Consider the following 115,343-nt stretch of genomic DNA (forward strand, 5'->3'; position numbering starts at 1 on the left):
ACCTCCGAGTGTGTGAAGACGTCAGACATCTCCACTAAGCCCGGAGGTCCTCCCTTCTCACAGCCGAATCGTCAACAACGTCCCTGCCGAGTACACCTAGCTCTTGGGCACCGAAAGGTCGTAGACGGTGACGTCGCCGACCTTGGTCGCCCGGAAGTTGGCCTGCACCCACTCGACGATGTCGTTGTGGTCATGCCTACCGAACTGCGGACCCCGGCCGTGCAGGCCCGGCTTGAGGAAGTATCCGATCCGGTGCGCGGCGACGTAGTCCTGGAACTCCTTGAGGGTCGGTGCCGGGTCACCGCCGCCAAAACCGCCGATCGCCATCACCGAGGTGCCGGTGTGTAGTTCCAAAGTAGCTGCGTACGAAGACCGTTCGATCGCTGCCGACCATTCATTAGGGGTCGCTCTCAGCATGTCATCCAGGTCGGCGTTGTCGACCCCGGTGGCCCAACTGTTGTAGTTACTGCTGGGGCCAACGGTGGGACCACCGCCAACATGCGAGACATTGATGGTCGCCACCGAGTAGGCGGCCGACCCCAATACCGCAGCGCCGAGTGCAACCCCGAACGCCGCGGTGGCCGCGCGCACCCGCGCTGCCTCACCACCCAGCCGCACCAGTACCACAGCGCCGACACCAGCACCGACCAGAATGATCCAGCGGAGCGCCGGCAGCCAATCCGGGTGGCTGTTCAGCAGGTAAAAGCTCCACACTGCAGTGCCGAAGAGCATGACCGCCAGCACAATTCGGGCCCACAGCTTGCCTCGCAGCACCCACATCTGCTGCACTCCGATTGCGAACATCGCGGCCACCGCCGGGGCAATCGACATGCTGTAGTACGCATGGATGAAGCCCTTCATGTAACTGAGCACCAGACCGTCACTGAGCAGCCAGACGCCGAACATCAGTACCGCAGCGCGCACCAGATCGGTACGTGGTTTCCCATGTCGCGCAATCAGAACCACGATGATCGACACCAGTGCAGCAGGCAGTAACCAACCGACCTCATAACCGAACTCGCCGCTGACCAAGCGCATGGGGCCGTCGGCGTGAGAACCCAACGGGCCATGCGGGCCGATACGGAGTTGGGTGCCGGCCAAGGTGCCGATCTCGCCCGTGGGCTGGGCAAAGTTCTTCTTGTTGTCACCCGTCAACCGGCCAAAACCGTTGTAGCCCAAAACAAGATTCATGAAATTGTTGTCGGTGGACCCGGCTAGATAGGGCCTCGACGAGGCCGGCCACAGCAGCGTCACGACCACGAACCACCCCGACGCCGCCAAAGTACCCAGCATCGCCCAGCCCAGGTGGACCAGGCGTTGCCGCCAACTCACCTGTGCGGCAACCAGATACGCCAGTGCAATCGACGGCGCCACCATGATGCCCTCGAGCATCTTGGCCAGGAACGCAAAGCCCATCGCGACGCCGGCCAGCGCCATCCAGCGGGCTCCACTGCGGCGAGCCGCATCAGCGGTAGTACCTTGCAGCGCCCGCACCCCGCAGTACGCACCGGCCGTCATCAGCAGCACCATCGCCGCGTCCGGGTTGTTGAACCGGAACATCAGCACGCACACCGGAGTCAGCGCCAGGGCCGCCCCGGCCAGCAGTCCGGTCCACGGCCCAGCGACCCGCTTGACGGTCGCATACAGCAGCGCGACCGAGCCGACGGCCATGAGTGCTTCCGGCACCAACATGCTGGCGCTGCTGAACCCGAAAATCTGGCCGGACAAACCCATCACCCACTGCGACAGTGGCGGCTTGTCAACGGTGATGAAGTTGGCGGGGTCCAGCGAGCCGAACAGCAGCGCCTCCCAGTTCCGCGACCCGGCCCAGGCAGCGGCAGCGTAGAAGTCGTTGCCCATGGCATTGACCGTGATGTTCCATAGGTAGAGCACCGCCGTGCCGATCAGCAGGACCGCCAGCGCCAGGCGCTGGCCTCGGGCGACAGGCTCCGGAACGGATTCGTCAGCGAGCTCGTCGGATGCTTCGAGTTGGATACTCACCGCCCCAGTTATCCACCACTACCCTGTTACTACCTGTGAACTGTCTGCAAACAGCGGGGGTGGTATCGCAGAACATCAGCATCCTGGCAGGTCACATCGACGTCGTCGGACTCGTGGCAGGCGACCGCAGAACAAATTGGGAGCAACGCCACAGCTGGCATGCCTAGTCGGACAGCAGCCTGTCGATCGAACCGAGTGGCAACTCCAACCATGTGGGTCGGTATCGGGCTTCGTAACCCGCCTCGTACACCGCCTTGTCCAGCTCGTACGCGGCCAACAGATCCGCGGAATCCCGCGGATCGCTGCCACACGCTTCGGTGTAGCCGTCACAGAAAGCCGACCGGTTGCGATCGGCCCACTCGCGGGCACGCGTGGCCAGTTGCTTGTTCAGCCTGGCGCTACCGGCGCCCTCGATCAGCCGTTGATGCGCCGCGTAGTCATATGAGCGCAGCATGCCGGCGACGTCCCGCAGCGGAGAGTCGGACGCGCGTCGCAGCTCCAACGGCTGACCAGGCTCGCCTTCGAAGTCGATCAGCAACCAGGTCTCGGGAGTGCGCAGGACCTGGCCCAGGTGCAGGTCGCCGTGTATCCGCTGGACCGTGATCGACTGGTCGGCCAAGTCGCGGTAGCGCTGTTCGATCTGCCCGGCGAAGGGTCCGACCTCCGGCACCGCCTCGGCGACCGCCGCCAGCCGATCGAGCATGACCTCGGTCTGGAACCGCGCTGTGCCCGTACCAAGTTCGGCGGCCAGTGTCGTGTGCACCTGCGCCACGGCGCTGCCCAGCCGGAACGACTCGGCGGCAAAGTCCCCACCCACTTCGTCAGCGTGCAGGTCTCCTTCGGCGAACAAGTCCCGAGTACTGGCGTTAGCCATGTGCCATCCCTCGGCAGCATTGGCGGCAAAGGTGGTTACCATGCCTAAAGACGTTGCAGCCGAGTCCGATTCACGCAGATGAAACTCGCCGAGCAACGCGGCCACATGCGGACTGCCGGCGCGGGCCAAGACCCCGGTCAGCTCGATGTCGGGGTTGATTCCGGGTATCAGGCGGCGGAACATCTTGAGTATCGCGGTGTCGCCGAAGACCACGCTGGTGTTGCTCTGTTCGGAACTGATCACCCTGGCCGGCTCCCCCACCGGCAGCAGGCTGTCAGGTTCGGCGGCGAAGGTCACATCGCCGACAACAGCCGACGAACGGACCAGGGACAGCAGGTATTCCGTTGCATCCGGGTCGTACATGGCGTCCACGACGGTCTCGGGACCATCGGCTCCGATCACCGCGAAATCCGCGTATTCAGGCTGGGCGCCAGCCGCCCGACGCACCAACACCTGGTACCGCTCCGCGGGACCATCGGCGTAGGCGACGTCGAGCAGCGCCAAGTCAAGATCATCCCGTAGCGCGATGACGGTACCGGCGTCGACACCGGTCAGTTCCCGGTTGCGGCCGGCGTACCAACGCTGCCGTGTCAGCCACTCTGCGAACTTCACCTCTGTCATCGCTGTCCCCCATCGGGTGCGCGCAGGGCAAACCAGTAGAAGCCGTAACCGGGCAACGTCAACTGGTAGGGCAGCACACCGATTCGGGGAAATTCCACGTGCCCAGTCAACTCGACCGGCGTGTAGTCATTCCAGCTCTGCAGGTTCAATTCGATGGGTTGCGGGAACCGGGACAGGTTGTTCACACAGAGCACCGCAGCGGAGTCGATCTCCCGAACATAGGCCAGCACCGACGGATTCGATCCGCTCAGTTCGCGGAACCCACCGACCGCGAACGCGTCGTGCCGACGCCGCACCCCCAGCATGGTGCGGGTCCAGTTCAACAACGAGTTCGTACTGTCGCGCTGCGCTTCGACATTCACCGCTTGATAGCCATACACCGGATCCTGGTTCGGCGGCAGATACAACCGTCCGGGGTTGGCAGTGGAGAAACCGGCATTGCGGTCCGGCGTCCACTGCATCGGCGTACGCACGCCGTCCCTGTCACCCAGCCAGATGATGTCGCCCATACCGATTTCGTCACCGTAGTACAGGACGGGTGAGCCGGGTAGGGACAACAACAACGCGGTGAACAGTTCGATCTGGTTGCGGTCGTTCTCCAGCAGCGGAGCCAGGCGACGCCGGATCCCGACGTTCGCTTTCATTCGTGGGTCTTTGGCGTACTCGGCGTACATGTAGTCGCGCTCTTCGTCGGTGACCATCTCCAGTGTCAGCTCGTCGTGGTTACGCAGGAAGATGCCCCACTGGGTGAGCTCGGGAATCGGCGGGGTCTGAGCCAGGATCTCCGAGATCGGAAACCGAGACTCCCGACGTACAGCCATGAAAATTCGGGGCATCAGCGGAAAGTGGAACGCCATGTGACACTCGTCGCCGCCGGTGTCCGGATCCCCGAAATAGGCGACCACGTCGGCCGGCCACTGGTTGGCTTCGGCCAGCAGCACCCGGCCGGGGAACTCGTCGTCGACGACCTTGCGGCAGCGTTTCAGGAAGGCGTGCGTCTCGGGCAAGTTCTCGCAGTTGGTGCCATCGCGCTCGAACAGGTACGGCACGGCATCCAGCCGGAAACCGTCTATACCCAAGCCCAGCCAGAACCGCAGTACGTCGAGCATCTCTTCCTGCACCGCGGGATTGTCGTAGTTGAGGTCGGGCTGGTGGGAGAAGAACCGGTGCCAGTAGAACTGCCGGCGCACGGGGTCGAACGTCCAGTTCGACTCCTCGGTATCGACGAAGATGACTCGCGCATCCGGGTACCGCTCGCTGCGGTCACTCCAGACATAGAAATCGCCGTACGGGCCGTCAGGGTTGCGGCGGGACTCCTGAAACCAGACGTGGGCGTCGGAGGTGTGGTTCATGACCAGGTCGGTGATCACCCGGATACCACGCCGGTGCGCAGCGTCCAGCAACTCCACGAAGTCCTCGACCGTGCCGAATTCCGGTAGTACCCGGTAGAAGTCGCGGATGTCGTAGCCGCCGTCCCGAAGTGGGGAGTCGTAGAACGGTGGCAGCCAGATGCAGTCGATGCCAAGCCATTTCAGGTAGTCCAGCCGTTCTGTGAGACCGCGGAGATCACCCGAGCCGTCGGCGTCCGAGTCGTAGAAGGCACGCACCAGCACCTCGTAGAACACCGCGTGTTTGAACCAGTCACGGTCGGTCGGCAGCGTTCTGGCATGGCCGAAATCCTCGGCGGACGGATGCTCGACCACTCCCGACTGCGGCTCCGACACCGCCGCGGCGTGGCTGTCCTCTGCGCGACCGTCTTGAACGTTGTCCATCAGCTTCCCAAGGTACCTACGTCGGCGGTTCTCAACATCTGCTGCAGACCTCGCCCCAACGGGTCGGGCCGAAATCGATGCCGCAGCAGAGCGGTCTGCCGAGGAGGACAGGTTTGCTGGAAAATCAGCGGTTGAATTAGCAGCCAACTACGGTTATTTTTGCCCCGACTTTCAACTCGTCGTCGGCCCCGAGCCGGCGGCGGTCCACCTTTCGACATAGGGATGGCCTGTGGCTGACTCCGCACCGAACGACGGTGAAGCACCAGTAATCGTTGGTCTTTTCGATGCGGCGATGCACATGTACATCGCCGCAATCGACACGCTGCCGGCGTCCAGCGACCCAGAGTTCCCCGAGCGCGCCGCGGTGGTCCTCACCGGTATGCGCAAACTGCAGGCCACCATGTCTCAGGCCGCGAAGCGCAGTCGGGTCAGCCCATCGGTCATCGTCGCGCTGAGCGACGTGCGCCGCCGCTACGACGATCTGATGACGATCGCCGCCGAGGGCCCTGGCGGCACGCTCGGCCAGCGGCTGTACGTCGCCCGCAACCGTGCCAAGCTGTCTCCGCAGGAGGCCGCCAACGGCATGGGCCTGCGCAAGGACCTGATCGAGTCCATCGAGGCCGAAGGGCCCGCGGACGAGTCCGAGACCGCGCAGATCAAGGAACTGATCGCCGCTCTCGGCGGTTAGTCATCGCTGCGGATCTAGGGTTTGCCCATGCCCGTACGCGATCATGGTGACCCAGGTGATGCGCCGACGATCCCGCCCCCGCTGAGCGAGGTCGTCAATCCGGTCCGGCCGTCAGCGGCCGAGGAGGCCCGCACCATCGCGGCGTCTACCAACACCGGCACCTTGGCCACGCTGACCAGCGACGGCGATCCGTGGGCGTCGCTGGTCACCTACGGCCTGCTGGACGGTGCTCCGGTGCTGTGCGTGTCGAACCTGGCCGAGCACGGCCGCAACCTGGCCGGTGATCAGCGGGCCAGTATTTCGATCGTCGCGGCCACTACCGACAAGGATCCCCTGGCCGGTGGCCGGGTCACCTTGGCCGGGCGGGTACACCGCCCATCGGGCGCGGACCGCGACGCCGCCCGGACTGCGCACATGGCCGCGGTGCCGGCTGCGAAGTACTACATCGACTACAGCGACTTCACCCTGTGGGTACTGCACGTCGACCGGGTTCGCTGGGTCGGCGGATACGGCCGGATGGATTCCACCACAGGCGCGGATTACGCTGCGGCACAGCCGGATCCGGTGACGCCGTCAGCAGCCCGGGCGATCGAGCACCTGAACGCCGACCACGCCGAGGCGCTGGCCGCCATGGCTCGGGTGCTCGGCGGCTACCCGGACACCTCGTCGGCGACGTGTACCGGGGCTGATCGCTACGGCCTGGATCTGAGGGTCGACACTGCCCGCGGCATGGCTTACACCCGGGTGGGCTACCCACAGCCACTGCAGTCCATCGATGAATTGCGTTCGGCTGCTGTGGAATTGACACGACTATCCCGGCAGGACGGCTAGCCGTCGATTCGGTTTGCGCGGGTGCAATAGCATCACGGTATGTCTGAACGCCCGAAATCCTGGGACGCTGCATTCGACCTGATCCGCACCCGGGGCTATGAGCGCCGCGAGGAACCGTTCCGGCTGGCCAGTGGACAGCTCAGCCACGACTACATCGACGGCAAGTTCGCCATCGACAACGGCAAGAGCTTGACGGTGGTCAGCCAGGCGGTGGCCGAACTCGCGGCACTGCACGGCATCGAGTTCGACGCCGTCGGCGGTCTGACCATGGGCGCTGACCCGTTGGCACACGGCGTGGCGATGGTTACCGGCAAAGCCTGGTTCTCGGTACGTAAGGAACAGAAGTCCCGTGGCCGCGAGCAGTGGATCGAGGGCACCCGCCTGGAGTCGGGCACGCGGGTGCTGCTGGTCGACGACGTGATCAGCACCGGCGGGTCCACCGAGATCGCCTACGAGCGGGTCACCTCGGTTGGCGCTGTCGTCACCGGGGTCATTCCGATGGTCGACCGCGGCGACATCGCTACCGAGCGATTCGCCAGGCGCGGCGTGCCGTTCGCGGCCCTGGTCAGCTACCGCGATCTGGGCATCGAACCCGTCCAGGACGTGTAAACCGCGGACACGCACCGAGATAGCGCAGTATTCATCCAGACCGCACCCTACGATCTGGAGGGTGGCTGAGAGTGTCGAGACGACCGACAGCGGCAATGGGCCAGATACCGACCCGTTTGCCGTAGTCGATCCGGGCCCACAATCCGGGCCGTTTGCCGGCCCAACCACCGGTTCGTTCCACATTCCCGAGCCCGAGCCCCCCGGCGACACGTTCGATGCATTCGACACCAACACCTGGCGATTCCGCCAAGTCCCGGTCCCCTGGTACCGCCGCCCCGAATCGCGCCTGCTGCTGATCGTGGTCGCGCTGGCCACCATCGCGCTGGTGGTGTCGCTGGTGGTCCTCGCAACCAGACGGGATTCCGGCTCCGACAACAACGCGCCGAGCGCCCCACCGTCTACCACCACAACCGGCACCACCTCCCCGACGCCCACCGCCACCACGCCCACCACGACAGCGCCAACCGAGTCTCCTACCGCACCGCCCGCCGCCCCGCCGCCGGCTCAGCCCCCACCACCAGTGGCCGAGCACCCTGCCGAGCACCAGGCAGGCCACCCGACCGCCGCCCCGCCACCGCCGAAGGGGCCCGAACTAAATGTCACCCGCCTGCCCATGAGCGCCAGCCCGCACCATTGAGGCCTGCTATGTCTACTGACCCGACTGCTCTGTTCGCCGCGGCACCGGTCGCGATGCTGTCGACGGTGTCGGCCGAGGGGCAACCGCACGTCGTTCCGGTGGTATTCGCTCTCAGCGGCGACGTGCTCTACACCGCGGTCGACGCCAAACGAAAGACAACCAGGCAACTGCGGCGCCTGGCCAACATCGCAGCCAACCCGCGGGTGAGCCTGCTGGTGGATCACTACAGCGACAACTGGGATGAGCTGTGGTGGGTGCGAGCGGATGGCACGGCAACCGTGCATCCCAGCGGGGATGAGATGGCGACAGGCTATTCGCTGTTGCGCGCCAAGTACTCCCAGTACGACCGGGTGGCTCTGGACGGCCCGGTGGTTCGGGTGGCAATCGGCAGATGGAACTCCTGGCGCGCCTGAACCCTTGTGCACAGCCCTATCGCGGGCGCATGGTGGACTTCGAGTCTTCGACAGGGGGCATCCATGGCGGATAAGGCAAACAACGCGCACGGAGACGCTCCCACTGCGGACAGTCCCTCCGCGATCCGGAACGTGGTGCTGGTCGGGCCGTCCGGTTCAGGTAAGACGACGCTGGTCGACGCTCTGCTGATGCACGCCGGTGTGCTGACCCGCGTCGGATCGGTGCTCGACGGTACCACCGTGTGCGACAGCGATCCGGCCGAGATCGAACAGCAACGCTCGGTCGGGTTGGCGCTGGCGTCGTTGCGGCATGCGGAAGTGAAGATCAATCTGATCGATACCCCCGGGTACGCCGACTTCGTCGGTGAACTACGGGCAGGGCTGCGCGCAGCGGACTGCGCACTGTTCGTCATCGCCGCCAACGAACACGTCGACGCCGCTACCGAAGCATTGTGGCGTGAGTGCGCCCAGGTGGGCATGCCGCGCGTGGTCGTGGTGACCAAGCTGGACCATGCCCGTGCCAACTGGAACGCCGTCGTCGACTCGGCACGAACAGCCTTCGGGGACAACGTGCTTCCGGTGTTGATCCCAACCGACGACGGACTGGTCTCATTGCTATCCGACGATGTGCCGACGGACCGTGAGGACGAGCGGGCGGCGTTGCTGGAGGGCATCATCGAAGAGTCTGAGGACGAATCGCTGATGGAGCGCTATCTCGGCGGTGAACAGATCGACCGCAGCGTGTTGATCGCCGACCTGGAGCGTGCGGTGGCGCGGGCGTCGTTCTTTCCGGTGATCCCCGTATGCAGCACTTCCGGCGACGGGGCGGGTGCCTTGCTGGACGTCATCGCGAGCGGATTCCCTTCTCCCCCAGAACATCACCCCCCGGAGGTGTTCACTCCTACTGGGGCGTCGCGACCCGCGCCCGAGTGCAAGGCGGACGCGCCACTGCTGGCCGAGGTGGTGAAGACGACGTCGGACCCGTACGTCGGCAAGGTCAGTCTGGTCCGGGTTTTCTCCGGCACCATCAGGCCCGACATGACAGTGCACGTGTCGGGCCATTTCAGTTCTTTCGTCGATTCCGGTTCTGGCTGTGCCGAACACGACGACCACGACGAGGACGAACGTATCGGCGCGCTGTCGTTCCCACTCGGACGCAAACAGCGTCCAGCACCCGAGGTGATCGCCGGAGACATTTGTGCCATCGGCAGGTTGTCCCACGCTGAGACCGGAGACACCTTGTCGGACAAGGCTTCTCCACTGGTCTGCAAGCCCTGGTCCATGCCGTCGCCGCTGCTGCCCATCGCAATCGAGCCGCGGGCCAAGACCGACGAGGACAAACTGTCGGTCGGGCTCAGCAGGTTGTCCGCTGAGGACCCGACGCTGCGGATCGAGCAGAACCCACATACGCATCAGGTCGTGCTGTGGTGCATGGGCGAGGCGCACGCCGCTGTCGTACTCGATGCGCTGTCTCGACGATTCGGGGTCGCTGTCAACACCGTGGACGTGCGGGTTCCGCTGCGAGAGACGTTCGGCAGCAACGCAAAAGGACACGGACGACACGTCAAGCAGTCCGGCGGGCACGGGCAGTTCGCAGTCTGCGACATCACCGTGGAGCCACTTCCGGAGGGCTCCGGGTTCGAGTTCGTCGACAAAGTGGTCGGTGGCGCGGTGCCCCGCCAGTTCATCCCGAGCGTTGAGAAAGGCGTCCGGGCCCAGATGGAACGCGGTATCTCCGGCCACCCGATGGTCGACATCCGAGTCACGCTGCTGGACGGCAAGGCGCACAGCGTGGACTCGTCGGACCATGCGTTCCAAATGGCGGGCAGCCTGGCGCTGCGGGAAGCCGCCGCCGCCTCGTCGGTCAGTCTGCTCGAGCCCATCGACGATGTGCATATCGTGGTGCCCGATGAATTGGTGGGCGCGGTCATGAGCGACCTGTCCGGGCGGCGTGGCCGGGTGCTCGGCACCGGCGCCGCGGGCGACTCGTGCACCTGCATCGACGCCGAGGTCCCGGAGATCGAACTGACCCGGTACCCGATCGAATTACGTTCGCTTTCGCATGGCGCGGGCTCGTTCACAAGGGCTTTTGCCCGGTACGAACCCATGCCGGAAGCCGCTGTAGCCCGTATGCGCTGAGCGCGCCCTGATACCCGACCTCGGCTGTCGGCTACGTCCCCCCTTATTGAGACCAGCGTCACATGTTGCCATATGTTTATGGGCATTCTGCGTGCGCAGGGGCTGGGGCTCTCGTCAGCGGAGGGCGCACGCATCGACATGTCAAAGGGGACATTGATGACGGTGCACGCTCGGCGCAGCACGAAGCGGGAGAAGCGCGCCCACCACTACCGCCTGGCGGCGATGGCGGTCGGCGTAGGGATTGCCGCGGCCAGCGGCCAGCATGTGGCCTGGGCCGATACCGGACACAACGACTCATCGAATGCCTCGTCGAGCCTGTCCTCGACGGGCAATGGCCCGACCGGCAAGACCGGACTCCACAAAGGCCTCACTTCACGCCCGAGCAGCGGCGCGGCAAGCACGTCGGGTAACGGTGCGTCGGCCAGCACCGGGACCCCGGCGCCCAAGCCAAAGCCCATTCGCCAGCCGGCGACCACAGGCGCGGCCGACTCGACCTCGGATCCCAACACTTTGAAGTCGAATTCACTTGCCCAACAGTTAAATTCACTCTTCGGCAAGACGCGCGACGATAGCAGCGGTTCGGCTTCGAAGAAGTCCGCGCTGGGCGCTGCAGCAGCGTCAGCGCCGTCACCGGTGCCTTCTGTGGCACCGTCATCGACGAGCATCGGCAAACGCGCGACGCTGAAAGCGGCGCTACTGGCCGCTGTCACCGCGAGCTCGACGCAGGCCACAACGGCGAGTTCTACGGAAACCACGACCACCGACCCGGCGAAGCCCAAGACTCCGAGCCCGCAACCGCTGTCGCCGATAGCCAAGCTGGCCGAGCTGCCGGGCCGAATCATCAACACAGTGCTGGAGACCTTGGACCTCACGGTCGCGGCCACCGGGCCGACGAGTCCGTTCAACTGGGCCCCCGTCAGTGAGGCCCTGTTCGCGGCCTTCCGCCGTTGGGAGACCTCCATGGGCTTGGACAAGACCCCGACGGCACAGCCGACCCCGGCGACCATCACCTACGCCGGTGACACCTCGCAGAAGACCCCGACGGTGGCGCAGTTCCTGGACGCGGCGACCGCGGAGTACGTGCTGGGCGGGCAGCCCAGCGATCTGAAACCATTCGTCGTCAATGGTTTCCAGATGCAGTCCACCAACATCCTGTCCGGGGAGTCGGCCAAGGCATGGGTAACGCCCGAGGGGCAGATCATCATCGCCTACCAGGGCACCACGGGCGGGACGAACCTGCTGGTCGACCCGCTGATCGCGATCACTCAATCCATCGCCGACGCCCAGGTGATCTTCACCAACACCACGCCGCAAGCGTTCGTGGATTCGCTGACCTTCGCCCAGCAGGTGCAGGCCGAGGCCGCCAAGCAGGGTTACAACACTGATGACATCTTCGTCACCGGCCAGTCGCTGGGCGGCTGGGAGGCGCAGTACGTAGCGCAGCAAACCGGCCTGGACGGTATCGGCTTCGAGGGGCCGGGCCTGAACACCACGGTGCCGGGCAACGGGGTGAACTCCGGGTTCGTCAACGTCGAGACCTATGGCGATGTCGCCGCGTACCTCTCGACCGACCTGCCCGGCCTGCAGCCATTCATGCCGGCCTACGTCGCCGGTGGCGGCACCAAGCCGCACTACGGCTCGATCGTGATGATCGGTGATCCCAATGCGGTCGATCCACTGATCAACGGGTCAGCGCTGTGGGGTCCGAACGTGTTCGACGACCTGACCTTCGCGGGCGACCTGCTGGGCAACTTCCTTGAGCACCACATGCCGGGCATGCAGGCCTACAGCCTGGGCGTGACCCCCGACCCCGGCGTGCTGCCGTGGCTGGGTTCACCAATGGGCCCGGTTAATGACTGGGGCGATCTCACCATTCCGGAGTTGCAGCAGGCGGCGTCAGACGCGGGCGTACTGATTGCCCCGTAGTTTCAACGAGTTCGGCGCGCTCCGTATCGATAATCGATACGGAGCGCGCCGAAATCACAACGTCAGAGCAGGCCGAGCAGCTGCAGATCGGTGATGTACTTGACGATCACCGGCGGAGTGACATGCGGAATGTCCTTGTCCGGACCGATCTTTGCGTCCTGCACCGCCTCGCGGAACACCACCACAGGCGCGATCGACCCGTTGTGCGGGTGCTCCGGCTTCTGGTAGTTGTGCAGCAGCGGCAGCAGTGACGCCTGACGCTGCCGATCCGGCAGGGCCCGCAGCGTGGTCTCGAAGCGAGCCAGCCATTGCGCGTAATCATCAACTCGTGCAATGGAATACCCGGCTTCGATGAGCCAGTCGACGTACTCGTCCATGCCGATGCCATCGGCGTGCGGGTTCATCACGTGGTAGGTGGAGAACTCGCCGGCTTCGCGGACACCGAATGTGGAGACCGCCTCGGCGATGAACTCCACCGGCAGACCGTCATAGTGCGCGGCCTGGCGCTGGCCCTGTGCGTCGAGTTCGTAGAACGACTTCGGCGCGATGCCGGTAGCCACCAACGAGAACATCATGCGAGTGAACATGTCGGGCACGTTGAGCTGGCCGGCGTAGGTGGTGTCGGCCAGGATCATGTCGCAGCGGAACACCGAAACCGGAAGACCGCAAAGGTCATTGGCTTCGCGCAGCAGGACCTCGCCGGCCCACTTGCTGTTGCCATAACCGTTGGCGTAGCTGTCATTGACCGAACGCTCCGCGCTCATCACACGCACGTCGGCGTCCTCGACAAACTTGCCCGGCTCAATCTGATCCCCGACACCGATGGTGGAGATGTATATGAACGGCTTCTGCTTGGTGGTCAACGCGATGCGGATCAGCTCGGCAGTGCCCAGCGCATTCGGGCCGAACAGCTCGCTGTACGGCAACACGTGGTTCACCAACGCCGCCGGGTCGACAATCACATCAACGGTGTCGGCCAGCCGCTGCCAAACTTCTTGCGACAGACCGAGGTTCTCATCGCCCTTGTCGCCGGCGATGACCTCCAGGTGGTCGGCTGCCAGCTTCTGGTAGTGCGCCAGCAACACCGGATCTCCGCTGTCGAAGGTGGCATCCAGCCGGGCCCGGGCCTCCTCGTCAGACTTGGCGCGCACCAGTGCGATCACCTTGCCGTCCACCAGGTCCATGCGCTCTAGCCATTCCAGGGCCAGGTAACGGCCGAGGAATCCGGTTGCGCCAGTGAGCAACACAGTGCGGACCTGGGCGGCCGGACCGGGCAGCGAGGGTGCCGCGGCCAAGGTGGCCGCGTCGATGAACTTGTCCAGCGTCAGGTCCGAAGCGCTGACCTCAGCGGCATGACGCCCGTGCACCGACGCGAACGTCGGACGCTTGGAGCCACCGCTGCGTTCGGTCTCGATGTAAGCAGCGATCGCGGCGAGGTCGTTGGCCGGACTGACGATGATGCCAACCTGGACCTCGACACCGAAGATTTCTTCCAGAAGATTGCCGAAGGTCAACGCGGACAACGAGTCTCCACCGAGATCGGTAAAGTGGGCGTCGGCTGCAACCTCTCCGGAAGCTCCCAGCAGCGCATCGGCAGCGCGAATGACGGTCGGCAGCGCGGGGCCGTCGGCACCGTTCTGCCGCAGGGCCCGCAGCTCATCGGCTTGGCCGGCAGCAAGACTCGCGTACAAGTCTTCCAGCACCGGACCGTACTGGGCCTTCAACTTCGGCCAGGCCAACTTGCGGATACCGGTCAGCAGACCGTTTTCCAGGCTGAAAGGCTCGGTCTCCACGATGAAGTCGCGCGGGATTTCGTACGACTGCAGCTCGGCAGCCTTGGCGACCTCTTGGAGCGAATCGGCGATCTGCACCTTGAGCTCGGCGGAATCCCAACGGGCCAAAGCATCTTCGGTGGGCACCACGACGGCCAGCAGGTACGGCTGGGTGCTGTTGCCGTAGACATAGATCTGCCGGACCAGCGGGCTGTTGTTGCTGTATGCCGCCTCCAGCTTGGCCAGCGTGACGAATTCACCCTGTGCCAGCTTGAGCACGTTGTTGCGGCGGTCCAGGTACTGAATCTGGTCGGGACCCAACTCGGCGACCACGTCACCCGTGCGGTAGAAGCCGTCCTCGTCGAACACGCCCGCAGTGACCTCAGGCCGCTTGTAGTAGCCCGGGAACAGGTACTCGGTCTTGACCAGCAGCTCACCGCGCGGGTATGGCTGGTCGGTCAGGTAGTAGCCAAGGTCCGGGACGTCGACCAGCTTGTAGTCCAGGGTCGGCGGCCGCTGGATGACACCGTCGAAGAACACCATGCCGGCTTCGGTCGAGCCGTAGCCCTCCAGCAGGTGGATGCCCAGGAACTTCTCGACCCAGGCCTTCAGTTCGTCGGTGATCGGGGCCGAACCGGTCATGGCCTTGATGTAGCGACCACCGATCAGGTTCTGTCGCATGTCGGCCATCACGTCGGCCTCCAGCGCGTCCCGCTCGGCCTCACCGGCACCGGCCGGTAGTTGCTTGTCGACGCGGCTCTGGAATTCCAGGTACAGCATCTCCCAGACGCGGGGCACCAGGTTCAGCTCGGTAGGCCGGACCAGGGCGAAGTCCTCCAGCAGGGTGGACAGGTCGCTCTTGGCGGCGAAGTAGACCGAGCCGCCGTTGGCCAGGCTGGAGTACAGGATGCCGCGGCCCATGACGTGGCTCATCGGCATGAAGGCCAGGTTGATCGATGCCTCGCTCGGGCCGAACCAAGCCGAGCTGGCCCGCCGCCAGAAACTGGTCATGTTGCTCTCCGGGTACATCGCCCCCTTGGGGGCACCCGTAGAACCGGAGGTGTAGATCAGCAGCGCCAGCGGATCGGCGTCCTCGAAAACCGGCGCCGGGGCTGCCGGCAGTTCCTTGCCGCGGCCCAGCACGTCCTGGAAGGTCTCCACAGCCACCGTCAACCCCGCCTCGGCCAGTGCGGCGCGGGCCGAGTCGATGGCCTCCCGCTCGTCGTCGACCTGCGGGTGGTGGTCGAACACCACGATCCGGGCCGGCGCGGGGCCACCGACGGCGAGTTCCACGGTGTCGGCGACGTAGGTCGCGCTCGTGGCGATCAGCACCGGTTCGGTCTCAGCGATGATCGGCAGCAGCGACGACGCGGACGAGCTGGTCTGCAGCGGCACCGACACGGCGCCGATCTGGCCAAGCGCGGTGTCGATGACGGTGTAGTCGATGCTGGTGAAGCCGAGGATGGCTACACAGTCACCGGCTTTCACACCGTCGGCGTGCAGCGTGCTCGCGGTCGCGCGGACCCGGTCCGACAGCTCGCGGTGGGTGATGGTGTCGAACTGCGGCAGCAGTCGGGCCACGGTGCGGCCCTTCTCAGTGACGAACTCGACACTGCGCTGTCCGAGCGCGGTCCGATCGGCGTAGCCGTCCAGCACGGTCTGCACGATCTGCGGCAGACGTAGTCCCGGCTTCTCGACCGCCTGCGCCACCGAATGGATCGGCAGGGCGGCGGCGAACTGCGGGTCATTGGCAATCAATTCGGCGATACGGCCCTGCAACCGGTCGTCAGCGGTGTCAGTCGACATAAATAAACCTCACAAAGCAATTCAGGATTGTGTGGGGGGCGCACCGTTGTGCCTCCCACCTCTATAAACGACGCCGGCGGGGCCGGCTTTGTTCCAGTTGTGCCTGCCAATTCCCTGTGATTTGGGTTGCTCAGAGCAGGCCGAGCAATTGCAGATCGGTGATGTACTTGACGATCGCCGGCGCACCGATATGCGGAATATCCTTGTCCGCACCGATTTTCGCGTCCTGTACCGCCGCCCGGAAACGTTCCACAGGTGCAATCGAACCGGTGACGGGGTAGCTGGGCTTCTGGTAGTTATGCAGCAGCGGCAGCAGCGACGCCTGGCGCTGACGGTCCGGAAGCGACCGCAGCGAGGTTTCGAAGCGCGCCAACCAGTCGGCGTATTCGGGCACCCGGGCGATCGGGTAACCGGCCTCGATCAACCAGTCGACGTATTCGTCCATGCCGATGCCGTCGTCGTACGGGTTCATCACGTGGTAGGTCTCGAACGACGACCGCAAATCACCGGCGGCAACCTGCACCGCCAGCGTCGAGATGGCCTCGGAGATGAACTCCACCGGCAGACCGTCGTAGTGGGCACGCTGCCGGTTGCCCGCCGCATCCAACTCGTAGAAGGACTTCGGCGCGATGCCGGTGGCCACCAGCGAGAACATCATGCGGGTGAACATGTCCGGCAGGTTCAGCTGACCGGCATAAGTGGTGTCGGCCAGGATCATGTCGCAGCGGAACACCGAAACCGGAAGACCGCAAAGGTCATTGGCTTCGCGCAGCAGGACTTCACCAGCCCACTTGCTGTTGCCGTAACCGTTTGCGTAACTGTCGTCGACGGTACGCTCGGCGCTCATCGCGCGCACGTCCGCATCCTCGGTGAATTCACCGGGAGCCACACCACTGCCGACCGCGATGGTCGACACGTAGGCGAACGGCTTGATCCGGGTGGTCAACGCGATGCGGATCAGCTCGGCGGTGCCCAGGGCATTCGGGCCGAACAGCTCGCTGTACGGCAGCACGTGGTTCACCAACGCCGCCGGGTCAACGATCAGGTCGACGGTGTCGGCCAGCCGCTGCCAAACTTCTTGGGACAGACCCAGGTTGGCCTCGCCCTTGTCGCCGGCGATGACCTCCAGGTGGTCAGCTGCCAGCTCCTGGTAGTGCGCCAGCAACACAGGATCGCCGCTGTCGAAGGTGGCATCCAGCCGGGCCCGGGCGTCGTCATCAGACTTTCCGCGGACCAGGCAGATCACCTTGCCGTCGACCAAGTCCATGCGCTCGAGCCATTCCAGGGCCAGGTAACGGCCGAGGAATCCGGTTGCGCCAGTGAGCAACACGGTGCGGATCTCCGAGGCGGGGCCAGGCAGTGATGGGGCCGCGGCCAGGGTGGCGGAGTCGATGAACTTGTCCAGGGTCAGGTCGGCTGCGCGAGCGACGGTCGCGCCCTTGCCGTGCACTGTGGAGAACGTTGGCCGCTTGCCGCCGGCCGCGCGCTCACCTTCGATGTACGACGCCACTCCGGCCAGGTCGGTGGCGGGGCTGACGATCACGCCCACCGGCACCTCGATCTCGAAGATCTCTTCCAACAGGTTGCCGAAGGTCAACGCGGACAACGAGTCTCCACCCAGATCAGTGAAGTGGGCATCGCCCGCCAGATCGGATGCCGCGGCGCCGAGCAGGGCACCAGCGGCTCGCAACACGGTATCCAGCACTGGCGCGTCGCCGGCCCGAAGGGCCCGCAGGGCTCGCAATTCGGTGGCCTGGCCTTCGGCCAGATCGCTGTACAGCTGCTCCAGTTCTGCGCCGTAGCGGGCCTTCAGCTTGGGCCAGGCCAGCTTGCGGACGCCGGTCAGCAGACCGTTCTCCAGCGTGAAAGGTGTTGTCTCGACGATGAAGTCGCGGGGGATCTCGTAGGACTGCAACCCGGCTTCGCGGGCGACCGACTGAAGTGCGTCGGCCAGCTCCGGCCGCAGGTCTTCGGCGTCGGAAACGCAGGCCAGAGCTTCGGCCGACGGCACGATCACGGCCAGCAGGTAGGCGCGAGAACTGTTGCCGTACACGTAGATTTGACGGATCAGTGGGCTGGTACCGAACGCCGCCTCCAGCTTGGAGACGGTGACGAACTCACCCTGCGCCAGCTTCAGCACGTTGTTGCGCCGGTCCAGGTACTGCAGGTGGTCGGGACCGAGCTCGGCCACGATGTCGCCGGAGCGGTAGAACCCGTCCTCGTCGAACACTGCCGCGGTGACCTCGGGCCGCTTGTAGTACCCGGGGATCAAATCGGTTGATTTCAAAAGCAATTCGCCGCGCGGATGCGGGCGGTCGGTCAACAGGTAACCCAGTTCCGGAACGTCGACCAGCTTGTAGTCGATCACCGGCGGACGCTGTATGTGGCCGCTGACCATGATGCCGCCGGCCTCGGTGGAGCCGTATCCTTCCAGCAGTTCCAGCCCGACGAAGTTCTGCACCCAGGCCTTGAGCTCGGGGGAGATCGGTGCCGAGCCGGTCATCGCGACCACCTGGCGTCCGCCGAGCAGGCTTTCCCGCCGTTCGTCGAGCACCTGCTGTTCGGTCACGCCGTCAGCGGCACGCCGGTCAACTTCGCTCTGAACTTCCTGGTGAATCATTTCCCAGACCCGGGGAACGAAGTTCATCTGGGTCGGGCGCACCAGGGAGATGTCCTCCAGCAGGGTGGACAGGTCGCTCTTGGCGGCGAAGTACACGGTGCCGCCGCTGGCCAGAGCGCGGTAGACGATGCCCCGGCCCATCATGTGGCTCATCGGCAGGAAACTCAGGACGATCGCAGGCACCGCGGACTGGTGCCCCCAGCCGGCACGCACCGAGGTACGCCAGCCGTTGGTGAGCAGTCGCTCCGGATACATTGCGCCCTTGGGAGTTCCCGTGCTGCCGGAGGTGTAGATCAGGACCAACAGTGGGTCCGGCTCGTCGAACACATGCGGCGCCACAGCCGGCAGCCCGGCTCCGCGCTCCAGCAGTTCGGCCAAAGTCTGCACGGTCACGCCGGCATCGGCCAACCGGGTGGTCGCGCGTTCCAGCGCCTCGCGCTGGTCGTCAACCTGCGGCCGGTACTCGAAGACGATGACCCGCTTGGGGGTGTAGCCGGTCAGAGCGAGTTCAACCGCGTCATCCAGGAAGTCGACGTCGGCGAACAGGGCCACCGGTTCGGTCTCGACCATGATGGGGCGCAGCTGCTCGGCAGGGGCGCTGGTCTGCATGGGAACGGCGATGGCTCCGGCGCGGGCCAGAGCGGTGTCGATGATGGTGTATTCGACGCTGGTGAAGCCCAGCATGGCAATCCGGTCGCCGGGGGCGATGGCTTCTGCACCAGAGAGCAGCGCGTTGTCGAGGGATTGAATCTTCTGCCAGGCCTCGCCGAAGGTGATGGTTTCGAAGTGAGGCAGCAGCTTGGCCACGGTCCGGCCGGCGTCGTCGGTGACGTAGTCGACGGCGCGCTGTCCGAGCGCAGGCCGATCGGAGTACGCCTCCATGACGATGCGCATCATCTCCGGCAACCGCATTCCGGGCTCATCGACGGCCGCACTGACCTCAGCGTCAGGCCGGGCGGTGGCGAACTGCGGGTCAGTGGCGTACAAGTTTTCGACGCGCGCGATGAACCGCTGCTCGTCTTCGGTGGGTGTGGTAACCAATTCGTTCTCGTTCGACATCGACAACCCCTGAAAAATTTTGCGTATATGGCCGTAGATCTATCCGCCAGCTTCGCTTGTATACAACGTTAGCAAAACTAAAGATATGCCGTAATGCCTGAGCGGCCGGTGTGATAAACCGCACTCAGCGCCCGGCGGCGTGGTCCTCCACTTGCGACACTTGCGTCTCGTACGCACCTTCGTCGCGACCGAGAGCGATGGTGGCTGCGACCATCCCGCCGATTGCCACCACCAATGCGGCGGCTTGAGGCCCGTTGGTGTCCAGACCCTCACCCAGAACCAGCGCACCGAGCAGCACCGCGACCACCGGCTCCAGCACCAGCATCGTGGGCACCGAGGTCTGCAGCGCACCCGCGTGAAAGGCCGACTGCTGCAGCAACGTCGCAATCACACCCAGAGTTATCAGCACATAGGGGGCCGGCGTCGACAGTGAACCGATCAGACCGCGTTGTTCCACCACCCGCATGAAGATCTTGGTCACGACCGCCACCACACCGAACAGCACACCCACGCCGACGGCCAGCAGAACCGCACGCTGCCACGCGCGCATCCGGACAGCCAGCAGAACACAGCCCACGATCACTACGGCGCACACCGAGGACGCCGCTATCAGCTCCTTGAGCGGTGCAGCCTGTTCGAACCGACCGGGTCGGGCCAGCATCACGAACGCGGACAGCCCGGCCGTCAGCACCACTGCCCACAACCACTCACCGCGGGTCACCCGCCGGTGTGCCTGCCGGGCACTGAGCGGCAGCGCGAACAGCAGCGCCGACACCAGCAGCGGCTGCACCACTATCAGTGAACCGTGGGCCAGTGCCAGCGCCTGGAAGACATAGCCCGCAACAGCGGCAGCGGTACCTGCCCACCACAGCCTGCGGCGCAGCAGCGTCGAGATCATGACGGCGCTGACCCCGTATTCGGCTGGCACGTCGATGGTCGCGCGCTGCCGAACAACGATGCCGACCGCTGCGCACACTGCCGCGCACAGCGCGAACACCACCACCAAGCCCTGGGTGATCAATGGTCGGGTCCATTCACCACTGGTGAGCGTCCCCCGGCCCGATCTCGCACGCCCAAAGGGTAGTCGAGGACTCGGCTTGCCTGGACTGCACGCCGGACCCGGCCGGCTGATCAGGCAGTTATCTGAGCGATGGCCTGCGCAGTCTGCAGGTCCTCGTACGCCGCGGCGTAGCGCTGGGCTAGGGCCAGGGCGATGTCCGGGCGCTGCCACAGCTCACCCGCGCTGGCCGTGCACAGCCACAAGGTCAGACCGTGCGCCACCGAGGCCCGGTAGCGCAGCCACACCTCGTCGGCCGACGGGAGTTCAGCGGCAGGCAATCCGAGCGCGTCGCGGTACTCCTCCAGCAACGCACGCTCGTGGTTACGCCGGTCTTCGGTCACCAGTGCGCCCTGCAGGTAGTAACCGAGATCCAGAGAGAAGTTGCCGCGGCGGGCCACCTGCCAGTCCAGGAAGCCGACGTCACCGGACGGCAGCAGGTAAGTGTTGCCGATGTGGGCGTCACCGTGCAGCAGGGTCTGCGGACCCACGGTAAGCGTCCGGATATAGGGCTTCCAGATGTCGTCGATGAGACCGTCGATGGTCAACGCATGGACCGACGCCGGGACGTCGTCACCCAGGCGTTCCAACGCCGCCGGCAGCGGCGCAGCCTGCATGCCGTCCCACGGCACGAACGGTTCCAACCAATACAGCCGCTGGTGCGCAGCCAGCCGATCGCCCCAGAACTTGCCGTGCATCCGGCCCAATCCGCGGACCCCGGCTGCGGCCTGCTCGACGGTCATCGGCCGAGTCGCATCGCGCGGATCGGCGCCCCGGGCCGTGAGGTCCTCCATGATCAGTATGAAGTCTTCGTCGGCCTCGTCGATGGGTGCCGCGTACACCACCGGATGTTCCAGTGGCAATTCGATATTCGAGTTGAACAGCCGAGGCTCATGCAGCAGACCGCTGGTCAGCTGGATCAGGATCTTGTGGTCCGGGTCGACGGCTTTGGCGAACACGGTGGCAGGTCCAGCACCTGAGGAGTACGTCAACGCCAGCCGAGCGCGCCGGTTTGTGCCGTCGTCACGCATGTCGACGGTTACGCGCTCAACTTCCACGTCCGGATGGTGACCGCGCAACGCTGCGGTCATCCATTCGCCATCGATCTCGTCCCAGTTCTTCGGGACGGTCAACGCTCTGGTCACCTGGCGACCGCGGGCATGGTGTCCCAGCCACGCACCGTGGAAGTCGGTGACAGCGAAGCATTTTCGAGATCGACGTCCCACTCCGGGAATCGCTTGAGCAGCTCTTCGAGCGCGATCCGGCCTTCCAGCCGGGCCAGTGCCGAGCCCAGGCAGTAATGGGTGCCGACGCTGAAGGCCAGGTGCTGACGCTGCTCGCGGTGGATGTCGAAGACGTCGCCGTCGGGCGGGAACTGCCGGTGGTCACGCACCGCCGCGCCGATGAGCATCATCATGACGCTGCCCTCGGGCACCTTCTGCCCGTAGAACTCGACGTCGCGGGTGACGTAGCGGGCCACGTGTGGGGCCGGCGGCTCGAAGCGCAGCAGCTCCTCGATGGCCTGCGGGATCAGCGCGGGGTTCTCGACCAGCTGCCGACGCTGATCTGGGTGCTCGGCGAGAACCTTTGCCGCCCAACCGATCAGACGCGTGGTGGTCTCGTTGCCCGCACCGGCGACCACGTTGATGTAGATCAGCAGCTCTTCGCGGGTCAGGTTGCGGGTGACGCCGTGCTCGTCTTCGAATTGGACGGTGAGCAGGTCGGTCATGATGTCGTCGGACGGGTTGTCCTTGCGCCAGTCGATGTATGTCTCGAAGATCGAACCGTCGACCAGGCCGTGCTCGGCCGCCTTCATCGGCTTACCGGCCTCGGTGCGCAGCTGGTCGTTGCCGTGGTCGCGGATCATCACCTGGTCGTCCTCGGGGATGCCGAGGAGCTCGCTGATCACCTGCATCGGCATGATGGCGCCGAAATCGGTGATGAAGTCGAACTTGCCGCCGTCCACCAGCGGGTCCAGCGCACGGGCGCAGAATTCGCGGATCTTGGGTTCCAACGCATTGATCTTGCGTGGGGTGAACATCCGGGACAACAGCTTGCGGTGCGTGGTGTGGATCGGCGGATCCTCGAAAATCAGGGCACCGGAAGGAATTTCGATGTTGGCCTTGATGAGTTCGATGATCGCGCCGCGAGCCGAGCTGAAGGTCTCATGATCGACGAGGGCCTTGTTGACGTCGTCATAGCGGCTCAGCGCGTAGAAATCGAACTGCTCGTTGTAGTACAGCGGCGACTCTTCGCGAAGCCTGCGAAACACCGGGTACGGGTCGTGGTTGATCCCCACGTCGTAGGGATCGAAGTACACGTCAGCGGTGGTTTCAACAGTCACCGACAGTCCGCCTCTCTGAGGGCTGCAAGGTTGCTTACACGCGTAAGTTACTCGCTGAGCAGGCGCCAGACAAGGGTGCGGCGCGCATTCAGGTCGAGTCGCGAACGACCAACTGGGCGGCGCCGACGCTGGGTGGTTCGCCTTCGACGGGATAGCCCAATTCGGCCATCATCACGGGTACCGCCGCCTCCACGATCAGGCTCGGGTCAAAGCGCACGGAGGTCAGCGGCGGCCCACTGACAGCGCCCAGCGGGATCGCATCCACACCCATAACCGCCAGGTCATCCGGGCAGCTCAGGCCCGCCAGCCGCATGCCGTGCAGTACCACGAACGCGGTCTCGTCACTCTGGGCGCAGATCGCGGTGACCCCGGCATCCATCCAGCGGCGGACTGCGTCGGCGGCATCCGAGCCGTCCGCCGCGACCGTGTCGACGATGAGCTGCTCAAGTCCGTGCCGCGCCACCGCCTCCTCCAGACCCGCCAGCCAGTAGTCGCCGAGCGGCTGCAGTTCCGGGGTGTCGACGCGGGCGAAGCCGATCCTGCTGTGCCCCTTGTCCACCAGATGAGCGATACGCATCTCGCCAACCGTCAGATGCAAGACTCCGAGCGCCTGGAGCTTCTCACTGCCCAGATAGATCTGCGGGATGCCGGCCGCGTCCACCGCAGCGGCGGCAGCACCGGTCAGCGGAAACACACCACTGACGGCGATCGGGTTGAGGTCGGCCACCGCATCGACGACGTTCTGCCCGTCGTCGGTCTCCAGCTGCAGCGACAACACGATACCCTGCCGGGCCAACGCCGTGGTGAGCCTGCTGCCCACCTCTAACGGCAACTCCCCCAACGCAATTCGCGGCACGATGTAGAGCACCACGCCACTGCCGCCGGACGCCAGGTTGCGCGCGGCGAGATTGGGCCGGTAACCCAGCCGCGCCGCGGCCTCGTGCACGGCGGCCCGGGTCTGCGCGGATATCCGCTGTCCCGCAACGTTGTTGAGAACGTAGCTGACCGTCGCCGATGACACATTGGCCAACCGTGCCACGTCGGCTTTTGTCGGCCTGGACGTTCCTCGCATCCCCACGCGGGTAGCTTGGCACACCTTGGCCAACCAGCCAGAACTTTATTGTTATCTTAAGTTTCTCTTATTTTTCTTATTTTTGGTGTACGGTGAGCTTCCATGCAGCCCAGAATCGCCCTCGTCACCGGGGCTTCCCGCGGCATTGGCGCAGCCGTCGCCGCGCGGCTTGCCCGCCCTGACACCCACGTCCTGATCAACTACCGCGAGAAGGAAAAGCGCGCGCAAACCGTCGCCGAAACGATCCGCGACGCCGGCGGCTACGCGTCCGTCATCGGCGCCGATCTGTCGGACGAATCTTCGGTGCGAGCACTGGTCGACCGGATCGATAGTCGGTTCGGCCGGCTGGACACGCTGATACTCAACGCATCCGGCGGGCTGGAGCGCGGCGCTTCTCCGGACTACGCAATGCAACTGAATCGGGATGCCCAGCTGCGACTGGTCGACCTGATGCTGCCGCTGATCCCGGCCGGTGGCCAGATCGTCTTCGTCACCAGCCACCAGGCGCACTTCTACCCCCGGCATCCAGTACCGGACGGATATGCACCGATCGCCCACAGCAAGCGAGCCGGCGAGGATGCCCTACGGACGCTCAAACCCGAATTCGACCGCTGCCGAATCGGTTTCACCGTGGTATCCGGAGACATGATCGATGGGACCGTCATCATCCGCTTATTGCAGCGGCGCGATCCGGCGGCCGTTGACGCACGGCGCAGCCGCGCACCACTGCCGACTGTCGAGGAGTTCGCCGCCGCGATCGTGGACGCCGCCAATGGGCACGCGAGCCACGCCACGATCTACGTCGGCGGTGCCGATTACCTTGATCGCCCGGCGTAGTGCGATCAAACCTGTTCAGCGACAGTGCCGTCCATCCGGTCCTGCCGTAGGCCCGGCCCGGACGACGCCCGGAACACCCCGCCACCCAATAACGTGCCGACCAGTGCAACCGCGAACAACACCGCTGATGTCGCCACCACCGGCAGTATCTGGTGTCCGCCGTAGACCAGACCGCCGAGCAACGAACCGCTGACAATGCCGATCTGAAAAGCCGTGACATACAACGCCGATGCGTATTCGGCATGCTGCGGGCAGGCTCGGATCGCCGATGCCTGGAGCATCGGCGGAAGCACCGCCGCACAGCCACCCCACACCAGAATCGCGGTCACCCCGGACCCGACCGGGCCTCCCGCCACCAACACCCAGAACGCCAGGCACAGCACCGCCAACGTAGTTGTCGCCGCCAACCGCGGCCGACTGTCGGTGGCCGGAGCCAGCAGCGCCATCGACACCAAACCGACGACCCCGTAGGCCGCGAGCACCACTGCCTGACCTCGATCACCGAGTCCCGCCGCGTCCCGAATGATCGGGACCACGAAGGTGTACGAAACGAAGTGCGCGGTGACGCCGACCAAGGTGATGCCACACAGCATCACCAGTCGGGCGTTACGGAACCACCGACCCGGTGAATCAGTCTCCGGCCTGGCGGCATCGGTAGCCAGCACCGGCAGGCAGCACTGCGCCAGCACCGTGATCGCGGCGCCGGCAGCAGCGATCACCAGTGTGGTCGCTCGCCAGCCCCAGGCTTGACTCATCGACGTGGTCAACGGATTTCCGACGATCAACGCAGCCGATGTGCCGATGTAGAGCGCGGTGGTCGCGCGGCCGGTGTGCGACGCCGGCACCAGCCTGGCACCGATCGTGGCAATGATGGACCACATCAACCCATGGGTCAGTGCGCACAGCACCCGACTGGCCGCCAACAACCCGAGCCCGGGTGCCAACGCCGAAAACACCTGCGAAACGGTCAGACACACCAGCGTCATTACGAACGCTCGGCGCCTGGGCCAGTGCGCGGTCCACCGCACAAGCGGTACCGTCGCCAACACGCTGATGAAAGCGTATGCGGCAGGCAGCATTCCGACATGTGCCTCGCTGACGTGCAGGTCGGCGGCGATCGCCGGCATGGCCCCGATAGGCACAAGCTCGGCGACGGCATACACATAGGCCGCGGCTGCCAGTACCGCCAACTGAACCACAACGCGTGTGGTCCAGCGATATTCGCCGACTAGCGGACGGTCAAGCACGACGGCAGCGATGAAGCTGTCCTTTCATCCGGCGACTCCAAGCACCGCATAGATCGCGTCGGACAGCGCCACGCTGCGCGGGTCGGCATTGGCCTTGGTCGGGTCCAGATAGTTCATCACGTAGGCGTAGCCGATCTTGTGTTCGAGGTCGACGAACGCGAACGAGCCGCCGGTGCCGCCGTGCCCGAATATGCGTGCGTTCGGGCCCGCCACCCTGCGTTGGTTGAGCATGTAGCCCAGGCCCCAGCCGTGGTCCGCCACCCGTGGCCCCAGCACCAGATCGGTGTCAAAGCCGCCCTGCGAAGTGCGGCATAGGTCCATCAACTCCCGGCTCAGCAGCTTCTCCTGTGCCATCGCGTTGTAGAAAGTGGCCATGCCCAGTGCCGATACGTGGGCGTTGGTCGCCGGAAATTCCATTGAGCGCCACCGATCTATGGCCTCCGATCCGACCTCGTCGTCGGGAATGAATCCCATCGCCACGGACAAACCTGCCTTGCGGTGGTCGGCCAACGACGTCGGCCGCTCAGGCGCTCCGGCATCGCCGAGCAGTTCGCGGATGTGTGGCTTGTTGATCATGTCGGCACATCGCGCATGCTGTTGCTCGGGCAATCCGATGTGCACGTCGGCGCCGATCGGTTCGGCGATCTCGTCGCGCAGAAACTCACCGACGGTGCGGCCGGTAACGCGCTTGACCACCTCGCCGAGGATGAACCCGAACGTCACCATGTGATAGCCCTGCGCCGAACCGGGCGGCCACCATGGGCTGGATGCGGCGAGCTCTGCACAGACGTGGTCCCAGTCCAGCACTTCCTCGTATGTCATCCGGCGCCGTGGGCCGATCACGCCGGAGCGGTGCGACAGCACCATGGCGATGGTGATGTCGCCCTTGCCGTTCTGCGCAAATTCGGGCCAGTACGTGGCAATGGGCGCACGCAGATCGATCGTGCCGCGCTCGGCCAACATGTGCAGACAGGTGCTGGTCAGCCCCTTGGAGCCGGAGAAAATACTCGCCAATGTGCGCTGGTGCCAGGGAATCTCGTTACCGGCGTCCTGCCAGCCACCCCACAGGTTGACCACCAACTCACCGTCGACGAAACCGGCGACCGCTGCGCCCACGTCTCCACGCGCAGCAAAATTGCGCTCGAATTCGATACGGACAGCATCGAATTCGGGGGCGCAGAAGCCCCCGATGGGGAAATCGCCGACCAGCACGTCAACCTCGCGGAAGCAGTTGGGCCGCGCCGAACGATCCCGGCTCGGTGGATACGAAGTCCGTCACTCTACGAATGTTGTCCGCCTTGCAACACCGTGGCTACGGCAAGTCGCAAAACTATTCACGGGTGGAATCGGAACGTGACCCAACCGACATACACAGAATGCGTTTAGTCCCTCCAGGCAACCAAAGGGACCCAAAGCATTATGTGTGTTCGTGTTGCTAGCCTCCCGCCGGGGTGGCCGTAGCGCCTGAATCGGCACCGCCGGACCGGACATTCGCCGACGGCGTGGTGTACGTGTTAGCTGCGGTGGCGTTCGACGCGTTTTTTGCCTCCACCGTGACGGCGCCTGCCGGGGTTGCTCCACCGCCGTGACTGACCGCCAGCACCGCCGACGCAGCGACGGCGACTCCCCCCACGATCAGACCAAAGCTTTTGGGGTTGATACGCATGTTCTCCTCCGTTCGGCGAATAGCGTGCTCCGCCTGCGATTGGAATGCCCAAATACCCGACTGGAAAACCATACGAACGGAAACTGTGGATTCGTTTGGAGTTTCAGATCCCCACGCTGTGACCGCCTACAGCGCGAGAAACACTGAGGTCAGCCACAGTCTCCCGGCACGTCTGCGGCATAGCAGCACGTCATCGAGTGCTACCACCCCGTGGCGCCGCCGCGCGGCGTACCGTCGGGCCAGTGAGCACACTCGACGAAACCCGGGTCGCCTCGGCACTCGACCGGATGTACGCAGAATCTGACCAGCAGATGGCGACGCTGCACAGCCGCGCCGGCCAGTTCAACCACGCCACCGCAACCGCGCAGGAGAGGGCCGACGCGCTCAGTGACATCTACATGCCCGTGACGCGCGACGCCGGCCGGCTGATCTATTCGCTGGTACGTGCGTCGCGTCCGCATACCGTTGTTGAATTCGGCATGTCGCTCGGACTGTCCGGCATTCATCTGGCCGCAGCCGTTCGTGACAACGGCGTCGGCCGCGTCGTCACCACCGAGCTGAGCGCGGCGAAGATCGAGGCGGCCAAACAGAATTTCGCCGAGACGGGTCTGGACGACCTGATCACGGTGCTGGCCGGCGACGCACTGGAAACCCTGCGCAGCGTCGACGCCCCTATCGGGTTCGTCCTGCTGGACGGGTGGAAAGAACTGTATGTACCCGTCCTCAAACTGATCGAGTCGAAGCTGTCGCCCGGCGCGCTGATCGTGGCGGACAACACCTCCATGGATGCCACCCAGCCGTACCTGGATTACGTCCGCGACAAAGCCAACGGCTATGTGAGCGTGAGCTTTCCGGCCCGCGATTCAGACAGCATGGAGATCAGCTGCCGGGCCTGAGCCCGACTCAGCCGGCCGGTGCCGGTGCCGCGGCGGGCACCGCTGCCGGCGCGCCGGCCGGAGCAGGAGCCGGAGCTGCGGCCGGTGCCGGCTGACCAACACCGAGCACCCGCAACAGGTCCGGCTTCATCGCCTGCAGCTGCTGGCCCCAGTAACCCCAGCTGTGGGTACCGTCGGCGGGGAAGTTGAACACTGCGTTGTGCCCGCCGGCCTGCTGGTACAGCCGCTGGAAGTCGCGGTTGGTGCTGATGGTGATGTTCTCGAGGAACTGTGCGCTGTAGAGCACCCCGATATCACCGGGGGTGTCCAGATCGGACGGACGGCCGTTGCCGCAGTACACCCAGACAGCGGTGTTATTGGCCACCAGCTGGCCGATGTTGACGGTCGGGTCGTTGCGCCGCCAAGCCGGATCGCTTGAAACACCCCACATCTGGGTTGGATTGAAGCCGCCGGCGTCCTTCATGGCAAAGCCGATCATGGTGGGCCACAAGCCTTGTGACGGGTTAAGGAAGCCCGACAGCGATCCTGCGAAGATGAACTGGGACGGGTGCCAGATGGCCAGTGTCAGCGCCGCCCCGCCCGACATCGACAGCCCCACAACCGCATTGCCTGCCGGCTGGACACCTCGGTTGGCGGCCAGCCAGGCTGGCAGTTCCTGGGTGAGGAACGTCTCCCATTTGTAGGTGACGGTGCCGCTGCTGCTGGTGGCCGGCTGGTACCAGTCCGAATAGAAGCTGGACTGACCGCCGACGGGCATCACCACGGAAACCCCGGACTGGTAGTACCAGGAGAAGGCATCGGTATTGATGTCCCAGCCGCTCTGGTCGTCCTGGGCGCGAAGGCCGTCGAGCAAGAAGACCGCGTGCGGTCCGCCGCCCTGGAATTCGACCTTGATGTCACGTCCCATCGCCGGCGACGGAACACTCAACTGTTCGACCGCCTTCGCCGCAGCGCGCGCGTGCGGCAGCGTCCCCGGCACCACCATGCCCGGCACTGCCAGCGCGGCCACTGCAGCCACCATCAGACGACGCACCTTCGCGCCCCAATTCCCGCCAACGAACGTCGCCAACACGACCGGGCTCCATTCACTCGTCCAACCTGGCTCAATCTGTCAATGGCACGCTAGCTGCGCGCGGCAACTACCCGCTTGACCCACACGCGGCGTAATCGCCTTGTTATGAACGCGATTGGTAATCGAGTCCCAAGAACGAAACCAAGCGACCGGCACGGAACCTGCTGGCCAGCCTCGGCGTCAACCAGATCGACTACGAGGATGTCAGTTCTCGACCAGAGTGTCATCTTGTGATGTCTGGACCTGCATTCGTGCAATTGAACACGGTTCAGCAGACGGCTCCTGCCATCGAGACAACCGCTACGCTGCCTCGCGGCCGGTAAGCACCTGGCTCGGCGCCGGCACGATGACCGTCCGTAATGGGGACGCAGCGGCTTTCACAGGAGCGCTGATCAGAAGACGCGGATCCAGTCGATCAGCATGTCGGCCGGGTAATTGCCCCCACCGGGCTCGCGCCCGCCGGAGCCACCGATAGCGAGGTTGAACACCGGGACCAAGGTGTAACCCGGGTCGTTGTACGGCCAGTCGTCCAGAGAATTGGCCGGCACTGTGAAAAACGGCTCCATTCCCGGCGCGAAGTCCTTCCAGAAGTACATACCGTTCGGCTGCCAGGTCACCCGCCAGGTGTGCCAGCCGCTGTCGATCGGGTGCGGGTCGGTAGCGAACGACGTACCGTCCAACCGGGCATGCACGGTGGTCCCCGATGGCCAGTCCCGGTTGCCGTACCACTCCACCAAGTCGACCTCGCCGCCGCGGACCGGATCGTCATTGAGCAACCAGAAAGCCGGCCAGGCACCGTCGGTCAGACAGTTCAGCTTGACACGAGCCTCCCAGGTGGTGCCGATCCCGCCGCGCCAGTTACCGATGACCTTCGCGCTGGCGTAACGCTCGTGAATGTTCTTGCCAGGGCCGCGGGTGGCCCGAATGACGAGGTTGCCGTTACCGTCCTGGAACACGTGCTCCTGGTCGGTCGCGTAACGGCCCATGTTGTACGGCTGGTCCCATTCGACGGGATTCCGGATGACCTCGCGCTCGGGCACGATGGACCACCACGCCGGGTCCGGCGGTGCACCCGCGGGGCCGTTGAATTCGTCCTGGAACAGCATCGCCGAACCTACCGACGAGCTGGCGGGCGCTGCGGGCATAGCAGGGCCGGTTCCCGGACCCGGGGAAACCGGAAACGGGTCGGCGTAGGCCTTCTGAGAAGGCAGCGCGGCCACAGCCGCGCCCAGACCAACCATCATCATGACACTACGACGATTCATGTCGGGCACACCAAAATCTTAGGCGATGCAACTAGCGACACCTCCAGACGACACGGCACTACGATCTTTGGACTATCTGTCCAGCGATGTCCGGCTAACTCTGGCGGGTATCACCGGAACGCGAGTGACACTATGTACGAGGCCGGGACGTCAACCACGTCCTGCGCATCGCCGACTCCAATCCCCACATTCTCAAATTCGTGTCATTTTGGACGTCGGCGTGACATCCATTTTGAGAATGTGACACGCAGTTTGAGAATTGACAAAGGACACCGCCAAGCTGCGGGTGTTCGTCTCTGAGCGCGGCAAAATCCGGTCGCGGCGGGTGACCGGCCTGACCGTCCAGCAGCAGCGTCAGGTCACCAACGCGATCAAGAATGCCCGCGAGATTGCGCTGCTGCCCTATTCATCCCGCGACTGACCACCCGAACATCGCCTGCAACTCGTGGGTACGCCAGAGCGTCAGCCCGACGAACACCGCCAGCAACACCACGGTGACGGATATCAGCGCCAACTTTCGTTGTGGCGCAGGGGCATACGCGAATACGGCGGCCACCAGCGTGCCGGTGACCAGCCCGCCGACATGGCCCTGCCAACTGATCGCCGGCACACCGACCACTGACGGCATAAAGGTGATCGCCAGGTTGATGGCGATGATCACCCCGATGCCGCGAACATCCAGCTGCAGTCGCCGGAACAGCACGAAAGTTGCTCCGAACAAACCAAATATCGCGCCAGACGCACCCGCGGTCGCTGAATTGACCGACGCCAGCAGGTACACCAGCACCGAACCGCCCAACCCACTGAGGGCATACAGCACGCCGAACCGGAGTCGCCCCAGCCAGTGCTCCAATTGCGGGCCCACCACATACAGCGCCCACATGTTGAACACGATGTGGGCCAGTCCGTAGTGCAGGAAGGCCGAAGTGACCAACCGATACCACTGCCCCTCGGCCACCCCGGGCACCCACAACACAAGATCGGACTGAATTTGCGGAGAGGTCTTCTGCAGCACGAACATCACCGCGTTGACCGCGATCAGCAGATAGGTGAGTACCGGGCGCTGGGCAATCCGCCCACCGAAATGCGTGTGGGCGCTCTGCACCGAGCGCGCACCTTCCTGCACGCAGTCCGGGCACTGCTGTCCGACGGCGGCCGAATGCATGCACTCCGGGCAGATCGGCCGGCCGCACCGGGTGCAACTCACGTACGTGGGGCGGTCGGGGTGCCGGTAACAACTCGGCGACGGGACGGTCATCGACACATTTCTCCGGACTACAGCCGCCACAGGGCTTCCTGGCTGGTGCTGGCGATCAGCACCCCACCAGTGTCATACAGACTGCCGCGCACCAGCCCGCGGGAGTCCGCATTGCCCAGCGCGATCACCTCGTAGCGGTGCCAGTCCTGCGGCACGAACGGCCGGTGGAACCACACCGCGTGGTCCAGGCTGGCGGCAAACCCGTCGCGCAGACCCGTGCCGGCCGGACGCGCCACAGGGACCGGCCCGAAATCGGACATGAAGGTCAGCATGCAGGCCCGAATCAGCGGATCGTCCTCGATGTCCGCCTTGGTTCGCATCCAGAACGGCGGCACCGCGAACACCGTGTCGTCATCGGGAGTCACCCGGAGCTCGAACCGGTCGGCAAACCCGATGTCCGGAGCCTTCGGGATGGCATCGTCCAGTTCGATCCCGATCGGCTCCGGGCGCTGCCAGCACACACCCGGCTCGGGCACATGAAACGACGCGATCATCTCCAGAATGGTCTTGCCGCGCTGCACCGCGGTGACCCGACGGGTATCGAAGGCTCGGCCGTCACGGGTTCGTTCCACGTGAAACTCGACATTGACGCCATACTGACCACCGCGGACGAAGTACAGGTGCAGCGACTGCGGCAGCTTCTCCGGTTCGACCGTGTTGCCGGCCGCGGCCAACGCCTGCGCCGCGATCAGGCCGCCGAACAGCCGTGATCCCGGCCCACCGCTGGGTTGCGGTGCGATAAATATGTCGCCGGTGCGCTCGAAGTCGAGTAATCGGGCGATCCAGCTTGGCGTTGCGTCACTCACAACCGGGCAGCGTATCGGCAGCCTGATTACCCAGCCGCTTAGTCTTGCGTCATGGTTCAACGCCGCGGATTCAACGACTTGATCACGGGTTTCTGGAGCTTGGCTGCTCCGGCCTATGACACCCAGGTGCTACAGCGGATCGTCTACCAACCCGCGCAGGACGCGGTGCTGAACCAACTGCGGGCGCACGGCGCCCAGAAGATCGCCGATATCGGTTGTGGCACTGGTATTTTCGCCGACCGGGTCGAGCGTGAGCTGCACGTCGACGTTACCGGCGTCGACATGGCCGATGGCATGCTGGCGCAGGCCAAGGCCCGGTCGTCGAAGGTCACCTGGCTGACCGGACCGGCCGAGCAGTTGCCGTTCGAGGACGGTTCCCTGGACGCCGTGGTGACCACCTCGGCGTTCCACTTCTTCGACCATCCCGCCGCGCTGCGCGAGTTCCATCGGGTGCTGCGCCCGGGCGGGATCGCCGTGGTCACCACCATCAGCCCGCGGCAGATCGGGCCGCTGCACTCCCTCACCGCCAGCTTGCTGGCACCCGCGCACACGCCGAGTCAGCCGGCTATGAAGCAGCTGTTCGAGGACGCGGGGTTCACGGTGTCCGAGCAGCATCGGATCGACCGGCCGTGGTGGACGCAGGTCGTCTCGGACCTGCTGACCGTCGGCACCAAGTAGCTCGCTGCTGCCTGCTGCTCCTATCCGCCAGCCCGTAGGCTGGCGATCGTGGCCGATCTGCATCCCGACATCGCCGTCCTCGCCCCGCTGCTGGGCACCTGGGCAGGCGCCGGCTCTGGCGAGTACCCGACCATCGAACCCTTCGAGTACCTCGAAGAGGTGACCTTCGGGCACGTCGGCAAACCGTTCCTGGCCTACAGCCAGCGGACCCGAGCGGCCGATGACAACCGACCGCTGCATGCCGAGACCGGGTACCTGCGCGTGCCCTCCCCCGGCCGGATCGAATGGGTGTTGGCACACCCCACCGGGATCACCGAGGTGCTTCAGGGCACCCTGACGATGGTCGATGGCGGCCTCGAGCTGGACCTGGAGTCATCCGATATCGGCCGTACCGACTCTGCGAAACAGGTTGACGCGCTGCGTCGTCGGTTCCAACTCGACGGAGACACCTTGCGTTACGACGTGCAGATGGCCGCGATGGCCCAACCGCTGCAGCACCACCTTGGTGCCACTCTGCACCGGAAGGACGCATGAGCACCCTGGAGACAGGACGTATCCGGGTGCCGGCCGATCTGGATTCGGTCACCACGGTCGGCGCCGAGGATCACTCTGAGATTGATCCACAAGCGGCGGAACGGATTTGGCAGGCTGCCCGGCACTGGTACTCGGCCGGTATGCATCCCGCCATCCAGGTCTGCGTGCGACGTAACGGGCGGATAGTGGTCGATCGCGCAATCGGCCATGCCTGGGGCAACGGACCGGCCGATCCCGTTGACGCAGAACAGGTTCCGGTACGCACCGACACTCCGTTCTGCGTCTACTCAGCGGCCAAGGCCATCAGTACCACCGTGGTGCACATGCTGGTCGAACGTGGCGAACTCGACCTGGACGGCCGGGTGTGCGACTATCTGCCGACCTACACCAGCCACGGCAAGGATCGCACCACCGTCCGGCACGTCATCACGCACAGCGCAGGCGTGCCACTGGCTACCGGCCCGCGGCCAGACCTCAAGCGGATGGATGACAGCGACTACGCACGGGAGATGCTGGGCCAGCTCAAACCGATCTATCGCCCGGGCCTGATGCACATGTACCACGGGCTGACCTGGGGACCGCTGGTGCGCGAAATCGTCTCAGCCGCAACCGGACGCAATATTCGGGACATCCTGGCCACGGAAATCCTCGATCCGCTGGGCTTCCGCTGGAGCAATTACGGTGTTGCACCGCAAGATGTTCCGCTCGTTGCACCAAGTCATGTCACCGGCAAGCCGCTGCCGCCGCCCATGGCAGCCATCTTCCGCAAGGCGGTCGGCGGTAACCCCACCCAGATGATCCCGTTCAGCAATACCCCGGCGTTCCTCACCAGCGTGGTGCCGTCGACCAGCACGGTGTCCAATGCGTTCGAGTTGTCACGGTTCGCTGAAATCCTCTGCCGTGGTGGTGAACTCGACGGCGTTCGGGTCATGCAACCGTCGACACTGCAGGCTGCGACCCGGCAGTGCCGGCGGCTACGGCCCGATGTCGCGACCGGATTGATGCCGATGCGCTGGGGTACCGGGTACATGCTGGGTTCGCGGCGGTTCGGACCGTTCGGCCGGAATTCTCCAGATGCGTTCGGCCACACCGGGTTGACGGATATCGCGGTATGGGCTGACCCGTCGCGGGCATTGTCGGTGGCGGTGGTCAGCAGCGGCAAGCCGGGCAACCATCCTGAGTCCAAGCGGTATCCGGCTCTGCTGGACCGCATCACAGTGGAGTTCGCCCGATCATGACGCTGCGCGATGACCACGCCGAGCTACTTCGCCGCCGTGCGCTGACCGAAGACGCCGCTCGTCCCGAAGCTGTCCAGCGCCGCCATAACGCGGGGGGACGCACTGCGCGCGAGAACATCACCGACTTGATCGACGCCGGCAGCTTTGTCGAGTACGGCAGGTTCGTGATAGCCGCTCAACGCCAACGTCGTTCCGTCGATGACCTGATCTCCCGCACCCCGGCCGACGGCCTGGTCGCCGGCACCGCCCAGGTGGACGGACAACCGTGCGCGGTGCTGTCCTACGACTACACGGTGCTGGCCGGGACCCAGGGCGCGCTGGGACACCTCAAGAAGGACCGGTTGTTTGATCTCATCGAGCGGATGAAACTGCCGACTGTCTTCTTCGCTGAGGGCGGCGGCGGGCGGCCCGGGGACACCGACCATCCCACTGTGTCGTCGCTGAATGTCCGGGCATTCAAATTGTGGGCCTCGTTATCCGGTGTGGTGCCGCGGATTTCGGTGGTCAAAGGCCGCTGCTTCGCCGGAAATGCGGTGATCGCCGGGTGCTCGGATCTGATCGTCGCCACTGCGGACACCTCTATCGGGATGGGCGGCCCTGCCATGATCGCCGGTGGCGGTCTTGGTGACGTCGCTCCCGATGCGGTCGGCCCGATCTCCGTGCAGGCGCCCAACGGTGTGGTCGACGTGGTGGTGCCCGACGAAGCCGAGGCAGTGACCGTCACCAAGCGACTGTTGGGCTACTTCCGGGGGCCCGGCGAACCTGGCACCGCTGCAGATCAAACCACCTTGCGCACAATGGTTCCCGAACGCGCTCGACGCGCTTATCAGGCGGGCCCCATCATCGAAACCCTGGCCGACGAGGGTTCGGTCACGTTCCTTCGGGAGAAATTCGCGCCCGAGATGGTGACCGCGCTGGCCCGCATCGAAGGCCGGCCGGTCGGCGTGGTGGCCAACAACACCATGGTGATGGCCGGTGCAATCACCGCCGACGCCTCCGACAAAGCCGCGCGGTTTCTGCAGTTGTGCGACGTGTTCGGCATTCCGGTCGTCTCTCTGGTCGACTGCCCGGGCTACATGGTCGGCCCGGCGGCCGAAGCAGAAGCGCTGGTCCGCCGCGGTTCACGGCTACTGGTCGCCGGGGCTGCGCTGCGGGTGCCGCTGATCGCGGTGATCCTGCGCCGTGGTTACGGCCTTGGTGCACAAGCGATGTGCGGCGGAAGTCTGCACGAGCCGCTGCTGACCGTGGCATGGCCGGGGGCACACCTCGGCCCGATGGGGCTGGAAGGCGCCGTCCGACTGGGTCTGCGCAAAGAACTGGAAGCCATCGCCGACGATGCTGCGCGTGAGGAGGCGGTACAGCAGGCCACCGCCGCGGCCCAGGCCAACGCCGCCGCACTCAATGCGGCGTCGATGTTCGAGATCGACGACGTCATAGATCCTGCCGAGACCAGGTCCCTCATCGCAGCGACCCTGGCCGCGGCTGAGCCAGCAGGCTTGGCACCACCACGGCGGTTCGTCGACACCTGGTGAAAGTGTGAAAGTGGGCGCGGCTAGCGCTCGGCGCTGTCCCCGTACAACTTCCGTCCAGAGTCGTCAACTTTCTCTGACCGTCAAGGAAAGTTGACACCTTCAAATCGAAAGTGCCACAACAGGACCGCGGGCCGAGCACTTGGAGCCTCCGTTGACCCTGCTTCCACGGCGATATTTGTCGAGTACGCGGCGCCGCCACCGCAGAGTCAATGGGGTTCAATCGCGCACGCCGCGGTACAGCGCGCGGCGCACCACCATTCGTTGCAGTACCGGGTCGACCGTCCAAGCCGGGAATCGGAGGGCCTGGCCCCACGGCGTGAACACCTCCAGCCCATCAGGCTGTGGGCCGAGCACCGATCCCCAGCGGACGGCCGGCGGCCGGTAACGCCGAAGTCTTCGAGACTCGAATTCGGCCAGGATGTTTCGGGCTACGAGCGCGCCGCCACCATTGCGGGCCGAGGTCCGCAGCGGATCGGTGGCCGCGACATCACCGACCGAGTAGACCCCGGGGTAACCAGGCACCTGCAACTGCGGGGTAACCCGGACGAACCCGTCGTCGTCAAGGACATCGAGTGGTAGCCAACCGGTGTTGGGCAGCACCCTGCCAACTGCCCAGAGCACCGCATCGGCTTCGGACGGCGGTTGTCCGGTGCTGAATCCAATTGGTCCACTTGTTATTTCATCGTGGTCGGCGGGCAACACCGCACGATGACCCGGGTGCAAACGGACGCCGGCTTCGGTCAACCGGTGCTCGATCCGCTCCCTGGTCCCGGGATGGTAACCGGGCAGTACCTCGGCGCCAGGGAAGTACAGGTCAATCCGCTTGTCCGACAACGTGCGGGCCAGGTTCGCCGCAGAGCTCACCGCGGCAACCCCACCTCCCACTATGGCGATCCGATCGGCCCGAGCCAGCCGCTGGTGGGTGGCAGTCAGATCCGCAGCCACCGCATCTGCCGACTGCACGTTCGGCTGACGCCAGAAGCCGTTGCTGGTACCGGTCGAGATGACCAGGGCATCGAACGGCTCGTTGGTCTCGGTGCCGTCGGCTGTGGCGACCGAGACGGTACGGGCGGTCAGATCAGCACCGGTCAACGCGCCGTGGACAATCCGCACCGAGTCCAAGCCACGGAAGCGGCGGAATCCGATCAGGTAGTCCCGAGCCCAGTCATCCGGACGGGACACCCGTAGACCGAGTTCCTGTCCGCTGACCAGCCCTTGCTTGGTCGAGATTCCGACGACGTCGGCGCGCCCGGCCAGCCGGATTGCGGCCAGTATCCCGGTGTCGCCTAGGCCGGCGACAACGATTCGTTTGCGGGTCACTACGGGGTACCACGGTTCAGGGCAGGATCGACGTCCGGGAGTTGTTGCGTGAGATGGTCGACGCCCTCGGCCGTGGTGACATCTGCGGCGACGCCGGCCACGTCGGTCAGGCCTCGGCCGGTCACCTCCGCCACGGCTGCCTTGACCCGCTCCTCATTGCGGCCGTTGACCACCACCCGCGCGGCGCTGCGGCCCAACCCCTCGGCGATGGCCACTCCGATGCCCTGGGTGGACCCGGTCACCAACGCGGTTTTTCCGGTCAGATCGATGTGCACAGTCGTACCTCCGTGGTTTCACTGGTCAAGCAGAACGCTAGCGGCCCGCTAGGCATTTCAGTAGCGTCTGGCGGCCAGATCAGGCGGCGTAGGCCCGCAAAAAGGCTGCCGCACCCGCGACCGCGCGCTCTCTGATCCGCGTCTGATCGATCTCCGGGATGAACATGCCGCGGTCGAGGTCGGCGCCCATCACCAAGAAGGCGAAATGCTCCGCAGCCAGCGATGGATCGTTCGGCCGAAGCAGGCCACGGTCGGCGAGGCTGCCGAACAGATCGGCCAGCGCTCGCATGACCGCTTCCGGAGCCCGATTTCGGTATTGCGCCACCAGGTCCGGGAACCGAGACGACTCCATCACCAACAGCCGCCGCAGCGGTAGCACTCTGGTGAGCAAAACGGCTTCTGCCAACCGGACGGCGATCGCGGGTAGTTCCGCCAAAGGTTCGGCCACTGCGCGCACATCGGTGGCCAGATCGGCGCTAAACCGCTCGGCAATCGAGATTGACTGCAGGACGGTCGCCCGGAACAGGGCTTCCTTGTCGTTGTAAAGGTTGTAGATGGTGCGCTTGACGACTCCGGCGCGCGCCGCGACCTGCTCGACAGTGGCACCCTGGTAACCCAGTTCGATGAACACCTGCCCGGCCGCATCCAGTATCAGTGCCCGCGATCGCGTCACCCTGGGATCCTCGCCGTCCGTTGGCATTCCACCTTCCCCGAGCCACGCACTTGCATCGCCAACCCTTGCACAATTAGTGTACTGATAAGTGCACTAATACACTCACGAGTGCAGGAGTTGCGATGCCAAATCCGCAGCCAGTCTTAAACCGCGGTGCCGCTGCCACGCGCAGCCTGCTTGGCTGGGGAGTCGTCGCCGGTCCCTTCTACCTCGTCGTCGGCGTGGTACTAGGAACGACGCGCCCCGGTTTCGACTTCACGCGCCACGCCCTGTCCCTGCTGATGCTGGGTCACTTGGGGTGGATTCAAAGGACCAACTTTGTGCTGTGCGGACTCATGGTGATCGCGGCGGGGATGGGCGTCCTGCGGGCGATACGCAGCGGTCGCGGCCTGGCGGTGGGCGGCCTTGTCATAGCTGCCGGAGTCACACTAATCCTCGCCGCCCTATTCGTGCCTGACCCAGTCAGCGGCTTCCCGCCTGGCGCAGTTGCCGGCTCGCCATCTGCCGGCGGGATGATGCATCTGCTTTGCGGGGCAACACAACTCGTCACCATTACCGCTTCGGCGCTGGCGCATGGATTGTGGAGCAGGACGGTCGGCCAACCGGCCCGTGGTGCGCTGAGCATCGTCCTGGCGATCGGCATACTCGGCGGCTTCATCGGCGGCGTAATACTGGCGAACCACACCGCCGGTATCGCACTGCTCTGGCTCGCCGTGGTCTGCGAATGGGTCTGGCTTGCGCTCGCGTGCGCGCAGATGTATCAGTGGTCGCCGCATCCACTCGGCGCGTCGGTGGCACCGACACCCTAGGGCATCAACGCTGCTGCAGGTAGTTGACGATGCCCTGGGCCACCGCGTTCGCGTAGGTCTGCTGCCCCTGCGGTGTAGCCAACAACGCGCCCTCCTGCGGGTTCTTCATGTTGCCGCATTCGACCAGGATTGACGGGTACTCAGCAAGATTCAGCCCGGCCAGGTCAGCTCGTCCGTACAGCCCGTTGTTGCCCATATAGGTCGACGGAGTCAGCCCGGCGGCGACCATCGAGTCCCGCATGATCTGGGCGAACCGCACGGAAGGGCCGGCCTGCGCCTGGTTCAGCGGCGGGTTCGAGTAGTTGACGTGGAATCCGTGCCCGCCCGCTGGGCCACCGTCCGCGTGAATCGAGACAATGGCGTCCGGGCGCAGTGAATTCGCCATCGCCGCACGCTGATCCACGCACGGGCCCAGTGCGTTGTCGTTGCCGCGGGACATGGCGGTCCGCACACCCAGATTGCTCAGTTCCTGCCGAATCATGAGCACCACATTCCAGTTGAAAGTGTGCTCGGTGTAGCCCGCGTCGGTGGTGGTTCCGCTGGTCTGGCAATCCTTGGTACCGCCCCGACCAGTAGGCACCTGCTTGGTGATCGAGGCATCGTTGGCCCCGTTGTGGCCCGGGTCGAGGAACACAATCGCGCCGGCGACACCTGCTGACGCTGCCCTGGGCGCATTCAATATCGTCGGCATCCCGACCAAAACTGGCGCCGCCGCAGCCATGGTCAGCATGCGGCGCCGGGAGATGCACCCGATGCCGCTGTCTTTTTCACACGGACTGCTGGTCACTGTTCAAATGCTACGTACCGACGCAATAGGCAAGCGCGAGCGACGTGACACGATTCCGCTACGAAGCAATAACTTTCGCTCCATGGACCACCAATATGTCTCGGGCTAGGACAAAAACCGCTGCACGTAGGGTGCGAACCGTTGCTGGAGATCGTCCGGATCGAGCCCGAACATCTCGCACGAGGTGATCACGCGGCCGAGCCTGCCGCGCCGGTGTTCGGCCAAGTATTCCGCCATGGCGTCGCGATCAGGTCCCGAAAGCTGTTCTCCGGCAAGGTCAAATACCCTTTGCGTCACACCGAGGTCGTCAGCCATGAAGTCGTCGAAACGGACGTCGATGGACCGGTCCGGCCCGATGACCTCCCGATCCCGGATCAGCGCGCCAAGCATGACTTCCAGCCGGTCGACCCAATACGCGGCAATATGTTCGACTGGCACAGGGCTGCGATGCATGCGGGCCGAATAGGTGATCATGGCGATCATCGACAGTGCCACCGGAACCGGGTCCCGGTGCGTGAAAATGCCGACCACGCCGGGCAGTGCGGCATCGAGCACCGGAATCTGCTCTAGGTGCTGAGGCGATTTCAGTAGCCAGCGGCGGCCGCCACGCAGGTACTGCAGCGCCTTCAGCTGGGTGACCATGTGCCGGTAATGCGGAGTCTGATCGTGGGTCTGGTAGTAGTCGCGCCAGGCCGGTACATCGGAGAGTGTCTCGAAGAACATGGTGGAAAAGTCGTTGGCCAGCAACTGAATTTCCTCGTGTACATGCTCGGTGGTCATCTCGTGCATGAGCGGGAAGTACGGCATGACGATGTTCATCACGTTGACCGCGACATCCATTCGAGCCATTCGGGGATCCGGTTGGACGCCCGCTTCGGCCTGCAGTGGAAAGGGCTCCACCGACTCCCAGTACGGCAGAGTGCGGAACGTGCCGGCGGCAGCCAGCAGGTTGTGCAGATGGGTGGTCCCGGTACGCGGTAGACCGACGATGGCCACTGGAGGCAACAGCTCGATGTCGTGAATCTCGGGGTGGCGCTTCAGCAGATCGGTCAACAGCAGTCTGTTCTTGAGGAGTTGGAGCAGCTGGCCGTAGAAGTTGACCAGGCCGGGCCCGTTCATGCCATCGATGTCACGTAGCGCCGCGAGGTAGACATCCAGCCGTTCCCGATAGTCGACCGGACCGAAGTCGTCGAGGCCGGTATCGGCAGTCGCCTTGGCGTGCAGAGAATCCGAATCGAGCGGACAGTCCGCCGCCACTGTCGCCATCAAATCGCGGAACTGCTGCGCCTCGGTGCTAAAGGTGGGGTTGGCCAGATCATCGAGCTCGACAGCTGCTGTGGTATCAGTCACACGAGTTATGTTACTATGAGTTCCGTAATGATGAAAGAGCTTGGGCGCCCCCGTGACCAGCGGATAGCCGATGCAGTTCTGCAGGCCACTGCCGAAATGCTGAGCGAATCCGGGTATTCCGCACTGTCCGTGGACGCCATCGCGCGGCGAGCCGGTACCAGCAAACCGGCGATCTACCGGCGCTGGCCCAGCAAGGCGCACATGGTTCACGAGGCGGTGTTTCCCGTCGGCTCAGCCACCGAACTGCCGGACACCGGTTCACTCGATGGCGACGTCCGCGAGATGATGCGCCGGGCCGTCACTTTCCTGAGCACCCCTGCGGCCAGGGAGGCGCTACCTGGACTGCTCGGCGAGATGACCACCGACCCGACCCTGCACGCCGCACTGCTGGAGCGGTTCAGCGATGTCCTCACCCGCGGGCTGAATGAGCGACTTGCCGCCGCAGCGGCCCGCGGTGAGGTCCGCGCAGACGTGACAGCCGCCGACCTGACCGACGTGGTGGCTGGGCTTGCGCTGCTGGCTGCGCTCACTCGTGGTGGGGAACTCGATGACGACTGGATCGATCGCAATGCAACCCTGATTCTGAAAGGTATTGGTAAATGACCGAATCCGGCACCAAATCCGGTGGCGCCTGGCGCGAACTTCTCGACACACTGCGAGACCTGGACCGTTCGTTCCTGGAGGGTGACCGCGCGGTCACCGACGACCGGCAGATCGCCGACGGCTACCGCATGCTGGCCACCGGACTGGGTGTGGCGCTGGACTGCTACCTGTACCCCGAGCCTGGCCGCCCGCAGTTCGTTGCGGTCAATACCCCGTTCCGGCATGACCGGCGCTGGGGCGGCGACAACACTGACGCGTACTACTTCATGTGCCCGGTCGACCCGCAGCGTCGTTACCGGATCAGCGGTAACAAGGGCGACAGTGTGTACCTGTCGTTGACCGCTTACAACGAGCCCTCCCCCGGTGCTTGGTCAGACCGAGTTGTGACGATAATCCGCGACACTGACCTGGATTTCGATGCCGAGGGCAACTTCTCCTTCGAACTGGGCCCGCTGCCCGACGCCGCGGTCTTCATGACCCGCGACTACCAGGCCGACCCGCTGACCGGTCGCCCCGTCAGCTGGAACATCGAGGCGCTGGATGCGCCAGAGCCCCTGCAGCACAACGATATCGACACAGCAGCCGCATTCCGGGCCGCCGCCAACTGGATACGGACACTGTTCGCGATCATGCCCATGCCCGTCGGCACCCGCCCCGACGACGGAGGCTCCCTGGGACATTCGACAGCGCACCTGGCCAATGAATTCGCTGCGCCCTATCAGGTTCCGGATGCCAACTTCGGCTGGTCCGCGCGGGATGCCTGCTACTCATACGGCAGTTTTGTACTGGGCGACGACGAGGCACTTGTCATCACCCATCGCCCGCCGCCCTGCCGATTCTGGAACCTGGTGGTGTGGAACCAGTTCATGGCCAACCCCGGCGTCAACGATGCCCGCAGCTCGGTCAACGGGTCTAGTGCGGTGCAGAACTCTGATGGCTCGATAACCATCGTGTTGTCGAAAGAACCTACTGCACACCCGAATTCACTGACCACCCTCGACTACCCGCAGGGCATCCTGGCGTTCCGGTGGTTCCTCACCGACGAGGTGCCGGCCAAACCCGAGGTTCAGTTGGTCAAGGTCGCCGACGCCCCGACCCAGGTGTCCTGAGCACGCCGAGATTTTCTTGGGGACAGGGACTTTTGGTCACATCTGTCAATTCAGCCCACGGTTGGAAGCTGGGTCGAGTTGCCCGCCTCTGTGCGACAATCCGTTGTCTCACAAAAGTTGTCGCATAGAGGCGGGCAACACGCACCTCACTTTGCGGCGGGAATGATGTGGCAGTTGCGAATTGGCGCGCGCAGAAATCACGGTTGAATGGCGTCGATGGCCCGGTGGATCCGCTGCTCGCTGACCGGCCGTGGCGTGCCCAGCTGCTGTGCCCACAGACTGACCCGCAGTTCTTCGATCTGTCGGGCAATGTCGCGCACATCTTGACCCTGGCAGCGAAGCGGCGAAAGCGCCTGGCGCAACTCGTCATAGGCTTCCTGTACGGCGTGCACCCGATCCATCCGCTCACGGTCGGCCACCAAGCCCTGCGGCAGTCGTTCCAATCGTCGGCCGATGGCCGTCAGGTACCGGGTCAGGTCGGCCAGGTGGTTGACGCCCGTTGCCATGACAAACCCTTTGGGCAACAGGGTCGCCAATTGGGCGCGGATATCGGCGACCGCATCGGCTTGGGCAGCCGTCGGCTTGTCCGGCAGCGTGACCTGGGCCGCATGCGCGGCGGTCAACACCCGCTCGATCCGGCCGACGACATCCCTGGTGGTCGGAACCAACTTGGCCGAAACCTGTTGATGCAGTGCGTCGAAGTCCGCTGCGGTCCATACCGGGTTGGGGGCCAGCAGCATCGTCGCCGCATCGGCGCAGTCGTCCAGCAGGGCCCCCAGCGTGCCGTCGGGGTTGCTGGACAACGCGAGCCGAGTTCGGGGATTCAACGCACGCTCGACTGCCTTGACAGGTGACGCCACCACCAGCCGCAACAGCCGGCGCACACCCGGAGCCATCGCCGCAGCCTGCTCGGCCTGGGTTGGGAAAACCCGGATATCCACCGCCGCTCCGGTGTCCACCAACGCGGGGAAGCCTCGAACGGTGTGCCCACCCGCGGTGCTCTCAACGGCGCGGGGTAGCTCAGCGAGATCCTCCGGCCAGGCCCGCAACCCGGTGCGCTCCAGGTCTCCGGCGACGGCTCCGGCCACCGCCTGGCGTACCGACCCGGCAAGCTTGTCGTGCAGCGCGTTCAGGTCCTTACCACGCGCCACCACCTTCCCGCCCGATTCGACGGCAAAGGTGACCCGCAGGTGGTCCGGCACCTTGGTCAGATCAAAGGAGTCGATCGGCACCAGAATGCCTGTGCTCCTGTGCAATTCCCGCTGCACTGCCTCGAGCAGCGACCCCTCGCCAGGGTCGATGTGTGGGACCAGGGCCCGTGCGGTGTCCGGTGCCGGCACGAAGTTTCGGCGCAAGTCTTTCGGCAGCGATTTGATCAGCGTGGTGACCAACTCTTCGCGCAACGCCGGTACCTGCCAGGCGAATCCGTCTCCGCCCAGCCGAGCCAGCACCTCCACCGGAACATGCACCGTCACACCATCGTCGGTGGCACCCGGCTCATACCGGTAGCTCAGCGGCAACTCCAGATCACCGGTCTGCCAGGTATCCGGCTGGTCGTCTGAGGTCTCGGTCCGCAACAGGTCGTTGCGGGTAAAGGTCAGCAGATCCGGAGTCTGGTGCCGTTCCTTCTTCCACCAGGCATCGAAATGCCCTGCTGATACTGCACTTTCAGGTATCCGCTGGTTGTAGAAGGCGAACACCTCTTCGTCGCCGACCAGCAGATCCCGACGACGCGCGCGCTCCTCCATCTCCTCCAGCTCGGCCCGCAATCGGGCGTTGTCCCGGAAGAAGTGGTGCCGGGTCTGCCAGTCGCCTTCAACCAGCGCGTGCCGGATGAACAACTCGCGCGCGGTCACGGGATCCACCTGGCCGTAACCGACCCGACGTCGTGGCACCAGGGGCAGTCCGTACAGCGTCACGCGCTCGAACGCCATCACCGCGCCGCGCTTGGCATCCCAATGCGGCTCACTGTAGGTGCGCTGCAACAAATCTCCGGCAACTCGCTCCACCGCCTCGGGTTCGATCCGCGCGGCGATCCGGCCAAACAAGCGGCTGGTCTCGACCAGATCGGCGACCACGATCCAGCGCGGCGGCCTCTTTGTCAGGACCGAGCCCGGCGCCAGGACGAAGCGAGAATTGCGGGCACCTTGGTAATCCCGCGTTTCTCCCTCGCGAAGTCCGACATGCGACAGCAGTCCAGCGATCAACGCACTGTGTACCCGTGCGGCATCAGCCGGCTCGCTGGATTCGCGGATACCGAGATCGCCGGCGATGCTGCGCAATTGACCCACCAGATCCTGCCACTCCCGGATCCGCAGGTAGTGCAGGAACTCTTCTCGACACATCCGACGGAAAGCACTGCCGGACAATTGGTTTCGCTGTTCACGGAGGTAGTTCCACAAGTTCAGGTACGAGATGAAGTCCGAGTGCTCGTCGGCGAACCGGGCATGCTTCTGCCGGGCGGCCTCTTCACGGTCGGCGGGCCGTTCCCGTGGGTCCGGGATCGACAAAGCGGCAGCCAGTACCAGCACCTCGCGCACACATCCTTCGGTGTCAGCCTGCAGGATCATCCTGCCGACCCGCGGGTCCAGAGGTAGCCGGGCCAACCGCCGGCCGACGTCGGTGATGGCGCCCGTGGCATCGAACGCACCCAGTTCCTGAAGCAGCTGGATGCCGTCGCGGATGCTGCGAGCGTCCGGTGGATCGAGGAACGGGAACGCCTCAATGTTCCCCAGACCCAACGCGGACATCTGCAGGATGACCGCACTCAGGTTTGTGCGCAGAATCTCCGGGTCTGTGTATCGCGGCCGCGACTCGAAATCGGCCTCTGAGTAGAGCCTGATGCACACACCCGGGGCGGTGCGACCCGACCGACCGGACCGTTGCGCAGCAGACGCCTGCGAAATCGGTTCGATCGGCAGCCTCTGCACTTTGGTGCGCCGGCTGTATCGGGAAATCCGGGCGGTTCCCGGGTCCACCACGTATCTGATGCCCGGGACGGTCAGCGAGGTTTCAGCGACGTTGGTAGCCAACACAATTCGGCGCGGTCCACCGGCCTTCGGATGGAACACCCGTTGTTGCTCGGCGGTTGGCAGCCTGGCATACAGTGGCAGAATCTCGGTCGGGAACACATCGCCACGCAATGCGTCGCGCAAAGCCTCTGCGGTATCCCGGATTTCGCGTTCACCGGACAGGAATACCAATACATCGCCGGCGGGCTCGGCCTCCAGTTCGCGGACTGCGTCGACGATGGCCTCGGTCGGGTCGCGCGTTTCGGTGCGGACGATTTCGTGGTCAGGATCGTCGGGGTCGTCACCGTCTTCGACGACAACCGGGACTTCCAATGGCCGGTAGCGGATTTCGACCGGATAGGTGCGGCCCGATACCTCCACGATGGGCGCGGCCAGGCCATCGACACCGGCGCCCAGCCCATGTCCGGCAACGCCGCCCAGCCCATGTTCGGCAACGCCGCCCAGCCCATGTTCGGCAACGCCGAAGTGCTTGGCGAAGCGCTCCGGCTCGATGGTCGCCGAGGTGACGATGACTTTCAGATCAGGCCGACGTGGCAGCAGTTCGCGCAGATAGCCCAGCAGGAAGTCGATGTTGAGACTGCGTTCGTGCGCCTCATCCAGAATCAGGGTGTCGTAGCGCAGCAGCTGGCGGTCGCGCTGAATCTCCGCGAGCAGAATGCCGTCGGTCATCAGCTTGACCAGAGTGCGGTCGCTGGCTTGATCGGTAAACCGCACCGTGTAGCCGATGGCGCCGCCCAGTTCGGTGCCGGTTTCCTCGGCTATGCGCTGGGCGACGGTGCGGGCTGCCAGCCGTCGGGGCTGCGTGTGGCCGATGGTGCCACGGATACCCCGCCCGAGTTCCAGGCAGATCTTGGGCAACTGGGTGGTCTTGCCCGAGCCGGTCTCACCGGCCACGACCACCACTTGGTGCTCACGAATGGCGCGGGCGATCTCGTCACGACGCTCGGAGACCGGCAGGTCCGGATAGCTAATCGTGGGCACCGCAGCCCGGCGCGCGGCCACCAGGGCTTCGCCTTCGGCAATCTGCTGGGCGATCTTCTCGGGACTGTCGCCGCGCAGGTTCTTCAGCCGCCGGCCCAGCCGAGCCGCGTCACGAATGGTCAGACCATCGAGACGTTCGCGCAGCTGGAGGTCGGACACCGGTCCCAGGATAGGCGGTCCGGTTCCGCGGTGGCTTACGTCACACCAGGTAGATGACCATGATGGCACCGAACAACGCGGCCAGCCAAGCGTCGGTGGCCATCTTTAGCGAGCGCGGCGCGGTGCGGACCTCCATGAAGTATCTGATGATCAGGCGGGACTTGATGAGCGCCAATGCCAGGACGAGGACGGTGATCGGCAGACTGGCCTGCGCGAGGTGGTTGGCGTGTGCGGCGGGCGCCAGCCAGCCCGTTCCGATGCTGAGGACGACGAGTACGCCCCACACCCAGGTCAGCACGCGCGATTCAGATTTCACTGGTCACCTCATCACATAGAACAGGGCGAAGATGATTACCCACAGCAGATCGACCATGTGCCAGTAGGTTGCGCCGGCCTCCACCATCCATGGGCGGCGCGCGGCTGGGTTACGCAGCTCGCGAACCAGCACTCCCAGCACGATCAGACCGATGAGCACGTGAATCATGTGCACGCCGGTGATGACGTAGTAGAAGGAGTAGAACATCTCCGAATTGGTATGCCCGGCAATGATCTTGCGGACCCACTCGTAGCTCTTCAGTCCGATGAACAACACGCCGCCGACACCGCCGGCCAGGATCAACCGCACTGACTTGTCGGGCTGGCCAGCCCGGACCGCCTGCACCGCACGGGCGACGAACCAGGAGCTGGTCACCAGGACGACCGTGTTGGTCACGCCGACGGTGATGTCAAGGTGCTGCTGTGCCAGCAGGAACTCCTGGCGGTTCATGGCCCGGTAAATCACGAAGACAATGAAGTAACCGGCGAAGATCACCATGTCGCCGAGGACCATCACCCACATGTGGCTGTCGCCGGGGAGCTTTCCGGCGCCAGGTTTTGACAGCCGCTCAGTCGCCTGTTCAGTCTGCGTCATAACAGTTCTCACCTCAGTCCAGTGCCGGAGCGTCCGCGGGTTCCGCCGCTGCGGCACGGCGTAGCAGCATGATCAGCGCCACCAGCCACACGCAGAACACAACGACGGCCCACCAGAATGCGATCGATCCGTTCCAGGCAAACGGCCCGGACGGGAACACGAACATCTGCGTTGCGATGACTTCGGTGATGATCTGCCAGATGGACACGTAGGCAAACCATTTCGGGAAGATCTCGTTGCGGTCATAGAGAATAGCGATCGCCAGCACCAGGTATGCCACCGAGAAACAGCCCAATGAGCCGTTGTACGAAAGCATTCCGAGGTCGTAGAGCAGGCTGGTCAGCTCGGGGTTGCGGTCGGGCCGATATGCCGCGGTCAGGAAGCACACCGTCACCAACAGGAATCCGGGTATGGCGCCGACGCTCATCCCACCGATGTAGCCGTATGCAAACACCGACCCCACCGACATGCGCTTCATCTGGTAACACACCAGTCCGTTGGTCATCGCCGCGCCGCCCAGCAGCACCAGGAGCAGGGTGAAGCCGATCTGGATGGTCATGTGGTGCTGGGCAAAGAAGGCGACCTTGGCGGCCGCGCTGACATCTGGCCGAGGCGGCGGGGTGACCCGCGTCAATACACAGATGATGATGCCGAACACCGTGTACCACGCCGGGAAGAACCATGTCATCCACCAGACGTCCCGCTTGCCACCGTCGGTGGCCGACGGTGAAACCTGTTCGGGCGTAATCACACTCATGCGGCGACCACACCCTCATCGACTGCCTGCCGGCGTAACACGTTGCGCAGCACGAAGAACATCACGATCACGAAAACCACATAGGCACCATTGCGGACCCAGAAGGACCAGACGCCGTTCCACGCCAGCGGCCCGGTCTGAAAGACCGCCGCTCCCGCAGCCGGCACCATCAGTGCGGCGATGACCATTGAAAAGTGGCCAACCCACCGCGGGAACACCGGGTCTGTGCGGTCATCGAAGTAGATCGAGAGCGCGAGCAGCACGAACTGGCTCACCACCATGCCGACCGGAGCGATGAACACTATCCACGCCAGGTCGTTGAGCAGCTGAACGAGTTCGGGATTGCGATCGGGCCGGAAGGCAGCCACCAGGAAGAAGACGTTGGACAGCGCAAAGATGGTGGCACCGCTGACCACGGCCGTCAGATAGCAGTACGCGAAGACGTGGCTCTGGCCCTTCATGCGTTTCATCTGCACGACAATCACTGTCAAGAACGGCAGGATCATGATGCCGCAGAGGTTGAACGTCACCTGGCCCACCCGGATCCATGCGGTGTGGTCGGCGTAGAACCCGGCCACCTGGTTGGCTGACCAAGTCGGCGACATCGGTGGCCAGAAGCCGGGGAAGGCCAGTGCGGCGGCAAGAAGCACTATCCCGACGACCGGGGCGGTCCACAGGCTCACCCATTGCGCCTTGAGGTCTCCGGCTTTCGGTAGATCCTGCGCCTGCTCAAGTATCTGCATTACATGCCCTCCAAACTGACTGAAATCAGAATTGTCTGCACGTCGCTCAACGTCTGGCCCCAGGCAGAAGATGCAACGTCCAAGGCTCTTTGGCGCTACCACGCCGCGTTCCCCGAACTGGAGCACCACTTCATTTTTCTGAGTACAGTCAGTTTTGCATACGTGCGCGACCCTATCAATCAGTGCCTGCGCCCACAGGCAGAATGGTTCATCATGTTGAAGGCGAAACCGCCGGAGCGTGGCCGCAAAGGCCTGCAGACCCGGGAACGGCTCTTCGGAGCGGCCGTCGCCGAGTTCAAACGCCAGGGCATGGCAGGAGCCGACACAACCGCGATCGCCTCGGCAGCGGGTGTGGCACACGGCACCTTCTTCTTCCACTTCCCCACCAAGGAGCACGTCCTCTTGGAGGTTGAACGGCGCGAGGAAGAACGCATGACAGCCGAGCTGACGCGCTTTTTCGGCAAGCCCCATGATGTGCGTGGCACGCTGACCGAGACCGTCCGCATTATGGAGAAACTCGAACGCCGCCAAGGTCCAAGATTATTCAAAGAGGTTCTGGTGCTCCATTTTTCGACCACGCGCCCCACATCGGACGAGTGGTCGACCCACCCTGTCATCGTCGCCGTGATCGACGAACTCGGACGGGCGCAGGCCCGCGGCGAGATTCCGGCCGACGTCGACGTCATACACAACGGCGTGTCATTTCTGGTGGGGCTCTACGCCATGCTCATCTCGCTCCCGACCGACAAGGAATTCCGCACCCGGGCCCTGGACGAATACCTCACGACGTACATGTACGGATTGCGGGCGCTACCGAAGTAGCCCGCCGGCAGCCCGCATCACCCGCCGGCCCGCCACCTCCACCTGCCGCGGCGTCATCGTCTGCAGTGGGTGCACGGACAGGATCAGCGCCACGTGTCCATTCCGGTCGAACACCGGGGCAGCGATGGTGGCCACCGGCTGTGCGCCCGTCGGCTGCAGCCCTATGGTGGTGAACTCGGCCAGAAGCTGATCGGTGATCCCCCTGACGTGGTCCGGCAGTCCGTCGCTGGGGAGACTGCCCACGATCTGCGCGGCACGGGTCAGCTCCGGTGTCGTCCAGTCCACGTCATACCCGCGCTCACGAGTCTGGGCCAGAACGCCTTTGAGACGGTCGGCGAGACCGCTGGGTGCCCGGTCAATCCAATCCTGCTGGCCGTCGTCACCGTCCCAGGCCGCGAAAGCGACGCCGAACGGTGGCGCATAGCGGATGCGGTCACCCGGCACCCCGGATGATTGACCCTCGAATGCAGTGATCACGAGCTCGTCGTCTATGCGTTCCACCACTGAGGCGGCATAGCCCAACGCCGCTGAGAGTTCCTGTGCAGCCTGGCGCGCTGCATGGACCAGCGGGCGGGCACCCTCAACTCGAGCGGCCACCACCGCGAATGCCGGCCCGAACGCGAAGGTCTTGTCCTTCGGGTCGCGAACCAACCAGCCCCGGTCGCACAGGGTCATCAGGATGGCGTGCGCGGTGGCCTGGGTAAGCCCAAGGGCGGCAACGATATCCGAGAAGCGCAGTGCTTCGTTGGCGGGCTGGGACAGTAGCTCAAGAATGTCGAGCACCCGTCCGGTCGGGGCCGAAGTCGTACCGCGCACCCTTGACTCCCCTTCCGCCAGTTCATACAGTCAAACTGTTATTTCGAGAGTCTATCTCGGTTATTCGAGAAATGCAGGTAGCTGATGCGAGCCGTCGTACTCCGGGGTGGCGCACTACAGGTGCGTGAGGTGGCCGACCCTGAACCAGGTCCGGGCGAACTACTGCTGCGTATTCGCAGCACCGCAATTTGTGCCTCCGATGTGCACTTCATGGACTACCCCGAGCTCAGCCTGCACGATCCGACCGGCCGGTCGCTGTACGACGCCGACCGCGATGTGGTGTTGGGCCACGAGTTCGTCGGCGAGGTCATCGGGCACGGCCCCGGCTGTAGCGACCAGTTCCCGCTGGGAACCCGCGTGACCTCAATCCCCATTCGGCTGGTCAACGGCGGCGCCGACGGCGCGCACATAATCGGCCAGCACCCCGAGACGCCGGGCAGCTTCGCCGAACTGCTGGTGGTGTCCGAATCCATCGCGCGGGCAACACAATCCGCAGTTTCCGATGACGCGGTGGCATTGACCGATGCCTTTGCCGTGGGCGAGTTCTACGTTCGCAGTGCCAACGTGCAGCCCGACGAGGTACCGATCGTGATCGGGGCCGGCGCCATCGGCCTGTCTACGGTAGCCGCCCTGGCTCGCCGCGGCATCGCCCCGATACTGGTATCGGACTACCAGGCTGACCGACGCGAGCTGGCGCGCAGCGGATTTGGTGCACACTTCGCTGTCGACCCGGCGCATCAGGCACCACTGGACGCGGTTCGCGAGGTCCGGGCCGAACGCAACATGTGGGGTCCCGCGGTGGTTTTCGAGTGTGTGGGCGCTTCCGGACTGATCCAGGAGTTGGTGAACAGCGCCGACATGGGTACCCGGATCTACTGCGCCGGAGGTTGGTACACCGGGGACACCCTCGACATCACCGCCGCCACCCGGCAGGGCGTGACTCTGCAGTTCGGCGGCGGACCCTGGCCGCAGGACTGGTACGGCACGTTGGACGCGATAGCCGCCGGCGAGCTGGACCCGACGCCGAGCATCGGGCGGGTGGTCACGCTCGATGAGGTACCCGAAGCAATCGACCTGGCCCGCCGGTCCGCAGGCCCGCCACGAATCATGGTGCACCCGAATGGAGAGTCCCGATGAGCGGGCAGCGAGTAGCGAAGGCGGATCACGCATGACCGGGCAGCGAGTAGCGAAGGCGGATCACGCATGACCGGGCAGCGAGTAGCGAAGGCGGATCGCGCATGACTGGGCAGCGAGTAGCGAAGGCGGATCGCGCATGACTGACCGTGAAGACATCGCAGAAGTACTGATCCGGTACGCCACCGGCATCGACCGGCGGGACTGGCCGCTGTTCCGGACGGTGTTCACCGCCGACTGCGTGCTGGACTATGGCGAAATCGGAACCTGGAACGGGGTCGATGCGGTCACCGAATTCATGGATCAAACCCACGCGATGGCCGGGCACACCATGCACCGGCTGACCAATCATGCCGTTGCCATCGACGGCGACATCGCAACCGCCCGCACCTATGTCGATGCGTTGATCATGATGGCCGACAACAATTCTGGCGTCAATGCGGTCGGGTTCTACGACGATGAGCTGGTGCGGACGGCGGATGGTTGGCGTATCGCCCGCCGCCGGTTCACCCCGGTTCGCGTATCCACGGTTTAGGAGGACGAATGGATTTCGCTGATAAGTACGGACCGTGGGCGCTGGTCGCCGGTGCTTCCGACGGAGTCGGCTCAGCCATGGCCGCGCACCTGGCGAGCCAGGGCGTCAACGTGGTGCTGCTGGCCCGGCGCCAGGCCGTCCTCGATGACGTTGCGGCAACGATCCAGAACGAACATCACGTTCAAACCCGGACGCTGGCAGTTGATCTCGCTGCACCGGGTGCCAGCGCCAAGGTCATCGAAGCCACCGCCGACCTGGACATCGGGTTCCTGGTGTACTGCGCCGGCGCCGATCCCAACTTCGAACCGTTCCTGTCCAGTCCTGTGGCGAACGCGGAATCGTTGGTGCAACGCAATTGTGTTGTCCCGCTGCAGTTGTGCCATCACTACGCGCAGCCGATGGTCCAACGCGGCCGGGGTGGCATCGTCATCTTCGGTTCCGGCGCCGGCTTCGCCGGCGGGCCCAACATGGTGGCCTACGGCGCCAGTAAGGCCTTCGACATGGTACTGGCCGAGGCACTCTGGGCTGAACTGCACGACCAGGGCATCGATGTCCTGGGGCTGATTCTCGGCAAGACCAACACTCCGGCGCTGCGCAGTCTCGAATATCGCAGGGGCTTACTGGAATCCGAAGATACGGCACCGGCGGACGCCGCGTCGGTCGACTCGGTCGTGGCGACGGCATTCGCAAACCTGACCAACGGTCCGACCTGTCTGGTCGGACCGGAGATCGAGGCGGCTGCGCAACTGATGGCCTCGGTCGGGCGTAATAGCGCGGTGCGGTTCATCGCCCAGGCGATCAAGGCATCGATGGGAGCCTGACACTTCATCCCCTCGCCATCAGGCGACGAGCAGGACTCCCACCAGAGCGATCGCCCCGACCCACACCGTCGAGGCCGCGGCCAGCGCCAACGGCCGCATGCCCACCTTGCGAAGCGTCGCGATGTGGACACCAGCGCCGAGTGCAAACATCGACGCGGTCAGCAGCGCCGTCTGCGCTACGTGGGCGACATCCAGGACGCCGGCTGGTACGACGCCAGTGGAGCGGATGGCCATGCAGACCAGGAACGCCACCACGAACAGCGGCACCAATGGCGGCCGACGCACTTCGGTTCCCGGGGCCAGGCGCCGTTGGCGCAAGCTGAGTACGGCCATCACCGGCGCCAGCATGAGCACTCGCGCGAGTTTGATGACGACGGCGACCGATAACGCTCCGGCGCCGATGGCACCGCCCGCTGCAACCACTTGGGCTACCTCATGGATCGAACCGCCCGCCCACATACCAGCCTGGCGGTGCGACAAGCCAATGATGTCGGCGAGCAGAGGGATGACCGGAATCATCAGGGTGCCGAACACCACGACAAGTGCAATGGCAGTGAGGACTTCCTCGTCCTCGCCTTCGATCACGCCATCAGCCGCAGCCACGGCGGCAGCCCCGCAGATCGAGAAGCCGCATGCGATGAGCATCCGTTGCGTCCAGCTCAGGCCCATCAGTTTGCCCATGAAGACAGTGCCGGCGATGCCTAACACCACGATGGCCACCACCATGCCGAAAACGCCCGGGCCCAGCACAAGAATGTCACCGAGCGCCAGCTGCAATCCGAGCAACGCAACTCCCATGCGCAGCAACCGCTTTGCCGAGAACTGAAGGCCCGGCACGAGTCGCTCCGGGACAGCCACGAGGTTGGCCATCAACGCTCCGAGGACGATGGCGATCAACAGCGGACTGACCGTCGGGAAGACCCTGTTGATTTCGACGGACACGCCTGTCGCGATTGCACACGCCGCGATTCCGGGTATCAGCGCGCCAGCGCTGGACAGTCCACGCCTGAGTGCAGGGCTGACGTCGGTGGTCCGGGGTTCAGCAACGCCAATAGTCATGGCTTCCATTGTTCGTGCGAAGGCAGGCGCCGACTAGCTGGCAATTCGGCATCACCACATATCATCTCTATATGGCTCGCCGGTGAGGGCTATATCATTGGGGTATGGGTATCGGGCAGCTCAACCTGGCGACATTGGAGTTGCTGGTGGGCGTCGAGGTGCACGGCAGCGTCGGCGCGGCAAGCCGCGCGGCGGGAGTTGCCCAGTCCAATGCCAGTCGCTCACTCAAACAACTGGAGCGTCAGCTGGGGGTACGCTTGATCGACCGGCGCCCGACTGGTTCGGTGCTCACCGCGCACGGCACCGTGATCGCGCACTGGGCTCAGCGCATCTTGGCCGATGCAGACAAACTCCTCGAAGTCGCCGGCGGACTACGCGCCGACAGATCAGCGCACTTAACTGTCAGCGCCAGCATGACGGTGGCGGAACACCTGATGCCCCGATGGCTGGTGGAGTTTCGCGGTGCGAACCCTGGTGTGTCGATTCACCTGCAGGTGCACAACTCCGCACAAGTCTTCGACCTGGTCTCGGAAGGTAAGTGCGACATCGGTTTTGTCGAATCTCCGTCAATCCCACGCGGCCTGCACAGCGTGGTGGTGGGCCACGATGAGTTGGTCTTGGTGGTTCATCGCTCCCATCCCTGGGCTCGTCGGCGGCATCCGCTGACGATGGCAGAACTGGCCGCGACACCACTCGTGGTGCGCGAGCCGGGTTCTGGCACCCGCATCACCCTCGAGCTCGCACTGCGTGAATTCCCGCGTGCCGAACCTCTCCTGGAACTCGGCAGCGCGGCAGCTATCCGGACCAGTGTGCTCGATGGAGTAGGCCCGGCAGTGATGAGCACCCTGGCCGTCGCTGAGCAGCTGAATTCCGGCGAATTGGTCCGTATCGATGTCGACGGACTGACGTTGCCGCGAAAGCTACGTGCCGTATGGCGGCCGCCCCGCGTCCTCGAAGGCCCTGCGGCCGGCCTGATTCGAATGATTCAGCGTTCGGCGCACAGTTGACTCTGCCGACCGGCGATACCCGCCGAAACGAGCCCGGCGGGACGTCAGCGCGACGGGCGATTGATGAAGGTGAAGCAGAACTTTCCGAGTTGAATCTGGTCGCCATCATTGAGCGGCTGAGACGTGACTTGAACGCCGTTGACATAGGTGCCGTTGAGGCTGCCCACGTCGACGATCCAGTACTCGTCGTCGAGCCAACGGAACTCGGCATGCTGACGGCTGACCGTGACGTCGTCGAGGAAGATTGCGCTGTCCGGGTGACGCCCGGCGGAAATGACCTTCTGGCCCAACAGGAATCGCGATCGCGGATGAGCACCCCGGGTCAGCACCAGCGTCCCCGATCCGAGCACGGCCGTGGCCGCCGCAGGGTCTGCCGCACCAGGCCGACCGGTCGATGCGCCGTCAATGCCGGGTACGGCGCGGAACACCGCAGTGGTGGATGCGGTGGCCTCTCCATGGCCGTTGTTGGTCATCGCGAATCTCCTTGTTTATCAGGTTAGTTCGGCGTGCGCCCGGATACGGCGTGGCTGCGCGCGTGGGCGATGGCGTCGTCGAGATTGTCAATGAGGTGCTTCTCGTGGCGCAGGGATTCCAAGATGCCGACATTGGTCAGCAGGTCCTTGTGTTCGGTCTGGACGCCCTTGATGATCACCGTGATACCGCAGGCCTCCAGCTCCTCGGCGATCTGGGCCAAGGTGTGCGCCCCTGTGGCATCGAGCATGCCCAACTGCGACAACCTGATGATCACCACCGTAGTATCGGGATGCTTCGCGTCCAGAATGGTGGACCAAATCCTTTCTGCAGCACCAAAAAACATAGCGCCGTCGAGCCGGAGCACAGCAATGCGCTCATCACCTGACTGCGCCGGCCCCGGAAGTTCCTCCCGCGTGACACTGGCCCGCCGCGCCACCGCGCGTAGGGCGAACACCCCCGTGAGCACAATCCCGATCTCGACCGCCTCGATCAGATCGAATCCAATGGTGACCACTGCCGTGAGGATGAAGGTGGCGGCATCGGCTCGGGTGGACCGCATGATCCGAGCGATCGTGCGAGCGGAAATCATCCGACACGACGTCACCATAAGCACAGCGGCCAACGCCGCCAACGGAATTGCTCCCACCGGCCCACTGACCAGGTAAACCACGGCCAGCAGCAATATCGAATGCGAAACGGCGGCAACCCGGGTCCGCGCACCGGATCGGACATTAACCGCTGTACGCGCAATGGCCCCGGTCGCCGGCATCCCGCCGAACATGCCTGCTGCCACCGACGCGAGCCCCTGGCCCACCAACTCGCGGTTCGGGTCGTACGGGCCCGTGGGCGACATCGTCGCGGCCACGCGCGCGGACAACAACGACTCGATGGCCGCCAACGCCGCTACCGCCAACGCCGCGCCGCCCAACGCGTGCACCGACCCAAAATCGATGTGCGGCAACAAGGGAGCCGGCAATTCGGCTGGCAACACGCCAATGCGGGGCGTTGCGATATGCGACACCACCACCAACGCCGTCGCGGCGATCACCGCGAGCAGCGAGCCCGGGATCGCCGGATGCACCCGCGCCAGCACCAACATCAAAACCACCGCTACCGCAACAACTATCAGCGCTGGGCCCGCGCTTGCCGGTTCGGCCACTCGGAGGACGTGAATGGCGGCTGCCAGCGGACCCTGTCCCTGCGGGGTGGCCTGACCGACCGCAGCAGGCACCTGCTGCAGAAAGATGATGACCGCAATGCCCAGCGTGAAGCCTTCGATGACCGGCCACGGAATGAAGGTCACCGCCCGGCCCAGCCCGGTGGCACCCGCGATTATCACAATGATTCCGGCCACCACGGTGACGAGCGCGACGCTACCAAGCCCGTAGTGCGCGACGATGGGCGCCAGCACCACGGCCATGGCTCCGGTGGGACCGGAGACCTGAACATGCGAGCCGCCGAACACCGCTGCCACCACACCGGCGATGACCGCGGTGACCAGGCCGGCCGCAGCCCCTACCCCGGAACTGATTCCGAATGCCAGTGCCAAGGGCAGGGCCACCACACCCACGGTCAGCCCGGCGAGAATGTCGCGCCGCCAGGAACTAGTCAACCCGGCGTAATCGGAACGTTTCGGCAACAACCGCGCCATGTTGCCGAGCGGCAAACTACTCATCGTCCGGTACCGATGGGCGGCAGCAACTCAACCACATCCAACTGATCACGTTGTGACGCAAGAACATCCGTCAGGAACATCCGAGCGATCAGCAATAGCTCGGCGATCTTCGGATGCGCCAATGTATAGAAGACAGCGTTTCCGACTCGGCGGCCCTCGACAACCCGATGTCGCTTCAGAACTGCCAGATGTTGCGACAGCACCGTCGGTTCGATGGCGCTGTCCGCGAGGATGGCGCTGACCGGCGTCGGCTCGTCGCTCATGGACAAGATCTCCAACACCCGGATCCGCGTCGGATGCGCAAGCGCCTTGAACAGGTTCGCCTTGATCTCGTACAGCGGTCGCCCTGGGCCGTCCAGCACGTCGTCCACCGCACCAACTCCCTGATTGATGGATTGCGAAATTTCTCAATCGACTATATCAGCGTGCGGACTCTGCGCCTGCCGGGCCCAAACTGCTCAAGACTGAGAGAGCAGGGAGCGCAGCCGCGCTGACCGCCCTCTTCATCGTGCTCGCAGCCCCAGCCGATGCCCACGGCCGGCCGCCGGGACCGAACTTCAACCTCGCCCAGCCGACCACGTCAGTCAGCGCGCAGCACAACGGCGGCAACGCAGCCACACCACCGGCAAGCACCGTCACGCGCCCAGGGCCCAACGCCGCCAACCTGCCACACCTAACCGCGTCGACCAGCGCTCAGCACAACCGTGGTGCCACGGCTACGCCCCCGGCGAGCTTGCCCAGGACTAGGACGGCGTCACCGCAAATACCCGCCGAAACTGCATTCCGACAGCAGAAATTCGAGAAGGGTCCTGCTCGAACGCCATTTCGGCGCAAAAACTAGGCCTGGTCGGGCGCCCAGTACGCGAGCATCTCGGCGAAGGTCTCGAAGGCCGGCTTGGACACCCCGTAAGCCGCCTCCAGGTGGATGCTCAGCGGGAAGCCGAGTTCACCGACCCCGTCGATCACCCGCTTGTAAAGGTCAAGCATGAGCGCACGCTTCTGCGCGGGCTCTTCGGAGGCCAATCGCGTGACGAATTCCTGCTCGGCAGCGACCAGCGGGTTACCCGCATCTTGAATCAGCCAGTTGATCAGCCCGACCTTGGTCTCGACCTTCGGCACGAAGCCGAACGACAGCAGGATCTCCGGCCGGTGCTCGGTGGTCGCGGCAAACTGGCGAAGGAAGCCCACGATGGCGTCGGAGTACAGCAGCTGGGTCATCCCGTAGGTGGCACCCTGCTCACACTTGAAGTTGAAGCGACCGTGTTCGCCATCGCGGGTAGGGATCAAGATGACACCCCGGTTGGGCACCTCATCCCGGTAAATGGTCAGCGCATCGGTCGGTGCCACACCCACACCTTCGCCGTCGGCCATGGTGCGGGGCACCCCGACAAACGCGATGCCGTCAAAATCGGCGTCCTGAAGCACAGTTAGCCGGTCGCTCAGGGCGTCCTTGTCCAAAAAGGACGTGACCTGGGTGCACAGGCCGCGCATGCCCGGCAGCTCCGGCTTGATCAACTTCCAGAAGTCCAGGACGTCCATCTTGGGCTTCATCTCGATGGGACGGTCGCCGTCCTCCTCGATCATCCCGGGGATCATCACGTGGCGGATACGTCCCCCGATGCCGCACTCGTCAGCCAGGGCCAGCACCTTGTGGGCTTCGTCGATGGCGTACTGAGGTCCCCGCTCGATATTGGGCGGTACCAGCTCGAAGGCGATGGTATTGAGAGTCACGAATCCGCTCCGCATCTGACGACAACATAGGGAGACGGCGGCCAGCGCTGACCGCAATCATATCCGGCCGACCCGCAGGCCGGGTTTCCGTGAAGCCTCACCTTACCGATCGACCCTGGCAAACTGGTCGGCCGGATATATTCAGACAAGGCGCAGCCACAGGTGATAGACCTCCACCATGGCCGAACGCGTCACGTTCCCGAGTTCCACCGGCCCTACCCTGGCAGGCCTCATTGACCTGCCGGAGGGCAACCCTCGCGGGTGGGGTGTCTTCTCGCACGGGTTCACCCTAGGCAAAGATTCGCCCGCGGCCGCCCGAATTTGCAAACAACTGGCGGCCGACGGCATCGGCATGCTGCGGTTCGACGCCATCGGGCTTGGCGACTCCGAGGGGAACTGGGACGACGGCTCGTTCACCCACAAGACCGCCGACGTCGTCGAGGCGTGCAAATTCATGGCCAACCGGGGTACCCCGCCGGACCTGCTGGTGGGGCATTCCTTCGGCGGAGCCTCGGTGCTCGCCGCCGCGCGGGAGGCGCCTGGCGTGCGTGCGGTTGTCACCGTCGGTGCCCCCAGCGACCCCGTGCACGTCGAGAAGCAGTACGACGACGTGCTCGAATGCGTCATGGCCAATGGCAGCGCCCAATGGATGGTCGGCGGGCGCGAGCTGACCCTCAGACGCCACTTCGTCGAAGACGTCCGGGCCACCGACCTACGCGCCAAGATCCGTGGACTCAAGCTGCCGCTGTTGATCCTGCACTCCCCCACCGACAACACCGTGGGCATCGAGAACGCCAGCCGAATCTTCCAGACCGCGCGCCACCCGCGCAGCTTTGTGTCGTTGGAAGGTTCCGAGCATCTGCTCACCGGACCCGGCCAGGCCCGCCGGGCCGGGCGGATCATCGCGGCGTGGGCCGACGCCTACCTCGGTGACGGCAAGGCCCGCCTTCGTTAGCGAGGCCAGGCCCGTCTCACAGCAAGCCTTCTTTGCAGGAAGTCCAGCACCTGGTGCAGCGCCTCCTGGGTGGGCTGGCCGGGCTCGTCGATGAGATGCTCGGTCAGCACCGAATGCGGGCTCAGCACGCCGTTGGGATTGGCAGCGGCGTCATCGAGCTCGACGGCGACGAAGCCCTCGCCCAGCTGCGCCCGCAAGTACTCGAATCATTCTGCGGGAGAACGCTTGTCGCCGCGGAAACGTAGTCCCAACACCGACAGGCCGTCTCCGCAGCGCTGTCTGATGCGCGCCATGTCGTCGGGTGAGACGTCGATGTTGAACTTCTGTTTCGCCGAAAAGGCCAGTGGCAGACCGGGTTGCGAGACTATAGGTGCCAGCAACCGGTCATCCGTTGCCGTGGCCAAAGCGAATCCGCCGGTGAAGCACATGCCCACGGCGCCCACTCCCGGCCCGCCACAGCGGTGGTGTTCGTGTTCGCCCAACGCCCGCAGCGCTCCACGACGAGGTCGTCACCGAAGCTGAGCACGACGGTAACGGCCGGGATAGCTGTGACCCGGAGGTCCATGCCGTGTCCGGCGCGGTCGCGGAATCCGACCATGCTCACCCGCGAGTGCGTACCGGCGGGACGGACGAACTCCCACCCAGCATCGGTATCGAGCACTGCGGCTCCCATATGGCCAGGTTATCTGCTGCAGGAGTGACCCGAAGTTCGATCAGTCCTTGACCGCCTTGTTCGCCGTCGCGATCGATCCCGCCAACTCGGATAGCAGCGGCGGTACGTCCAGCGTTGGTACCACCGCCTCGATCAACACCATCTCCTCGGGATGGGCGGCTGCCGCGGCCACCGCTTCGTCCAACTCGCCGCAGGTAGTTGCCTTGAAGACCAAGGGATTTCGCAGGCCCAGCGCACTCGGAACCTCCCGCCATCGCCAGCCGACGATGTCGTTGTACGGGGCTGCGGGTCCGTGGATCGCCCGCTCGACGGTGTAGCCGTCATTGTTCACGAGGATGACGACGGCGGGTACCTGCTCCCGCCCGAACTGGCCCAGTTCCTGGATGGTCAGCTGGGCCGCCCCGTCCCCGATGAGCAGCACCGGTCGACGACCCGGGTGCGCCAACCCGGCCCCGAGTGCGGCGGGCAGCGTGTACCCGATGGATGCCCAAAGAGGTTGGCCGATGAACGTCACCCCGGCCGGAAGTCGATGCCGGGCCATGCCGTAATAGGACGTGCCCTGCTCGGCCAATACGATGTTTCCAGGCGTCAGCGCACCACAGACTCTGTCCCACAAGGTTTTCTGAGTAAGCGGCTGGTCGGGCGCGGCATCCAACTCGGCCACTGACGCAGCGGGTTGTTTCACCGCAGGCGAACGCGTGGACCGCGCCGACAGGATTTCGGTAAGCGCCGTCAATGCAGCGGACATATCGAGAGGCGCAAAGACTTCTCCGGCCACGGTGCTCTGATTCGCACCTACATCGATGGTGCGCCCCTGTTCGATCTGTTGGGTGAATGATGCGCTCACCATGTCAGTGAACTGCACACCCGCCGTAACCAGGACTGGGGCTTCCTCGATGGCACGGCGGACTGATTCGTCGCTGGAGGCGCCGGCGTAGATTCCGAGGAACTCGGGGGTACTCTCGTCGACCAGGCTCTTACCCCACATCAGGGTGGCATGCGGAACCGCGTCGGCGGCCAGCAGCGCCTCCAGCTGCGGAACGGCTTCCAACCTGTGCACCAAAAGGTCTGCCAGGACAGTCAATTGGTGTTCGCCGATCAGTTCCCTGGCGGCTTCGGTGAACAGCGCCAGCGCCCGCGGACTGGTGCCGCTGGTGTAGCGCGGTAGCGGTGCGGTGGGCGGGTCGACCGGGAACCGCGCGACGTCCGTCGCCAGCATCAGGTATCCGGGCAACTTGCGCTCACGTACTTCAGAAAGCACCCGGTCGATCTCCCGCGTCGCAGTGGCGGGTACGAGTTTGGCTTGGGCACAGGTGATTTCCCGCGCTATGCGGAGGAAGTGTTCGAAGTCACCGTCGCCCAGAGAGTGATGGACCACGCGTCGGGCACCTTGAGCATCCATCGACGGGGCGCCGACGATGTGCACCACGGGGACGTGTTCGGCGTAACTGCCGGCAATGGCGTTGGCAGCCGAGAGTTCGCCGACGCCGAAGGTGGTGATCAGCGCTGCCATTCCACGGAGTCGGCCATAACCGTCGGCGGCATACCCAGCATTGAGTTCGTTGGCGCTGCCGACCCAGCGGATATCGGGATGCGCGATCACGTGATCGAGTAACTCTAGATTGAAATCACCTGGGACTCCGAATATTTCGGTGACACTGAGCTCGGCCAGCCGGTCCAGCAGGTAGTCGCCGACGGTGTATTCGGACATGCCCGCCTCCTGACGTCGGTGTTACCGCGATGGTAGCCGTGGCCACGAACGACCGCGCAGCCTAAAGTGACGGAACTGAACTGTTCCGCTCACCAAGGAGATCTCATGCCGACCGGCCGCGGACCCAAGCGCGCCGCCGGACGCTGGGACCCGTCCCTGGAGGACACCATTCTCGACGCGGCCCTGGCGGCAGTGACCGAACTGGGTTATGACCGAATAACCATGGACGACCTGGCCGCCCGTGCCGGCGTCGGCAAGGCCGCCATCTACCGACGGTGGTCATCCAAGGGCGAAGTGGTTGCCCAGGCCATTGCACACTGGCGGCAGTCCCGCGGCCCGACGTCCCCACCGGACACCGGCTCACTGCGCAGCGACCTTGACGCGTTGGTGTCTGCGGTTCAGGACTACAGCGAACAGGAAATCGACACCATCCGGGTCGTGATCGGCGTGGCCACGGCGGCCATGCGCGATCCTGCGCTGGCGACCGCTCTCGACGATCTGGTGCTGAGCGTTCCGCGCCAGATCATGCTGGCGGTCTTGGAGCGCGCGGTAGACCGCGGTGAGATATCGGCCGACCGCGACCTGTCGCTGCTGCCCGACACCGTGCTCGGCCTGAACGTCCTGCGGATGCTCTCCGGACGCCCAATCGACCGGAGCTTCGTGCGACAGGTTCTCGACGACGTAGTGCTGCCACTGGCCACCGGATAATTCAGGGCTTGCACAGCAGCCGTCAGCGTGGGACCGTTGAACGGAACGAATCAGTTCCGTTCAATGGGTGGAGGACTAATGACCACCACAGACATCCCTGTTCTGATCGTCGGAGCCGGCGCAGCCGGACTGTCGACGGCGGCACTACTGGCCAAGCACGGCGTGGACTCGCTGGTCGTGGAAAAACGCCAGGAAATCTTCCGCTATCCCAAGGCGCGCAATCTGAGTTTCCGCACCTTGGAGATCCTTCGCGGACTGGGCCTGTCCGGCGAAATAGCCGCCGCAGGCGCCGACTTCCCCGACATGATCAGCAAGCCGGCTCTCAACAGCCCCGAGGAGCTACCCGCGCTGGACATCAAAGCGCTCTTCACCGGGATGGACGGCCTGAGCCCCGAGCCGGTGATCCGATACTGCCCACAAAGCCGGCTGGAGCCGATGTTGGTGCGCCACATCAGAAACGCCGGCGGGCAGGTCCGGTATGGGACCGAACTCGTGACCGTTGAACAGGATGACGCCGGAGCCTGCGCTGTACTGCGCGACATAGACTCCGGCACGACCACCGCAATCCGCGCCGACTATCTGATAGCCGCCGACGGCGTACACAGCACAATCCGCAAGACCTTCGGCATCGGCACCACGGGATGCGACGCGCTACCGATCTACGTCGTGTTCGTCTACTTCCGCGGACCGTGGCAGCAATACGTCCCGCACCTGGGCGACGGGTCCAGTGTCCAAGTGAAAAGCGCTGCGGTAGAAGGAATCTTCGTGCCCGCCGACGGTGACCTGTGCGTGTTCATCACCACCTACTTTCCGCAGCGCGGACAGTCGGTCGATGAGTTCACCCAGCAGCGGTGCCACGAACTGCTGTCCGCCGCAGTGGGCGAAACGTTCGACGCAGAAATCATCGAGATCGCGGCATGGCAGCCCCACGAGCGGGTTGCCGCGACCTTCATGCACGGGCGCACTTTCCTGGTCGGCGACTCCGCACATGCAATGCCCCCATTCAAGGCCGGGGGTGCCAATGTCGCGATCCAGAGCGCCGACAACTTGGCCTGGAAGCTGGCCGAGGTGCTGCATGGTCGAGCCGACACCCGCCTGCTGGCTACTTACCACGATGAACGTCACCCGATCGGCGCATTCAGTTGCCGCCAATCGCTGACCGGACCCGCCCTCTCCTTCCTGGACACCGACTCCTACTCGGGTCTCGAGGCCGAGGAGGAGCGGCCGCTGTTCTCCATGATTGCGGGCTACCAATATCGTTCGGCGGCAGTTGTTTCCGACACACCATCAACTGGAGCACTGCCCGAGTTGGTGTCCGAACTGCGTGGACAGCCCGGCACGCGGATGCCGCATGTGTGGCTGCACGGCGGGGTATCCACCCTCGATCTGGTCGGGAGAGGGTTCACCCTACTGACTGCGGAGCCGACCGGCGCGTGGAGTACGCCTGAAAGTGTGGTCCTGCAGACTATTTCACCAGAAGACCGAAAAGCGTGGCTCAGCGCCACCCGGTTGCAGCCCGACGGCGCCCTGCTGGTCCGGCCCGACGCATTTGTCACGTGGCGGGCCGAATCACTGCCAGCCGATCCGATCGCCGAACTCGACCGAGTGCTGACGACCGTACGGCAATGCAATCCTGCCAACCCTGATAAACATCACGCCACCTGGGATGATGCCAGGTCGCCTGCTCGTTAGTTCTGGCACAACAGCAGAAGAGAGGCACCGACATGAAGACCATCAGCTTCACCGCCATCGCAACAGGACTGGCTTCGGGCGCGCTGGCCGCAGCCGCCATCGCACTGGCCAGCCCGGCCATGGCAGAGAGCGGCGGCACAGTCGCGCTGCCCGGTCCGGTGCCTGTCTACCCGCAGAACAGCGTGCTCGGCGGCGCCAACCCCTATGTGCCGTTCGGTACCGATCCATCAGTCCCGTACGGCGTGTGGAACCAGAACTGAAGTCCCCAATCGATGCGGTAATTGCGTTGGATACCAACGCAATTACCGCATCGGCGTTACTATGGCGGCATGGCCCGATCTTGGCTGGCTTGGCAGGCCGCCGCGCTTTTACTCCTCACCGCGTGCGGGTCCGCCCCATCGGCGCAGCAGCCGCCGGGTACCTCAAATCCCTTGCCGGACAACGCTTCGCCGAGCATTTCGGCAACCACACCGATCTCCGGAGTGCACCCCATCGTGCCCGTCCCACCTCCGATTGCACACCAGGCCAAGTGGGTCGACCTTCAAGTCGGTGACTGCCTCGGCAGCCCACCACCCAGTGACCCCAGTGTCGTCGACGTCACGCTGGTCGATTGTGCTGCGCAGCACGCGGCGGAGGTGTTCCTGCGCGCCAATGTCGAAGTCAACGACGCAATCGCTGCCGTAGCAGGCAAGCAGTGCTCCGCAGGCCTGGCCCACTACACCCATCAGGCCAGTCGCTACACCTCTACTTACCTGGTGGACTCGAACATGGACCGAACCGGTCACACACCGCTGCCCAGCACTGTGATCTGCCTGTTGCAGTCGGCCGGTGGCGAGCCGCTAACCGGGTCCGCCCAGGGCTGAACCCTCCGCCATCCTGCAGCCGCACTGTGAGAGTGCTGCACGCTGGGTGTGAAAGATCCTGTGGCGCTTACCCTTACTGAATGCATTGGCTGAACGTCTGGTGGCACGACGAGGTGGTGTACGGCTACAAGGGCCCACTGCTGCTGAGCTTCACAGCATTCGTCGTCACCTTCATCGCCACGCGGACCATCACCCGGTTGATCCGCGCCGGCAAGGGTCCGTTCCACAACATGAGCAGTGGCGGTGTGCACATGCACCACTCGACGCCTGGGCTGTTGGTATTGATCCTCGGGGCATTCATGGCAGTCGGATCACCGCCGATGTCCATCTGGGGCTACGTCGCAGCACTATTCGTGGGCGTCGGGGCGTCACTTGTGCTCGATGAATTCGCCATGCTGTTCCGTCTCGAAGACGTGTATTGGGCACAGGAAGGACAGCTGTCGCTCAACGTAGTGACACTCGCGGCCGGTTGCGTCGGACTGGCCGCCGTCGGCATCTCCCCGGTGAAGCTGGACCGGCTTAGCGATTTCTCGACCATGGCCCGGATGATCGCGACCGCCTGGCTGGTACTGCACCTGCTCTTGGTGGCCATTACCGCGCTGAAGGGTAAATACCCGATGGCGTTGATCGGGCTGTTCGTCGGACCGGTGACATGGTTCGGCGCGCTCCGCCTGGCGCGACCGACTTCACCTTGGGCCCGCAAACGCTATTCGGGAGAGAAGCTGGACCGCGCGAAGGCACGCGCGGCGGCATTTGACCAGCGCTGGGCGCCTGTGCGTCGCAGTTGGGACAATCTCATCGGTGGCACGCCCACCGTCGAGCAACACCCGTCACCGTAATACAAGGATCGACTTCGGTACCTTGGTGAACTTAGGTCCGGGACCGGACCTTCCGATCGCGAACGCCGTCGGCATGCAATCTGATCCCGGCCAGGGACATGCCGATCAAGTACTGGGCAGCGCGAGCTAACCGGCCTATCGTCACTGGTGTGACCGCGGCATTGCGCGACGACCACCGGCCTGCAGACCTGAGCAACTTGGCCGGACACCTGGCCGTCGATGTTCGGCAAATTCCATCGGATGCATGCCGGAGACCGTGATTATCACGGTACGGGGCGTGCCGTGCGCGTGGAGATACTTTGACGCTGATGAAAATTGTTGTGGTTGTGTACATTCCAGCGGGGAGGCTAGCGGAATGGTTACCGAGGCAGAGCGATACCAACAGGTGAGACAGTTGGCAATCGCAGAGCTACGCCGGCACGGGCTATCGGTCCACCCTGCGCCAGAGGACGCCCCAGGCAATGATCGGCTGGTCGATCAGAACGGTTTTCAGCATTGGCTCAGCAACCTGCAACTCACTTGTACACAACTGCCGGCGGCAGAGTGGCCCGGCGCGGTCGAATACCACTTCGCGCAGTATTTTGCCGCCCGTACCGAACCGCCGACGCCGGAACTTTCCGAGACTGAACTACTGGCCCAGGTCCGGACCCGACTACAGCGGCGGGACACCTCCGGGAAGGTCCCCCTGAGCTACGCCCGTCCCGCGTTCGACGGCCTGGTGGCCGAATTGAATCGAGACCTGCCGACCACTGTGCGCACAATGCCCGACGGTGATCTGGTGGGCCGGGACGTGGAATTCCTGTACCAGGTCGGCCAGCGCAACACCGACGCCGAGCCCTTCGACATCCAACGGCTCCAGTACGACATAGCCGCGATTACCGGTGAGTCTTTCTTCACCGCATCAAAGGCGCTGAACATGCCACACGTTATCCAGACGACGCTGGGCGGGTCGGCGCCTTTTGGCGTGATTTTCGGTGTGCCACATCGCCATCTGCTGTTGTTGCACGCCGTTGGAGCCGATACTGACGTGGCGGTCGGCCGTCTGGCAACTGCAACGGTTAACCAGACCGACAATGCACCCGGTGGTGTCGTGAGTGCAGACACCTACTACTGGTACGGCGGCCTCACGCACCGGATCACTCGAATCGACCTGCACGCCAAGAGCATCGAGATCCTGGTCGACGGTGCATTCGCGGAGGCTATGGGTCGCGCATAACGGACCCTATTTTACGCGATGGTGCGCTATTAGCAGTCAGCGGTACAGTGGGACGCGAATATGAGCCCAGCAACTTATCGCGATAACAATGGAAAAGAACTGACCGCCTATCCACGGCCGTCGGTCGCCGTCGACACAGCCGTGCTCACCGTCGCCCCCGAAGCCGGGCTGATGGTGTTGCAAGTGCGCAGGCACAACGGGTCTGGCTGGGCACTGCCAGGCACCTTCCTGCACGAAGGTGAGGTCTTGGCCGATGCCGTCACCCGGTCATTGCTCGATAAGGCGAATGTCGTCGGACTGGAACCCCGTCAGCTGCATGTATTCGACGCACTCGATCGCGATGACCGCGGTTGGGTGCTCTCCGTCGCGCACATCGCGGTGGCCCGATTGACGCACCTCGCCGATCGTCTTCCGACGAGTACCCGGCTGAAGCCTGTCGGCTCACCGGGCAGGCTGCCGTTCGACCACCCCAGCATCATCGAGCGCGCCGTTGACGAACTACAGCTGCGGTATACGGAGAAGCCCGACCCCGACCGGCTGCTCGAAGACGAATTCACCTTGCGCGAATTGCGCCTGGTTCACGAAGCCATCGCCGGACACCCATTGCAGCGCGACACCTTCCGCCGAGCCATGGAAGCGCACCTGACCGCGACGGGCACCACGACCAGCGGCACGCGCGGCCGGCCGGCCGAGTTGTTCCGCCGGTGGTGAGCCACAGCCGAGCGGGGTCGCCTACCCAACCCTGGCCTCGAGAACGCCGGCCACTTGCTGCAGCCAGTGAATGTTCTCCTGCTCGAACGTGATTCCGCGCAACAGTGTCAGATAGGGGCCGACCCGGGGCGCGCTTCGCAGAAACTCCTGCTCGGTGCGCTCCCCCAGAATGCGCGCCTGCAACCGTCGATAACTTTCGAGTTTCTTTGTGGCCCAAACGATCCGGTCAGCGAGGACGGCGCGGACCGCGTCCGGGTCATTGACGTCCATCGCTTGTATCTGGACCAGTAAGTCGTCCCGCATCATCGCCGGCTTGGGTGCCGCGGCGCCGAACTCACGCACCGCCGCTCGCCCCGCCTCGGTCAGGGTGTACATCCGTTTGTTGGGGCGTCGCTCCTGCTCCACCACCCTGGCCTGAATCAGTCCCTCTTCGGCCAGCCGATCGAGTTCCCGGTACAGCTGCTGCGGGGTGGCCATCCAGAAGTTCGCAACCGAGGCGTCGAATCCTTTGGCCAGGTCATAGCCCGACGACTCACCATCGAGGAGAGTCACCAACACCGCATCACGTAGCGCCACGCCTCGATACTAATAGTCAACAAAGTGATTAGTTACATATAGACATACCCGCGCGAAATCGCTAACGTCGCCACTACCTAGTCAACTAATTGAGTATGCGAGGTATGTGATGCAGGCATTCCGGAGGGCCGTCGAGGCCCGCGACGCCGTGGCGATGGAGGCCTGCCTGGCCGACAACGTCGTGTTCACCAGTCCGGTGGCCTTCAAGCCTTACCCGGGCAAGCCGATAACCGCGGCAATCTTGCGCGGCGTGCTGCGCGTCTTCGAGGACTTCCGCTACGTTCGCGAGATCAATGACTCCGAAAATGCCAGTCATGCACTGGTTTTCGAGGCAACAGTGGCCGGTAAGAAGATCACCGGTTGCGACTTCATCCACGTCGACGCAGACGGGCTGATCGACGACTTCATGGTGATGGTGCGGCCGCTGTCCGGTGCCACCGCGCTGTCCGAGGCAATGGGCGCGCAGTTCCCGCAGATTCAGGCCGAGGCGGCCGAAGCGATCGCGGCACAGGCGCAGTGACATGAAGATCGGCCTGGGCATTAACTATGCCGGCGGGTTCAAAGAGGTCGCCGCGGAGGTCTCCGACCTCGAAATGGCTGGTCTGGACGTTGTTTTCGTGCCAGAGGCCTACTCATTCGATGCGGTCAGTGCGCTGGGCTACCTGGCCGCGGTCACCTCACGGGTGCAGCTGGCATCGGGTGTTCTGCAGCTCTACACCCGGACCCCCACACTCACGGCGATGACCGCGGCCGGCTTGGACTATGTGTCCGACGGCCGGTACATCCTGGGATTGGGCGCTTCCGGCCCACAGGTCATCGAGGGCTTCCACGGGGTGCCCTATGACAACCCGATCGGGCGTACCCGCGAGGTGGTCGAGATCTGCCGTCAGGTGTGGCGTCGCGAACGGCTCCAGTACGAAGACAAGAACTACACCATCCCGCTGCCGGCCGGGCAGGGCACGGGCCTGGGCAAGCCCCTCAAGCTGATCAATACCCCTGTGCGCGAGCGCATTCCGATTCTTTTGGCTGCTCTCGGCCCCAAGAACGTGGAACTGGCAGCAGAGGTTGCCGAAGGCTGGCAACCCATCTTCTACCTGCCGGAGAAGGCCGACGCCGTATGGGGCTCGGCACTGGCCGCCGGTACCGCCAAGCGCGACCCGTCACTCCCCCCGCTCGACGTCTATGCCGGGCCGGCCCTGGCCATCGGCGACAACGTCGAAGGCCTGCGCGAGTTCATCAAACCCCATGTGGCGCTGTACATCGGTGGCATGGGCGCCAAGGGCAAGAACTTCTATCACAACGTGGCCACCAAATATGGCTACGGCGCCGAAGCCGACCGGATTCAGGAGTTGTACCTGGCCGGCGACAAGGAAGGCGCGTCGAAAGTCGTTCCCGATGAACTGGTCCGCGACATCTCGTTAATCGGCAGTCGCGAATTCGTCAAGGAACGGGTGGCCGCGTTCCGCGAGGCCGGGGTGACCGTACTGAACGTCGTCCCACTCGGCGCGAACACCGCTGAGCGAGTGAAACTCATCGAAGAGCTGCGCTCGCTGATCTGAGCGTCGCGCCGGACGCAGCCTCCGCTGCGTCCGGCATCCCCAATCGCTTCCGTAACTGGGAATTTCCTGGCAACATCTCGGTCCGAGTGCCGTCGGATAGCCAAATGCCCGAGCAGCAAGTTTGCGCGGCTGGCGTCAGACGGCACGGTCCGCAGATGTGAAGGAGTTCGTCATGGCCGGTACACACCGCCGCAAAGGTCGTCGCGTGTTGACCGTATCGGCCTGGCTGGGTGCCGGCGTGACGACCGCGGGCGTGGGTGCTGCACTGCTCGGCGGCACCGCGGTGGCAAATGCGGGGCCGACCAACGATTCGTCGTCCACGCATGCCTCCGACGCCAGTTCCACCCATACCTCCTCCCCCGCCAGGCAGACCACAAAGTCTCCGGCCAAGCACATCCGCGACAGCGGGCATTCGCCTACGTCGGACTCGGCGACGCCGGCGTCCGAGAATCCGGCCCGGCACGTTGCTGCCAAGGCACCGACCGCCGGCGACGCCTATGACGCGACACAGGCCGACGAGCAGTCGACGCCGAAGACCACCCGTACCACTGCCGCCGCTCTCGCTACGGACTCGCCGACGGCGGTGAGCAAAACCGCGCTGACCGACTCCAGCACTGCCCCGGTTCTATCTCGAAATACCAAGGGCGACAAAGGTACTCCGTCGTCTCCTCGCTTGATAAGCAGGGCGATCGGTCAGGCCGTCAGCGGAGCCGTCGACGAGGTCAGTAACGATCTCGCGAGCACTGCGGCCTCGGTCGCCACGGCGGCCGCGTCCCTCCCCACAACGGCCGCTTCCACCACGACATCTGAAACCGGCCAGACCACGGCAAACGCCACGACCAAAACCACCAGTGCTGCAGCCTCCAGCGCTCTCGCCACGCCGGAGACGACCAATTGGCTGGGTAGCTCCGTCGCCCAGCCCGGCACATTCACCGCGCTGGCGCTGCAACAAATCTCGACCGCCAAGACTCAGCTCAATACCGACACATGGGGCCAGGGCAACGTCTTCGCCGGCTTGGCCACACTCGGCGCGCAGACCGACCTCGCTGTTGCACAGTGGGCGCTGACCACCTGGCAGACCAACAACCCGAGCCAGATGCAGGCGGTCGCCGACAACGTGAACAACCCGCTGGGCCAGGCCTTCGCCAGGATGGTGCTCAGTGGCACCCAGCAGCTGCCCGGGTTCGCTGTGTTCATGCTTCAGAGCGCAGCTAGTACCACCCCGGCGCTCGCCTGGTTCGGTGTGTCCTCGGCGGAGGCGACCTCGACCACCAACTTGATCTCGGCCGCTGCGACGAATGCCCGGGTGTACGGCGTGGTGCCATTGATCATGTACGCCGGCACCGAGCCGATCGTCTACGTTCGGGTCAACGGCGGGCCCTTGGTCCCAGTGCTGGTCGACACCGGCTCGTCCGGGCTGGTGATCGGAAGCAACAACGTCGGACAGAGCGGGCTCGGGGCCGCTACCGGCGCCGGGGCAGGCGCGTACGCGGGCGGCCTGAATTACACCTACACCACCTACAACACGACGGTCGACTTCGGCAACGGCATCGTCACCGAGCCGACGGCGGTCAACATCGTCGACGCATCCTCGGAAACTGCGTTTGAGAACTACATCTCCGGCGACGGGGTGGTCGGGGTTCTCGGCATCGGTGCCAATGCCTTCGGACCCGGCCCCAGCATCGTCACCGCGGCGCTGCCAGGCGAGCTGGCCGACGGAGTGCTGATCGACGAGGCCGGGGGAAGGCTGGTCTTCGGGCCCAACTCGCTGCCCGCCCGGACGACGGTGTCAGGCTCGCCCTACGCGCTGGGCACAGTTGTGGTCAACGGTTCCAGCCACCCGATCTGGTTGATCATCGACTCCGGCGGCGTCACCGGCACCCTTCCGTCGGCGGTGCTGTCCGGCGCAACAACCATCAAGAACGGCACGCCGATCAGTGTGTATGCCCCAGACGGCACCCTGCTGTACTCGTACTTCACATCCGGATCGAACTCGCCGTACGTCACCACCGACGATGGGTCAGCCGACGCAATGAACACCGGATATGCGCCGTTCAGTCTCTACCCGATCTACATCGGATACGACACCCCTGAGGGCACAACGGTTTTCGACTACTAAAACGACCATCGCACGCACCGGAAGCCGGTGCGCGCGATCGACAGGGTAGCTATCTCAGAACTGGCCGGCGGCGATCTTCTTCATACCGTTCTGGATCTGCAAGGAAATGTAGCCTGCCACGGCGCCGAGCACGAAGGACACCAAGATAGCGACCACAGCCTCCGCGATGGAGCCACCAGTCGACACGTGCGCGTAGGGCGAATCAGGGATGCTGCTGAGGTCGGCGATGAACATTGCCCTAGCGATCACCAGATAGATCAAGCCGGCGATGCCGATTCCACAGATGCCGTACGCCGCGCACTGGGCCCCGACCTTGGTACCGAGCGCCAGCAGAACGTAGATCAGCGCGAGGCCGACCACAGCCGCGAAGACCGCTCCTGGTACGCCTGCCATAAAGACCGCCAGTGCGGCCACCAAGGCCCACACAGCTGTTCCAATGTAAGCAATTTGATTGGCGCCCTGAGCATTGCTCCGCATGCCCTGGAACCACGGCTGCTTGATCAGCTCACCACGGACGCCTTGGCTCATGGTCCGGAAGATGAACGACCCACTCTTGTTCAGAGCCGATTTGGCCATCTCGACCGGAGTCTGCTGCGGCCCCACCGGGCCGCCGTACGGTGCACCCGCCTGGCCATAGGGGTTCCCGGGCTGGGGCGCCCCGAATCCTGGCTGGCCCGGCTGGCCGAATCCCGGATGGCCCGCCGCGCCAAAGGGGCTGTACCCCTGCGCAGGCTGAGGGGTCGGGGCACCGTACCCCGGAACGCCCGGCGCGGGGTTCCACTGCTGCTGCTGACCCGGAGCGGGGGCACCTGGCATCGGCTGTCCGAACTGCGGTTGCGGGGCCTGCGTTGCACCCGGGGGCTGCCACCCCTGAACCGCCGGACCGACACCTTGGCCATACGGGGCGGGGGAGTAGCCGGCGGCAGGCGGCTGCCAGTTCGGCGTGGCGTCCTGACCGTACGGACCGGCCGGTGCCGATGCCGAAGGGAACGCGGCGGTCGACTGATGCCACCCAACCTGCGCTCCCGGAGCCGGCGGCTGCCACGCAGGTGTTTGCGGCGCGGCGGGGGGCTGCCAAGCGGTCGGCTCGAGCGCCGCAGGCGGCTGCCAGGCCGCCACCTCGGGGGTCGGCTGAGCCGACGGCGGCGTCTGGGTCTTGCCGTCCACCCGGGTCAACTCGGCCGACGGCCGATTCACCAACGGAGTCTGGCCGTCATCCTGGAAGTTGGCGGGCTGTGTTGAAGCCGCCTCCGGCGAAGCCGGTCCAGGCTGCTGCGCCTCACCGGCGGCATTCGGTTCGTTGCTTTGGGACATAAACGCACTTCTCCCTAAATTTCGGCTAATGAATTAAGCAATGGACCACATCACCAGGATCACCGGGCACCATCAAATGCGGCCCTCAGCGGCACCCGGGCCTTAGAAGCGGATGTTCCGAATCTGGTCGTAGACGCCTGCGATCCACAGCAGCATCGGGATCACCGCAGCAATCGCCGCACCGTCCGTCAACTCCAGAATCCGCTTTGTCACCGGCGAGACCCGCCGTACGCCGTCAGTGGCACCCACCACCACCAGCGCCACGGATGCCAGGACCACGTACAGCGCGATCACAAGCCAAGCACCGTTCGGATCCCAGAGACACAGCCGGATCATGACACCGGTTGGGATCGCAACCGTCGCCGCCAACAACGCCCAGCCGCACCAACGTTCGGCATACAACCGGGAACGGAAGCCGCAGACCACCGTGACCAGGCCCGCCACGATCAGGGTGTGGACGAAGAAGTGGCCGTGCTCGAGAACCGCGATGGAACCGGCCGTCAGTACCAGCACACCGCCACCGAGGAATCCGATCAGCAACTGCCGGGCAAGGGTGCTGCGCTCGGTGAGCCGGGCCGCCGAGTCCGGCACCGATTCGATGATGGCCCGCCAGGTCGCGGACTCTTCATCGGTGATATTGCTGTGCGCGGCAACGGGATCCAGCAGTTCTTCATTGGCGATCACCTCGCCAGGTGCCGGAATTGGCGGCAGCGCGATACGCGCCACTGCGACCGTCAGCTTCGCCGAGTTGGTCAGCACGATCAGGCCGAACGCAATGGCGCCTGCCGGCACCCACGACGCGCCGCCGTAACCGTAGGCCACCGCCCCGGCCGTCACTGCCACGGCAATCACGGCCGTGGAGGAAGCCGCCGCGGCCCGCTGCCGAGGACCACCCCGGGTTGCCAGAACCACCGCGAGGACAACCGCAGCCGCGCCGGCGAGTTGGGGTGCACCCAGGCCGCTGATTCCCCGGGGCAGGGGCACTGCCAACGCAGCCGCACCACCGAGTAGCGGAAGCGCGGCCACCAGGAGGCTCTCGGACAGATCGACGTTGTCGTAGCGGTTCTTGGCCACGAAGCTTGCGCCGAACACCAGCAGACCGAGCACCCCCAGTACGAGCAGCCACCACCAGCCGTGGCCGGCCTTCGACCAGGTCCATAGCGATGCCCAGGTGATGGCCAGGGCGGCTACCGGAATGGCAAGGCCCACAAGATGATTCAGCGCTTTGCGGTCGAACTCCGGAGACTCCTCAAGTACCGCCATGGCATCGATGACGTCCTCGACCAGCGGCCGGTAACGCTCAGTACGGCTGACCGAGACCAACGTCAACAGCGCGCCGTCGACCACGCCTGCTTCGTCGAGCGACTCAGTGGCCTTCAGCGGCGGGGAGCCCGGCCGCGCGAAGGCCCACACACCCTGGGCTTTGAAGTCGAATCCGGCCAGTACCTCGGCCGGGGTGCCGTCCAACAGATCGGCCAGCACGTTCACCGTCTCGTCGATGTACGTCTCGATCGGTGTAGCCGCCGGCAGCACCAGGTCGGTCATCCGACGGCCGGTCAAGATGGTGACGCGGGTTGCCGACGGGCGGGTTGGCTTCGCCTCCGCCACACCCGAAGATGCTGTGGCGGGGCTGGCTGTGGCGGTCACCGACGTTCGAGCCGATCGAAGTCATCGGAGAGGGCAGCTGCCAGTTCCGTGACCCGGCGCTGGTAGGTCTTGCCCAGCAGATCAAGCTGGATGTCGGACCCCGCCGCGACGTGCTTGTCCCACGGCAACACGATGACACGCCCCGCGGGAACATGCCGTTCGAACTGCTGCACCAAGTCGTCCACGTCGATGTTGGTCTTGCCCGGCGTCACGTGATTGATCACGACACATGCCCGGCTCAGCAGGTCCTGATATCCGTTCTGCCGCAACCAGTCCATGGTGACGGCGGCCTGACGGGCACCGTCGATCGAGGCGCTGGCGACGATGATCAGACCCGAAACGGTCTTGAGCACGGCGCGGGATGCCGAGTGGAACAGGCCAGCGCCGCAGTCGGCCAGCACCAGGTTGTAGTACTGCGAAACAACCTTGACCGCGCCCTGCCAGTCCTCCTCGTTGAAGTCCCGGCGCGCGACGCTGTATTCCGCCGACGACAGCACCTCCAAGTTGGAGCTGTTCATGCTCGTGTAGGCGCGAATGTCGTTGTAGCGACTCAGCTCTTTGTCCGATAGCAGATCCGAAATGGTCGCTGCCGACTGGCGGCCGGCACGGTCGGCCAGGTTGCCGCCATCTGGGTCGGCGTCGACGGCCAGAATCCGATCGCCGCGGACCTTGGACATGATCGATCCGAGCGTGACGGTGACCGCGGTCTTACCGACGCCGCCCTTCAGACCGAGGATGCCGATCTGGTAGGAATCGCGCGCGTTGCGACGAATCCGGCTGTACAAGTCCAGCTCGTACAGTTCGTCGGGGGAGAGGCCGAGGTTGATCCGGGTGGTCACGTACAACCAGTGCCGCCATCCGCGCTGGGACGGCATCTTCACGCCGGCCCGCACACCTACGTGCGAGAGCGCATCGATCGCACGGTGATCTCCGATGGTGGCTGCCGACGTCTGGGCCTGATCCGGCATCTGCTGCTCGTGCCACTGCATGGCGGCCTGCGGTTCGGGCACGTAGTACTGGGGCTGCGGTGTCGCATGACGCGGTGCGGTCATGGACTGGCGCGGCTGCTCGTATTGGGCACCGGCCTGATTGCCGGCATACGGCGCACGCATCAGACCGTTCTGCATGAACTGCGGCTGCGTCGGCGGCATGTGGGTGGTGACCTCAGTGGCCCGGGGTGGCATGACGCCCCCGACCGGAGGTTGTTGAGAGTGACCTGCACCTTGAGACTGCGCTTCGGCCCGAGCGGCCGCGGCAGCACCGGCGGCCTGGTTGGCCGACATCTGGGCTGCAGCCGCGAGGGTGGCAGGATCGACGGTCCTCGTCGCTTCATCGTTGTCGGCCTGACTTGCGCCCGAGTTGTTGAAGAGCCGGTCATAGTCGGCGGACATGAGTACCTCTCGTCGTGGTTATAACGCCTGAGCGCACATGAAGCCTAAGCGCGCAGAGGTGGGCAGGCACGACCCTACGCCGACCTGCCCACCACCTGTAGTCAGCCGTTTTAGGCAAACATCCCGGTGACGCCGGCCTCGGTCTGGCCCATGGTCTGGCCAGCCTCGCTGACGGCGTGCGCCAGGTTCTGCAGCGCAGAGTTCAGCTCGGCAGCGGTGTTGTCCCAGCGCTGCTGCACGGCCTGGTAGGCCTGCGAACCGTCGCCGCCCCAGACTGCGGCCAGCTTCATCAGCGAACTCTTGCCCTCGTCGAGCAGGCCGTGGGTGGTGCTCACCGCACCCAGGATGTCGCCGGCGCCGCCTTCGATGCCAGCAAAATTCCAATGCTGTTCGCCACTCATGATTTCTCCGTTTCTAAGTCTATTTTTTGTTGGAACTCTGGTTGAAAAGTTTGTGAACTTGGTCAGAGATTCATCTGGCCCTGCAGCGTTGAGGCCTGATCCTCATCGCTGGAGGTGTAGTGCACACCGGCGTTCTGGATGTTGTTCGAGATGTCGGTCAGTTCCTGGACCTGCTGCATGGCGGCCTCGTGGAAACGGATCAGAGCCTGCTGCGTAGCGGTACCGGACTGGCCAACCATGTGCGATGCCAGCGAACCCGCGGTGGACTCGACGTGCGCCATGACGCCCTTCAGTTCCCCGCCGATACGGTCGAAGTTCGCAGCCTCAGAGGCGAGGACTGCGGCATCGGTACTCATGATGGACATGTTTGGATCACCTTCCTTTTTCCTGTGTCCTCACCACGGGAATGGCGAGTCCTTGCCGACCCCCCGGGGCCGGAAAGTCTGTGTAGTTGCGACGACTCACCAGTCGTCGTCTTCATCATCAAGGTCTTGGACCAGAGCCCCCGGCGCCTTGAGCGCCTCTTTGGTTCCGACGTCCTTCTCGTTCTTGGGCTTCATGCCCAAGGCGCCGCCGGGACCGCTCATGGGTGCCTTACCGGCCGCAGACGCGCCGGCCGCGGCGCCGGCACCCTCCTCGGCCAAGGCCGTGGCGGCGGATGCCCCTTCCGGGCCGCCGACCAGCGAAGCCATCAGCGGGGTCCGCGCGGTTGTACCGCCCATACCGGGCAGCGACGCCGCCCGAACCAGACCGGCACCGGTCGCGGCGCCTGAGCCCCCCGCAGCCGGATGGTTGGTGAACGGGCTGGCACCCATGAACCCCATCTGCGGCCCGTTGCTCTGCCCAAAGCTGCTGCCCAACTGACTGAAAATCTGCGTCATCTGCTGCATGGGCTGGCTGAGCTGCTGCACCGGCTGAGTAATCAGTTGCCCAAGCTGCTGCGGAATCTGAGCGGCCTGCGAACCGACCTGCGAGACAACCTGCATCAGCATCTGGCTGCCCTGCTGCGCACCGTCCTGCGGTTGCTGCTGCTGTGCCGCGGTCTGGCTGCGCTGCGCCTGACCCTCGGCACGCTGAGCGGCATAGTTGAACTGCGACGCGGCGTTGCCGCCCCACAGAGCTGCCTCTTCCATGACTGACTGGCCCGAGACCTGGCCCATGATCAGGTTCCGCGCCGCAGCTTCGGGCATCATCGTCGCGGCCTGCGCCAGCGCTGCCGCCGCTGTGCTCTCACCGACACCCGGCATGACGATCGGCTGCATGGGCTCGATGGCCTCGAAGATCGTGTTGAGGCTGGTCTCGGCCGAATACGTCTCCATCACGGTGCCGGCCAGCGCCCACATCCGCGCGTAATCCATCTCGTTGAACCCGATGGGCATGGTGTTGATGCCCAGAAAGTTGGTGGCTTCCAGGACCCCATGCGTGACGTGGTTCATTTCGATCTCGGGCAGCTGCGGCGTGGTGGCCATTGCAGTGACATACGAATTGGCCTGCGCGATGGCCTGCAGTGCCCGCTTCTGGGCCTGCATGGCGGTGGTTTGCAGCCACATCACCATGGGCGTCGTGGCCGATACCGCCCGCTCGCTAGCCGCTCCGGACCACGTACCGCTGAGTGAGGCGAGGTTGCCGGCGAGCTCGATGGCCTGGGTCTCCAACGCGATGGCCAACGCCTCCCAGCCCGCGGCGGCCTGCAGCATAGGGGCCGCACCGGCACCGGCCATCAAACGGCCGGTGTTGACCTCCGGAGGAAATGCGGGGTAGTGCATCCCGGGAATCGCGGGTATGGCCACCATTGTTTGCTGTCCTCAGCTCAGTACAGGGTTGATTCAGCTTGCGTTAAAGAAGGGTGGAGGCGTTGGCGTCGTCGACAGTCTCGTAAATGGTTGACGCTTCGACATACGCAGAACCAGCGCGAGCAAGCTCCTCTTGTGCGAATGCGTTCAACCCCATTGCCTCGATACCTTCCGACGCAAATGCCAGGGCCGCCTGCAGCGAAACTTCCTCTGCACCGGCTGGCAGCAACGCGCTGATCTCGGCAGTTGTCGCGGTGCCGGTGGCCAAGCCGCGGGCACCGTTAGCCACGACCTCGGTACCAATACCAACCGCACCCGGATTGTGCTCCAATGGCTGCATTTCTTAGCTCCTTACCAATTCAGAATTGCGGTATGGAATTGTGCGAGTCGCGCAGGCTCAGAATTCCGAAGCCAAGTTCGAAACCCCCGTTTACCCCTCCCGACAAGCGGGCGTCAGCGTTGCTGAACGTCTGTGCTAGATACTACCGAGGCTTTCAGGGGGTCACCTACACTTATTCCGCGGGGGGATCTACATAGGCCGCCTGGATGACTTCCTTGGCATCCGGCGAGACCAGAAACGCCTGGCCAGGTGGCCTGCGCTTGAGCTTGATCTCCTGCGACGGGAACTCCGTTTTCTCGCCCGATAGGAACAATGTGGGCGAACCAGCGCCATACGCGGTTCCGACGAACTTGTCCATGGTCGACCGGTGCGCCTGGCTCATCTGACACGTTACGATGATGTGCAGACCGATGTCCGCCGCAGCCGGCAGCAGCGGACCCAACGGCGCCATGGGCGAAGCCATGCCGCTCGCCGCAACGATCATGTGCCAGTCATCGACCAGCAGAACCACGTCCGGACCTGTCCACCAGGACCGCGCACGTAGCTGTGCCGTGGTCAGATCCGGCGGCGGCAGTCGCTTCTTCAAGTTTGCCGCCAGCGCCTTGATCGTCTCTTCCAAGGTCGCGATGTTCCGGTTGATGGCACCGGCGGCCAGCAGGTGGCTCTGCGGGACGGCGTCGAGCAGGCCCGAACGGAAGTCGGCCAGCACGAATCGCACCTGTTCAGGGCTGTTGCGCGAACAGATGGCCGATGCCACCGCATGGGCGATGGAGGTCTTGCCCGACTTCGGTGCACCGAAGATGAGCAAGTGCGGGGTGGCGTACATGCTGTTGTAAGCCACCGATAGATCGGACTCGCGCACACCCAGCGGCACGGTCCAGCGGGTGTTGTAGTCGCTTTCCCGTCCCGGCGGATTCGGATCGAGTTCGTGCAGATAAATGCGCTCGGGCAAGACCCGGACGCGAGGTGCCATGTCGGTGTGCAGAGACGCGATGCGATCCACCGCGGCGGTGATGGCGGGCACGATGTCGTCGAGGCTGTGCACCCCGTCCATTCGGGGCGCACCGATCATCAGGTGGTGCTTCTCCATGGAAACCGCGCGGCCCGGCCGGTTGGTCGGGATCTCCCTGGTGATGCGGTCGATCTGTGTCTCGTTGACGTCACCGAGCCGGAACTCGACCTTGGTGCCCAGGTAGTCACGGACACGGGATTTCAGCTCGGTCCACCGCGGGGTGGTGATGATGACGTGCACCCCGTACGCGAGGCCCTGACCGGCCAGGTCCTGGACGGTCGGTTCGAGGTCGCCGAATTCCCCGGTGAACGCCGGCCAGCCGTCGATGACCAGGTAGACATCGCCGAACGGGTCCTGCGACGCGGGGTGGTTGGGGTCCTCACGCACCTGCCGATAGCTCGCGATCGAACCGATGCGGTGTTCCTTGAACATCGCTTCGCGTTGTCGCAGAACAGCTTTCATTTCCGCGACGACGCGCATCACGCGGTCTGGTTCGGAACGGATAGCCACACCGCCAACGTGCGGCAGGTCCTCAAGGTACATGAGGCCACCACCGCCGAGATCGACGCAGTAGAACTGCACCTGACGCGGGGTGTGGGTGGCGGCCGCCGACAGGATCAGGGTCTGCAGGAAGGTCGACTTACCGGTCTGCGGCGCACCACCGATGGCGATGTTGCCGCCGGCCGCAGAGGTGTCGATGCCCCACACCTCCTGACGATGCCGGCGCGGCTCGTCCATGATGCCCAGGCCGAACCGCAAAGGTTGACGCTGATCACGCTCGATCAGTTCATTGACCGGCACCGGGTCCAGCAGCGGCGGCAACCACATCTTGTAGGCACGGCTCTCGCCTGTGGTCAGCTGATTGAGGACCACTTCGCGCAGCGCGCGCTGTTCGGTGTTGGTCATCGCTGGGCCCCCGAATCAGCCATCGGCGCCGCGGTGAACGGACGGATGCGGAAGGTGTTCTGCGCGATGACCCGCTGGGAATCGTCGCCGTCCTCGGCCTCAGCCTTGGTCGGCACATAAGTTGCGCCGGTGTAGACACTGGCGAACTTCACCGGGTCCTCCATACCCACCCGGAGGAAGCCGACGCCGCTCTCCTTGTTGGTGATGTACTGCGCCTCAGGCGTGCCGATCACTGCCTTGGACTCAGCAGAACTGGTGGTGCGCAAGGCAATTCGATACGTCAGGTTGGGCTCCAGCTTGTCGATACGGGCACCGCCGGTGTTCAGCGACTGGGTTGCCAGCAGCAGGTGCACCCGCAGCGAGCGGCCGACGCGACAGATGCGGTCGAACAGCGCGATGAAGTCCGGGTGGTTCTGCAGCAACTCGGCGAACTCGTCGACGACCACGAAAAGCGTTGGCAGCGGGGGAAGATCGGCTCCGCGTTCGCGATATTTCTCGTACTCGGCCACCCCGGAGAGCGCGCCCGCCGCGCCGACCTGCATGCCGGCCTGGCGCAGGATGCCCTGGCGCCGGTCCAGTTCACCGGTGAGCACCTCACCCATACGTCCCACCAACTCGGCCTCTTCCTCCATGTTGGTGACAACCGCCGCGGTGTGCGGCAACTTCTCCATGCCGAGGAATGTCGACCCGCCCTTGAAGTCGGTCAGCAACAGGTTGACCTGGTCCGGATGGTGCGTCGCAACGAGCGAAAGGATCATGGTGCGAAGGAATTCCGACTTACCCGAACCCGTCGTACCGATGAGCATGCCGTGCGGACCGGCACCGAATTCGGCACCTTCCTTGATGTCCAGGTACATGATCTCGCCGGACTTGAGCTCGTGCCCGAACGGAATACGGAGCCGGTCCCGATCCTGGTCCGGGAACATCCGCCAGCGTCGCGGGGTGACTTCCTCGACCGTGCGCGCACCCACCAGGTGCTGCCACTCGTTGGAGACCTTCTTCTGGACCCGCTGTCCGGCCTGCAGGATGGTGCCGGTGATGGACCAACCCGCCAGCTTGCGGGCCAGACGTCCGGCCTCGGTCGGGGTCATGGTGTCGGTGACATCGGTGATCAGCCGGTACGCCGAGTTGGGCAGCTTGTCATGAGCGGTGCCGTCCTCGTCCACCTTGATTCGGTAGCCCGAACCGCGGTGGTTGCCCTTGGTCAGCACCGTCACGCCGGCCCGGCCGTCCACCGGGAAACCGGCCCTGCCGCCGGTCAGGTCGATCACCACCACATAGGGGCCTGACGGGGCCGAGTCGGCACTGTGCGGTCCACGAGCGGTCAGATCGGCGAGTCCGTCGGGCTTGGTGGACACCATGCGCTTGGCACCCGCGTCGTCAGATTCGGTTTGGCTCTGCACGTGTGGCAGCCACTTGACCCAGGCCCAGTCCGGGTCGTTCAGGTCGTCCATCAGCACCCGCATCTGCAGCACGTCCGGCGGATGGAAAACCGCAAGGTGACAGATCATGGCGGTCAGCAGGCCACGCGCGCGTCCCGGGTCACCACCAATGGCGATGGTCGGAAAAGACTTGAGTATCACCAACTTTGGGTTGTCGTGCACCAGGCCATGAGTGCGCAGGAACTTGGTCACCCACATGTGGCTGACCGGCTCCAGATGCGCCTGCGGCGCCGCCATGGGTCCGGCCAGTTCGGACCCGATATTCGGCTTGAGCAACCGGTCCACAGCGGCCTCGGCGCCGATGCCGACCCGGGCACCGACGAAGAAGTCGGCGTTGGGTCCGCTGATGCCGCGTGACCATTGCCGATTGGTCCCGACGATGGACAACAGGTCGTCCGGATGGGGCGCGTGGTATCCGAAGAAGGCGACCTGCGCGTCCGCGGAGGAGGTCACCCGGGAGCGCAGGCCGGCGAGGTACCGCAGATACTCCTTGCGGTCCTCGTTGATCTCGGGCACCTTCTTGCCGCCGCCTCCGCCGCTGGACATGTAGCCGACCGTGCCCATGATCATCATCAGCGGCATCATCAGCATGTACGGCGAGAGCTGCCGAACGCCGGTGAAGACCATGATGGCGATCATTCCGATCATGCCGCCGCCCATCACGTACGGCATGACCTTCTGCATACCCGACGCCGGGATCTCGATACCCAGGTCATCAGGCGGTGTCACGTTGATCTCGCCCGGGGTCAAGCGCGGACCCCGCCTCATATTCGGGGTGAACTTCTTGGTAGTCATGACGCTCCTCCCGGATGCGCAGGCGCAGCGTTGTCGTTACCGCCGGGCACCTTTCGAGGCTTGGGGTCGGACGGCAGGGTGTCGTGCTCGAGCAACGCGGCCTCTTTGGACAACACCGGACCTTCGACCAGCAGGCTGACCACCGGCCAGGGCGCCGTCACCGGAGCACTGAGCCCCAATGCCTTCGCGGTGTCGTTGTTGGCTATGCCGTACCGAATGCCCTGGGCGTCGATGTAGTACTGCGCCTCGCCGTAGCGCGGATCGGGGGACTGCAACCGGATGAACTGCCCGCCATCGATGTACACGGTGGCATCACCCTCGATCTGCTTGATACCGGTGCCCACCGCACTCGGCGGCAGCGGCAGGTGCCGGCCGGCGATGATGGCGGTCTTGGGTGACTGATCACCAGGTTCGCGCTCCCACGCCCAGCACAGTGTCGGATCGTCCTGCGGCAGCAGCATGGTCATGGGCTTGTCCGGCAGTGGTGACGAATAGGTCTGCTCGACGATCTTGGCCACGACGCTGGATTCCACCGACGGCGGCGAGATCAGACCGAAGGAGTTGGTGGCGCGCAGGGCCGCGGCGGTGGTCTCGTTGACCTTCGCCACGCCGTCGGGCAGCACCACGTATTGCTGCTTGCTGTTGTCCGACAGGGTCTGGAACACCGACCCGATCACCAAATTCGGCGGCAAGCCAAGAGTGTTCGGGGCTCCGGCGGCCGGCACAGGCGCCAGCACCCACGGGCCGACGTTGGGGATCGCATTGAACAACCCCTCAGAGATCGGGGCGGCTTTGGTGCCGACCGGGATGCCGACGGCCGAGGTTATGGCGCGGTCGGCCAGATCGATCGAATGCCGGCCCGACTTGGTGATCAACCAGGTCCGGTCCTGGAACTTCACCAGCACGCCCTGGTCGGCCCGCAGGGGAGCGACGTCGCCGATCATCATCAGCGGCTGAATCAGCACTGAGGTCTCGACCGTCGGGGTTACGCTCTCGGGCTTGGTGACGGTGTCGCACAGCGACCAGGTCGACACCGAGCTGGTCACCGCGGTGGCGTACGGCGCACCTGGGATCCCGATCGGTTGGCCCTTGGGCATCTTGGCCAGTTCGGCCGGCTTGACCACCTGCGGTTCGGCGGTGTGACCGAGCACCAGCTGTGCCGAGGTCAGGTTGTACACCGGGCGAATCTGCTCCGAGCCGGGCATGACGACATACAGCTGGTTGGTGCTGCGATCGACCAGCAGCGCGTCCTCGCCACGTTTGCCCTGCGGCTTGAAGTACGCCAGCATGGCCGCGCCGAGGCAGACCAGGACGGCGATGACCAGGCCAAGCGACACGGCCCGGCTGTAGAACTGCAGCGGATCGTCGAACATCCGGGTGTCGCGCCGCACGATGGCGTGCTCGACCCGGCGCAGCAGGAAACGCCAGCCGCTGACCTGGACCTTGGTGGTGAGCCGGAAATCTGCCATCGACTACTCGCCGATGTTCAATCGACGGTGCACACCATTGATGGCCGACGCCATGTCATCACCGGTGATCTCGCTGAGCGCCTCGGTGGGCAGGTTCTCGAAGTCCAGTGAACGGGCCAGGCGCATGTCGCGGGCCTGCTCGCCGGCCTCCACCAACTGGCGGGCGTACCGGCCGTTGCCCGCGATGTCGATGGCGGGCTTGCCGTTCAGCTCTTTCTGGCTCAGCAACGTTGCAGCCTCCAGGATGTGCTTGCCGGCTTCCTCATTGATCGACGAATCATTGTTCTTGGCAATGACTTTGGAGATCTCGACGATTTCCTCGGGGGAGTAGGACTCGAACTCGATCCGGGTGGCGAAGCGGGACCGCAGGCCGTCATTGGCTTCCAGCAGCCGGTCGATGTCCGAGCTGTATCCGGCGATGATGACCACCAACCGGTCACGATCGTTTTCCATGCGCGCCAGCAGCGTGTCGATGGCTTCGGAGCCGAACGCGTCGCCACCCTGGAGCCCGTCCTGAATCAGGGTGTACGCCTCGTCGATGAACAGCACGCCGCCCAGCGCCCGGTCGATGACCTTGGACGTCTTGACCGCGGTGTGGCCCAGGTACTCGCCCACGAAGTCCTTGCGGGCGGTCTCGACCAGCTTGGGTTCGGCGATGACGCCGAGACCGGCCAGGATGTTGGCGACCACGCGGGCGATGGTGGTCTTGCCGGTGCCTGGGGGACCGGTGAAGATCATGTGCTTGGACTGCTGGCCCACCTTCATCCCGCGGGCGGCCCGGATCTTCGCCATTTGTGTTGCGGCGCGGTAAGTTTCGATCTGTTCCTTCACCCTGGACAGACCGATCTGACGGTCCAGTTCGGCCTGCGCTTCGGCGAGCATCCGCTCACGTTCGGACGTATCGGCGACGACGCTCTTCGGATCCCATGGATCACTGCGCGCGGCGATCTTCTCCGGCGTGGTGGTTTCCAACCGGTGGTTCGGATCACGCAGTGCGGCAGTGACTTTCGGCTCCGGGTAGCTGGCCTGCAACCACTCCAACAGCCGGCGTGCCGCGTCCTCGTTACCGGTCGCGCGGAACGTCATGGCCGAGTACCAGGCAATGGCACGCCCGCAAGCGACGCCGACCGGAGACTCGTTGGCCGCCACCAGCTGGCTCTCGGCCTCGGTGAACAGCCCGAGGTTGGCCGCAGCCACACCGCGAGCCACCGACGCCGCCGAGGACAAGAACGCATCCGGCCAGCTGTCCGAACCGCGCAACACGTCCATCACATCGGTCCAGCGCTGCCCAGCCGTATAGATGACGGCCTTGACCCAGGCCACCAGGTGCTCGGAGCCCTGGGATGGAGTGTTCTCGACGGCATCCATCGCGTCGGCATAGTTGCCTTCAGCCGCCTCGTTGACGGCGAACGCCAGCGACAGCGCCAACGGCGAGGTCACTGGATACGTAATATCTCCGAGCTCGCCACCGATGCGCACTCGGGCGTTGAGTGCCATCAGCGACACTTCCGCCGCACCGGCCAGCTGACCCAGATTGCCGCGCGAATACCAGGCCCGGAACAGCGTCGCACGGTCGTAGTCGCCGCAGCGGATTCGACCTATCCAAGCATCGCAGACGGTGTCGTCGATGGAGGTGATCTCTGTGAACAGCTCCATGGACCGGGCCGGAGAATTGTCCAACATGCCGAAGGCGGTGTTGAAGATGGCGGCCAGATGGTCAGTCATTGTCACCTACATATCGAGTTGCGAAAACCTGCGCACGCGCCGCTGCGGCATCCTCCGGAGAGGGCAGGTCAAGGTTTCGGGATAGGAAATCACGGGTGCTCGCACGATCGTGGCCCAGCTTGCTCAGACCGTCATACACCACCGAGTACTGAGCCGATCTGGCGTCTTGGCGAGCCAGGTCGGCGATGACACAGACTTCCTGCGCCAGTTCGACTTCAGTCATCCGGGTGACGCCCGGTGCGAGCCTGATCCGCTGGATCCGGCCGTCCAGATAGGCGGCCACCTCCACGGTGTGCTGTGGGTTAGCGACCGTGAACAGCAACTGTGCAGAGTCAGCACGTCCATCAGATTCATCGGCGCCGTCGGCGTCGCTGTCCTCATCGACGTCGTCGGGCTGGTAGGCGCCGGAATCCTCGTCGCGGTAGAGGAAGTCCAGTGCGCCCTCGTCGCCGTCGGACTCGTCGCCGTATAGCGGGTCCGGTCGGTCACTGTCGAACCCGTCCTCGGGTGGATGACGGTCCACCAACGTCGCCGCCCCTCTAGTCCCGGTATTCGGCGTCAGCGGAGGCTTTGTCAAACCACGAACGCGACGGCAGGAAGTCCATCAGTCCATCTAGCGCACGTTGCAGGTTCTCGTCGGTGCCGGCCAGGAAGCTTCCGTAGAGCTCGCCACTGACCTTGCGCGGCAACGACACGATCCGACCCAGCCGAGAGTCCAGGACACCGGCCGCGACATCGGCCTGGGTGTAGGTGCCACCCGAATGCCGCTCGTTGGCGGTGATCTCTACCCAGGAGTCGGGGTTGCCGATCAGTTCGGCATAGGTCCGGGCAGAGTTCAGCCCGACGCCGAATTGGGTGAGTTGCTCGGGTGTTCGCGCATCGCTCAGCCGGCTGGTCGACGCGGTCAGCGGCTCAACGTTGGCCGGGTTGGCCGTGCCGAGTACGGCGTTGACCATTCCCGCCAGGCCGACCTGCGGTGCGACGCGTTGCAGTACAAGCATTTCCCCGTCACGGGCGGCGACGACGTGCCGTGCGCCTTTGCGGCACACCACAAAGCGCACCATCTTCCCGCCGAGGTCACGGCGCCACCACCGGCCTTCCAGCGTGCGATCGGCACGGCTGATGGTGTCGACCATGGCAGCGACTTCGGGATGCGGCGTGCCATGAACATCGAGTACGCCCTGCGCGGTCAGGTCCCGCCGGACCTGCTCCCACACTATTTTGCGGAGGTCCAGCTGCGGGATGTTCGGCCGGATGCCGAGCGACGTCGGGAAGTCCAGCAGGCCGAGCTGGTCAGCGATGACCAACATGCCGTCGATGGTGACCTCCATGGCCACGACGTCGTCGCTTCCCCCCGAAGCGCTGCTCGCTGCTGAGTACGGTCCGGTCATGGTCAACCGACCACGGTGCGGTCACACCAGGGCGCGCTACACCGTGCCGCTGTTTGCCTCTGCATATCCACCCCCTGCTCCCGATGCCGGGCATCGGCCATCGCTTTCGTAGCTGACCATATCTTCATACGGTCAGGACAAGGCGGCAGCCCGATCTGAAAACTCGTGGTGAACAGGTCCCTGTCCCCAGCTGCAACCTGCGGGCTGGAGCGGCTCCGTTTCGCCCGGCAGGCAACCCCGACAGCCAACGTTGTTTACCGACGTCAACCCCGGTTCGCCCCCGACCCCACGGCGTCTCCCCACGACCCTGAGTGAGCCTACCAGCGGCCATAAAGGCACCCTGCACCAATTCCGCTGGGCAACCATCGGCCCAAATCCGCCCTCCGTGGGACGAAACTCTTTGCCACGCAGCAATTATCAATCGGCCCGACGATCAACGGCAGGCACGGCGGGACGCTTCAAGGTGCGGTAGTTGATACTGGTTGCCATCGGACTGGGTGAACCCGAGGAGAAAGTACGTGTGCGGTGACTGATCACGACGACGATCCGCGTTACGATCGGCCCGAACCCGAGCGCTCGGAGCGGCCCGAACGGCACGCCCGTACCGAGCGCCCCGATGACACCCCACCAGCGTGGCCGCGGGTGCCCAATCCATCTCGCCCCGGCGGCGTTCAGGGCGTTCAGTACACCGAACCGATTCATCGCACCGGACCGCCTCAGCCCGGCCCGGCCGCTGCCGGCCCCGGCTATACGCCGCCACCCGGCTATCCGCCGGCACGTACGCCCGGGCCATGGCCGCACGGCACCGGACCCCAGGCCGCCGGCGGGGCGAACGCGTCGTATGCGGACGCAATCCGGCGCGACGACCTGATTCGGACCCGCCAGCCGGAGCCTCGCCGCGGTTGGCGCCGCCTCCTGCTGCGAGCCACATTTGGCCTGGTCAACCTGGGTCCGTCGGCGGCAGAACTGCAAGAGGAGGAGTTGGAGAAGCGGATCAAGGCCGCGCTTTCCGGCCACTACAAGGTAGGCGTCATGGGCAAGGGCGGGGTCGGGAAGACCACGGTGTCCGCCTCGATCGGTTCGGTGTTCGCCGAACTGCGCCAGGATGACCGCGTCGTGGCCATTGATGCCGACACGGCGTTCGGCAAGCTGGGCAGCCGGGTCGACCCGAAGGCTCTCGGGTCGTACTGGGAGCTGGCGGCTGACCAGCATCTCGACACCTTCGCCGACATTCGCAACCGCGTCGGCAACAATGCCGCCGGACTGTTCGTGCTGGCCGGCGAGGCCAGCCCGGCCCGGCGCAGAGTCTTGGATCCGGCGGTCTACCGGGAGGCGGCGACCCGGCTGGACCGGCACTTCACCATCTCGATCGTCGACTGCAGCTCGACCATGGACAGCCCGGTGACTCAGGAGGTTCTGCGCGATCTCGATGCCCTGATCGTGGTGTCCTCACCGTGGGTCGACGGGGCCGGGGCCGCCGGACAGACCCTGGACTGGCTGGCCGCACGTGGGCTGAAGGGGCTGCTGCAGCGGACGGTCGTGGTGCTCAACGACTCCGACGGTCACGCAGACAAGCGGACCCGGGCGATTCTGGCGCAACAGTTTTCCGGGCAGGGACAGGCTGTGGTCGAGGTCCCGTTCGACGACCGGCTGCGTACCGGCGCCGTGATCGACCGCACCGCCGAAATGGCGCCTGCGACGCGGCGCAAGTTTGTCGAGATCGCCGCGGCGCTGGCGTCGAACTTCCCGAAAAGCGACGACCGGCATCGAGAGCGCTTTCGGCCGCAGGAGGATCAACCACCGAGGTACGAGCCGCGCTGAGCAGTGCGGCACCGCGAGTCAGGCCAGCTGCTCGATGAGGGCCTCGACGAGCACCCTGTCCTGCGCGGACAAGGCAACCTCGGACTCGGCCCCAACCACGACGTCTTCGGTGACTCCCGCAGCCTGCGCCGTCTCCTGGATGGTCAGGTTGGCGCCCCGCCGGGCGGCGTACAGCCGCTGGCCGAGCGTGGCCGCGGGCGACTTTGCGCTCATCAGCGTGAGCTCGTCGATCCGACCGCGAACCAGCCCTAGCGCCTTGATCAGCGGCGTTGAGACCGGGCCCAGCCGGGCTGCGCTGGCTGCTACCGCTTCGAACTGACGCAGATCGGACAGGATTTGCGTGACCCAAGGGGTGAACTCCGAATCCTCGACGGCCGGCAGCGCGTCCGCCCTGGCGCTGAGAGTGTTGACCGCGGCAACGATCGCCTGCGCGATCAGCGGAACTTCGCCCGCGCTGGCCAACGGCGGTGGCACCGGCGTGGGTTGCACCGCGGGCGGCGCCTGTGTCGGCACCGCCTCACCGCTACGGATTCGGGCGATGGCCCCCGGTGGCCACTGCAGGATTTCCTCCAGGCGTGCACGCGTCTTTTCGCGCGGCCAGCTCCGACCCTTTTCGAAGGCGATCAGTGCGCCGGCGTTGATGACGCCGTCGGCGGCGAGGCTGCGCTGGCTGATATCGAGTTCGCGCCGGCGGGCCGCAGCCGCAGCTCCAGCGCGTTCCATACCCGGATCTGCGGCCGGAAGGGTGATGTATTCGGTGACATCGTCCTGGTCGACGCTCGCCAACGGAGTCACCCCCTGCCATTTACCCGCTCAACATGAAACCTGAAGCACCAAGCGCTGCTTGATACAGCCTAGCCCGTCCCGCCTGGCCGGAACCATTGCATTGTTCATTTCTGAACCGTGTCGCTGAAGGGTGTCAACGCTTCAGTTAGGCCGTGCAGGCACCGGTTTTCGGGCCCCATCAACACCGTCTGCTACCAGATCAGGGCATCATTTCAGGCCCGGTTCGACCCGGCCACCTGCGAGGTTCTTCACCGCTACGGTTTAACTGTTGCATTACTGCGGTGTGGTGCTATAGATTCTCCTCCATCGCTACGGAACAAGCGCAGCGGAAAGCACAAAGGAGTACCCCCGATGACCGCAATTGCCATGGACGGCCTGCCACTCGGCGAGTGCACCAAGAACCCCGACCAGTGGACGACCATGCCCGATGCAGAAGCCAAGAGCCTCTGCCGGCAATGCCCGCGCCGCTGGGCCTGTGCGCGCGACGCCGTTGAACTGCCCCGCGCCGAGGGGCTGTGGGCCGGCATCGTCATTCCCGCCGAAGAGGGCCGCGGCCGGACCCATGCGTTCAAACAGCTCCGGTCATTGGCCGAGCAGAACGGCTATCCGGTCCGCCAGCAGCGCCGGCTGTTTCTCGAAGTCGCTTGATTCGCCCGCTGCCCGCGCTGCCGATCGAGGGGACGGCAGCGCGGGCAGCTTTCAACAGTCAACCGAGCTCATCAACCGGACTACGGTGACAAGGTGAGCACTACCGACAAGACCGGCGCAGCCACCAGCGTCAGCGCCGAATCCGGACGTTTCACCATCGCCGTCGAAGGCAAGACCGTCGGCGTGATGGACTACACGGACCGCGACGGTCAGCGGGTTTTCCCGCACACAGAAGTTCTCCCGGCCTACGAAGGCCGTGGTCTGGCAACGATTTTGGTTGCCGAAGCGTTGTCCACCACCCGCGCCGCCGGACTACGTATCGTCCCGGCCTGCTCCATGGTGAGCGGCTACATCGCAAAACATCCCGAATACGAACCACTGGTCGATCCGGCCTGAGCGAGGTGTGCGCGCTCCGTCTCACTGTGCGTGATGGAGCGCGTCGACATCACTTGTTGAGGTATTGAGCGGTCGACCCGCTCACCGGCATGTCCGGCATGCCCAGCTTGCGGTGATCCCAGCTGCGCGTACGGGTCGGCACCACCCGTACCGCGATTCGGTTGTTCATCATCTGGTCGACGAACGGAAGCAGATCCTCGGTGTAGGGACCGGTGTAGCGCTCCCACACACTGATGCCGACGCGCCTCAGCAGCTCGGGGTCGTCGTCGACGATCTCAGCCCGGCTGTCGATGGACACCCCGCGCAGCGTGCCGTACGTGTCGCCGTCCTCGATCATCACCGTCAGGGTCGGGTCTCGGCGCAGGTTGACCGCCTTCTGAGACTTGGCTTTGGTCTCGAACCAAATCTCACCGTCAATCAGGGCGTACCACATGGCCACAAGATGCGGCTTGCCGCTGGGGGAGACGGTGGCCATGGTGGCGGTGCGGCTGCGATCGATGAACTCGGCGATCTCGTCGTCGGTCATCTGGATCTTCTTGCGCTCGTTGGTTCCCACGCCGTTATGCCTATCAGGCCCCGTGCGAGCACCGATGACGGGGCAGCCTGCTGGGCGCGCCCTACTGCGTAGCCAGCGCCGTGACGACCTGGCCGAACATGGTGGCCTTGACCACTGCGACCGTCCCGGGGTCCTTGCCCGCAGCCGGAAGCACCAGGTCGAGGGCCGATGAGGCCACCGCATCCTCGGCCGCCGCGACGTCCACCAATCCGTACTGCGCGGCATCGGATCCGCCGAATCGCCGGCCGGTGGTCATCGAGGCGATGGCGGCCTGCGGGGTCAGCTTGGCCTGGATCAATGCGGCCATGCCGGGGGTGAACGGAATTCTGATGTCGACCTCGGGGAAACAAAAGAATCCGCGATCACTGCGCATGGTCCGGTAATCGTGGGCCATGGCCAGCATGGCCCCTGCACCGAACGCGTGACCGTTGATCGCCGCTGCGGTCGGCATCGGCAGTGTGAGCACCCGAGAGAACAGGGCGTGCACCTGGCCGACGTACCACTGCATCTGGTCGCCGTGCGCCATCAGCCAGTCCAGATCCAGTCCATTGGAGTAGAACTTGCCGGAGCCAGTGGTGACAAGCCCCTGAGCGTTGTCCCGCACGTCGTCGAGCGCACTGTTGATCTCATCGAAGAAGCCCAGCGAGAAGCGGTTTTCGTCGTCGCCCAGATTCAGAACGGCGATCTGGTCCTGGTAGGTCACGGTGACGGTCATGGGTGTGTACTCCTTGTCGTGGTGGGTTGCTCGGCGAGCACCGCCCGAACCGCGACGGTCAGCCGTTCGCGGGCCCAGCGGTTGTTGATCCTGTTGCGGGACAATAGAATTGATGTTGGTAGGTCGACGATGCAGAGGGTGATGGCATCCACGGCTGCGCCATCGCGACGGCCCCAGAGAGCGGTCGCAAGGCGGATCATCAAGTGGATCAAGGTGCGGTCCACCGCACTCACTTCCGCGGCGAGGTCGGGCGGGAGGTCGGTCCCGAGCAGGTGGTCGCGCTGCACCCGCAACAGCAGTGCCGACGACTGCGGCTGCCGACCGGCGAAGACGGCCGGGGCATCGGCGGCGGCAACCACCGCTTCTACCGGGTCGACCTTATTGTCAGCCAGTAACCCGTCGACCAATTCCGCCTGCACGTCGAGGAATCGGCGCGCTGCCCGCAGCCAGGTGTGTGCGACCAAGTCGGCTCGAGAACCGAAGTGGTGGTAGATCGCGCCGTTGGACACGCCTGCCTCGGTTGCCACCGACCGAGTGGTCACTGCGGCGGGCCCGCCTTGGACGGCAAGGGCCTCGGCGGCGTCGAGCACCGAGTCGAGGTCGTAAAGGCGAGGGCGGGGCACCCCCGAACAATAACAGAGCGATTGCTCGGTTATTGAATCCGGTTGACCTCGCGGCGATAGGTGAGCTTGTCGAACTCCCGGCCATTCTCGTCGACGGCGGTGACGTCCATCTCGCTCATCAGTTGACCCGGGCGCACATCGACCCGGATGAACGCATAGTTCCGAAAGCGCACCCGCGACCAGGCGACCCCTTCGGGTTGCTTGCCACCCGCCGGTGTCCAGACGAAGCTGTTTCGCACATAGGTGTCGGGAACTTCTCTGCCGCGGAAGCTTTCTGGCTCACCCGGCTGGAAGTCGTACCGAGGTCGCCCACCGCTGCCGACGGTGTAGTAGACGGTGCCATCGGTCTCGGGATAGACGGTGCCGTTGTCGCCTGCGACTTTCGTCGGCCGGCCCGCGCGAATCGGATCGGTGCGCTCGTACACGTGGTTATGACCCTGCAACACCAGATCGACACGGTACCGGTCGAATAGGGGAGTCCAGGCATCCCTGACGCCGCCGTCGCTGGCATGCGATGCGGTGGTCGAGTAGGCGCAGTGGTGAAAGAAGCAGACGATGAAGTCGATGTTCGGGTCGGCCCGATAGCCGGCCAGGGTTTGTTCCACCCAACTGTTCTGAGCTCCACCGGAATACCCTGTATTAGAACGGATTTCATAGCTCACGTCGTTGGCATCCAGCGAAAGCACCGCCACGTTGCCGTAGCTGAACGAATACACCGATGGACAGGCCGACGGGCCGTTGTCCGGAAAGCCAAGGCGCGCAAGGTGTCCTCCGTAGCCGTGAGTGGGGTAGGCCGCCTCCATGTCGTGGTTACCGGTAGCGAACATCCACGGCGTATCGGCCGCACTGGGCTCGATCGAGCGCAGGTAGACGTCCCAGACGTACGGGTTGTACTTGTCGAATCCCTTTGCCACCTTGCCCTTCGAGACGTATGCCGGCGGGCTACCGGTTCCGTTCGGATCAGCGTAAGCGATGTCACCGGCCAACAGATGGAAGGCCGGGCGAGCCGCAACGATCTGGTTGAGCACGTTGGCGGTGTGTGGCACGTGCGGGTCGTTATCGAGGCTGTAACCACTGTCGTCGTAATCGCCACGCTTCACCCCATGGGGCTGCGTCGGTGTTTCGTCGGTGCCTTGATCGCCCATCATGGTGAACCGAAACGGCGCCAAGGTGTTTCGCGTGCTCGGCATTGCCGTCGCCGCCGACCGGACATCGCTGACGAAGCCGTCCTCGGTGCGCCAGCGGTAGAAGTGCGGCGTGCCGCCGGGCAGGTCATCGACCTCTAGGTGGACGTAGAACTGTTCGGCGGCCAACACTCCGCCGTCGCTGGACGGGATCTGGGTGAGCAGGTTGCGCACCTCGGCCTCCTGCGTGGCACCTAGCTGTGCTGTCGGCCCATGATCGACGAAGACCCTGGTATCCGCTGGGTTTCGGGACAGCTGTGCGCTGAGTCGGAGCTGGCGGGCGGCGTCAGCGCCGAATCCGACATTGCGATTCGCTACCGTCAGCGGCGCATCCTGCGCGTAGGCCCGGCGCCCGAACGGCGTCAACCCCACCGCCGCCACTGCCGCAGCGGCCGCCGACCCGCGCAGGAAGTTGCGGCGCGTCACCCGGTTCCGCCGCAGAAATGCCCGATGCCACTCGTACTGCTCAGCCATGGTCAAGTGGGTAGCAACGGCGGGCGAGATTCCGGTATCCGGAATCTCGCCAGCGGCAGTCAATCGGTCGGCAGCCATCCGTCGATGCTGGACCAGCCCCGCCAATCCCGCGAGCCGACCTCCCGATCCTCGAGCAATGTTCAGCTCAGCTTCACCGATCGATGGGTACTGCGGCAGCGGCAAATTCGTGTGACCCGCGTCGCGCCCGAGTCGATTATGAGCGCCACCTGACATCGGCCGAGCAAAGTCTTGGCCAGCACCGAACACATTCTCAGCAAAGCCTCAGTCGGCGTCGGCAGCCTGAAAACACACAGCGTGTGCCACACACGCCCCTTGGCATCTCTAGAAAGAAGAAGCGGAACACAGATGGGATATCAACCGGAGACTCCGCCGTCAGGCGAAGACCATCGCTGGTCTCGGAATTACGCCGCGGACCAACAGAACCTGGTCCAGTGGAGCCACGACCGCTACCAACGCCCCGGCAACACAGGCGAATTCGCACAGCAGCAACCGTATGGACCGGCAGCCGGTCCCGCTGGACAATTCCCTGCGCCGAACCCCCAGCCGCGCAAGCGGTCTCGAGCGATGGTCGCCGGATTTGGCGTGGCCGCAATCGCGCTTGCCGGCGGCGGTGCCGCCACCATGGCGTTCATCGACCACGTCGACAAGCCGGCTGCCACCCAGCTTCCGATGCCGAAGGGTATGCAACAGCATCCGCAGGCATCGGCCCCCACCCAGCCGAGCATCGCAGCACCGGTCGGTTCGGTGGAGCAGGTATCGGCAAAGGTTCTGCCCAGCGTGGTGAAGCTGCAAATCAAGACCGGGCAGGGCAGCGAAGAGGGCTCCGGCATCGTGTTGAGCCCGGATGGGCTGATCCTCACCAATAACCACGTTGTCGCGGCTGCTGCTCAAGGATCCGGACGTCAGGCCCCACAGGCCAGCGCTCCGGACGGACAGGTGCCCAAGCTCCCGCGGGGCATGTTCCCGGGCGGCCAGATGCCCGACCTGCCACCGGGGCTTCTCCCGGGTGACGGGTCTGACTCTCAGGATCCCTACGACGGACCGTCCACCGCGCCGTCGGCTCGGGCCCGCTCCGCCGTGGACGCAACGGTCACCATGTCCGACGGGCGATCCGTGCCGTTCACTGTGGTCGGTACCGACCCGGATGACGACATCGCAGTGGTCAAGGCGCAGAACGTTTCTGGGCTGACTCCGATCGCGATCGGGTCGTCCAAGGACCTGAAGGTCGGGCAGAACGTGGTGGCCATCGGGTCGCCGCTGGGCCTGCAGGGCACCGTGACCACCGGCATCGTCAGCGCGTTGGACCGTCCGGTCTCCACCGGCGACGGCGACACCGGTCAGCATTCGGTGATGAGCGCCATCCAGACCGACGCGGCGATCAACCCGGGCAACTCCGGGGGCGCGCTGGTGGACATGGACGGGAAGTTGATCGGGGTGAACTCCGCGATCGCCTCGCTGGGACAGGACTCGCAGGGCGCACAGAGCGGGTCCATCGGCCTGGGCTTTGCGATTCCGGTGGATCAGGCCAAGCGCATTGCTGATCAGTTGATTGCGGGCGGCACTGTCCAGCACGCTTCGCTGGGCGTGCAGCTGGCCGCGAACAGCAAGGCCAACGGCGCTGCCGTTGCGGCGGTGGCTGACGGCAGTGCGGCTGCGGCAGCCGGCCTGCCCAAGGGCGCGGTGATCACCAAGGTGGACGACCATGTGATCGACGGCCCCGACGCGCTGGTCGCGGCGGTGCGGTCCAAGTCGCCTGGCGACAACGTCGCGGTGACCTACAACGATGCGTCAGGCACCTCGCACACAGTGCAGGTGACGCTGGGACAGGCACCGCAGTCCTAGTTTTCGCTTGAGGTTGCAACAAACCCCGCCAACCGTTTTCGGTTGGCGGGGTTTGTCTTTGACAAAGCTCACGAATGTAAGGGCAGGGCACGCAGATTCACCATTTTGCATACCCCTCACGCTGGCGCCTACAAGCGGCCGGTCAGGTGGGAGTAGAAGCCCGGCGTCGTGTCGACCCGCAGCCGGGTCAGTGTCCGCTTGCTGATCAACCAACGGCCGTCAACGCAGCGGTACTCCTCGTGATAGTGCCCATAACCGTGGAGGTGTTCTTCGTGATCGCCGTTGGTCCACCACAGGTGGTCCTCCATGGCCCACACGCCCTGCGCGGTGGTATCTGAGGTCAGCTCGATCTGTGGAGTATGGCCGTGATGCACCGAAGTGATCGACACCGCCCCGTCCAGTAATGACCGAATGGCTGCGGCCAGGCGTTCCCTGCCGACGACCACGTTGTCGCTACCGGTGACGGGTCGATTCTCGCCGGGCAGCCCGCGCCAGGAATCGCTGACGACGTCCTCCGTGTGGAAGTCGCCGTAGTGATCCCAGTCTTTGGTGTCCATGCACCGAAGTCGTCCCGCGAATACGTTTTTGATTGCTTCGATAGCCAGGAGCTGTTCCGCAGCGCTCAGCGTCAACTCGGAATCGGACTGGGTCATGGTTCGCATGATGGCACCGAACGGCAGTGCGATCATCGGCCGTCCCGACGCGCGGGAGGCGAACGATGTCGTGCGTGCTCTGATCGGCACCGTGAGTCCGTCAACTGGCTTGGCACAAAAATCGCAAGTGCCCCAACACAGTCAACGCGCCCAGCGCAACGCCCTAAACGAGGTCTGACATACGGCCCGCCATGGCCGCCAGGATGCGGTGGGTCCGGGCAACCATCGACGCGGCGGACTCTGCCGGGTGCTGCCGCCACCACAACATCAGTCCCGACACCGTGTGTTCCCACACCACGGTGGCCGCACCGAGATCGGACTGGTCCGTGAGACCGATCGGTCCAAGCGCCCGCGACACACCGGCGAACGTCTGTCCCCTCAGCACCGTCCGCTGTTGGCGCGCAGCCTCTCGCGCCGGCCCATGAGGGACCGATCGATCAAAAAGAACATGCCAGTCGCCAGGACGTCCTTCGAACGTCGTGAAGATGGCGGCCAGCACGGGCTCACCACTCGCCGCTCCGGTACCGGCGAGGTAGTCCGACGTGTTCAGTGCATTGGTCACGGCATCGGCTATCTGCAGTCCGAGGCGTTGAACGCACGCGATGTAGACCGCTTCTTTGGACCCGAAGTAGCTGATGATCAAAGTCTTCGACACACCGGCGTTTGCGGCGATAGCTGCCAGGGATGTACCTGCGTATGTCACCCTTCTGAACTCGTCGATGGCAGCGTCGACGATCAGCTCCTCACGTTCACCCCGTGGCACCCCTTTGGTTCCGGTTTTGCCAGTTGCGGGGCTCGTCCTCACGGGCCTCAGCCTAGCCAGTATCGAGCCGGGTCCAGCGCGGATACGGCGCATTGTCCGTGGCACATGCGCCACGGAGGGATCGGCTGTCGTCCTCTTTGCGATTTCTCAGCGAACAATTGTCAGGCTCATCTCCAATGCCACTCGGCGATGAGGCCGGTACACCCCGCGTCGCAGTCGGAGACGACGTCGCAGAGGGCAACCGGCTACCGATAGAAGGCACGACATGGCACTCAACTCGCACCGCTTTGTTCCCGCGCGACTCAGAAAGTCGGCCGCCGCCATGGTCGGCGGGAGCGCGGCAGTCGCACTCGTGGTAGCCGCTCTGGTAAGTACCGGGACACCCGACTCTGCGCAACTGCTCGCACGCCCCAGCCACGGCGGCGGCGGGGGGGGCGGTTCGATCGTGCAGCCGACCGAACCCGAGATGCGGTTGGGCGCCACCACCATCAGCCCGACCGAGGAGATGCCATCGATGCCCGGGACGACTCCCGCCATTCCGTTCGCGGCTCCGAAGATCAAGGCTGGTCATTAGCGGCCACGTGCACGGGCTGATCCCGCCCTGTCCGCGGACTTCACTGATCACGACCACCCACACAGAGCCTTAGTATTTACTTACTTTTGTCTTATGTTCCTTAATCTTGTGCTAGCGTCGCTGACGAGACGCTACGTGTTTGCCCGGTAGAGGTTGGCAATTGCCGCAGTCGCATCGACTTTCGTCGGTGCAACTGGGCCATCCGACCGGCCAAGATCAGACTTCGGCTGCGCTGCTGCCATTGGCATTTCGTAAGTGCAGCGCTGCGATAGCCGACTATTTGTTCGCAAAAGCTGATGATCCCCGTGCATTCGACAATGATCGCCAGTAGACGCATTCGACCGCTAATACCCGGTAGACGGTGAGGCCGCCAGTAATCCTTGTGGATCGCCGACTGCGGCGACCAACCAGCGTGAATCTGAGAACGATCGCGACGGGACGGTTGGCTTCATTCTGCGGGCGCATGCGCCGAAATTCCTCGCCGGCCCAAATCCGCCACGTCACAGCGTCTTCGCCATAAACACAAAGGTCACGAACTCGACTGAGTTCGTGACCTTTACGTCCGCGGTTTATAGAACCGCTCTGCTGTGGGCGAAGGGGGACTTGAACCCCCACGTCCCGAAGGACACTGGCACCTGAAGCCAGCGCGTCTGCCATTCCGCCACTCGCCCTGAATGACCGGGAGAGCGTATCACTACACCCGCCTCCGATTCCAAACGCCCTAGTCACCGGCATTGGCGATGGTCTGACCTGGGCCTATTCAATTCTCAGAATTCTGTTGGTCCCGCAACCGCACCCCTGCCCGATACCATGCGTAACAGTGGTGTTATCGGATCAACACGCGCACCGCGCACCATGAACCTTCGATAGCAGTGAGGCAGACGGTATATGGGTTTGGTCGACCGATTCGAGCGCAAGCTCGAGACGACGGTCGGTGACGCCTTTGCCCGCGTCTTCGGCGGTTCCATCGCGCCGCCGGAAGTCGAAGCCGCACTTCAACGCGAGGCTCAGTCCGGTGCGCGCGAAGTCGGCGGTGGCCGTATTTTGGCACCGAACGAATACGTCATTACGCTCGGCGGCACCGATTTTGAGAAGGTGAATGCCGACCCTGACCTCACGCCCAGTGCTTTTGCAAGACACCTGGAGGGATTTATCCATGAGCAAGGTTGGCAAACGTATGGTGAGGTGGTCGTCAGGTTTGAGCCGTCGCCGGGCTTACACACCGGCCAGTTCCGCGCCCACGGCGTGGTCAATCCCGACTCGACCGCTGGTCCTGCAAGACCGGCACTCAGCGACCGCGCGCACACTGCAGAACCAGGAGCACTAAGGATGAGTGACAACCCGACCTACCGTGGTGGCCAGGGACAGGGCCAGCCCGGTGATGAGTACAACGAATACGGGCGCCAGTCCGAGGAACCGCGCGGCCAGCATCAAGATCAGGGCGGATACGGCCAGGGCGGCCCAGCTGGACACGGCGCCAGCCCGCAAGCCGGATATGGCGATCAGGCCGGCTACGGCGCCGGTCCCGCAGGCTACGGACAAGGTGGCGGCTACGGCGGCCCGCAGGGTGGCCCTCCCGGACCGCCTCCGCTGGGTCCTCAGGGTGGCTACGGTCCGCAGGGCGGCGAGCAGGGTGGCTACGGCGGCCACCAAGCCCCTCCCGACCAGGGCGGATACGGCGGACACCAGGCCGGCCCGCAGGGCGGATACCCCGGGCAGGCCGACCAAGGTGGCTACGGCGGCCCGGGCTACGGCCAGCACGACCAGGGCGGATACGGCGGACACCAGGCCGGCCCGCAGGGCGGTTACGGTCAGGGCGGTGGCTACGGCCAGCCTGAACAGGGCGGCTACGGCCAGGGCGGCTACGGCGGTCAGCAAGGTGGCTACGGCCAGGGCGGCTACAGCCAGCCTGAGCAGGGCGGTTACGGACATCCCGGCGAGCAGGGCGGCTACGGCGGTCAGCAAGGTGGCTACGGCCAGGGTGGCTACGGTGAGCAGAGCTACGCCCAGCCCCAGCAGGGCGGCTATGGCCAGCCTGAACAGGGTGGCTACGGCCAGGGTGGCTACGGCGAACAGGGTTACGCCGGCGGCCAGAGCGCGGGCTACGGCGCAGGCGCCGGCTACAGCGAGCCCGATTACGGCCAGCAGGGCGGCGGCTACGCCGGCGGGTTCGGCGGCGGTGCCAACGTCACCCTTCAGCTCGATGACGGCAGCGGCCGCACGTACCAGCTGCGGGAGGGCGCAAACGTCATCGGCCGCGGTCAGGACGCACAGTTCCGGCTGCCCGACACCGGCGTCTCCCGCCGGCACCTGGAAATCCGCTGGGATGGTCACGTCGCGCTGCTGTCGGATCTGAATTCGACCAACGGCACCACCGTCAACAACGCGCCGGTCCAGGAATGGCAGCTGGCGGACGGCGATGTCATCCGGGTGGGCCACTCCGAGATCGTCGTTCGCGTTCACTGAGGGCGGTATCCGTCGCCGCCGGTGCGAACTGCGCACCGGCGGGCGACCTCCCAAGTATCGTGACGGTGCCGACGGTTGCCGGACATCGGCCACAGGCGCCATACGGTGACGGAGAGGACGTCGGATGCAGGGGTTAGTACTGCAACTGACGCGCGTCGGGTTCCTTTTGCTTCTATGGCTATTCATTTGGTCGGTACTCCGCATTCTGCGTACCGATATTTACGCCCCCACCGGTGCGGTCATGGTGCGCCGTGGACTGGCATTGCGGGGAGGCCTGTTGCCCAGCCGCCAACGTCGCGGCATCGCCCGTCATCTGGTAGTCACCGAGGGTGCTCTGGCCGGCACCCGCATCACGCTGACCAGCCAACCAGTGCTGATCGGCCGGGCCGACGACTCCACCTTGGTACTGACCGACGACTACGCATCGACACGGCACGCCCGGCTGTCGCCCAGAGGCTCCGAGTGGTACGTCGAAGACCTAGGATCGACCAACGGTACATACCTGGACAGGGTGAAAGTGACGACGGCGGTAAGGGTTCCAATGGGGACGCCGGTTCGAATCGGCAAGACGGTAATTGAGCTGCGCCCGTGACACTTGTTCTCCGATACGCCGCGCGTAGCGACCGCGGCCTGGTCCGCGCCAACAACGAGGACTCGGTGTACGCCGGTGCCCGGTTGCTGGCCCTGGCCGACGGCATGGGCGGTCACGCCGCCGGTGAGGTGGCCTCTCAGCTGGTCATCGCCGCGCTGGCGCACCTCGACGACGACGAGCCCGGTGGCGACCTGCTGGTCAAGCTCAACAACGCGGTCCACGACGGCAACGAAGCCATCGCCGCGCACGTCGAAGCCGACCCCGAGCTTGAAGGCATGGGCACCACGCTGACCGCCATCCTGTTCGCCGGGAATCGGCTGGGCATGGTGCACATCGGCGACTCCCGCGGCTACCTGCTTCGCGACGGCGAGCTGGTGCAGATCACCAAAGACGACACCTTCGTCCAGACTCTCGTCGACGAGGGCCGGATCACCGCCGAAGAAGCCCACAGTCACCCGCAGCGCTCACTGATCATGAAGGCTCTCACGGGGCACGAGGTCGAGCCGACGCTGACAATGCGCGAAGCCCAGGTCGGCGACCGCTATCTGCTGTGCTCCGACGGGCTGTCAGACCCGGTCAGTCACGAAACCATCCTGGGCGCCCTGCAGATTCCCGACGTCGTCGACAGCGCCGATCGACTGATCGAGCTGGCCCTGCGCGGTGGCGGCCCGGACAACGTCACGGTCGTGGTGGCCGACGTCGTTGACTACGAATACGGCCAGACCGCACCTATCCTGGCCGGTGCCGTCTCCGGACAGGACGACGACACTCTTCCCCCCAACACCGCCGCCGGTCGCGCCGCAGTGTTCAACCCCAAGCGCGCCGAAGCCGCCAAAAAGCCTGTGGCGCAACTCGATCCGCCACCGCACAAGAGTCATACCCGACGCAACGTGATCATCGGGGCCATATCACTGATCGTGCTGCTGCTGGCCGGTCTGGCCGTCGGCCGCATGATCATCCGCAGTAATTACTACGTCGCCGAGCACGACGGTTCGGTGTTCATCATGCGGGGCGTACAGGGCTCACTACTGGGCCTTCCGCTGCAGGAGCCGTACCTGTTGGCTTGTCTGGACGGCCACTCGGCACTGACCATCATCGGCGTCGACGACAACCGCGCCGACTGCCAGCCGATGAAGATCGGCGACCTGCGTGAGTCCGAGCGCGCCCAGGTCGCCGCAGGCCTGCCCGCCGGCAGCGTCGATGACGCGATCCGCCAACTCAAAGAGCTCGGCCACACGTCGTTGTTGCCTGTCTGCGCGCCTGCGGTCGTGACACCCCCGGTGGTGGCACCGCCGATCGTCGTGCCGCAACCGGTACCCGCTCCGCCCCCGGGCGCTCCGGCACCGTCGGCCTCCGCCGCACCCGCACCGGGCGCTCCGACGCCGCCCTCACCCGTGCCCGCATCGCCGGTACTGACCGCCCCGACGCCAGCCCCACCTGCAGGCCCCCCGACCATCGCAGCGCCGGCCCCCACGGTCACCGCGTTGCCGCCTCCACCGCAGGAGCCGGGCACCAACTGCCGGACAGAGTCATGACGACCCAGCCGCAGTCACCGGTCACCGTCCTCCCTCCGCTGCCCAACCGCCGCAACTCCGAGTTGCTGCTGCTGGGGTTCGCCACAGCCATCACCATGGTGGCGTTGTTGATCGTGGAGGCCAATCAGGAACGCGGGCTGCGGCTGGATCTCGTCAAATTCGGTGTCGGCTACGTGCTGCTTTTCGGCGTCGCGCATGTGGTGGTGCGGCGCTACGCACCGTATGCCGACCCGCTGCTGCTGCCGGTGGTGGCGCTGCTCAACGGCCTGGGTCTGGTGATGATCCACCGGCTCGACCTGGCCGCCGGCCCGCGGCCGACCGGTCTGGTGCCTGGAGGCAACGCCAATCAGCAGCTGCTGTGGATGTTAGCCGGCATCGTGGTGTTCGCCCTCGTGCTGATCACCGTGCACGACCACCGCATGCTGGCCCGCTACGGCTACCTGTGCGGGCTGACCGGCCTTGTGCTGCTTGCCATTCCGGCTCTGCTCCCTGATTCTGTCGCCGAGCAGTACGGCGCCAAGATCTGGATTCGGTTGCCCGGCTTCTCAATTCAGCCCGCAGAGTTCTCCAAAATTCTGCTGCTCATCTTCTTCGCCAGCGTCCTGGTGACCAAGCGCGGGCTGTTCACCAGCGCCGGCAAGCATGTGCTGGGCATGGACCTGCCGCGACCCCGAGACCTGGCCCCGCTGTTGGTCGCCTGGGTCGGGTCCATCGGCGTCATGGTGTTCGAGAAGGACCTCGGCGCCTCGCTCCTGCTGTACGCGACGTTCCTGGTGCTGCTGTACGTAGCCACCGAGAAGGTGAGCTGGGTGATCATCGGACTGGCGTTGTTCGGCCTGGGAAGCGTTGTGGCATACCACCTTTTCCACCACGTACAGGTCCGGGTGCAGAACTGGCTGGACCCGTTCGCCGACCCCGACGGCGCCGGCTACCAGATGGTGCAGTCGCTGTTCAGCTTCGCCACCGGCGGCATTTTCGGCACCGGCCTGGGCAACGGGCAGCCCGGCACCGTGCCCGATGCGTCGACCGACTTCATCATCTCCGCGGTGGGGGAGGAGCTGGGTCTGGTGGGCTTGGCGGCGGTGCTGATGCTCTACGCCGTCGTCATCATCCGGGGTCTGCGCACCGCGATCGCCGTGCGGGACAGCTTTGGCAAGCTGCTGGCCGCCGGCCTGTCTGCAGCGCTGGCGCTGCAGCTGTTCATCGTCGTCGGCGGGGTGACCAAGTTGATCCCACAGACTGGTCTGACCACCCCGTGGATGTCCTACGGCGGGTCGTCGCTGCTGGCCAACTATGTGCTGCTGGCCCTGTTGCTGCGCATATCGCACGTCGCCCGTCGACCCGTCGCCAACCGCAAGCCCAATACAACGTCGATCGCGGCGGCCAGCACTGAGGTGATCTCCAAGGTATGAACACCTCGCTTCGCCGCGTCGCCATGCTGGTCATGGCGCTGATCGTGTTGCTGCTGGCCAACGCGACCTTCACCCAGGTGTTCGCCGCCGACGGTCTGCGCACCGACCCGCGCAATCAGCGAGTGCTACTCGATGAGTACTCGCGTCAACGCGGGCAGATCACCGCCGGCGGCCAGCTGCTGGCCTACTCGATGCCCACCAACGGGCGGTTCCGGTACCTGCGCATCTATCCGAGCCCGTTGGAGTACGCGCCGGTGACCGGGTTCTACTCCCTGCTCTACTCGAGCAGCGGCCTGGAACGCACCGAGGACAGCATCCTCAACGGCTCTGACGAACGGCTCTTCGGGCGCCGACTGGCGGACTTCGTCACCGGCCGCGACCCGCGCGGCGGCAACGTGGACACCACGATCGTCCCGCGGGTACAGCAGGCCGCTTGGGACGCCATGGGACATGGGTGCAATGGCGGTCCGTGCAAGGGCTCGGTCGTCGCGCTGGATCCGGCCACCGGGAAGATTCTGGCCATGGTGTCCGCGCCGTCGTACGACCCGAACCTGCTGGCTTCGCACGACGGCGCCCAGCAGTCTGCGGAGTGGCAGAGATTGCGGGACGATCCCGACTCGCCCTTGCAGAATCGAGCCATCTCCCAGACCTACCCGCCGGGCTCGACGTTCAAGGTGATCACCACCGCGGCCGCCCTGCAGGGCGGCGCCAATCCGGACACCCTGCTGACGTCGGCGCCCCGGATCACGTTGCCGGACAGCACCGCAACGCTGGAGAACTACGGCGGCAGTCCATGTGGCAGCGGCCCTCAGGTGACGCTGCGTGAAGCATTCGCCAAATCGTGCAACACCGCTTTCGTGGAACTGGGCATGCACACCGGCGCCGACGCCCTGCGCTCGACGGCCAAGCAGTTCGGCCTGGATTCATCCCCGCCATCGATTCCGCTGCAGGTGGCGCAGTCCACCGTCGGGCAGATCACTGACCCGCCGGCCCTGGCTATTTCCAGCATCGGCCAGAAGGACGTTGCGATGACCCCCCTGCAGAATGCGATGGTCGCTGCGACCATCGCCAACGGTGGTGTCACCATGAGCCCGTATCTCGTCAACGACTTGAAGGGACCCGACCTCTCCAACATCGCCGCCACTGCACCGCACCCGCAGCGGCGAGCGGTCTCATCCCAGGTCGCAGCTACACTTACTGATCTGATGGTCGGCGCCGAGCAGGTGACGCAGCAGAAAGGGGCCATAGCCGGCGTGCAGATCGCATCCAAGACGGGCACCGCCGAACACGGCACCGATCCGCGCAACACCCCACCCCACGCTTGGTACATCGCGTTTGCACCGGCGCGGAGCCCTAAAGTGGCTGTCGCGGTCCTCGTGGAAAATGGTGGCGACCGTTTGTCCGCGACCGGCGGTGCACTGGCTGCACCGATCGGGCGGGCCACCATCGCTGCGGCGCTTCGGGAGGGATCATGAGCGCGCGGGTCGGAGTAACGCTGTCCGGCCGCTATCGACTGCAACGGCTGATCGCCACCGGCGGCATGGGTCAGGTCTGGGAGGGCGTCGACAGCAGGCTCGGGCGCCAAGTCGCCATCAAGGTGCTCAAGGCCGAGTACTCCACCGACCCCGAGTTCGTCGAGCGGTTCCGGGCCGAAGCTCGCACCGTCGCCATGCTGAACCACCCGGGCATCGCCAGCGTCTACGACTACGGCGAGACCGAACTGGACGACGCGGGCCGCACCGCCTACCTCGTGATGGAACTGGTCAACGGCGAACCGTTGAACTCCGTGATCAAGCGCACCGGACGGCTGTCTCTGCGGCACTCGCTGGACATGCTCGAACAGACGGGACGCGCCCTGCAGGTCGCGCACAGCGCCGGGTTGGTGCACCGCGACGTCAAACCGGGCAACATCCTGATCACCCCGACCGGCCAGGTGAAACTAACCGACTTCGGCATCGCCAAGGCCGTCGACGCAGCTCCGGTCACCCAGACCGGCATGGTGATGGGCACCGCACAGTACATCGCACCCGAGCAGGCGCTCGGCCATGACGCAACTGCCGCCAGCGACGTCTACTCACTGGGAGTTGTTGGCTACGAATCGGTTTCGGGTCGTCGACCATTCACCGGTGACGGCGCCCTGACCGTGGCGATGAAACACATCAAGGAACCGCCGCCCCCACTGCCGTCCGACCTGCCGCCCAACGTCCGCGAGCTGATCGAAATCAGCCTGGCCAAGGACGCCGCGCACCGATACCGCAGCGGTGGTCCCTTCGCCGATGCGGTTGCCGCTGTGCGCGCCGGTCGCCGCCCTCCGCGGCCCAACCAGGCTCCGACCATCGGGCGGGCTACCCCGGCCACCATCCCGTCGAACACCCAGGCTCGTACAGCCGTCGACGCCAACCCTCGGCCCCCGGCCGCAGCACCGCGGCCTCGCGCGGCCGTCGGTAGCCATCGACCTTCGTCGCCGCCACCCGCACGCCGCACCTTCTCACCGGGTCAGCGCGCGCTGCTCTGGGCCGCCGGCGTGCTGGGTGCCCTGGCGATTGTCATCGCCGTGCTGATCGTGCTCAACGCACAGGACCGCAAGGCGCACCCGTCGTCACCGCCGCCGACGGTTACCAACACCATCACCGAGACCACCAAGACCCCGGGTGCCCTGGCTCCGCAGTGGTCAACCGCAGGCCCCCTGCCCTGGCATTCCGACGGGTCAAACCAGCTATGAGCACCCCCCAGCACCTCTCTGACCGCTACGAACTCGGTGACATCATCGGCTTCGGCGGCATGTCCGAAGTCCACATCGGCCGCGATCTGCGCCTGCACCGCGACGTCGCGGTCAAGGTGCTGCGCGCCGACCTCGCCCGCGACCCGAGCTTCTACCTGCGCTTCCGCCGCGAAGCCCAGAACGCCGCCGCGCTGAACCACCCGGCGATCGTCGCGGTCTACGACACCGGCGAGGCCGAGACACCCAACGGGCCGCTGCCGTACATCGTCATGGAGTACGTCGACGGCGTGACGCTGCGCGACATCCTGCACACCGATGGCCCGCTGAGCCCGAAACGGGCCATCGAGATCATCGCCGATGCCTGCCAGGCGCTGAACTTCAGCCACCAGCACGGCATCGTGCACCGCGACATCAAGCCGGCCAACATCATGATCAGCAAGGCCAACGCGGTGAAGGTCATGGATTTCGGCATCGCCCGGGCGATCGCCGACAGCGGTAACCGGATGACCCAGACGGCCGCGGTGATCGGCACCGCGCAGTATCTGTCGCCGGAACAGGCCAGCGGCCAGACCGTTGACGCCCGCTCGGACGTCTACTCACTTGGATGCGTGCTGTACGAGCTGATCACCGGCGAGCCCCCATTCGTCGGCGACTCACCCGTCGCAGTGGCCTACCAGCACGTCCGCGAAGACCCGGTGCCCCCGTCGCATCGGCACCCCGGCATCTCCGCGGACCTGGACGCCGTCATCCTCAAGGCGCTGGCCAAGAACCCGGACAACCGGTATCAAAGCGCTGCGGACATGCGCAACGACCTGATCCGGGTGCACAGCGGCGAGTCCCCGGATGCGCCGAAGGTGTTCACTGACGCCGACCGCACAGCCCTGATGGGCGAGGGCGGCTACGGCCCCCGCACCACGGCGCAGGACCAGATCTCAGTGCGGCCAGTGCCGTACGCCGCCCGTGATCGCGGTACGCCGATCGGGCGCTGGCTGATCGCGGTAGCGGTGCTGGCGGTGCTCACCGTGGTGGTGACCGTCGCGATCAACATGATCAACGACAAGCCGCACGACCAGCAGATCCCCGACGTCCGCGGGCAGGCCCAGGCCGACGCGGTGGCCAATCTGCAGAATCGCGGCTTCAAGACCCGGACCCAGCAGCGGCCGGACTCGACCGTGGCACCCGACCACGTGATCGGCACCGAGCCCGGTGCCAACACGTCGGTTTCCGCGGGCGACGAGATCACCATCAACATCTCCACCGGCCCCGAGCAGCGCGAGGTGCCCGACGTCTCGAAGCTGACGCCCACCGACGCCATGGCCAAATTGCAGTCGGCCGGCTTCCGAAATATTCAGCAGACGGTGTCCCAGTCCCTGCCGGAGCAGAAGGGCAAGGTCATTGCGACCAACCCGCCGGCCCATCAGACCTCGGCGATCACCAACGTCATCACGATCATCGTCGGGTCGGGCCCGGGCCTGGTGCCGATTCCCGACACCGCCGGGCAGAGCTCCGAGGTGGCGAAAGGCAACCTGACCACGCTGGGTTTCACTGCCGTCCTGATCGCTCCGGTCGACAGTCCGCGGCCCTCCGGTGAAGTGATCGGTACCGATCCGCCCGCGGGTACACCGACCGCCAAGGACGCCCCGGTGACCCTGAAGGTGTCCGAGGGCAACCAGTTCGTCATGCCGAACCTGTCCGGCCAGTTCTGGACCGACGCTGAACCGAATCTGCGGGCGCTGGGTTGGACAGGGGTGCTGATCAAGGGTGCCGACGTGCAGAACAGCGGTCAGCGCAGCAACGCGGTGGTGAGCCAGAGCCCGGCGCCGGGCGCGGGAGTCAATTTCGGCGCATCGATCACGCTGAGTTTCGCGCAGTAGTTCAGATCGGGTGAGCCGCGGCTATGAGACCCGCGGCTCAGCCATACCATTCAGCCGCGCCGTTCAATTGCCGGCTCAGCCGCGCCGTTCAATTGCCGGCTCAGCCGCGCCGTTCAATTGCCGGCTCAGCCGCGCCGTTCAATTGCCGGCTCAGCCGGCGATGGCATCCGCGACGTCCCGCTCCAGCCGCCGCACCAAACCCTCATCCGGCGCCTCGCCACAGACACCCAGCCAATTGGCCAGCATCCGGTGCCCACCCTGGGTGAGGATGCTCTCGGGATGGAACTGCACACCGTGGATCGGCAATTCGCGATGCCGCACAGCCATGATGACGCCGCTGTCGGTATGTCCGGTGGCCTCCAACTCGGCCGGCAAGGTCTCCGGCAGGATGGTCAGCGAGTGATAGCGCGTGGCCGTGAAGGGGTCCGGAAGTCCTTGCAACACACCGATATTCGCGTGATGCACCAGGCTGGTCTTGCCGTGGAGGAGCTCGGGTGCGCGGTCCACCGTGCCGCCGAACGCCACCCCGATCGCCTGGTGGCCCAGGCACACGCCGAGCACCGGCGTCCCGCTCTCGGCACATGCCCGCACCAGCGGAATCGTCGCGCCGGCTCGTTCCGGTGTTCCGGGGCCGGGACTCAATAGGATGCCGTCGAACTCGTCGGCTACCGCCGCCAACCCCTCGGGCGAGGACACCCGCTCGTCGTCGTTACGCCAGACCTGAGCGTGCACCCCGAGCTGGCCCAGGTACTGGACCAGGTTGAACACGAAGCTGTCGTAGTTGTCGAGGACGAGAACCTGCATGTCGCCAGGCTACTGGGTACCCAATCGGACTACCGGAGTCAGTGGCTCATCAATACGTGATCGGACCGGCCGGCTTTGCGTACTTCAACTTCAACGGGACTCGGTGCCCGACCACATCTACCGACGGTCGGGGGTCCTCGGTGTAGCCGAGGCCAAACCGGACCACGTACTGCCGGTACAACGTCACCAACGGCGCGGCGACCAGCGCCGCCCGCATGGCCGCCACATCGCCGATCACGGTTATGACGTACGGCGGACTGTAGGTGCGGCCGTTGAGCAGCAGGGTGTTGCCCACGCAGCGCGGAGCCGACGTCGCCAGAATGCGCTGGTCCTGCATCTGGATTGCCTCTGCGCCTGCGCTCCACAGCGCGTTGAGCACCGCCTGGATGTCCTGTTGGTGCACAACCAGATCGTCAGGGGCGGCGTCACGTGGGAACTGGCCCTGGGCGTCGCGCTGAGCGTCGTTGAGGGTGATCACCATGCCCGGGCCACGCATCGCGTCCAGCCCGAGGTCCAGGGCCAGCTCGTCCGCGCGGGAGGTGATTGCGCTCAGTGCCGCTCCAGCACCGGAAGTGCCACCGTGGTGGTTGTCCAGTTGATGCTGCAGGTCGTCGCGTTGGGCTGTACGAGCGCTGACCGTCTGCTGAGCATCGCGAACCATGTCGACGAGCCGCGGCGAATCACTGCGGCGGATTTCATTGCCCCCGGACACTCCGTGGGTAGTGCCCAGCAGGAGCCCCGCCAGCAGGCAGACGACAGGCACGCCGAACCGCCACCGGGAGTGGTGCGGCTGGGGTTTTGTCGCGTGATCTCCGCCTGCCGGGTTCTGCGAGTTCCGGACCGGGGGTTGACCTGCGTTAGGCTCAGTGTGCATACCGCTCCATAGTCGCATCGAATCGCCGGATTTTCCCGCGTGCCGGGCGGCACCGACTGCCCGCAAAGGTTCCCATGCCCAAGTCCAAGGTCCGTAAGAAGAATGACTTCACCGTCAACCCGGTGAGTCGGACGCCGGTCAAGGTCAAGGCCGGGCCGTCGAGTGTGTGGTTCGTGGTGTTTTTCTGTGCCCTCATGCTGATCGGGCTGCTGTGGCTGGCGGTGTTCCAGCTGGCGGCGTCCAACCCGGTGGGTACTCCACACCTTCTGCAGTGGATGGCTGACCTTGCTCAGTGGAACTACGCCATCGCGTTTGCCTTCATGATCACGGGCCTCCTGCTGACCATGCGGTGGCGCTGAGCTGGTCAACGTAGTCAGAGCGTTACATACGGTCCATTTTCCGTAACTGCGCTGGCTACCAACAAGACCCCCAATCACACCAATGTGATTCATCCCCATTGGGGATAGCATCTGTGGATAACTCGATTCCCCACGGTGAGGGGGTGTGAACAACTCATGCAGCAAACTCATTGGGGCCCTCGAACGGCGGCAATCGCTGGTTGCGCGGTCTTTGGTGTGATGTTGGCTACTATATGTGTGACGTCCGTCACAGATGCGCCCGGCCGTGTCCTCGCCGGTGCCGCGGCCGTCGGTCTGCTCGTGTTTGCCGGCATGTCGGTGCGCGCACGACCAAAGCTGGCAATCAACTCAGCCGGTCTAACTGTTCGTGGCTGGTGGCGAACCACGACATACACCCGTAGCGAGCTGAAAAGCGTGCGCATCACCGAGTTCCGTCGCATTGGACGTAAGACCCGGTTGCTAGAACTGGAGACCGACGACGATCGATTGCTGGTGTTCACCCGGTGGGACTTGGGAACGGACCCCATTCACGTACTCGACGCACTGACCGAGGCCGGCTACGCGCCCGGTCAGGATCACACCGCCTGAAGCCCACCTGAACGCACACGGCGCGGCTGGTCACCCCTGAGGGCCCGGCCGCGCCGTGCGTTGAACGTTTGTCAGGAAATGGTGATCGACTCGATCACGACCGGCTCGGTCGGACGGTCGCCGCGATCGGTGGCGGTGGTGGCGATGGCATCGACGACCTGCTGCGAATCCCCATCGACAACCTCACCGAAAATGGTGTGCCGGCGGTTCAGGTGGGGCGTCTTGCCCACCGTGATGAAGAACTGCGAACCGTTGGTGCCAGGCCCGGCGTTGGCCATAGCCAGCAGATAGGGCTTGTCGAATGCCAGCTCCGGGTGGAATTCATCGGCGAACTGGTAGCCCGGGCCGCCGCGGCCGGTGCCGGTGGGGTCACCACCCTGGATCATGAAGCCATCGATGACCCGGTGGAAAACCGCGCCGTCGTAGAAGGGACCCGACGCGCTGCCGGAGGCGTTCTGGGTGCTGTAGTCCTTGGTGCCCTGCGCCAGACCAACGAAGTTGGCGACGGTCTTGGGTGCATGGTTACCGAACAGAGCGATCTTGATGTCACCGCGGTTGGTGTGCAGCGTCGCGGTCGCTGTCTGAATTGGGCTCGTCACGGAAAACCAGTCTGCCACCCACATTTTGGGCACCGAACCCGCCCCCGGCGAATACCGTTGACGCCATAGCCCACGGCGGTGGAGTCTGGGGTGCGGCATCGGCAGAGAGGGTCCTCCATGAGCAGCGAGATCGACACCACCGAAGGCGACAGCGCCGACGATAAGCGCCCAGGTCCGGGTTCGCGACTGGCCCACGGAGTGAAGCTCTCGGTAGCCGGGCCTCTGTACATCCTGCTCGGCCTACTTGGGTTGACCAGGGGAGTGTTGGGCTTCGGTATCGGTTCGGTGCTTGCCGGTGCCCGGTGGGCGGGCGGACGCTGCCGCGGCTCGGAGGAGGGCGGTCAGGATCTCGCTTTGGTCCA

The 115,343-nt window shown here is 64.8% G+C and carries 103 protein-coding genes, 1 tRNA gene and 3 pseudogenes (1 of these 107 running past the window's edge); 48 read left to right on the top strand and 59 right to left on the bottom strand.

Going from position 1 to position 115,343, the window contains the following annotated elements:
• Positions 1–96 precede the first annotated feature (96 nt).
• The 3 genes from M2432_RS09325 to treS all read right to left on the bottom strand — a co-directional run bounded on the left by M2432_RS09325 (position 97) and on the right by treS (position 5,268).
• Positions 97–2,001, bottom strand: coding sequence for a glycosyltransferase family 39 protein (locus M2432_RS09325; RefSeq protein WP_280826526.1), 1,905 nt, complete (start codon positions 1,999–2,001; stop codon positions 97–99).
• A gap of 163 nt (positions 2,002–2,164) precedes the next feature.
• Positions 2,165–3,496 (bottom strand): phosphotransferase, encoded by a 1,332-nt coding sequence (locus tag M2432_RS09330; RefSeq protein ID WP_280826527.1) that lies wholly within the window; start codon positions 3,494–3,496, stop codon positions 2,165–2,167.
• Positions 3,493–5,268, bottom strand: a complete 1,776-nt coding sequence (treS, locus tag M2432_RS09335; RefSeq protein ID WP_280826528.1) for a maltose alpha-D-glucosyltransferase — start codon at positions 5,266–5,268, stop codon at positions 3,493–3,495. The genes M2432_RS09330 and treS overlap by 4 nt, the downstream gene beginning before the upstream one ends.
• A gap of 298 nt (positions 5,269–5,566) precedes the next feature.
• Between treS and M2432_RS09340 the strand changes: the two genes are divergently transcribed.
• From M2432_RS09340 to M2432_RS09370, 7 genes are all read left to right on the top strand, one after another.
• Positions 5,567–5,956 (top strand): hypothetical protein, encoded by a 390-nt coding sequence (locus M2432_RS09340; RefSeq protein WP_280826708.1) that lies wholly within the window; start codon positions 5,567–5,569, stop codon positions 5,954–5,956.
• Between the two features lie 27 nt (positions 5,957–5,983).
• The gene (locus M2432_RS09345) at positions 5,984–6,787 is read left to right on the top strand and encodes a DUF2470 domain-containing protein (protein WP_280826529.1); all 804 of its coding nucleotides are present in this window, start codon (positions 5,984–5,986) and stop codon (positions 6,785–6,787) included.
• Between the two features lie 39 nt (positions 6,788–6,826).
• Positions 6,827–7,396, top strand: a complete 570-nt coding sequence (gene pyrE, locus M2432_RS09350) for an orotate phosphoribosyltransferase (protein WP_280826530.1) — start codon at positions 6,827–6,829, stop codon at positions 7,394–7,396.
• Between the two features lie 61 nt (positions 7,397–7,457).
• Positions 7,458–8,033, top strand: a complete 576-nt coding sequence (locus M2432_RS09355) for a hypothetical protein (protein WP_280826531.1) — start codon at positions 7,458–7,460, stop codon at positions 8,031–8,033.
• Between the two features lie 8 nt (positions 8,034–8,041).
• Complete coding sequence (locus tag M2432_RS09360) at positions 8,042–8,446, top strand: TIGR03668 family PPOX class F420-dependent oxidoreductase (RefSeq protein ID WP_280826532.1); 405 nt, start codon at positions 8,042–8,044, stop codon at positions 8,444–8,446.
• A 63-nt stretch (positions 8,447–8,509) separates the two neighbouring features.
• Positions 8,510–10,585, top strand: a complete 2,076-nt coding sequence (locus M2432_RS09365) for an elongation factor G-like protein EF-G2 (protein WP_280826533.1) — start codon at positions 8,510–8,512, stop codon at positions 10,583–10,585.
• A 78-nt stretch (positions 10,586–10,663) separates the two neighbouring features.
• The gene (locus M2432_RS09370) at positions 10,664–12,511 is read left to right on the top strand and encodes a hypothetical protein (protein ID WP_280826534.1); all 1,848 of its coding nucleotides are present in this window, start codon (positions 10,664–10,666) and stop codon (positions 12,509–12,511) included.
• 62 nt (positions 12,512–12,573) lie between these two features.
• Here the strand turns inward: M2432_RS09370 and car (M2432_RS09375) are convergent, their stop codons facing one another.
• From car (M2432_RS09375) to M2432_RS09400, 6 genes are all read right to left on the bottom strand, one after another.
• Positions 12,574–16,089 carry a carboxylic acid reductase gene (gene car, locus M2432_RS09375; RefSeq protein ID WP_280826535.1) on the bottom strand — a complete coding sequence of 1,172 codons (3,516 nt, stop codon included), beginning with the start codon at positions 16,087–16,089 and terminating at the stop codon, positions 12,574–12,576.
• A gap of 130 nt (positions 16,090–16,219) precedes the next feature.
• Positions 16,220–19,768: a carboxylic acid reductase gene (car, locus tag M2432_RS09380; protein WP_280826536.1), complete on the bottom strand. Its 3,549-nt coding sequence runs from the start codon at positions 19,766–19,768 to the stop codon at positions 16,220–16,222.
• A gap of 124 nt (positions 19,769–19,892) precedes the next feature.
• Positions 19,893–20,789, bottom strand: a complete 897-nt coding sequence (locus M2432_RS09385; RefSeq protein ID WP_280826537.1) for a DMT family transporter — start codon at positions 20,787–20,789, stop codon at positions 19,893–19,895.
• 110 nt (positions 20,790–20,899) lie between these two features.
• Positions 20,900–21,916 carry a phosphotransferase gene (locus M2432_RS09390; protein WP_280826709.1) on the bottom strand — a complete coding sequence of 339 codons (1,017 nt, stop codon included), beginning with the start codon at positions 21,914–21,916 and terminating at the stop codon, positions 20,900–20,902.
• 50 nt (positions 21,917–21,966) lie between these two features.
• Entirely contained in the window at positions 21,967–23,169 is a 1,203-nt protein-coding gene (locus M2432_RS09395; protein WP_280826538.1) for a cytochrome P450, read from the bottom strand.
• An 88-nt stretch (positions 23,170–23,257) separates the two neighbouring features.
• Positions 23,258–24,241 carry a LacI family DNA-binding transcriptional regulator gene (locus M2432_RS09400; protein ID WP_280826539.1) on the bottom strand — a complete coding sequence of 328 codons (984 nt, stop codon included), beginning with the start codon at positions 24,239–24,241 and terminating at the stop codon, positions 23,258–23,260.
• Between the two features lie 102 nt (positions 24,242–24,343).
• On the opposite strand from M2432_RS09400, the gene M2432_RS09405 reads away from it, so the two are divergent.
• The gene (locus M2432_RS09405) at positions 24,344–25,078 is read left to right on the top strand and encodes an SDR family oxidoreductase (RefSeq protein WP_280826540.1); all 735 of its coding nucleotides are present in this window, start codon (positions 24,344–24,346) and stop codon (positions 25,076–25,078) included.
• 5 nt (positions 25,079–25,083) lie between these two features.
• Here the strand turns inward: M2432_RS09405 and M2432_RS09410 are convergent, their stop codons facing one another.
• The 3 genes from M2432_RS09410 to M2432_RS09420 all read right to left on the bottom strand — a co-directional run bounded on the left by M2432_RS09410 (position 25,084) and on the right by M2432_RS09420 (position 27,991).
• Positions 25,084–26,325 carry an MFS transporter gene (locus M2432_RS09410; RefSeq protein WP_280826541.1) on the bottom strand — a complete coding sequence of 414 codons (1,242 nt, stop codon included), beginning with the start codon at positions 26,323–26,325 and terminating at the stop codon, positions 25,084–25,086.
• 24 nt (positions 26,326–26,349) lie between these two features.
• Positions 26,350–27,537, bottom strand: a complete 1,188-nt coding sequence (locus M2432_RS09415; RefSeq protein WP_280826542.1) for a serine hydrolase domain-containing protein — start codon at positions 27,535–27,537, stop codon at positions 26,350–26,352.
• A gap of 223 nt (positions 27,538–27,760) precedes the next feature.
• Positions 27,761–27,991, bottom strand: coding sequence for a hypothetical protein (locus tag M2432_RS09420; RefSeq protein WP_280826543.1), 231 nt, complete (start codon positions 27,989–27,991; stop codon positions 27,761–27,763).
• Positions 27,992–28,278: 287 nt separating this feature from the next.
• On the opposite strand from M2432_RS09420, the gene M2432_RS09425 reads away from it, so the two are divergent.
• The gene (locus M2432_RS09425) at positions 28,279–28,887 is read left to right on the top strand and encodes a class I SAM-dependent methyltransferase (protein ID WP_280826710.1); all 609 of its coding nucleotides are present in this window, start codon (positions 28,279–28,281) and stop codon (positions 28,885–28,887) included.
• A gap of 7 nt (positions 28,888–28,894) precedes the next feature.
• Here M2432_RS09425 and M2432_RS09430 read toward each other — a convergent pair whose 3' ends face one another.
• Both M2432_RS09430 and M2432_RS09435 read right to left on the bottom strand, forming a co-directional pair.
• Positions 28,895–29,872 carry an alpha/beta hydrolase family protein gene (locus M2432_RS09430; RefSeq protein ID WP_280826711.1) on the bottom strand — a complete coding sequence of 326 codons (978 nt, stop codon included), beginning with the start codon at positions 29,870–29,872 and terminating at the stop codon, positions 28,895–28,897.
• A 479-nt stretch (positions 29,873–30,351) separates the two neighbouring features.
• Positions 30,352–31,224, bottom strand: a complete 873-nt coding sequence (locus M2432_RS09435) for a glycoside hydrolase family 16 protein (RefSeq protein ID WP_280826712.1) — start codon at positions 31,222–31,224, stop codon at positions 30,352–30,354.
• A 265-nt stretch (positions 31,225–31,489) separates the two neighbouring features.
• Between M2432_RS09435 and rpsR the strand changes: the two are divergent.
• Positions 31,490–31,645: pseudogene (gene rpsR / locus M2432_RS09440) on the top strand (30S ribosomal protein S18); the annotation flags it as partial.
• Here the strand turns inward: rpsR and M2432_RS09445 are convergent.
• A complete protein-coding gene (locus M2432_RS09445) occupies positions 31,631–32,482 on the bottom strand; it encodes a rhomboid family intramembrane serine protease (protein WP_280826544.1) in 852 nt (283 codons plus the stop codon). The pseudogene rpsR and the gene M2432_RS09445 overlap by 15 nt on opposite strands.
• A gap of 17 nt (positions 32,483–32,499) precedes the next feature.
• Entirely contained in the window at positions 32,500–33,288 is a 789-nt protein-coding gene (locus M2432_RS09450) for an acyl-CoA thioesterase domain-containing protein (RefSeq protein ID WP_280826545.1), read from the bottom strand.
• A gap of 51 nt (positions 33,289–33,339) precedes the next feature.
• Here M2432_RS09450 and M2432_RS09455 point away from each other — a divergent pair, with 51 nt between their 5' ends.
• Genes M2432_RS09455 through M2432_RS09470 form a run of 4 tightly spaced genes read left to right on the top strand, consistent with a single transcriptional unit; the run spans position 33,340 to position 37,270 of the window.
• The gene (locus M2432_RS09455) at positions 33,340–33,966 is read left to right on the top strand and encodes a methyltransferase domain-containing protein (protein WP_280826546.1); all 627 of its coding nucleotides are present in this window, start codon (positions 33,340–33,342) and stop codon (positions 33,964–33,966) included.
• A gap of 48 nt (positions 33,967–34,014) precedes the next feature.
• Positions 34,015–34,500: a peroxynitrite isomerase gene (locus tag M2432_RS09460; protein ID WP_280826547.1), complete on the top strand. Its 486-nt coding sequence runs from the start codon at positions 34,015–34,017 to the stop codon at positions 34,498–34,500.
• Positions 34,497–35,738 carry a lipase LipE gene (gene lipE, locus M2432_RS09465; RefSeq protein ID WP_280826548.1) on the top strand — a complete coding sequence of 414 codons (1,242 nt, stop codon included), beginning with the start codon at positions 34,497–34,499 and terminating at the stop codon, positions 35,736–35,738. Before M2432_RS09460 ends, lipE begins: the two co-directional genes overlap by 4 nt.
• The gene (locus tag M2432_RS09470; RefSeq protein WP_280826549.1) at positions 35,735–37,270 is read left to right on the top strand and encodes a carboxyl transferase domain-containing protein; all 1,536 of its coding nucleotides are present in this window, start codon (positions 35,735–35,737) and stop codon (positions 37,268–37,270) included. Before lipE ends, M2432_RS09470 begins: the two co-directional genes overlap by 4 nt.
• Positions 37,271–37,486: 216 nt before the next feature.
• Here the strand turns inward: M2432_RS09470 and M2432_RS09475 are convergent, their stop codons facing one another.
• The 3 genes and pseudogenes from M2432_RS09475 to M2432_RS09485 all read right to left on the bottom strand — a co-directional run bounded on the left by M2432_RS09475 (position 37,487) and on the right by M2432_RS09485 (position 39,538).
• Positions 37,487–38,590: an FAD-dependent oxidoreductase gene (locus M2432_RS09475; RefSeq protein WP_280826550.1), complete on the bottom strand. Its 1,104-nt coding sequence runs from the start codon at positions 38,588–38,590 to the stop codon at positions 37,487–37,489.
• A gap of 14 nt (positions 38,591–38,604) precedes the next feature.
• Positions 38,605–38,865 (bottom strand): annotated as a pseudogene (locus M2432_RS09480) (SDR family NAD(P)-dependent oxidoreductase); the annotation flags it as partial.
• A gap of 79 nt (positions 38,866–38,944) precedes the next feature.
• Entirely contained in the window at positions 38,945–39,538 is a 594-nt protein-coding gene (locus M2432_RS09485; RefSeq protein ID WP_280826551.1) for a TetR/AcrR family transcriptional regulator, read from the bottom strand.
• 122 nt (positions 39,539–39,660) lie between these two features.
• Here M2432_RS09485 and M2432_RS09490 point away from each other — a divergent pair, with 122 nt between their 5' ends.
• A complete protein-coding gene (locus M2432_RS09490; protein ID WP_280826552.1) occupies positions 39,661–40,347 on the top strand; it encodes a DUF998 domain-containing protein in 687 nt (228 codons plus the stop codon).
• Between the two features lie 4 nt (positions 40,348–40,351).
• On the opposite strand, the gene M2432_RS09495 is transcribed toward M2432_RS09490, so the two are convergent.
• The gene (locus tag M2432_RS09495) at positions 40,352–41,038 is read right to left on the bottom strand and encodes an Rv3717 family N-acetylmuramoyl-L-alanine amidase (protein WP_280826713.1); all 687 of its coding nucleotides are present in this window, start codon (positions 41,036–41,038) and stop codon (positions 40,352–40,354) included.
• 201 nt (positions 41,039–41,239) lie between these two features.
• The gene (locus tag M2432_RS09500; protein ID WP_280826553.1) at positions 41,240–42,484 is read right to left on the bottom strand and encodes a sulfotransferase; all 1,245 of its coding nucleotides are present in this window, start codon (positions 42,482–42,484) and stop codon (positions 41,240–41,242) included.
• A 27-nt stretch (positions 42,485–42,511) separates the two neighbouring features.
• Between M2432_RS09500 and M2432_RS09505 the strand changes: the two genes are divergently transcribed.
• A complete protein-coding gene (locus M2432_RS09505) occupies positions 42,512–43,087 on the top strand; it encodes a TetR/AcrR family transcriptional regulator (RefSeq protein ID WP_280826554.1) in 576 nt (191 codons plus the stop codon).
• Positions 43,084–44,196, top strand: a complete 1,113-nt coding sequence (locus tag M2432_RS09510; RefSeq protein WP_280826555.1) for a DUF1214 domain-containing protein — start codon at positions 43,084–43,086, stop codon at positions 44,194–44,196. The genes M2432_RS09505 and M2432_RS09510 overlap by 4 nt, the downstream gene beginning before the upstream one ends.
• Positions 44,197–44,393: 197 nt before the next feature.
• Here M2432_RS09510 and hrpA read toward each other — a convergent pair whose 3' ends face one another.
• From hrpA to M2432_RS09535, 5 genes are read right to left on the bottom strand one after another with little or no spacing between them, the layout of a single operon-like run.
• Entirely contained in the window at positions 44,394–48,368 is a 3,975-nt protein-coding gene (gene hrpA, locus M2432_RS09515) for an ATP-dependent RNA helicase HrpA (protein ID WP_280826556.1), read from the bottom strand.
• Positions 48,369–48,408: 40 nt separating this feature from the next.
• Complete coding sequence (locus M2432_RS09520) at positions 48,409–48,684, bottom strand: cytochrome C oxidase subunit IV family protein (RefSeq protein WP_280826557.1); 276 nt, start codon at positions 48,682–48,684, stop codon at positions 48,409–48,411.
• Between the two features lie 3 nt (positions 48,685–48,687).
• Positions 48,688–49,278: a cytochrome c oxidase subunit 3 gene (locus M2432_RS09525; protein ID WP_280826558.1), complete on the bottom strand. Its 591-nt coding sequence runs from the start codon at positions 49,276–49,278 to the stop codon at positions 48,688–48,690.
• A gap of 13 nt (positions 49,279–49,291) precedes the next feature.
• Positions 49,292–50,035 (bottom strand): hypothetical protein, encoded by a 744-nt coding sequence (locus tag M2432_RS09530; RefSeq protein ID WP_280826559.1) that lies wholly within the window; start codon positions 50,033–50,035, stop codon positions 49,292–49,294.
• A complete protein-coding gene (locus tag M2432_RS09535; RefSeq protein WP_280826560.1) occupies positions 50,032–50,778 on the bottom strand; it encodes a hypothetical protein in 747 nt (248 codons plus the stop codon). The genes M2432_RS09530 and M2432_RS09535 overlap by 4 nt, the downstream gene beginning before the upstream one ends.
• A 213-nt stretch (positions 50,779–50,991) precedes the next feature.
• Here M2432_RS09535 and M2432_RS09540 point away from each other — a divergent pair, with 213 nt between their 5' ends.
• The gene (locus M2432_RS09540) at positions 50,992–51,600 is read left to right on the top strand and encodes a TetR/AcrR family transcriptional regulator (protein ID WP_280826714.1); all 609 of its coding nucleotides are present in this window, start codon (positions 50,992–50,994) and stop codon (positions 51,598–51,600) included.
• Here M2432_RS09540 and M2432_RS09545 read toward each other — a convergent pair.
• The gene (locus M2432_RS09545; RefSeq protein ID WP_280826715.1) at positions 51,589–52,383 is read right to left on the bottom strand and encodes a helix-turn-helix domain-containing protein; all 795 of its coding nucleotides are present in this window, start codon (positions 52,381–52,383) and stop codon (positions 51,589–51,591) included. The genes M2432_RS09540 and M2432_RS09545 overlap by 12 nt on opposite strands.
• A 117-nt stretch (positions 52,384–52,500) precedes the next feature.
• On the opposite strand from M2432_RS09545, the gene M2432_RS09550 reads away from it, so the two are divergent.
• The 3 genes from M2432_RS09550 (at position 52,501) to M2432_RS09560 (ending at position 54,906) form a co-directional block, all read left to right on the top strand.
• On the top strand, positions 52,501–53,553 hold the full coding sequence (locus tag M2432_RS09550) for a zinc-binding dehydrogenase (RefSeq protein WP_280826561.1): 1,053 nt from the start codon (positions 52,501–52,503) through the stop codon (positions 53,551–53,553).
• 136 nt (positions 53,554–53,689) lie between these two features.
• Positions 53,690–54,085, top strand: coding sequence for a nuclear transport factor 2 family protein (locus M2432_RS09555; RefSeq protein ID WP_280826562.1), 396 nt, complete (start codon positions 53,690–53,692; stop codon positions 54,083–54,085).
• 8 nt (positions 54,086–54,093) lie between these two features.
• Positions 54,094–54,906, top strand: a complete 813-nt coding sequence (locus M2432_RS09560) for an SDR family NAD(P)-dependent oxidoreductase (protein WP_280826563.1) — start codon at positions 54,094–54,096, stop codon at positions 54,904–54,906.
• An 18-nt stretch (positions 54,907–54,924) separates the two neighbouring features.
• Here M2432_RS09560 and M2432_RS09565 read toward each other — a convergent pair whose 3' ends face one another.
• Positions 54,925–55,965, bottom strand: coding sequence for a putative sulfate exporter family transporter (locus M2432_RS09565; RefSeq protein ID WP_280826564.1), 1,041 nt, complete (start codon positions 55,963–55,965; stop codon positions 54,925–54,927).
• Between the two features lie 104 nt (positions 55,966–56,069).
• Between M2432_RS09565 and M2432_RS09570 the strand changes: the two genes are divergently transcribed.
• Positions 56,070–56,972, top strand: coding sequence for a LysR family transcriptional regulator (locus tag M2432_RS09570; protein WP_280826565.1), 903 nt, complete (start codon positions 56,070–56,072; stop codon positions 56,970–56,972).
• A gap of 44 nt (positions 56,973–57,016) precedes the next feature.
• Here the strand turns inward: M2432_RS09570 and M2432_RS09575 are convergent, their stop codons facing one another.
• The 4 genes from M2432_RS09575 to M2432_RS09590 form a co-directional block, all read right to left on the bottom strand.
• Positions 57,017–57,445 carry an FHA domain-containing protein gene (locus tag M2432_RS09575; RefSeq protein ID WP_280826566.1) on the bottom strand — a complete coding sequence of 143 codons (429 nt, stop codon included), beginning with the start codon at positions 57,443–57,445 and terminating at the stop codon, positions 57,017–57,019.
• Between the two features lie 23 nt (positions 57,446–57,468).
• Positions 57,469–59,121: a SulP family inorganic anion transporter gene (locus tag M2432_RS09580; RefSeq protein WP_280826567.1), complete on the bottom strand. Its 1,653-nt coding sequence runs from the start codon at positions 59,119–59,121 to the stop codon at positions 57,469–57,471.
• Positions 59,118–59,483 carry a metalloregulator ArsR/SmtB family transcription factor gene (locus tag M2432_RS09585; protein ID WP_280826716.1) on the bottom strand — a complete coding sequence of 122 codons (366 nt, stop codon included), beginning with the start codon at positions 59,481–59,483 and terminating at the stop codon, positions 59,118–59,120. Before M2432_RS09585 ends, M2432_RS09580 begins: the two co-directional genes overlap by 4 nt.
• Positions 59,484–59,958: 475 nt before the next feature.
• Positions 59,959–60,852 carry a mycobacterial-type methylenetetrahydrofolate reductase gene (locus M2432_RS09590; protein WP_280826568.1) on the bottom strand — a complete coding sequence of 298 codons (894 nt, stop codon included), beginning with the start codon at positions 60,850–60,852 and terminating at the stop codon, positions 59,959–59,961.
• 178 nt (positions 60,853–61,030) lie between these two features.
• Between M2432_RS09590 and M2432_RS09595 the strand changes: the two genes are divergently transcribed.
• A complete protein-coding gene (locus M2432_RS09595; RefSeq protein WP_280826569.1) occupies positions 61,031–61,807 on the top strand; it encodes an alpha/beta fold hydrolase in 777 nt (258 codons plus the stop codon).
• On the opposite strand, the pseudogene M2432_RS09600 reads toward M2432_RS09595, so the two are convergent.
• Both M2432_RS09600 and M2432_RS09605 read right to left on the bottom strand, forming a co-directional pair.
• A pseudogene (locus M2432_RS09600) lies at positions 61,804–62,298 on the bottom strand (dienelactone hydrolase); the annotation flags it as partial. The gene M2432_RS09595 and the pseudogene M2432_RS09600 sit on opposite strands and share 4 nt — an antisense overlap.
• Before the next feature lie 222 nt (positions 62,299–62,520).
• Positions 62,521–64,191 carry an alpha-keto acid decarboxylase family protein gene (locus M2432_RS09605; RefSeq protein WP_280826570.1) on the bottom strand — a complete coding sequence of 557 codons (1,671 nt, stop codon included), beginning with the start codon at positions 64,189–64,191 and terminating at the stop codon, positions 62,521–62,523.
• A 105-nt stretch (positions 64,192–64,296) separates the two neighbouring features.
• Here M2432_RS09605 and M2432_RS09610 point away from each other — a divergent pair, with 105 nt between their 5' ends.
• The 7 genes from M2432_RS09610 (at position 64,297) to M2432_RS09640 (ending at position 70,220) form a co-directional block, all read left to right on the top strand.
• Complete coding sequence (locus tag M2432_RS09610) at positions 64,297–64,899, top strand: TetR/AcrR family transcriptional regulator (protein WP_280826571.1); 603 nt, start codon at positions 64,297–64,299, stop codon at positions 64,897–64,899.
• 78 nt (positions 64,900–64,977) lie between these two features.
• Complete coding sequence (locus M2432_RS09615; RefSeq protein ID WP_280826572.1) at positions 64,978–66,591, top strand: FAD-dependent monooxygenase; 1,614 nt, start codon at positions 64,978–64,980, stop codon at positions 66,589–66,591.
• Positions 66,592–66,623: 32 nt separating this feature from the next.
• The gene (locus tag M2432_RS09620) at positions 66,624–66,851 is read left to right on the top strand and encodes a hypothetical protein (protein WP_280826573.1); all 228 of its coding nucleotides are present in this window, start codon (positions 66,624–66,626) and stop codon (positions 66,849–66,851) included.
• Between the two features lie 69 nt (positions 66,852–66,920).
• On the top strand, positions 66,921–67,454 hold the full coding sequence (locus tag M2432_RS09625; protein ID WP_280826574.1) for a hypothetical protein: 534 nt from the start codon (positions 66,921–66,923) through the stop codon (positions 67,452–67,454).
• Positions 67,455–67,534: 80 nt separating this feature from the next.
• Positions 67,535–68,293 (top strand): hypothetical protein, encoded by a 759-nt coding sequence (locus M2432_RS09630; RefSeq protein ID WP_280826575.1) that lies wholly within the window; start codon positions 67,535–67,537, stop codon positions 68,291–68,293.
• Between the two features lie 394 nt (positions 68,294–68,687).
• The gene (locus M2432_RS09635; RefSeq protein WP_280826576.1) at positions 68,688–69,509 is read left to right on the top strand and encodes a hypothetical protein; all 822 of its coding nucleotides are present in this window, start codon (positions 68,688–68,690) and stop codon (positions 69,507–69,509) included.
• Positions 69,510–69,569: 60 nt separating this feature from the next.
• Complete coding sequence (locus M2432_RS09640) at positions 69,570–70,220, top strand: NUDIX domain-containing protein (RefSeq protein WP_280826577.1); 651 nt, start codon at positions 69,570–69,572, stop codon at positions 70,218–70,220.
• Positions 70,221–70,241: 21 nt separating this feature from the next.
• On the opposite strand, the gene M2432_RS09645 is transcribed toward M2432_RS09640, so the two are convergent.
• A complete protein-coding gene (locus M2432_RS09645) occupies positions 70,242–70,796 on the bottom strand; it encodes a PadR family transcriptional regulator (protein WP_280826578.1) in 555 nt (184 codons plus the stop codon).
• A 109-nt stretch (positions 70,797–70,905) separates the two neighbouring features.
• Here M2432_RS09645 and M2432_RS09650 point away from each other — a divergent pair, with 109 nt between their 5' ends.
• From M2432_RS09650 to M2432_RS09660, 3 genes are all read left to right on the top strand, one after another.
• On the top strand, positions 70,906–71,316 hold the full coding sequence (locus tag M2432_RS09650) for a nuclear transport factor 2 family protein (protein ID WP_280826579.1): 411 nt from the start codon (positions 70,906–70,908) through the stop codon (positions 71,314–71,316).
• Between the two features lies 1 nt (position 71,317).
• Positions 71,318–72,355, top strand: coding sequence for an LLM class F420-dependent oxidoreductase (locus M2432_RS09655; protein ID WP_280826580.1), 1,038 nt, complete (start codon positions 71,318–71,320; stop codon positions 72,353–72,355).
• A 172-nt stretch (positions 72,356–72,527) separates the two neighbouring features.
• Complete coding sequence (locus M2432_RS09660; protein WP_280826581.1) at positions 72,528–74,474, top strand: PecA family PE domain-processing aspartic protease; 1,947 nt, start codon at positions 72,528–72,530, stop codon at positions 74,472–74,474.
• 54 nt (positions 74,475–74,528) lie between these two features.
• Here the strand turns inward: M2432_RS09660 and M2432_RS09665 are convergent, their stop codons facing one another.
• The 13 genes from M2432_RS09665 to M2432_RS09725 all read right to left on the bottom strand — a co-directional run bounded on the left by M2432_RS09665 (position 74,529) and on the right by M2432_RS09725 (position 90,100).
• Positions 74,529–75,788: a hypothetical protein gene (locus M2432_RS09665; protein WP_280826582.1), complete on the bottom strand. Its 1,260-nt coding sequence runs from the start codon at positions 75,786–75,788 to the stop codon at positions 74,529–74,531.
• A gap of 102 nt (positions 75,789–75,890) precedes the next feature.
• Positions 75,891–77,435 carry a type VII secretion integral membrane protein EccD gene (gene eccD, locus M2432_RS09670; RefSeq protein WP_280826583.1) on the bottom strand — a complete coding sequence of 515 codons (1,545 nt, stop codon included), beginning with the start codon at positions 77,433–77,435 and terminating at the stop codon, positions 75,891–75,893.
• Complete coding sequence (locus M2432_RS09675; protein WP_280826584.1) at positions 77,432–78,826, bottom strand: MinD/ParA family protein; 1,395 nt, start codon at positions 78,824–78,826, stop codon at positions 77,432–77,434. The genes eccD and M2432_RS09675 overlap by 4 nt, the downstream gene beginning before the upstream one ends.
• A gap of 110 nt (positions 78,827–78,936) precedes the next feature.
• Complete coding sequence (locus M2432_RS09680) at positions 78,937–79,227, bottom strand: WXG100 family type VII secretion target (protein ID WP_280826585.1); 291 nt, start codon at positions 79,225–79,227, stop codon at positions 78,937–78,939.
• Between the two features lie 62 nt (positions 79,228–79,289).
• Positions 79,290–79,592: a WXG100 family type VII secretion target gene (locus M2432_RS09685; RefSeq protein WP_280826586.1), complete on the bottom strand. Its 303-nt coding sequence runs from the start codon at positions 79,590–79,592 to the stop codon at positions 79,290–79,292.
• Positions 79,593–79,688: 96 nt separating this feature from the next.
• Positions 79,689–81,020 (bottom strand): PPE family protein, encoded by a 1,332-nt coding sequence (locus M2432_RS09690; RefSeq protein ID WP_280826587.1) that lies wholly within the window; start codon positions 81,018–81,020, stop codon positions 79,689–79,691.
• Positions 81,021–81,063: 43 nt separating this feature from the next.
• Positions 81,064–81,360, bottom strand: coding sequence for a PE family protein (locus M2432_RS09695; RefSeq protein WP_280826588.1), 297 nt, complete (start codon positions 81,358–81,360; stop codon positions 81,064–81,066).
• A gap of 172 nt (positions 81,361–81,532) precedes the next feature.
• The gene (gene eccCb / locus M2432_RS09700) at positions 81,533–83,278 is read right to left on the bottom strand and encodes a type VII secretion protein EccCb (protein WP_280826589.1); all 1,746 of its coding nucleotides are present in this window, start codon (positions 83,276–83,278) and stop codon (positions 81,533–81,535) included.
• Complete coding sequence (eccCa, locus tag M2432_RS09705) at positions 83,275–85,515, bottom strand: type VII secretion protein EccCa (protein ID WP_280826590.1); 2,241 nt, start codon at positions 85,513–85,515, stop codon at positions 83,275–83,277. Before eccCa ends, eccCb begins: the two co-directional genes overlap by 4 nt.
• The gene (eccB, locus tag M2432_RS09710) at positions 85,512–86,984 is read right to left on the bottom strand and encodes a type VII secretion protein EccB (protein WP_280826591.1); all 1,473 of its coding nucleotides are present in this window, start codon (positions 86,982–86,984) and stop codon (positions 85,512–85,514) included. The genes eccCa and eccB overlap by 4 nt, the downstream gene beginning before the upstream one ends.
• 3 nt (positions 86,985–86,987) lie before the next feature.
• On the bottom strand, positions 86,988–88,709 hold the full coding sequence (gene eccA / locus M2432_RS09715) for a type VII secretion AAA-ATPase EccA (protein WP_280826592.1): 1,722 nt from the start codon (positions 88,707–88,709) through the stop codon (positions 86,988–86,990).
• Complete coding sequence (locus M2432_RS09720; protein WP_280826593.1) at positions 88,702–89,232, bottom strand: YbaB/EbfC family DNA-binding protein; 531 nt, start codon at positions 89,230–89,232, stop codon at positions 88,702–88,704. Before M2432_RS09720 ends, eccA begins: the two co-directional genes overlap by 8 nt.
• A gap of 16 nt (positions 89,233–89,248) precedes the next feature.
• Positions 89,249–90,100, bottom strand: coding sequence for an ESX secretion-associated protein EspG (locus M2432_RS09725; protein WP_280826717.1), 852 nt, complete (start codon positions 90,098–90,100; stop codon positions 89,249–89,251).
• 525 nt (positions 90,101–90,625) lie between these two features.
• Here M2432_RS09725 and M2432_RS09730 point away from each other — a divergent pair.
• On the top strand, positions 90,626–91,921 hold the full coding sequence (locus tag M2432_RS09730) for a MinD/ParA family protein (RefSeq protein ID WP_280826594.1): 1,296 nt from the start codon (positions 90,626–90,628) through the stop codon (positions 91,919–91,921).
• An 18-nt stretch (positions 91,922–91,939) separates the two neighbouring features.
• Here M2432_RS09730 and M2432_RS09735 read toward each other — a convergent pair whose 3' ends face one another.
• Entirely contained in the window at positions 91,940–92,644 is a 705-nt protein-coding gene (locus M2432_RS09735; protein WP_280826718.1) for a transcriptional regulator, read from the bottom strand.
• Positions 92,645–93,058: 414 nt separating this feature from the next.
• Between M2432_RS09735 and M2432_RS09740 the strand changes: the two genes are divergently transcribed.
• Positions 93,059–93,355: a WhiB family transcriptional regulator gene (locus tag M2432_RS09740; RefSeq protein ID WP_280826595.1), complete on the top strand. Its 297-nt coding sequence runs from the start codon at positions 93,059–93,061 to the stop codon at positions 93,353–93,355.
• Between the two features lie 93 nt (positions 93,356–93,448).
• Complete coding sequence (locus M2432_RS09745) at positions 93,449–93,751, top strand: GNAT family N-acetyltransferase (RefSeq protein ID WP_280826596.1); 303 nt, start codon at positions 93,449–93,451, stop codon at positions 93,749–93,751.
• A 49-nt stretch (positions 93,752–93,800) separates the two neighbouring features.
• Here M2432_RS09745 and M2432_RS09750 read toward each other — a convergent pair whose 3' ends face one another.
• The 4 genes from M2432_RS09750 to M2432_RS09765 all read right to left on the bottom strand — a co-directional run bounded on the left by M2432_RS09750 (position 93,801) and on the right by M2432_RS09765 (position 97,381).
• Positions 93,801–94,307 carry a PPOX class F420-dependent oxidoreductase gene (locus tag M2432_RS09750; RefSeq protein ID WP_280826597.1) on the bottom strand — a complete coding sequence of 169 codons (507 nt, stop codon included), beginning with the start codon at positions 94,305–94,307 and terminating at the stop codon, positions 93,801–93,803.
• A gap of 61 nt (positions 94,308–94,368) precedes the next feature.
• Entirely contained in the window at positions 94,369–95,022 is a 654-nt protein-coding gene (locus M2432_RS09755) for an enoyl-CoA hydratase/isomerase family protein (protein WP_280826598.1), read from the bottom strand.
• Positions 95,019–95,645 carry a helix-turn-helix domain-containing protein gene (locus tag M2432_RS09760; protein ID WP_280826599.1) on the bottom strand — a complete coding sequence of 209 codons (627 nt, stop codon included), beginning with the start codon at positions 95,643–95,645 and terminating at the stop codon, positions 95,019–95,021. The genes M2432_RS09755 and M2432_RS09760 overlap by 4 nt, the downstream gene beginning before the upstream one ends.
• A 29-nt stretch (positions 95,646–95,674) precedes the next feature.
• Positions 95,675–97,381, bottom strand: a complete 1,707-nt coding sequence (locus M2432_RS09765; protein ID WP_280826600.1) for a metallophosphoesterase — start codon at positions 97,379–97,381, stop codon at positions 95,675–95,677.
• A 507-nt stretch (positions 97,382–97,888) separates the two neighbouring features.
• On the opposite strand from M2432_RS09765, the gene M2432_RS09770 reads away from it, so the two are divergent.
• Entirely contained in the window at positions 97,889–99,166 is a 1,278-nt protein-coding gene (locus tag M2432_RS09770) for a trypsin-like peptidase domain-containing protein (protein ID WP_280826719.1), read from the top strand.
• Positions 99,167–99,294: 128 nt separating this feature from the next.
• Here the strand turns inward: M2432_RS09770 and M2432_RS09775 are convergent, their stop codons facing one another.
• Together M2432_RS09775 and M2432_RS09780 are read right to left on the bottom strand one after the other, a co-directional pair.
• Complete coding sequence (locus M2432_RS09775; protein WP_280826601.1) at positions 99,295–99,819, bottom strand: nuclear transport factor 2 family protein; 525 nt, start codon at positions 99,817–99,819, stop codon at positions 99,295–99,297.
• A gap of 163 nt (positions 99,820–99,982) precedes the next feature.
• Complete coding sequence (locus tag M2432_RS09780; protein ID WP_280826720.1) at positions 99,983–100,582, bottom strand: TetR/AcrR family transcriptional regulator; 600 nt, start codon at positions 100,580–100,582, stop codon at positions 99,983–99,985.
• Positions 100,583–100,847: 265 nt separating this feature from the next.
• Between M2432_RS09780 and M2432_RS09785 the strand changes: the two genes are divergently transcribed.
• On the top strand, positions 100,848–101,156 hold the full coding sequence (locus M2432_RS09785; RefSeq protein WP_280826602.1) for a hypothetical protein: 309 nt from the start codon (positions 100,848–100,850) through the stop codon (positions 101,154–101,156).
• Between the two features lie 588 nt (positions 101,157–101,744).
• Here the strand turns inward: M2432_RS09785 and M2432_RS09790 are convergent.
• Positions 101,745–101,827 (bottom strand) — tRNA-Leu (locus M2432_RS09790).
• A 217-nt stretch (positions 101,828–102,044) separates the two neighbouring features.
• Here M2432_RS09790 and M2432_RS09795 point away from each other — a divergent pair.
• From M2432_RS09795 to pknB, 7 genes are all read left to right on the top strand, one after another.
• Positions 102,045–103,622 carry a DUF3662 and FHA domain-containing protein gene (locus M2432_RS09795; protein ID WP_280826603.1) on the top strand — a complete coding sequence of 526 codons (1,578 nt, stop codon included), beginning with the start codon at positions 102,045–102,047 and terminating at the stop codon, positions 103,620–103,622.
• Positions 103,623–103,746: 124 nt separating this feature from the next.
• Complete coding sequence (locus M2432_RS09800) at positions 103,747–104,214, top strand: FHA domain-containing protein (protein ID WP_280826604.1); 468 nt, start codon at positions 103,747–103,749, stop codon at positions 104,212–104,214.
• Positions 104,211–105,749 carry a protein phosphatase 2C domain-containing protein gene (locus M2432_RS09805; RefSeq protein WP_280826605.1) on the top strand — a complete coding sequence of 513 codons (1,539 nt, stop codon included), beginning with the start codon at positions 104,211–104,213 and terminating at the stop codon, positions 105,747–105,749. The genes M2432_RS09800 and M2432_RS09805 overlap by 4 nt, the downstream gene beginning before the upstream one ends.
• Positions 105,746–107,161: an FtsW/RodA/SpoVE family cell cycle protein gene (locus M2432_RS09810; protein ID WP_280826606.1), complete on the top strand. Its 1,416-nt coding sequence runs from the start codon at positions 105,746–105,748 to the stop codon at positions 107,159–107,161. Before M2432_RS09805 ends, M2432_RS09810 begins: the two co-directional genes overlap by 4 nt.
• Complete coding sequence (gene pbpA / locus M2432_RS09815; RefSeq protein ID WP_280826607.1) at positions 107,158–108,636, top strand: D,D-transpeptidase PbpA; 1,479 nt, start codon at positions 107,158–107,160, stop codon at positions 108,634–108,636. Before M2432_RS09810 ends, pbpA begins: the two co-directional genes overlap by 4 nt.
• A complete protein-coding gene (locus tag M2432_RS09820) occupies positions 108,633–109,883 on the top strand; it encodes a protein kinase (protein WP_280826608.1) in 1,251 nt (416 codons plus the stop codon). The genes pbpA and M2432_RS09820 overlap by 4 nt, the downstream gene beginning before the upstream one ends.
• Positions 109,880–111,757, top strand: coding sequence for a Stk1 family PASTA domain-containing Ser/Thr kinase (gene pknB, locus M2432_RS09825; protein WP_280826609.1), 1,878 nt, complete (start codon positions 109,880–109,882; stop codon positions 111,755–111,757). The genes M2432_RS09820 and pknB overlap by 4 nt, the downstream gene beginning before the upstream one ends.
• 150 nt (positions 111,758–111,907) lie before the next feature.
• Here pknB and M2432_RS09830 read toward each other — a convergent pair whose 3' ends face one another.
• Both M2432_RS09830 and M2432_RS09835 read right to left on the bottom strand, forming a co-directional pair.
• The gene (locus M2432_RS09830; RefSeq protein WP_280826610.1) at positions 111,908–112,561 is read right to left on the bottom strand and encodes an aminodeoxychorismate/anthranilate synthase component II; all 654 of its coding nucleotides are present in this window, start codon (positions 112,559–112,561) and stop codon (positions 111,908–111,910) included.
• A 49-nt stretch (positions 112,562–112,610) separates the two neighbouring features.
• Positions 112,611–113,435: a DUF881 domain-containing protein gene (locus M2432_RS09835; RefSeq protein WP_280826611.1), complete on the bottom strand. Its 825-nt coding sequence runs from the start codon at positions 113,433–113,435 to the stop codon at positions 112,611–112,613.
• Positions 113,436–113,509: 74 nt separating this feature from the next.
• Here M2432_RS09835 and crgA point away from each other — a divergent pair, with 74 nt between their 5' ends.
• A complete protein-coding gene (gene crgA, locus M2432_RS09840; protein WP_280826612.1) occupies positions 113,510–113,794 on the top strand; it encodes a cell division protein CrgA in 285 nt (94 codons plus the stop codon).
• Positions 113,795–113,950: 156 nt separating this feature from the next.
• Entirely contained in the window at positions 113,951–114,382 is a 432-nt protein-coding gene (locus M2432_RS09845) for a PH domain-containing protein (RefSeq protein ID WP_280826613.1), read from the top strand.
• A gap of 71 nt (positions 114,383–114,453) precedes the next feature.
• Here M2432_RS09845 and M2432_RS09850 read toward each other — a convergent pair whose 3' ends face one another.
• Positions 114,454–114,999 carry a peptidylprolyl isomerase gene (locus M2432_RS09850; RefSeq protein WP_280826721.1) on the bottom strand — a complete coding sequence of 182 codons (546 nt, stop codon included), beginning with the start codon at positions 114,997–114,999 and terminating at the stop codon, positions 114,454–114,456.
• A gap of 99 nt (positions 115,000–115,098) precedes the next feature.
• On the opposite strand from M2432_RS09850, the gene cwsA reads away from it, so the two are divergent.
• Positions 115,099–115,343, top strand: the 5' portion of a protein-coding gene (cwsA, locus tag M2432_RS09855) for a cell wall synthesis protein CwsA (protein WP_280826614.1). Its footprint extends 163 nt past the window's final position; only the first 245 of its 408 coding nucleotides appear in the window; the start codon lies at positions 115,099–115,101; its stop codon lies off the right edge, out of view.

This window comes from Mycobacterium sp. OTB74, from assembly GCF_029892685.1.
Classification (GTDB): domain Bacteria; phylum Actinomycetota; class Actinomycetes; order Mycobacteriales; family Mycobacteriaceae; genus Mycobacterium.

What these genes read in the sequence shown, in the direction of transcription:
- M2432_RS09330 (WP_280826527.1), bottom strand. Translation starts at nt 3,496, where the DNA reads ATGACAGAGGTGAAGTTCGCAGAGTGGCTGACACGGCAGCGTTGGTAC.
- treS (WP_280826528.1), bottom strand. Translation starts at nt 5,268, where the DNA reads ATGGACAACGTTCAAGACGGTCGCGCAGAGGACAGCCACGCCGCGGCG.
- M2432_RS09340 (WP_280826708.1), top strand. Translation starts at nt 5,567, where the DNA reads ATGTACATCGCCGCAATCGACACGCTGCCGGCGTCCAGCGACCCAGAG.
- M2432_RS09345 (WP_280826529.1), top strand. Translation starts at nt 5,984, where the DNA reads ATGCCCGTACGCGATCATGGTGACCCAGGTGATGCGCCGACGATCCCG.
- pyrE (WP_280826530.1), top strand. Translation starts at nt 6,827, where the DNA reads ATGTCTGAACGCCCGAAATCCTGGGACGCTGCATTCGACCTGATCCGC.
- M2432_RS09360 (WP_280826532.1), top strand. Translation starts at nt 8,042, where the DNA reads ATGTCTACTGACCCGACTGCTCTGTTCGCCGCGGCACCGGTCGCGATG.
- M2432_RS09365 (WP_280826533.1), top strand. Translation starts at nt 8,510, where the DNA reads ATGGCGGATAAGGCAAACAACGCGCACGGAGACGCTCCCACTGCGGAC.
- M2432_RS09370 (WP_280826534.1), top strand. Translation starts at nt 10,664, where the DNA reads ATGGGCATTCTGCGTGCGCAGGGGCTGGGGCTCTCGTCAGCGGAGGGC.
- car (WP_280826535.1), bottom strand. Translation starts at nt 16,089, where the DNA reads ATGTCGACTGACACCGCTGACGACCGGTTGCAGGGCCGTATCGCCGAA.
- car (WP_280826536.1), bottom strand. Translation starts at nt 19,768, where the DNA reads ATGTCGAACGAGAACGAATTGGTTACCACACCCACCGAAGACGAGCAG.
- M2432_RS09390 (WP_280826709.1), bottom strand. Translation starts at nt 21,916, where the DNA reads ATGACCGCAGCGTTGCGCGGTCACCATCCGGACGTGGAAGTTGAGCGC.
- M2432_RS09400 (WP_280826539.1), bottom strand. Translation starts at nt 24,241, where the DNA reads ATGCGAGGAACGTCCAGGCCGACAAAAGCCGACGTGGCACGGTTGGCC.
- M2432_RS09405 (WP_280826540.1), top strand. Translation starts at nt 24,344, where the DNA reads ATGCAGCCCAGAATCGCCCTCGTCACCGGGGCTTCCCGCGGCATTGGC.
- M2432_RS09420 (WP_280826543.1), bottom strand. Translation starts at nt 27,991, where the DNA reads ATGCGTATCAACCCCAAAAGCTTTGGTCTGATCGTGGGGGGAGTCGCC.
- M2432_RS09425 (WP_280826710.1), top strand. Translation starts at nt 28,279, where the DNA reads ATGTACGCAGAATCTGACCAGCAGATGGCGACGCTGCACAGCCGCGCC.
- M2432_RS09430 (WP_280826711.1), bottom strand. Translation starts at nt 29,872, where the DNA reads ATGGTGGTGCCGGGGACGCTGCCGCACGCGCGCGCTGCGGCGAAGGCG.
- M2432_RS09435 (WP_280826712.1), bottom strand. Translation starts at nt 31,224, where the DNA reads ATGAATCGTCGTAGTGTCATGATGATGGTTGGTCTGGGCGCGGCTGTG.
- M2432_RS09445 (WP_280826544.1), bottom strand. Translation starts at nt 32,482, where the DNA reads ATGACCGTCCCGTCGCCGAGTTGTTACCGGCACCCCGACCGCCCCACG.
- M2432_RS09455 (WP_280826546.1), top strand. Translation starts at nt 33,340, where the DNA reads ATGGTTCAACGCCGCGGATTCAACGACTTGATCACGGGTTTCTGGAGC.
- lipE (WP_280826548.1), top strand. Translation starts at nt 34,497, where the DNA reads ATGAGCACCCTGGAGACAGGACGTATCCGGGTGCCGGCCGATCTGGAT.
- M2432_RS09470 (WP_280826549.1), top strand. Translation starts at nt 35,735, where the DNA reads ATGACGCTGCGCGATGACCACGCCGAGCTACTTCGCCGCCGTGCGCTG.
- M2432_RS09490 (WP_280826552.1), top strand. Translation starts at nt 39,661, where the DNA reads ATGCCAAATCCGCAGCCAGTCTTAAACCGCGGTGCCGCTGCCACGCGC.
- M2432_RS09495 (WP_280826713.1), bottom strand. Translation starts at nt 41,038, where the DNA reads ATGCCGACGATATTGAATGCGCCCAGGGCAGCGTCAGCAGGTGTCGCC.
- M2432_RS09505 (WP_280826554.1), top strand. Translation starts at nt 42,512, where the DNA reads ATGATGAAAGAGCTTGGGCGCCCCCGTGACCAGCGGATAGCCGATGCA.
- M2432_RS09510 (WP_280826555.1), top strand. Translation starts at nt 43,084, where the DNA reads ATGACCGAATCCGGCACCAAATCCGGTGGCGCCTGGCGCGAACTTCTC.
- M2432_RS09525 (WP_280826558.1), bottom strand. Translation starts at nt 49,278, where the DNA reads ATGACGCAGACTGAACAGGCGACTGAGCGGCTGTCAAAACCTGGCGCC.
- M2432_RS09530 (WP_280826559.1), bottom strand. Translation starts at nt 50,035, where the DNA reads ATGAGTGTGATTACGCCCGAACAGGTTTCACCGTCGGCCACCGACGGT.
- M2432_RS09535 (WP_280826560.1), bottom strand. Translation starts at nt 50,778, where the DNA reads ATGCAGATACTTGAGCAGGCGCAGGATCTACCGAAAGCCGGAGACCTC.
- M2432_RS09540 (WP_280826714.1), top strand. Translation starts at nt 50,992, where the DNA reads ATGTTGAAGGCGAAACCGCCGGAGCGTGGCCGCAAAGGCCTGCAGACC.
- M2432_RS09550 (WP_280826561.1), top strand. Translation starts at nt 52,501, where the DNA reads ATGCGAGCCGTCGTACTCCGGGGTGGCGCACTACAGGTGCGTGAGGTG.
- M2432_RS09555 (WP_280826562.1), top strand. Translation starts at nt 53,690, where the DNA reads ATGACTGACCGTGAAGACATCGCAGAAGTACTGATCCGGTACGCCACC.
- M2432_RS09560 (WP_280826563.1), top strand. Translation starts at nt 54,094, where the DNA reads ATGGATTTCGCTGATAAGTACGGACCGTGGGCGCTGGTCGCCGGTGCT.
- M2432_RS09565 (WP_280826564.1), bottom strand. Translation starts at nt 55,965, where the DNA reads ATGACTATTGGCGTTGCTGAACCCCGGACCACCGACGTCAGCCCTGCA.
- M2432_RS09570 (WP_280826565.1), top strand. Translation starts at nt 56,070, where the DNA reads ATGGGTATCGGGCAGCTCAACCTGGCGACATTGGAGTTGCTGGTGGGC.
- M2432_RS09575 (WP_280826566.1), bottom strand. Translation starts at nt 57,445, where the DNA reads ATGACCAACAACGGCCATGGAGAGGCCACCGCATCCACCACTGCGGTG.
- M2432_RS09580 (WP_280826567.1), bottom strand. Translation starts at nt 59,121, where the DNA reads ATGAGTAGTTTGCCGCTCGGCAACATGGCGCGGTTGTTGCCGAAACGT.
- M2432_RS09595 (WP_280826569.1), top strand. Translation starts at nt 61,031, where the DNA reads ATGGCCGAACGCGTCACGTTCCCGAGTTCCACCGGCCCTACCCTGGCA.
- M2432_RS09605 (WP_280826570.1), bottom strand. Translation starts at nt 64,191, where the DNA reads ATGTCCGAATACACCGTCGGCGACTACCTGCTGGACCGGCTGGCCGAG.
- M2432_RS09610 (WP_280826571.1), top strand. Translation starts at nt 64,297, where the DNA reads ATGCCGACCGGCCGCGGACCCAAGCGCGCCGCCGGACGCTGGGACCCG.
- M2432_RS09615 (WP_280826572.1), top strand. Translation starts at nt 64,978, where the DNA reads ATGACCACCACAGACATCCCTGTTCTGATCGTCGGAGCCGGCGCAGCC.
- M2432_RS09620 (WP_280826573.1), top strand. Translation starts at nt 66,624, where the DNA reads ATGAAGACCATCAGCTTCACCGCCATCGCAACAGGACTGGCTTCGGGC.
- M2432_RS09625 (WP_280826574.1), top strand. Translation starts at nt 66,921, where the DNA reads ATGGCCCGATCTTGGCTGGCTTGGCAGGCCGCCGCGCTTTTACTCCTC.
- M2432_RS09630 (WP_280826575.1), top strand. Translation starts at nt 67,535, where the DNA reads ATGCATTGGCTGAACGTCTGGTGGCACGACGAGGTGGTGTACGGCTAC.
- M2432_RS09640 (WP_280826577.1), top strand. Translation starts at nt 69,570, where the DNA reads ATGAGCCCAGCAACTTATCGCGATAACAATGGAAAAGAACTGACCGCC.
- M2432_RS09650 (WP_280826579.1), top strand. Translation starts at nt 70,906, where the DNA reads ATGCAGGCATTCCGGAGGGCCGTCGAGGCCCGCGACGCCGTGGCGATG.
- M2432_RS09655 (WP_280826580.1), top strand. Translation starts at nt 71,318, where the DNA reads ATGAAGATCGGCCTGGGCATTAACTATGCCGGCGGGTTCAAAGAGGTC.
- M2432_RS09660 (WP_280826581.1), top strand. Translation starts at nt 72,528, where the DNA reads ATGGCCGGTACACACCGCCGCAAAGGTCGTCGCGTGTTGACCGTATCG.
- M2432_RS09665 (WP_280826582.1), bottom strand. Translation starts at nt 75,788, where the DNA reads ATGTCCCAAAGCAACGAACCGAATGCCGCCGGTGAGGCGCAGCAGCCT.
- M2432_RS09675 (WP_280826584.1), bottom strand. Translation starts at nt 78,826, where the DNA reads ATGTCCGCCGACTATGACCGGCTCTTCAACAACTCGGGCGCAAGTCAG.
- M2432_RS09680 (WP_280826585.1), bottom strand. Translation starts at nt 79,227, where the DNA reads ATGAGTGGCGAACAGCATTGGAATTTTGCTGGCATCGAAGGCGGCGCC.
- M2432_RS09685 (WP_280826586.1), bottom strand. Translation starts at nt 79,592, where the DNA reads ATGTCCATCATGAGTACCGATGCCGCAGTCCTCGCCTCTGAGGCTGCG.
- M2432_RS09690 (WP_280826587.1), bottom strand. Translation starts at nt 81,020, where the DNA reads ATGGTGGCCATACCCGCGATTCCCGGGATGCACTACCCCGCATTTCCT.
- M2432_RS09695 (WP_280826588.1), bottom strand. Translation starts at nt 81,360, where the DNA reads ATGCAGCCATTGGAGCACAATCCGGGTGCGGTTGGTATTGGTACCGAG.
- eccCb (WP_280826589.1), bottom strand. Translation starts at nt 83,278, where the DNA reads ATGACCAACACCGAACAGCGCGCGCTGCGCGAAGTGGTCCTCAATCAG.
- eccCa (WP_280826590.1), bottom strand. Translation starts at nt 85,515, where the DNA reads ATGACTACCAAGAAGTTCACCCCGAATATGAGGCGGGGTCCGCGCTTG.
- eccB (WP_280826591.1), bottom strand. Translation starts at nt 86,984, where the DNA reads ATGGCAGATTTCCGGCTCACCACCAAGGTCCAGGTCAGCGGCTGGCGT.
- eccA (WP_280826592.1), bottom strand. Translation starts at nt 88,709, where the DNA reads ATGACTGACCATCTGGCCGCCATCTTCAACACCGCCTTCGGCATGTTG.
- M2432_RS09725 (WP_280826717.1), bottom strand. Translation starts at nt 90,100, where the DNA reads ATGACCGGACCGTACTCAGCAGCGAGCAGCGCTTCGGGGGGAAGCGAC.
- M2432_RS09735 (WP_280826718.1), bottom strand. Translation starts at nt 92,644, where the DNA reads ATGGAACGCGCTGGAGCTGCGGCTGCGGCCCGCCGGCGCGAACTCGAT.
- M2432_RS09740 (WP_280826595.1), top strand. Translation starts at nt 93,059, where the DNA reads ATGACCGCAATTGCCATGGACGGCCTGCCACTCGGCGAGTGCACCAAG.
- M2432_RS09755 (WP_280826598.1), bottom strand. Translation starts at nt 95,022, where the DNA reads ATGACCGTCACCGTGACCTACCAGGACCAGATCGCCGTTCTGAATCTG.
- M2432_RS09765 (WP_280826600.1), bottom strand. Translation starts at nt 97,381, where the DNA reads ATGGCTGCCGACCGATTGACTGCCGCTGGCGAGATTCCGGATACCGGA.
- M2432_RS09770 (WP_280826719.1), top strand. Translation starts at nt 97,889, where the DNA reads ATGGTCGCCGGATTTGGCGTGGCCGCAATCGCGCTTGCCGGCGGCGGT.
- M2432_RS09775 (WP_280826601.1), bottom strand. Translation starts at nt 99,819, where the DNA reads ATGACCCAGTCCGATTCCGAGTTGACGCTGAGCGCTGCGGAACAGCTC.
- M2432_RS09785 (WP_280826602.1), top strand. Translation starts at nt 100,848, where the DNA reads ATGGCACTCAACTCGCACCGCTTTGTTCCCGCGCGACTCAGAAAGTCG.
- M2432_RS09795 (WP_280826603.1), top strand. Translation starts at nt 102,045, where the DNA reads ATGGGTTTGGTCGACCGATTCGAGCGCAAGCTCGAGACGACGGTCGGT.
- M2432_RS09800 (WP_280826604.1), top strand. Translation starts at nt 103,747, where the DNA reads ATGCAGGGGTTAGTACTGCAACTGACGCGCGTCGGGTTCCTTTTGCTT.
- M2432_RS09810 (WP_280826606.1), top strand. Translation starts at nt 105,746, where the DNA reads ATGACGACCCAGCCGCAGTCACCGGTCACCGTCCTCCCTCCGCTGCCC.
- pbpA (WP_280826607.1), top strand. Translation starts at nt 107,158, where the DNA reads ATGAACACCTCGCTTCGCCGCGTCGCCATGCTGGTCATGGCGCTGATC.
- M2432_RS09820 (WP_280826608.1), top strand. Translation starts at nt 108,633, where the DNA reads ATGAGCGCGCGGGTCGGAGTAACGCTGTCCGGCCGCTATCGACTGCAA.
- pknB (WP_280826609.1), top strand. Translation starts at nt 109,880, where the DNA reads ATGAGCACCCCCCAGCACCTCTCTGACCGCTACGAACTCGGTGACATC.
- M2432_RS09830 (WP_280826610.1), bottom strand. Translation starts at nt 112,561, where the DNA reads ATGCAGGTTCTCGTCCTCGACAACTACGACAGCTTCGTGTTCAACCTG.
- M2432_RS09835 (WP_280826611.1), bottom strand. Translation starts at nt 113,435, where the DNA reads ATGCACACTGAGCCTAACGCAGGTCAACCCCCGGTCCGGAACTCGCAG.
- crgA (WP_280826612.1), top strand. Translation starts at nt 113,510, where the DNA reads ATGCCCAAGTCCAAGGTCCGTAAGAAGAATGACTTCACCGTCAACCCG.
- M2432_RS09845 (WP_280826613.1), top strand. Translation starts at nt 113,951, where the DNA reads ATGCAGCAAACTCATTGGGGCCCTCGAACGGCGGCAATCGCTGGTTGC.